This is a genomic window from Brevibacterium renqingii (assembly GCF_017808095.1).
Classification (GTDB): Bacteria; Actinomycetota; Actinomycetes; order Actinomycetales; family Brevibacteriaceae; genus Brevibacterium; species Brevibacterium renqingii.
The window spans coordinates 57,672-171,954 of sequence record NZ_JADBHG010000002.1; the positions used below are offsets into that span (position 1 = coordinate 57,672).

Consider the following 114,283-nt stretch of genomic DNA (forward strand, 5'->3'; position numbering starts at 1 on the left):
GACCACTGGCCCAGGCAGTGGGCCGAGGCCTACCTCGAATTCGCTGCCGACGAGAAGCGCCGGTACCTGCGTGACCTCGGCCTGCGCCTGACCCCGATCGTCGGCTGGGCCGAACGCGGCGGCTCCGGCGCCGACGAGCACGGCAACTCCGTGCCCCGCTTCCATCTCACCTGGGGCACCGGTCCCGAGGTGGTCCGCGTCTTCCGCGAACCCGTCGAAGCCGCCGAGGCGAAGGGGCTCATCGACTTCGCTTTCCGGCACCGCGTCGACGAGCTCATCACCGAGGACGGAGCCGTGGTCGGCGTCCGCGGGCAGGTGCTCGCGGACAGCCACACCGCCCGTGGAGTGGCCTCGAACCGCGAGGAGGTCGAGGAGTTCGCGTTCCGGGCTCCCGCAGTCATCGTCACCAGCGGAGGAGTCGGGCACAACTTCGCACTTATGGAGAAGTACTGGCCGTCGGAGCGCCTCGGCGCGTTCCCCGAGCGGATGCTCGCCGGGGTGCCCGCCCACGTCGACGGACGGATGCTGCAGATCTCCGAGAATGCCGGGGCGAGCCTCATCAACCGGGATCGGATCTGGGCGTACACGGAGGGCATCGAGAACTGGAATCCGATCTGGCCGAACCACGGGATCCGCATCATCCCGGGACCGTCGTCGCTGTGGTTCGATGCCGAGGGCAATCGCTTCCCGGCCCCGAACTATCCCGGTTTCGACACGAATCGGACGATGCGCACGATCCTCGACACCGGGTATGACTATTCGTGGTTCGTGCTCAACGAGTCGATCATCCGCAAGGAGTTCGCGCTCTCGGGTTCGGAGCAGAACCCGGACCTCACCGAGAAGGACATCCGCATCACACTCGACCGAGTGCGTTCCTCCGACGCCCCGGCACCGATCGAGGCGTTCAAGAACTTCGGGGCCGACTTCGTCGTAGCCGAGACGACCGAGGAGCTCGTCGCCGGGATGAATGAACGCTCCCGCGGCCCGGTCATCGACCATGACCGGCTCGTCGAGCAGATCCGGCAGCGCGACCGGCAGACCGACCACGCCTTCTCCAAGGATGCGCAGGTGCAGGCGATCCACAACGCTCGGGCCTACCTCGGCGACAAGATCGTCCGCGCGGTCAAGCCGCACAGGATCCTCGATCCGGCACACGGTCCGCTCATCGCCGTGCGGCTGAGCCTGCTCTCGCGCAAGACCCTCGGCGGGCTCGAGACGGACCTCGACGGGCAGGTCATCGGAACGGACCGTGCCCCGATTCCCGGGCTCTTCGCCGCCGGTGAGGTGACCGGTTTCGGTGGGGGCGGCATGCACGGCTACAACGCTTTGGAGGGGACGTTCCTCGGCGGGTGCATCTTCTCCGGACTGCGGGCCGGCCGGGCGGTCGCGGCCGGGACAGCCTCACCGGCACCGACACGGAAGGAGAGCTGAAATGGCGGAATCGGCTCTCACCGTCCTCGTCACCGGCGGCACCTCGGGCATCGGCCGAGCCCTCGTCGAGACGCTTGCGGCCAAGGGATGCACCGTGCTCACGACCAGCCGTGACCCCGACCGCCTCGACCCGACCGACCGAGTTCCCGGGGTCCGCTACCTGAGACTCGACCTGTCCGATCCGGAGGGTCCGGACACCCTGGCCGGACCCGGCGGCCTCGGCGGCGAGATCGGCGACATCGATGTCCTCGTCAACAATGCCGGAGAGAGCCAGTCGGGACCGTTCGAGGAGCTGCCTGCCGAGGCCGTCGACCGGCTGTTCCGGACGAACGTCTTCGGACCCGTGCGGCTGAGCCAGCTCGTTCTTCCCGGCATGCGCAGGCGAGGATTCGGCCGCATCATCATGGTCGGGTCGATGCTGGCGAGCTTCCCACTCGCCCACCGCAGCTCCTATTCGGCGTCGAAGGCCGCCCTGCGAGGATTCGCCACGGCCGCGCGGCAGGAACTCTCCCCCTTCGGGGTGGGGATTAGCGTCGTCGAACCCGGGTCCATCGCCACGGGCATCGGCAGCCGCCGCACGAAGTACCTCGACGAGGATTCACCCTACGCGGCCGATGTGTCCACGATGCTCGAGCATCTCGACGCCAATGAGCAGAGCGGGATCTCGCCCGAGAAGGTCGCGGCCGTGATCGTCGATGCCATCGTCTCGCCCAGGCCGCGGGAGTTCTACGCAGTCGGCAGCCGCGCGCCGCTGCCGTTCCTGCTGGCGAGGGCGCTGCCGCGCGGTCTGATGTCGAAGATCGTCGCGGCGCAGCACGGCCTCCACCGTTGACCGGCACCGCTCGCCCGAACTACTGGAAGCGGGAGGGGATGAGATGTTGAGTCGTCGAGATGCCGAGCACCCGCTGCTGCCGTGAGAGATTGAAGGTCCGATCGTGCTGCAGGTACTCGACGAGGAAGAGCCTGGCCCGGTCTCCGCGCTTGAACATGCTCTTCACCTTGAGTCCGAGCTTCGCTGCGACCAGCGCCTTGTCCTTCGCCACTCCCTCGACGACGACCTGGTCGTAGCCCATCCGGGCGAAGTGCGTGACCACGGCGTCCTTGAGCCGGTACGGGGTGGGGTCGCCGATGTTGAACGGACCCGCCGCAGAAGGCACGTCGAGGCAGGCGAGCGCCGCCCGCACCACGTTGTCGACATGGGCAAGGGTGACTTTCTGGCGTCCGCCGCCGGGCAGGCGCAGCACACCTTTCTTCACAAGGCTTCTGAGGAACGGCATGAACATCGTCTCGCCAGGCCCGTACACTGCAGCGGGCCGGAGGATCGCGGCATCCGGTCGGATGCGGGAGACGAGCTGTTCGGCCAGGGCGTGGGTGCGCGAGTACGCGTCGTTGAACTCCTGGGGATCCTTCGGTCCGGCTTCCTCCCACAGCTCCGTGTGGGATTCGGACGAAGAGTAGACCGTCGTCGATGACAGGTGGACGACACGGGCTCGGGGGAAGGCGTCGAGGACATTGCGCGTCCCGGTCACCCGCACCTCATAGAGCGCATCGTCATCGGCGCTGACCGAGGAGATCCCGGCACAGTGGAAGACCGCCGTCGCCTTGGCCTCCAGCGACTGGACCGCCGGCGGGGCGGGCTCGGTGATGTCCCAATGCTGGAAATTCACCCCGGGGATCTCCGGATCACGCCGACACAGAGCGTAGACCGCCTCCTCCCGATCGGCCAGGGCACGAGCGATGGCACCACCGACGAAGCCGCTGGCTCCGGTCACGATCACCGCCATGACTTCCCCTCTCTCATCCGCATCGTCGATCTGTCAGCTGCGATGCTGCCACTGCGGTTCCCGTCTGCTCAGGAACGCATCGATCCCCTCCTGCGCGTCGGCTGCGACCGCATTGTGCGCCATCACCTGCGACATCCGCTCGTAAGCCTCGGCCACGGGCAGATGCCGCTGTTCGTAGAACGCGGCCTTGCCTATGGCAACTGTAGCCGACGAGGCGGCCGCGACCTTGCGCGCCAGGTCGAGTGCGGCGTCCTCGAGGTCGCCGTCGGCGACGACGTCGGAGACGAGGCCGAAGCGCAGGGCGTCGTCTGCGGAGACGAAGTCGCCGGTGAGGAGCATGCGCATCGCTGTCTTCGCCGGCACCGCTCGGGACAGCGCCACCATCGGCGTCGAGCAGAACAGACCGATCTTCACGCCGGGGGCGGCGAACCGCGCCGACTGTGCCGCCACCGCCAGATCGCAGCTCGCCACCAGCTGACATCCCGCGGCGGTGGCCACGCCCTGGACCTGAGCGATGACCGGCTGCGGGATCTGCTGGATGAGCTGCATGAGACGCGAACAGGCCTCGAAGGTCTGCTGCTGCGCTTCCAGCTCCGCCCCGCGGATCTCCTTGAGGTCATGACCGGAACTGAACACATGCCCGGCGGTGCGGAGGATCACCGCACGCACATCGGTGTCGCGCCCCACCTCGACGAGGGTGTCGATGAGGGCCTCCATCACCGCCTGGGACAGGGCGTTGCGGGTCTCGGGCTCATCGATCGTCACGGTCGCGACACCGTCGTCGAGCCGCGCGAATACAATTGATTCGGACATAGCCTCATTCTGCCAAAGGTCCGACTCCCTGTGCGGAATCTGCGCCTCATTTTCGCCCGCCGGGCCGCTTCCCCGACTCGGGCGAATCGGAACCGGGAGGGACTGCCATGACCACACTGCTGATGATCATCGGATTCGGAGCCGCCACCTCGGTGGTGGTCGGTCTGGGACAGAGACTCCGTCTGCCCTGGCCGGCGCTCATGGTCCTCATCGGCATCGCCGGCGCCTTCATTCCCAGCTTCGCCGACATCACCATCGAACCCGAGCTCATCCTGCCGCTGTTCCTCCCGCCCCTGCTCTTCGCCGCGGCCCAGAAGACCTCGTGGGCGCTCTTCGCCATCCGCTGGCGCACGATCCTCGGCATGGCCGTGGCCCTCGTCGGGGTCACCGTGGCCTTCGTCGCCGGTTCGGCGGTGCTGCTCGTCCCCGGGATCACGATCTCCGCCGCCATCGCCCTCGGCGCCATGCTCGCGCCGCCCGACCCTGTGGCCGTCGATGCCGTCGCCGGCACCGTCTCCATCCCGCGCCGGATCATGTCGACCCTGCAGAGTGAGGGGCTGTTCAACGACGCCGCCTCCCTCGTCATCTTCCAGACCGCGATGGCGGCGGTGATGACCGGCACCGAGGTGGACTTCGGACAGCTGCTGCTGTCCTTCCTCGCCTCCGCAGCCATCGCGATCGTCGTCGGTCTGTTCGTCACCTTCGTCGCCTGGTGGGTGATGGAGAAGATCGATCACACGATCGCCCGCTCCTCCCTCATGCTCGTCCTGCCCTTCGGCGTCTACCTCATCGCCGAGCATCTCCACGCCAGCGGAGTCATCGCCGTCGTCGTCGCGGCGCTGGAGATCCGCCGGCGCGATGTCGAGGGCAATTCGGCCGAACGCGTCACCCAGGCCTCGACGTGGCAGGTCCTCGAGATGCTCATCACCGGCATCGCCTTCGGCCTCATCGGACTGGATCTGCGCGTCATCGTCGAATCCGAGCACGCGGATCTCGGCCGCGCTGTGGTCGTCGGTGGCGTCATCGCCGTCATCATCGTCGCCGTCCGCTTCGGCTGGCTGCTGCTGGGCACTCTGATCGAGAGGAAGCGGACGCAGGACGATCCCGATGCCGCGCCCCTTGACATCCGTGACGCCACACTGATGACCTGGGGCGGGATGCGCGGGCTGGCCACCGTCGCCCTCGCGCTGTCGATCCCGGCCACGACGGACACCGGTCAGGCGTTCCCCGGCCGCTCCTATGTCATCGTCACCGCCGCTGTGGTCCTGCTCGTGACGCTCGTCCTCGCGGGGCTGACCTTCCCGGCCGTCGTCAACGGGCTCGGCATCGACGACGAGGCGGAGAAGGAGCAGCGGGCCACGAAGGAGATCGCACTGCGGGCCTACCGGGCCGCGATGCTCCAGATCCGGAACGACGACACCCTCCCCGACGAGGTGGTCGAACCGCTCCGCGTCCGGTTCCGAATCCTCCACGACCAGCTGCTGGGCACCACCGACGATCAGGCCAGCTCCGAACAGGCGACCGCTTTCAGGGAGCACCGCAAACAGCTCCAGCAGGTGCAGAAGGCGGCCATGCAGTCCGCTCGCGCCGAGGTGCTCAGAGCCCGTCGAGAGCGAGGCACCGATCCTGAGATCGCCGACAAGGTGCTCCGCCGCTTCGACCTCCAGTCCGTGCTCGCACGGTAGCGGGGTCGTCTGGTGACGATTGCGGACCGTCGGGCGGCAGCGTGGTCGGCAGGCCGCGAGCGCGGGCGCTTCTGGAACAAGGCTCTCATCTGATTTCAAAGTTGAGTGGAATAGACTCAACTTCATCGACGTTGTTCTTTTCGAGAGCTGATTTCAGCGAATAATTCTTCAGAAGGAGATGCGCATGGACGCACAGATGACAACCAAGTCCAGAGAGGCGCTGCAGGCGGCGGTCAACGATGTCGTGGCTCGGCACAACAATCAGATCGAGCCCGCCCACCTCGTCGCCGCCCTGCTGCAGCAGCCCGACTCGCTCGCTTCGAGCCTGCTGACCAAGGTCGGCGCCGAACCGCAGGCGGTCCTCACCGCGATCGAGACCGTCATCGGCGGGTTCCCCACCGTCAGCGGCTCCTCGGTGAGCCAGCCCAGCCTGTCCCGGGCCGGACTCGAGATGATGAACCTCGCGCAGGAGGAGATGACGGCGCTGGGCGATCAGTTCGTCTCGACCGAGCACCTGCTGCTCGCCGCGGCCGCCGGCAAGGAGGGCGCGGGCGATGCTCTGCGTGCCAACGGTGCCGGACGCGATGCCCTGGCCGCCGCCCTGCCGGATCTGCGCGGCGGGAAGAAGGTCACCTCGGAGAACCCCGAGGAGACCATGCAGTCGCTCGAGAAGTTCGGCATCGACCTCACCGCCACCGCGCGGGAGGGCAAGCTCGACCCGGTGATCGGCCGCGATAAGGAGGTGCGCCGTGTCGTGCAGGTGCTCTCCCGCCGGACGAAGAACAACCCGGTCCTCATCGGTGAGCCCGGCGTCGGCAAGACCGCCGTCGTCGAAGGACTCGCCCAGCGGATCGTCGCCGGAGACGTGCCCGAATCACTGCGGGACAAGACGCTCATCAGCCTCGATCTGTCGGCCATGGTGGCCGGGGCGAAGTACCGCGGTGAGTTCGAGGAGCGGCTCAAGGCCGTGCTCGAGGAGATCAAGAACGCCGACGGCCAGATCATCACGTTCATCGATGAGCTCCACACGATCGTCGGAGCCGGCGCCGGAGGAGACTCCTCGATGGATGCCGGCAATATGCTCAAGCCGATGCTCGCCCGCGGCGAGCTGCGGATGATCGGCGCCACGACGCTCGACGAGTACCGCGAGAACATCGAGAAGGACCCCGCTCTCGAGCGCCGGTTCCAGCAGGTGTTCGTCGGTGAGCCGAGCGTCGAGGACACGATCGCGATCCTCCGCGGACTCAAGGAGCGCTACGAGGCCCACCACAAGGTGTCGATCAACGACGGCGCCCTGGTCGCGGCGGCGACGATGTCGAACCGGTACATCACCGGCAGGCAGCTGCCCGACAAGGCCATCGACCTCGTCGACGAGGCGGCCAGCCGGCTGCGGATGGAGATCGATTCGGCTCCGGTCGAGATCGATGAGCTCCGTCGTGCCGTCGACCGCCTGAAGATGGAGGACATGGCCCTGGCGAAGGAGACGGATTCCGCCTCGCTCGAACGGCTCGGCGCCCTGCGTGCCGATCTCGCCGACAAGGAGGAGCAGCTGCGCGGACTCGAGGCGACCTGGGAGTCCCAGCGCGCCGGCCTCAACCGGGTCGGTGAGCTCAAGACCAAGCTCGACGAGCTGCGGTCGCAGGCCGACCGCGCCCAACGCGACACGGACCTCGAGACCGCATCCCGTCTGCTCTACGGTGAGATCCCCGCCGTGCAGAAGGAGATCGCCGAGGCCGAAGCCGCAGAGGCTCAGGCCGAGGCCGGGCAGAACTCGGATCCGATGGTCTCCGACAAGGTCTCCGGCAACGACATCGCCGAGGTCGTCTCCTCGTGGACGGGGATTCCCGCCGGTCGCCTCATGCAGGGCGAGGTCGAGAAGCTGCTCGGGGCGGAGAACGTCCTCGGTCAGCGCCTCATCGGGCAGAAGGACGCCGTCGCCGCGGTCTCCGATGCCATCCGCCGCTCGCGGGCCGGTGTCGCCGACCCCGATCGCCCGACAGGATCGTTCCTGTTCCTCGGCCCCACCGGCGTGGGCAAGACGGAGCTCGCGAAGTCGCTCGCGGACTTCCTCTTCGACGACGAGAAGGCGCTGATCAGAATCGACATGAGCGAGTACGGTGAGAAGCACAGCGTCTCCCGTCTCGTCGGTGCGCCTCCCGGCTACGTCGGCTACGACGAGGGCGGCCAGCTCACCGAGGCGGTGCGCCGACGCCCGTACTCCGTGGTCCTGCTCGACGAGGTGGAGAAGGCCCACCCGAGCGTCTTCGACATCCTGCTGCAGGTCCTCGACGACGGTCGGCTCACCGACGGGCAGGGACGCACAGTCGATTTCCGGAACACCATCCTCATCCTCACTTCGAACCTCGGTTCGCAGTTCCTCGTCGACAGGTCGCTGTCGAACGAGGAGCAGAGGGAGAAGGTCCTGGGCATCGTGCATTCGACCTTCAAACCCGAGTTCCTCAACCGTCTCGATGACATCGTGCTCTTCGATGCCCTCAGTCAGGACGAACTCGCGTCGATCGTCGACCTGCAGATCGAGCACATGTCCCAGCGGCTCTCGGATCGCCGGATCTCCCTCGAGGTCACTCAGGGAGCCGAGGACTGGCTGGCCCTCGAAGGCTACGATCCGGCCTTCGGCGCCCGTCCGCTGCGCCGCCTGGTCCAGCGCGAGATCGGCGACAAGCTGGCCCGGGCCCTGCTGGCCGGTGACGTCCAGGACGGAGACATCGTCGTAGTCGACCTGCCCGAGGATCCCGAGGCCAAGGGGCTGGAGTTGCGCCCGAAGCGGTGACGCGGCGCCTTCGCCGACGGCTCGGTCTGCGACGGAGAGCTCTGTATGCAAACAGAGCTTCCTGTCGCAGACCGAGCCGTCGGCGTTTCAGGAGCGCGACTTCACGCCGTTCGAGCGGTCCTTGCCCCCTGAGGCACTCGCGGAACCGGCTTTCGCGCTGTCCGGGCGCGGGGCCGATGACGCCCACCAGTGCCGCAGGTAGGCGCTGAGTTTCGCGAAGCTGCGGTCGCGGATGAAGATCGCGTCGACGGCGATCATCGTCAGCGAGAACCAGGGCAGGCCCATGAGCAGCGCGATCCCCAGGTGGAAGGAGAGGATGCCGAGCAGCGCGACGATCCGGGTGTAACGGTTGAACAGCATGAACGGGAAGGCGCACTGGAAGAGGATCGACCCCCAGGAGATCGCCACCACCATCGGCCCCCAGGTGGTCACCAGGTCCGAGAGCACCGGCCAGGTGCCGAACTGCTGCGTGTGCAGCGGGTTGTACACGGCGAATCCGTGCTGCCACGCGGTGCCGCCGGCCTTGTACAGTCCCCCGGACATGTAGATCGCGCACACCTGGAAGGCGAGCACGACGATGGCGAGGTTGTTGGCCATGATCAGCGCCCACCGCCACGCTCCTCCGTCCGTTTCGGGGAACCTGCCGGCCCGGCGACGACGGCGCGCGTCGAGCGACCACCGCCTGGTGGTGTCCGCGAAGAGGAGCGCGACCATGAACATGCGGTAGGCGTTGTCGCCCTGATCCCCGGCCCCGTCGTTGAGCTCGATGAAGCTCACCCACAGCACCAGGTAGATCGGCAGGACGATCCGCGTCCGCCAGCCGAGGATGATGACGACGGCCAGCAGTGCCAGGCCGATCATCATCGCCGTGAACAGCGGAGGCGTCGTCACTGCCCGGTGGAAGAGCGAGAACAGCCAGATGTTCGGGAAGTCGCTCTTCGGTTCGGCGATCTCGCCGTTCCAGGCGGCCCCCACACCGAAGGCGTAGTGCCGGGCGCTGAAATTCGTGAGGATGAGGCCGAGCCCGGTGAGGCCGATGAGGATCCTCGTCACCGCCAGCCCGTAGGTGGCGTGGAAGCGGCCGGTGAGCATCTCCTCGAGCCAGCTCCAGCCGCGCGCAAGCTTCGTGCACACCAGCGTGGTCAGCGGCACGAGCCCGATGTCGCTCGCGGAGTCCGCCGAGGAATCGGTTCCGCCGTCCCTCGCCGAGGCGGCCGGACCGGAGTGCCCCACCTCGGTCGCGGTGCCCGCTCCGCTGCCCGTCGATGTCATGCCTTCCCCCTCGCGCGGGGTCGTCTCATCACTGTTCACCGACGCACCTCACTTCGTCGGAGGAGCAGAAGTACTTCGTGAACTCCTCTTGGGACTGATGGTCTTCGACGACGAGCGCGCGCCATCCCACGGGAACCGGTTGGATGTTCGGGCGCTCGGCTCCCTTGTCGTTGCGCTCGGAGAAGGGCACCACGTTCTGACGGGCCGCCTGGTACTGGACGCGCTGCACGTCGTCACCCCAGATGGCCTTCGCCACCTGGGTCGCATAGGCCGTGGCCGTGTGCTCGTCCTCCAAATACGCCGCCACCGTGTTCTCCGGATCGTCGTACTCCTTGAGCTTCGTCTCCAGCCGGTCGACCGAATCATCGCCCTTGAAATAGTCGAGCTTGACGATCGCCTTCTGATCGTCGGGAAGCTCCTCCCAGGAGCCCTTGATGTCCGAGGCCACACCGATGCCCAGACCGGCCGAACGCGGCGGGAACAGCTTGTAGGTGGAGTGGTCGAGTTCGACGTCGGTGGCCCTGACCCACTCGGTGATCTCCTCACCGCTGTCGGTCCTGATCACCGCACGGACGTCGAAGTAGTAGTCGCCGTTGATCGGCTCGGGCGCGAACACGCTCCAGGACTGTCCCCACATCGGAATCATGTACTTGCTGAGCAGATCGCCCGGGATCACCTCCCGCATCGTCGAGGCAGGGGCGATCCACAGGAAGCTGGCGAAGAGGTGGAAGCCCGTGATCGCCATGGCGATCACCATCAGGGTCCGTTTCACCGCCGAACGTGGCCGAGGCGCGTCCTCGGTCGGCTTGTTGTCCATCTCGGTTCCGGATTCTCATCGACGTCTATGACAGCTGCCCTTCCCGAGACGGGCCCTGTCAGACTCGGTCCCGGCACCATCGGCGACAGCACACAGGGACAAGACTACTTCAGCCGCCGAGCGTGTCGCCCGAACGCAGCCACTCCTTGACCGCCTCGGTGCTCTCGCCCAAGGTCGGCGGGGCGAGTTCGTAGCTGGTCGGGGTCTCGGAGAGCCGGATCGGGTTGGCCACGGTGGGAATGACGCGATCGTCCGCACCCGCCTCGGCGACGGGCTCGAGACCCAGCGAGGTCGCCAGCTCCACGCCCTGGGCGATCGAGTTGATCGGCGCGCAGGGCAGACCCGCCTCGGTGAGGACGTCGAACCATTCCTGGTTCGTCTTCGCACTCAGCGCCTCGATCAGCTCGGGTTCGAGTTCGGCGCGATGGACGTTGCGGTCGGCGAAGTTCGCGAAGCGAACGTCCTCGGCCCATTCGGGATGTCCGAGGATTCCGGCGAGCCGGGCGAACTGGTTGTCGTTTCCGCACGCGATGATGATCTGCCCCTCGGCCGTGGGCATCGGCTGGTAGGGGTAGAGGCTCGGGTGCGCATTGCCCATCGCCTTCGGCACCACCCCTCCGGCGACGTAGGCCGAGGTCTGGTTCGCCAGGCCGGAGAGCGCCGAGGACAGCAGATTCGTCTCGACCAGCTGCCCGACGCCCGTGTCCTTGCGGTGGGCGAGCGCGGCGAGGATGCCGACCGTCGTGTGCAGTCCGGTGATCACGTCGACGACGGCGACCCCGGCCTTGACCGGACCGGATTCCTGCGTGCCGGTGACGGACATGAACCCGGACAGCCCCTGGATGAGCAGATCGTAGCCCGGCAGCGGATTGTCGCGACCGAAACCGGTCACCGATGCGTAGACGATGCCCGGGTTCTCGGCCTTGACCGAGTCGAAGTCCAGCCCGTACTTCGCCAATCCTCCGGCTTTGAAGTTCTCCACGAGGACGTCGGCGCGGGCGGCCAGCTGCTGAGCGTATTCGAGGTCCTCGGGATCCTTGAAGTCGAGGACGACCGAATGCTTGTTCCGGTTCGCCGTGAGGAAGTACGTCGCATCGTCCCCTCGCCGAGGCGGGGCCCAATGACGTGTATCGTCGCCTGTCCTGCCCTCGACCTTGATGACCGTGGCCCCGAGGTCGGCGAGCATCATCGTCGCGTAGGGGCCGGCGAGCACCCGGGAGAAGACGGCGACGATCGTTCCGGCCAGTGGCCCCGTCCCCCGCCGGCCGAATGATTCCTCTGCGTCCGCTGCTGACACCTGCTGCCTCCCTTGGCACGATCGACTTGCCTCTCCTCAGGCAGACTATACGGACTCACCTGCCCTCCCGCCCGACGGGGGTCGGTCCTGGTGAGGAACGGGGCGGTCCGGACTCGACGGCGACGGATCCCGGCCCGTCCCCGCAACGGTTTCCGTCGGCCGCCTCGGCGCGTGACTGGCTAGACTCGTCTGTACTGTTCGCACACCTCCATCCCGGGAGGCCGGCTCGGCCGTGGTCGACCGGGGACCGTCGAAGGGACAACGATGACGCTGCACATGCCCGCGGAGACCGCCGCCCAGGACCGCATCTGGATGGCCTTCCCGTCCTCCGGATACGCACTCGGCGAGACCGAGTCCGAGGCCGAAGCCGCGCGCTCCACCTGGGCCGCCGTCGCCCGCGCCACCAGCGAATTCACCCCGGTGACAGTCGTCGTCACAGAAGCCCAGACCGACCATGCCAAGCGCCACCTCGGCGAGGGAGTCCGCCACCCGATCACCGTGGTCAACGCAGACCTCGACGATGCCTGGATGCGCGACATCGGGCCGAGCTTCGTCGTCGACGAGACGGGCGGCCTGCACGCGGTGGACTGGGTGTTCAACGGCTGGGGAGCGCAGGAGTGGGCGAAGTGGGATCACGATGAGCACATCGGCCGGTTCGTCGCGGACCTGGCCGGCACCCCGGTGGTGTCCTCACAGCTGCGCAATGAGGGCGGAGGGATCCACGTCGACGGCAAGGGCACGGTGCTGGCCACCCGCAGCGTGCAGCTCGACCCCGGCCGCAATCCCGGGATGAGCGAGGCCGAGGTCGAAGCCGAATTCGCACGCACCATCGGCGCGCAGAAGGTGATCTGGCTCGATCACGGGCTGCATCGGGACAATCAGACCTACGGCACGCGCGGACATGTCGACATCGTCGCCGCGATGCCCAGCCCCGGTGTCGTCCTCGTCCACGATCAGCGCAATCCGGACCACCCGGACTTCGAATTCAGTCGCCGGCTCAAGGAGCAGTTCGCCGCCGAGACCACTGCCGACGGAACCCCCTTCGACGTGGTGCCGCTCCCCGCTCCTGAGGTGCTGCGCGACGACGAAGGCTTCGTCGACTACTCCTATGTCAATCATCTCGTCACCAACGGCGGAGTCATCGCATGCACCTTCGATGATCCGATGGACGCGGAGGCGGCCGCCGTGCTCGAACGCGTGTATCCGGGCCGGAAGGTCGTCGGGGTCGATGCGCGCGAGCTCTACGCCCGTGGCGGCGGGATCCACTGCATCACCCAGCAGCAGCCGAGCGTGGGCTGAGCGCAGCAGCCGAGCGTGGGCTGAGCGCGGATCTCTGCGTACCGCCTGACCTCGACACGGTATAAGCTGGTGAGGCAGGACACAGTCCCGTGCGCCGGTCACGCCGATGCCCGGATCTGTGTCGCGCATCAGTGCGGGAGACAGTGACGGCAACCTGCGAAGAGGAGTTAGGACAATGAAGAAGAGATTGATTCTCCTGGCCGGTCTCGGAGTCGGATTCGTTCTCGGATCACGCACCGGACGCCAGAGCTACGAACGGCTCAAGGCGCAGGCGCAGGAGCTGTGGACCGACCCTCGCGTCCAGGGCACCGTCGAGAAGGCCAACCAATCGATCCGTGAGAAGTCCCCGGCCGTCGCCGATGCCGTGCAGACCGCCGCCGACAAGGTCAATGCCGCCGCGGCCACCGGTGCCCCCGTGTCCGAGTTCGACGGTGATGAGGACGACCAGATCTCGGTGAACGGGCCTTCGTCGACGGGATCCTCGCCGAAGATCGAGCACACGCCTGCGTCCGAGGCCCGGGACTCGGTCGGTGATCCGGCGCGCCATCTCGATGACGAAGGACCCGGCGGCGTCGCCGACGACGACTGATACACGCGTCGCCCACCGCGACGCTCGCTGTGTGGGCACGCGGCATCGCTCACCGAACCACGCATCGCTCGCTGTGCGGGGCGTCGCTGCTCTGAACCGCGCCCGGGTCAGAGCAGCGAACTCGTCAGCCGCGCCACGTTCTCCACGTATTTCTTCAGCAGCGGTCGGTCGGCCCATTCCTCGGCGTCGAGTTCGACGGAGTTCGGAGCATAGCGCTCGGCCTCGAGCTCGTACATCCGCTGGGTGAATCCCTTGTTGACGATGAACATCGTGACCTCGAGGTTCATCGCGAACGAACGCTCGTCCATGTTCGACGAACCGATGATCGACACCTCGTCGTCGATGATGAGGAACTTCGAATGCAGCACAGTCGGAGCGTGGTACATGAAGATCCGCACCCCGGCCCGGACGAGCTCGTCGTAATAGGACTGCTGCGCCCTGTGGGTGAGCCAGTGATCGCCCGTCTCGCCCACGTACAAGCGCACCTCGACGCCGGACCGGGCCTCGGTGGTCAGCGCGTGGAGCAGCGACTCATCGGGGACGAAATACGGTGAGCACACGACCACGCTGCGATTCGCGTTGTAGATGAGATGGTTGAACAGACGCAGATTGTTCTCGTCCTCGAACCCCGGCCCCGAGGGCACGACCTGGGCCTGGATGCCGCCGGACTCGGGAGCCTCGAGGTCGAAGCCGTCGGGTTCGTCGACGATCTCGTCGGTCTCCGAATACCAGTCGGTGACGAACACGGCGTCGAGCTCCTCGACGACCGGACCTCTGCATTCGAGGGACAGGTCCTTCCACTGGAATCCCTTCCGCAGGTTGCGGCGCTTGTTGTAGGACCGGTCGATGATGTTCTGCGAACCGGTGAACGCGACGTCCCCGTCGACGACGAGGATCTTGCGATGATTGCGCAGGTCAGGGCGCTGGTACTCACCTCGCCAAGGGCGGATCGGCAGCGCCCGCCGCCACCGCACGCCCGAGGCATTGAGTAGTTTGACCAGCTCCGAGTAGCCCGGATAGCCCAGCGATCCGAGATGATCGATGAGGATGCGCACACTGACTCCGCGCCGATGCGCGGCCAGCAGCGAATCGAGCAGTCGCCTCGTCGTGTCGTCGATGGCGACGATGTAGAACTCGAAATGGACGAACTTCTCCGCCCGGTCGACGGCATCGGCCATGGCCTCCATGCAGGCGTGATTGTCGACGTGCAGCTCGAAGTCGTTGCCGTGGATCATCGGCAGGGCACCGAGGTCGAAGTTGAGCTGTGCGGCCGTGCTCAGCGGTTCGGACATATGGTCCCGCTGCCCGATGATCGCCCGGTTGCGCAGCTGATCGCGGATGAGGTCGTTGATCTGGGACTGCTTGTCCCGACGCCGTTTGGGCAGCTTCGCCGACCCCAGCAGCACGAAAGCCAGGATGCCGACATAGGGGATGAGGAAGATGGCCAGCAGCCAGCCCAGGGCGACCGAGGGCTTCCGATTGTGCGGAATCCAGCCGAGAGCGATGATGCGGATCACGAGGTCGCTGAGCACGAGAACGAAGATCAGCCAATTCGGCCAGGCCTGGTCGATCGTGAAGAGCGGATAGATTCCGAAATTGCCCATGACTCGCCCGTTCAGCCCCGCCCTCGTTCGTCGCCGGTTGGGTTCCTCACCTCAGGTTGAGGATCTCGCATTGCCTCCCATCGTATCCTGCCTGCGATCGCGCGCATCCATGCCCATGCCCTCTGACCACGGATGTCGCTCACTTCACGGGCCCGGCCCGGCCCCGACGGCCGTCTTGCGAGACCGCTCAGGACGGGCATGTCCACCCCACCGTCGATCGTCTCGACGGTCGCGGGCATACTGGGAGGCAACGACAAGCAGGTGAGAGCGAAGGTGCTGAGCGTGATCCGAGACATCAAGCCCGAGGGCTCCGACCCTTCGGACCTCGCCGACATCGCGAGCCGTGATCGCGTCGTCGCCGACGCCGCAGCGGTACCGGTCAGGCCCGCCGTCAGCGTGCTCATGCTCCGGGACGGACGCGAGGGCCTCGAGGTCTTCATCCAGCATCGGGTCTCGACGATGGACTTCGCCGCCGGCGTCGTCGTCTTCCCTGGCGGCCGGGTCGACCCCATCGACGTCGAGACCGCCTCGTCGATCACCGTCCCCGATCCCGCGGCGCACGCCTCCGCATGGTCGCAGTCGGCCATCGCCGAGGAGGCCGAGGGCTGGCGTGTTCTGCTCGCCACTGCTGCGCGTGAGGTCGAGGAGGAGACGGGTGCGGTGCTCGACCCGACCGGGCTGCGCCCCTGGGCGAACTGGGTGACCCCGCTGGGTCTGCCCAAGCGCTTCGACACCTACTTCTATGCGATCGCGGCCTCCGAGGTCGTCTCCGCCCAGCATCAGACGACGGAGGCCCACACGAGCGAATGGCGCTCGGTGACCGGAATCCTCACGGATGAGGGCGAAGGGCACCTCAAGCTCATGCGTCCGACGTTCGTGCTGCTGCGTGAGCTCGCCGACTTCACGACCGTCGCCGAGGCGCTCGGGGCCGAGCGGATCATCGATCCCGTCCGTCCGGAGTTCCCCTCCCGACGGGGCTCCTGAGTTCGGCTCTTCCCGCGACGGGTCCCGCTTCCCCGGTCACCGTCGGCTCCGCGCGGCGCCTCAGCCCTTCGCGCGGGCCTTCATCGCGGCCAGGCGCTCGGCCACGACCTGCTTCTGCTCCTCTGTGCCCAGCAGCTGGGCCAGGGCCTCCTGCTCGGCGTCGAGTCCGGTGCTCAGCTCCGACTCGTACGACAGGTCGACCAGCCGCTTCGCCCAGACGAGCGCCGATCGCGACCCTCCGGCGATCTGCCCGGCCAGGTCGAGGGCCCTGGCGACGGGATCCTCGGCGATCTCCTCGACGAGACCGATGAGCAGCGCCTCCTCGGCACCGATCGTGTCGGCAGTGACGATGAGCTTCTTCGCCTGTGCGGGTCCGACCAGCCGCGGCAGCAGCTGTGTTCCGCACATATCGGGGATGATGCCCCATCTGAGTTCCATGAGCGAGAGCTTCGCGTCGTGTCCGGCCACGCGCATGTCCGCACCCAGCGCGATCTGCATGCCGCCGCCGAGCGCGGCTCCGCGGACCGCGGCGATGACCGGCACCTCGATAAGCGACCAGATGTGCACGGCCTTCTGTGCCAGGGCGCGAGCGGAACCGAGTCGGGTCCCCACCTCGACTGCACTGGACACGGCGGCTGCGGACCTCGCACCGCTGTCGGTGTCGGGCTCCTCTTCGGAGGTGGAGCGGGTCGCGGCCCCGGCCTCGGCGATCCGTGCGAGTTCGGTGAAGTCGAGGCCGGCGCTGAAGGCGCGACCCCGGCCGGACAGCACTACGGCCTTGACCTCGGGCGCCTCCTTGAGCGCCAGTCCCGCCTCGACGAGGTCTTCGAAGACCTCCCGGGTGAGGGAATTGAGTTTCTCGGCGCGATCGATCTCGACGTGGGCGACGCTGTCTGAGATCGCGTAGACGACGGTCGAGTGCGTGGTCTGGGGCATGAGCGGGCCTTTCGGTGGCGGGGCCGGCAGAGTGATGTCCGGCGTCAGTATCGCGGAGACCGACCGCAGCGGGCCCGACGGGGGTCAGCGGCCCTGAACAGCCGATCAGCTGCGTTTCTTGAACCCTATCGGAGCGCCGGTCAGCGTCAAGACCAGGACCGTGACGAGGGACGCCGCGCACATCGCCACGACGCCGGGCCAGGCGAAGCCGACGAAGAGGACCGCTGACAGCCAGGCGCCGAGACTCGTGCCGAGGTAGTACACGGTGAGGTAGATGGCCGCCGAGCGCGTCGAATCGACGCCGGGTCGGGAGGCGCTGGCGGCCGCGGAGGCTCCGGTGTGGCCGAGGAAGAATCCTGCTGTCAGCAGCGACATGCCTCCGATGATGGCCGGCAGGGAGTCGATGAGAGTGATGCTCGCTCCGGCGAGCGCGACGACCATGCCGACGAGGGTGAGGCGGGTCCGGGAGTATTTCGTGGCCAAGCGGCCGTAGTAGGTGGTGACGACGGTGCCGACGAGGTAGATGAGGAAGAACAGCGCGACCGCGCCCTCGCTCATCCTCCAGGGATCCTGCTGCAGGCGGGTGCCGAGCATGGTGAAGGATCCGCCGAAGACGATCATACACAGGAACCCGGTGAGGTAGATCCGCCACAGGCCTCCGCGCAGCGGAATCACTCGCCGAGGCGGCCGGATATCGGTGGAGCTGTCGCCCGCCGTCCCCGCCCCATGAGCGGACCGGCTGCGAGCCGTCGAGAAGAGGTCGTGGCGCAGCAGCCAGACGACGATGAGGCCCAGGAGCAGGGAGACGGCAGCGGTGAAGGCGAGGCCGCCGTGCCAGCCGAGCACTTCGGAGGCCAGGCCGGTCAGCAGCCGCGAGCACAGTCCGCCGATCGTGTTGCCGGCGATGTAGACGCCGATCGCCCCGGGCAGGGCAGCCGAGGGCAGCCGCAGGGAGAGGTAGGCCATCGCCGTCGCCGGCACCGAGGCGATGGCCGCTCCCTGGAGGAAGCGGACGGCGATGAGCAGTTCCGGGGTCGGCGTGAAGGGCAGGACGAGGGCGAGGATCGCAGCCGCGATCACGCCGGCGCCGATCTGCCGCGCGTGCCCGATGCGCGGGGCCAGCATCGAGAACGGGACGAGGAAGACCGCCATGGCCACATTCGTCGCCGAGACGGTCAGGCTCGCCGTCGGACCGTCGATGCCGTAGGCCCCGCGGATGGCCGGCAGCAGCCCCTGGGTCTCGTAGAGGACGAGGAAGACGGCGACGCCGGCGAGGAAGACAGCAGCGACGGTTCGCCGAGTGCTCGTCGGACTCGGCTCGTCAGTGCTCATGGGCTCAACGCTATGCCCGCGGGGACCACGACCCCAAACGATTCCACGGCCTGACGCGTGTGAGACCGACCACCGCCTGGCCGGTGCAGCTCGATGCGAGGGCGATGTCTCTGCGGTCGGTTCCGGGCGTTCTCAGGCCTGCCTTTCCTGAAATCTGCGCGTCCCCGGTCTAGGCTCGAGATCAGGACAGTCCAAGGAGGCACAATGAAAAGGCAATTCCCCATTGTCCGGATCGCCGGCGGCGACTCGACAGGCAAGCAGGTCGCTGGCCTGGCTGCGGCCGCCTCGGCGCTCGGACTCGGCGCGCTCGCGGCATGGGATCTGGTGCAGAAGAAGCATTCGATCCTGCGCAACTACCCTGTCGCCGGACACGCCCGGTTCATGCTGGAGTCGATCCGTCCGGAGATCCAGCAGTATTTCATCGAACGCAACTGGGACGGGCGCCCCTTCAACCGTGACACCCGCACCACCATCTACGAGCGGTCGAAGGGCACTCATTCCGAGCACGCATTCGGCACCGAACACGATGTCGAACGCCCCGGCTACGAGGCGCTCATGCACTCGAACCGCCCGATCGCGAATCCCCCGCGGCCGCCGCGCGTGCGCATCGGCGGCGAGGAATGCACGCAGCCCTATGACATCTCGCTGCTCAACGTCTCGGCGATGAGCTTCGGCTCGCTGAGCAACAATGCCGTCCGCGCGCTGAACAAAGGCGCGGCGATGGGCGGATTCGCCCACGACACCGGCGAGGGTTCGATCTCTCCCTACCACCGCGAACACGGCGGCGACCTCATCTGGGAGCTCGGCACCGCGTACTTCGGAGCGCGCACTCCCGACGGCGCGTTCGACCCCGAGGTCTTCGCTGAGAAGTCGCAGGACCCGCAGGTCAAGATGGTCTCCCTCAAACTCTCACAGGGCGCCAAGCCGGGCATCGGCGGTGTGCTGCCCGGAACGAAGGTCACCGAGGAGATCGCTGAGATCCGGGGCATCCCCGTGGGCAAGACCTGCATCAGCCCGCCCGGACACAGCGTGTTCTCGACCCCGGTCGAGCTGCTGCAGTTCATTCGGAGGATGCGCGAACTCTCGGGTGGCAAACCGGCCGGCTTCAAGCTCTGCGTCGGCTCGCGCACGGAGTTCCTCTCGATCGTCAAGGCGATGGTCGAGACCGAGATCCTGCCGGACTTCATCATCGTCGACGGTTCCGAAGGCGGCACCGGAGCCGCTCCGCTGGAGTTCGAGGACAATGTGGGGCTGCCCCTGACCCAGGGGCTGATGATCGTGCACAACGCGCTCGTCGGGGCCGGGCTGCGCAAGAAGATCAAGGTCGGCGCCTCGGGCAAGATCGCCACCGGCACCGATATCGTCAAACGACTCATCCAGGGCGCGGACTTCACGAACTCGGCGCGGGCGATGATGATGGCCGTCGGCTGCATCCAGGCTCAGGTCTGCCATACCGGCAAGTGCCCGGTCGGAGTCGCCACTCAGAATCCCAGGCGCGTGCGCGCCCTCGATGTGCCCGACAAATCCGAGCGCGTGAAGAACTACCACCACGCCGTCGTCGCCGAGGCGACTCGTCTCATGGCGTCGATGGGCGCGTCCGGCCCCGAGGAACTGGAGCCGACCATGCTGCGCCGGAACATCTCGGAGTCCGATTCATGGTCCTATGCTCGCATCTATGACTGGCTGAAGCCCGGCGAGCTGCTGGGCAATCCGCCCGAGGAATGGGCGGCGGATTGGGAGACCGCCCGTGCCGATTCCTTCACCATCCCTCGCGGCCACAGCCGCTGAGACGGCGGTGGGCGGGGTCGCTTCGACGGTGGGGGCAGGCACTGAGCGCGACCGCCTCGGCGAAGGGGCGCTGGCGCTCAGCGCGACCGCCTCGGCGAACTACTCCGCCCCGCCGCCCAGGCCGCGCCGATCCACGTTCCCTGTTGTGAGGATTTCCTATGAGCACCCTCGTTCTGCTCCACTCCGCCCTGGGCCGCACCCCCGGCATGGATGCCATCGCCGAACGCTTCACCTCGGCCGGACACACGGTCCACACGCCCGACTTCTACGAAGGCAGGACCTTCACCACCGCCGAGGCCGGGGTGAGCCATTCCCAGGAGGTCGGGTTCTCGACCCTGGTGGACCGAGTGAAGGACGCCTGCGCTGACTTCGGTGACGAGCTCGTCTACGGCGGGTTCTCGCTCGGCGCTGCGATCGCGCAGCAGATGGGCAAGAACGACGCGCGGGCCAGGGGCGTCCTGCTCTTCCACGGCGGCGGCTTCCCCAAGCCGACCCGGTGGCAGACGCAGGTCCCCGTGCAGGCCCACTTCGCCGTCGACGACGACTGGCGCAGCCCCGGGACGGTCGAGACGCTGATGGAGTCGGCGGCGCGGGCGGGAGCTTACGCCGAGCACTTCCTCTACCCCGGCGGCACGCACCTCTTCAGCGACCCCACGACTGCCGACTACCGCGAGGACAGTGCCGAGCTCCTCTACGAGCGAGCCCTCGCCTTCCTCGCCCGCGGCTGAGTCCCTCTCACCCCATGACGAGGCCGTTGTCGACGATGAGGTTCTGGCCAGTCACCGCGCGGGATGCCGGGGACGCGAAGAACACCACCGCTGAGGCGAACTCCTCCGGGGTGGTCACCCGCCGCAGCGCGCTCGCCGCGGCGATCTGCTCGAAGACGGCCTCGGGAGTGGCCGAGGAGGCGTCCGTGGTCCGCAGCAGGCCTCCGGAAACCATGTTCACCCGCACCCCAGCGGGCCCGAGGTCCTTGGCGAACGTCCTGGTCAGAGACAGCAGCGCCGCCTTGCCGGCGGTGTAGTCGTGATACGGCACGACCGGGTCCTGGAACAGGTTGGTCCCGATGTTGATGACTCGTCCGGACCCGATCTTCCGAAATCCGTGCATCGCGGCCTGGATCGTGTTGACCGCACCCTCGACCGAACCGCGGAACTGATCGGCGAAGTCCGAGTAGTCGATCTCGTCGGCCGACTGGCGCTCATCACCGTTGAACGAGAAGTCGACCAGCGCATTGTTGACCACCGTGGACACGGGCGCACCGAACTCGGCGGCCGCCGCTTCGAACATCGCGTCGACGGCTCGCGAATCGGTGACATCGGCCTCGACGGCCACGGCACGTCCCCCGCGAGCGCGGACCGCCTCGGCGAGTTCCTCTGCCGCTTCGGCGGAATAGCGGTAGTTGACGACGAGCGCGGATCCTTCGATCGCGAAGGCCTTCGCGACCGCCGCGCCCAGGCCGCGACCGGATCCTGTGACGAGGACGACCTGCTCATCCAGGGGCAGGGCCTCGGAAGTGAATGCCTGGGCGTTGCTCATCACGTGTCTCCTTCGAACGTCGGTGGGCGGATCCCGCGGACCCGCTCCCAGCCTACCCATGAAACCGATGCCGCTGGTCGGAGCCGGTATTGCGGGACGGAGGAACGAGCGTCGGATGTCCGAGAACGTGCCAGGAGCGGCAAGAGTCCATAGACTGAACGAACGACCACCACCGCCCATCCCAGGAAGTCACCCTCATGAACGAGCTCGGCGCCGGCATCTCCATCGGAGTCCTCGCAGCACTCGTCGTCTTCGTCGTCTACCTCATCGCAGCGAAGCTCGGACGTTGGCAGCCACGGTCCCAGCCGGGCGGGCCGGGAGCACAGGGCGGCTACACGCAGGACCAGGGCGGGTACGGACAGGGCGGCTACACCCAAGCCACACGTCCCTGGAGCAGTGAGGACGAGACCCGCGTGCTGCCGAGCAGTGCGCGCGGCTATGACGACGCCTACGGGCGGGATGCCGAACTGCCCCGAGCAACGAAGGCCGAACTCGCTCAGAACATCCAGCACTCGGGCCAGATGGTCGAGGCGAACCGACGCGCCGCGACAGCCTCGAACGGCGACACCTTCGCCGTGTTCACCTATATCTTCGGCGCCGCGCTCATCGCCGTCGTCGCCTTCGTGTTCTTCAACAACCTCCTGCTCCCGGCCACCATCGGCGCCCTGACCGGAGCCATCATCTGCGTGGCCCTGTCGGCGACCTACACGCTGAAGTCCCTGGAGTTCTGGCCGGACAACGCGACGATCACGATCATCAATCTCATCGTGGCCCTGGCGGCATCGGTCTTCATGTACATCGGGTCCGTGCAGACTCAGCGCGACGGCATCAGCCTGAAGACGATCACCGACTCCTTCGACGCGCTGCCCTTCAGCGAGGGCTTCTCCGCCTTCGCCGTGGCCATCGGCGATCGGGTCGTGACCTTCTTCAAGGACTTCGGCTTCCTCGGCTTCGTCTTCCTGCTGTTCATGGGCATCGGCTGCGTCATCGTCGTCACCCTGGCGGCGAAGTCCCTCATCGACGTCATGGACTGGCGGATCTTCGCCCAATTCGGGCGCTTCGTCACCGATCGGCCGATGTCCTATTCGCGTGCCGTGCGCTTCCAGACGTCCAAGGTCTCGCACACCGTGACCTCGATCGTTCTCGCCGTCATCGCGGTCCTGGCATCCACCGGAATGCTCTACGACGGCTTCACCTGGTTCACACGCTGATGAACATCTCAGAAACCGGGCGCTAGGATAGATCCCGGAAATCCCCCGTCGAGTCGCGCCTCGCGTGCGTCCCTGCGGCCCAGACTGACACTGACGAACTACCCGAAGAGGGATGAGTACCTCAATTGGCGAACGGCAACGCAACATTTCGGCACTCGAACGTGGCCCTGCTCGGCCTGACCGAGACACTGGCCCCGAACGAAGTGACCTCTCAGGAATTCGACGAGCGCCTCGCCGATACGCTGTCCTCCCTCAGCCTGCCGCAGGGTCTGCTCCAGCGGGTCGCCGGCGTGTACGCGCGCCGCAACTGGGACGAACCCCATCAGTTCGCCGACGGCGCGATCGCCGCCGGCAGGAGGGCCCTCACCGAGTCGGGGGTGCCCGCTGAGGCGATCGGACTGATGGTCAACACCTCGGTCACTCGTGAGCACTTGGAGCCGTCCGTGGCCGTCGGCGTGCACGCGGGCATCGGTCTCGGCCCGCAGGCGATGAACTTCGACATCGCCAACGCCTGCCTCGGCTTCGTCAACGGCATGACCCTGGCGGCGAACATGATCGACGCCGGACAGATCGAATACGCCCTCGTCGTCGCCGGCGAGGACGCCTCCCGAGTGCAGGAAGCGACGCTGCGCCGGCTCAATCGGCCGGAGATCACGCGTGAGGAGTACCTCAACGAGTTCGCCTCCCTGACGCTGGGCTCCGGGGCCGCTGCCGCGGTTCTCGGCCCCGCCGACAAGCACCCGGAGGGCCACCGAGTCCTCGGCGGGATCACCCGTGCGGCCACCCAGCATCATGCACTGTGCGTCGGAGACCACAACGGCATGTTCACCGACACCAAAGGTCTGCTCTCCGGGGGTATGGAACTCGTCGTCGCCGCCTGGGAAGAGGCCCACGAGTCCGGGTGGGACTGGCGGGAGATGGACCGCTATGTCATGCACCAGGTCTCCGATGTGCACACGAATTCGATCACCAAGGCCGCGGGCCTCGATCCCGACCGGATCCCCGTCAGCTATCCCGAGCTGGGCAATGTCGGACCCGCCTCCCTGCCCATCACCCTGTCCCGTGAGGCCGAGAGCCTCCGGCCGGGCGACCGCATCCTGTGCATGGGTGTCGGCTCCGGCCTCAACACCGCGATGACCGAGATCGAGTGGTAGACGCTTCAATGAGATTTCCTGCACGGCCGGCTCAGGCTCCCCCGCAGCTGCCCGAGTGGGACCCCGCCTGGTCCCGGATCGTCGAGGCAGCGACCACCGACGGGACGCACGCGTTCCATGTGCTCGACACCCTGCCCGCCCTCCGCGCAGCCGGAATCGAGCCGCAGGGCACGATCGTCGCCCTCCACGGCAACCCGACCTGGTCATACCTGTGGAGACGTCTGGCCCGCGCCACTGTCGAGGCCGCCCAGTCCGGCGGCCGCGCCTGGCGGCTCATCGCCCCCGATCAGCTCGAGATGGGCTTTTCCGAACGGCTCGCGCATGAGGCGATGCCGACGCCGAAGTCCCCCGAGGTGCGCCGCATCCGCGACCGCATCGCCGACTTCGACGCCGTCGTCACGACCCTCTTCGCCGAGGCAGCCGGAGGCGCGTACTCCGGCGGCGCTGCATCCGCTGCCGGGTCGTCGGGCACCGAGGCGGCCGGAACCGGACCCGAGGAGCATCCGATCGTGACGATCGGGCACGACTGGGGCGGTGTGCTCTCCCTGGGCTGGGCGGCCCGCAACACCGACATCGTCTCGGCCGCGATCAGCCTCAACACCGCCGTCCACCAGCCCGAGGACGCCCCGGTGCCCGCACCCCTGCGCGCCACCCTCGCCGGCCCCATGCTGCCCACGGCCACCGTCGTCACCGACTGGTTCCTGCGCGTGACGCTGCGCCTCGGCGATCTCGATGCCGGCACCAGGAATGCGTTCCGCGCCCCGTACGAGACCGCGCAGGACCGGTGGGCCATCGGCAGCTTCGTCGCTGACATCCCGGTCGATGCGAACCATCCCTCGGATTCCGAGCTGCAGCGCATCGGCGACGATATCGCCGCCTTCGACAAGCCGGCCCTGCTCGTCTGGGGGCCGAAGGACCCGGTTTTCCTCGAACGCTATCTGCGGGACCTGCGCCGCCGCCTGCCGCAGGCCGATGTGCACCGCTTCGAGACGGCCTCGCACCTCGTCAGCGAAGACCACGACGTCGACGGCCTCGTCCTCGACTGGCTGAGCGCCCGGTTCGACACCGCCGCCGAGGCGCCGGGCCGCGCCGAGACGAACCCTGCGGAGGGACCGTCGGAGCGTTCGAGCGCAGCCGCCGCGGCGCGGGATTCGAGCGCCGCGGACATCCGCGCCGTGACGGCGATCCTCGATGCCCGCCGTGACGACGAAACGATCGCGTCAGTCGACTTCGCGAAGAATCCTGCGCAGCAGATCACGTGGCGCCACCTGTGGCACGTCACCACGTCGATCGCGAACGGGCTGCTCGACCTCGGCGTGAAGCCCGGGGACCGGGTGTCGATGCTCGTGCCGCCGGGCAGCAATCTCACCGCCGCGCTCTACGCCTGCCTGAAGATCGGCGCGGTCGCCGTCGTCGCCGATGCCGGACTCGGCCCGAAGGGGATGACCCGTGCGATCGCCTCGGCGGATCCGCAGTGGATCATCGGAGAGCTGCCCGGCCTGACACTGGCACGCGCTTTCGGCTGGCCGGGGCGAAGGATCTCCGTCAGCCCGCTCGGGCCCGTTCGCTCCCGCCTGTTCTCAGCGGAGACGAGTCTCACGGAGCTCTCCCGTTCCGCCCACCGGGCCGAGCTGCCCACGCCGGCAGCCGATGATGATGCGACGATCCTCTTCACCTCCGGATCGACCGGTCCTGCCAAGGGCGTGCGCTACACCCACGCCGACATCTCCGCACTGGCGGCCGTGCTGACCAGAGTGTTCGATGTCAGGGAGGGCACAGGTCTGGTGGCCGGGTTCCCACCCTTCGCGCTGCTCGGGCCTGCCATCGGGGCCACCTCGGTGACTCCGGACATGTCCGTGACGAAGCCGAAGACGCTGACCGCGAGCGCGATCGCCGATGCGATCATCGCCGGGCGGGCGACGATGGTCTTCGCCTCCCCCGCCGCCTACCGCAACGTCGCCGCGACCGCCTCGGCGCTGGATGCCGATCAGCGTGCGGCCTGCGACCGGGTCGAACTCGTGCTCTCGGCCGGCGCACCGGTGCCGCTCGAGCTCATGGACGCCATCGCCGGGGTGTTCCCCAATGCGAGCATCCACTCTCCATACGGCATGACCGAAGGACTGCTGCTCACCGACATCGACCGCGCAGGCGTGGCCGAGGCCGATGCGACCGGCGGCCTGGGAGTGTGCGTGGGACGACCGATCGACGGCGTCGAACTCGCTTTGGCCCCGATCGACGACGCGGGCGACTCCGCCGATGAGCTGGTGCAGGGGCCGGAGGCGCGGAACCGCCTCGGCGAATTCGTCGTCAGCGCCGCGCATATCAAGTCCGGCTACGACAACCTCTGGCGGACCACCGCCGATTCTGCCCGCGATGGCCTGAAGGGCCTGCACTGGCACCGGACGAACGACATCGGTCACATCGACGACGCCGGGCGAGTCTGGCTCGAGGGACGTCTGCAGCACGTCGTCACCACTGCGCGCGGGCCTGTCGGCCCCGGCGGCCTCGAAGCGCTCATCGACGCCGACGCCGAGGTCAGTCGCAGTGCCGTGGTCGGAATCGGCCCCGTCGGGACTCAGGCCCTGGTCGCTGTGCTCGACGCCGAAGGCACTTCGCTCTCCCCCGGGCTGGCGCCTCTGGAGCTCACCGCCCGGCTGCGTGAACAGGCGGCGCGGACAGGCGGCCATGATCTCGCCGCGGTGCTCGTCGCCCCGGAGTTCCCCACAGACATCCGCCACAATTCGAAGATCGACCGCTCCCGTCTCGCGGCCTGGGCTGACAGTGTCCTGGCCGGTGGTCCGGTGCGCGGAAGAGTCTGAGGAGCTGAAGTGAGAATCACCGTCACCGGAGCCTCCGGGCTGCTCGGTTCGTCCGTCGCACACGCACTCGTCTCCGCCGGTCACGAGGTCACGACGCTGCAGCGCCGCCCCTCCGGAGTCTCAGGCGCCGCGGATGTTCTCGGCTCCGTGACCGATGCGGCCGCGGTCGAGCGGGCCGTCGACCGTGCCGAGGCGGTCGTGCACCTGGCTGCGAAGGTCTCGATGATGGGCGATCCCAAGGATTTCGAGGCCGTGAACATCGGAGGCACGCGGACCCTCGTCGACGCGGCCCGGGCCGCCGGTGTGCCGCGTCTGGTCCACATCTCCTCCCCGTCGGTGGCGCATACGGGTGCCTCGATCATCGGGGACGGGGCTGAACCGGCCTCTCCGGAGTTCGCGCGCGGCGAGTACGCCCGGACGAAGGGAGCCGGAGAGCGCATCGCGCTGGGTGCGGACTCGCCGGATTTCCGGGTGCTGGTCCTCCGTCCGCACCTCATGTGGGGTCCGGGTGACACTCAGCTGACGGAGCGGGTCATCGACCGTGCCCGTTCCGGCCGGATGCCGGTGCTCGGATCGGGCGCGGCGCTCGTCGACACCCTCTTCGTGGACAATGCCGTCGAGGCGATCGTCGCTGCCGTGTCCGCGGTCGATTCCGCTCACGGCGAGTCGCTCGTGGTCACGAACGGTCAGCCGCGGCCGATCGGCGAACTGATGTCACGCATCGCGATCGCCGGAGGCGCCGCACAGCCGAAGCTGCGGATTCCAGTGGCTCCGGCGCTGGCAGCCGGCACAGTGGTCGAGAAGGTGTGGGAGCTGGGCGACCACGACGACGAGCCCCCGCTGACGCGTTTCCTCGCCGAACAGCTCTCGACCTCTCACTGGTTCGATCAGCGACGGACGCAGGAGGTGCTGGGCTGGACTCCCCGGGTCAGCATCGAGGAAGGACTGGAGATCCTCGCCGCGCGTTACGCCTGACCGCGCGCATCAGAGCCGGTACTGGCTGTTCTCCTCGGCCGAGGAGCGCATGCGTTTGGACGATGAGGATGCTTCGACCTCGTCCACGTCCTCATCGGTCTCTTCGGCCGTCTCCGGCTCGTTTCCTTCGATGGCATCGACCGACATCCCGGGTTCGCCGGTGGGCGGGTTCTCGAGTGAGGACCCACCGGCGGATTCGTCGAAATCCTCCGGATCGAGCGTGGCGGGTTCCTCAGCCGTGGTCTCGCGGCTCTCGGCCTCTGCCGCTCCCACCTGAGGCGCGGTGTCGGGGCGGGCAGGGAGTGTGGGCGGCATGGGCGGAGGTGCCGGCAGGTTCGAGGCCGCGGACGGATCGGTGTCGGGCGTCGCCGGGCCGCGTCGTTTCGCGTCGGCATCCGCGGACTCTCCCGAGTCCGACTCCGCGGAGTTCGTCCCTCCCGAGTCCGTCTCCGCCGAGTCCTCGAGCGATGACTGCTCCTCGACCTCATCGGTTTCGGTCGCTTCGGCTGGTTCGGTCGCTTCGCCCGATTCGGTGTCCTCGGCGTCTCCCGTCTGCTCGTCATCATCGCCTCCCTCAGTTCCCGCAGCTTCAGGTAGGACGGTCGCTTCAGCGGGGACGGCGGGTTCTGCAGTGTCGAAGGGCTCTGCAGCAAAAACGTCGCTATCTGCGGTGTCGGCAGACGCACTCGGGTCGGATCCCTCGGTCGCTGGCGCTGCGGTGCCCAGTTCCTCGTGCGCGTCGGATTCGGCGTCGGCCGAGCCCACATCAGCGTCCTCGGAGGAGCCCGCGCCCTCGGGCGGGTTCGTGCCCTCGGAGGACTCCGCGGCAGCAGAGCCGGTGGGCGATCCCGGCAGCGCCCCTTCGATGCCCTCGAGGCTCACGCCTGCCTCGGCGGCCAGACGTGCGCGCCGTTCGGCCCGTGCCTGAGCACGGTCCTCTTCGCTTCTCTGCGGCTTCGCCGCTTCGCTCTTCGGCTGGGTCGGGCGGACGGCCTCCCAGACCAGCAGGACGATCAGCATCGTGACACCGACGGTCACGCCCATTAAGACCGAACCCCACGGTCGCGCCATCCCGAAGAAGTCGACGAAGACGTTGAGTCCGAACATGACAGCCAGGCCGAGGATCAATGCAACCAGGAATCTCATATCCCCATTGTGCCCTCTCTCCCACCGACTGCAGGGAAACGGGTCGACTTTCGTACCGCCTCCATCTCCGCGCCGAAGCGGTCTCCGTGGCGAAGAACGGGACCCGCCTCGGCGATTCCGTGTGCCATGCGTCACAATGGGGGCATGGATATCAACGCCGAGAGCACCGTCCCCAGCTACGACGATGTCGTGTCCCGCATCGCTGATGACGCTCATGGATTCTGGCTCGAGCAGGCCACGAGTCTCATCGATTGGGTCACCGAGCCGACGCAGGCCGTCGACGATTCGAATGCGCCGATCTATCGCTGGTATCCCGATGGGGAACTCAACGTCTGCTACAACGCGATCGACCGCCACGTCGAGAACGGCCGCGGCGAGCAGGCCGCCATCATCTACGACTCACCGGTCACCGACACCGTCCGCACGATCACATACGCCCAGCTGCAGGACGAGGTCTCGCGCTTCGCTCGCGGCCTGTCCGACAAGGGAGTGGCCAAGGGCGATCGCGTCGTCATCTACATGCCGATGATCCCCGAGGCGGCCGTGGCCATGCTCGCCTGCGCCCGCCTCGGCGCCATCCACTCCGTCGTCTTCGGCGGATTCGCACCGAACGAACTGGCCGTGCGCATCGACGACACCGCCCCGAAGGCCGTCATCTCCACTTCCTGCGGAGTCGAGAAGAACCGCGTGCTCGAATACAAGCCGATGCTCGACGAGGCCATCGACATCGCCGAGAACAAACCGGAGTTCTCCGTCATCGTCCAACGCGAGGAACATCGCTGTGAGCTCGGGGAGAACGACGTCGACTACGCCGAGATGCTCGCCCAGACCGCCGAGGGCATCGATCCGGTCACCGTCAAGGCCACCGATGAGCTCTACGTCCTCTACACCTCCGGCACCACCGGCAAGCCCAAGGGAATCGTCCGCGACTCGGGCGGATATGCCGTGGCCGGCGCGTTCTCGATGCCGGCGCTGTTCGACCTCCACCCGGGCGACACGATGTTCACCGCCTCGGACGTCGGCTGGGTCGTCGGCCACACCTACATCGTCTACGCCCCGCTGCTGGCGGGAATCATCTCGGTGCTCTACGAGGGCAAACCCGTGGGCACGCCCGACGCCGGAGCCTTCTTCCGCGCCATCGAACAGCACGGGGTCAACGTCCACTTCACCGCCCCGACGGCCATGCGCGTGGTGCGCAAGGAGGACCCCGACGGCGAGCTGATGAAGAAGTACGACCTGACGAGCCTGCGCGCGGAGTTCCTCGCCGGCGAACGGCTCGACCCCGACACCTACGAATGGACGACGAAGACCCTCGCCGAGGCGACCGGACGCGACATCCCGGTCGTCGACAACTGGTGGCAGACGGAGACAGGGTGGCCGATCGCGGCGAATCCGCTCGGACTCACCCGGTTCCCCCTCAAACCCGGATCACCGACCAAGCCGGTGCCCGGCTACCAGGTGGAGATCCTCGATCCGAGCGGAAACCCGGTGCCTGCCGGCGAGGAGGGCCTCATCGTCATCAGGCTGCCGCTGCCCCCGGGGACCATGGCGACCGTCTGGGGCGATGACTCACGCTTCATCTCCTCCTACCTGGCAGCATTCGACGGCTATTACCTCACCGGCGACTCCGGCTATCTCGACGAGGACGGCTACGTCTACGTCATGGGCCGCACCGATGACGTCATCAACGTCGCCGGGCACCGGCTGTCGACCGGCATCATCGAGGCCGTCGTCGCGTCCCACCCCGCGGTGGCCGAGGCCGCCGTCATCGGCGTCCACGACGACGTCAAGGGTCAGATCCCGCGCGCCCTCGTCGTCCTCGGCGACTCCGCCGAGGCAGCCGATCCCGATGCCGTCATCGACGAACTCGTCGCCCTCGTACGCAAGGAGATCGGCCCCGTGGCGGCATTCAAGCGCGTCGACATCGTCCCCGGTCTGCCGAAGACCCGATCAGGCAAGATCCTGCGCAAGACCATGCGCGAACTCGCCGACGGCGTCGAGAACCCAGCGGTGCCGTCGACGATCGAGGACCGCGCGGTCCTCGACGACCTCGAGTCGGTGCTCGCCCGCCGCTGAGGCTGCTGTCGAGGCGATTGCCGGCAGCGACCTCAGGAGTTCCGTCCCTGCTCGAACCCGGCGGCGAAACCGCGCTCGAAGGCTTCCTGCACCTCACGCTCATGGTCACGCTCCCGGTCGCGTCGGTCATCGGCCCATCCGAACGGGTCGAAACCTCGGCGGCCCGGGCCGAAACCTGGTCCGAACCCTGGTCCGAATCCGCGTCGTCGGCGGCCTCCGCCGTGATCGCGGCGGTGTTCACCACCTCCTCCGTGATCGTGGCGATCACGACCTCCGCCGTGATCGCGGTGATCGCGGTGATCGCGACCTCCGCCGTGATCGCCGCGATCGCGGTCGTGCGGATGCGAGCGGTCGGCACACCGGTCGGGACCGAAGGCGTCGACGATCTTCGACAGTGAGGACTTGAGGTCCTCGAACTCCTCCGAGGAGAGCACCTCCTCGACCTTCTCACCGACGCCATCGCGCAGATCCCACATCCGCTGCCGGAGCTCGTCCGGACTCACATCACCGACCGGATCCCATCCGCGATGCCCACGGGGAAGGCCGCAGCTGACCGGCTCTTCCGGACCCGGGGCACCGTCGGCGACCACCTCGTCAGCATCCCGGCCTCGGCGTCCGCGCCACATCTTCCCGAAGTCGCGGGGATCGAAACCGCTGTCGGCGGCTGCGGCGCGGAATTCGCGGCGCAGCACATGGCTGACCTGCCTCAGCAGCTGCGGCAGGTCGACCTCGCCTCGGGCATCGCCCTCGGTCGAGTCGGCGGCACCGGCATCTTCGAACGGGCTCTCGGCATCGTCTCTGTCATCGTTGAAGTCATCTTGCGTGCTCATGTCTTCTCCTTTAGTTGTCATCCGACATGTACATGCAGAATGACATGCATTTCAGGTGCATGTCAAGCAACATGTAAAATGCGAGCATGAGCTCAGACGATGACATCCGGACGATCGCGGAGGCGCTCACCCGCTTGCAGTGGCGGCGCGGGCCCGGCGGACCGCGCGGTTTCGGTCCGCCTCGGGGATTCGGCCAGCGCAGCGGATCGGCCGAGCCGAACCATGGCGAGTTCCCCTTCGGCGGACGTCACGGCCCCGGCGGCAGAGATCGACAGGACCACGGTCCCGGCCGCCGCGACGATGTCGGCTTCGAATGGCGCGAGAAGTTCAAGGGCCATTTCGGCGGACGCGCGCAATGGCAGCTGCTCATCGCCCTGGTCCAGGCAGGCACTGCGCTCGGAGTGAGCGCCATCGGCGAGGCGATCGGCGTCGATCAGCCACGCGCTTCGCGTCTGGTCGCTCAGGGTGTCGAGCTCGGACTGCTGCGGCGCGAGGCCGATCCCGAGGACGCTCGCCGCACCCTCATCGCCCTCACCGACAAGGGGCGGGCGATCGTCAATCGCTTCCGCGGGGCACAACGCGACAACGTCGATGAGGCGCTCAGCGAGTTCACCGCCGATGAGCGTGCCCAACTGGCCGCTCTGCTCACCCGACTGGCCGACGCCTGGCCGAAATGATCAGCTCTCGGCGAGCTGCTTGAGCCGCTTGAGCGAGGCCAGAAGATTCGAGACCGTCGTCGACTGCGCCCGCGGCAGGCGCTGGGGATCGCGCAACTCGGTCCAGTCGTAGGTGTGACGGACGAGGCAGGCGCCCTCCCCGGACGGCTCGATCTCCCAGACCCACTTCTGGCCGAAGGGCTCTCCCCCGACCTCCGAGGGCTTCCAGGCGATGAGCCTGCCCTCGGCGAAGTCGACGATGCGGTTCTCCCGGTCGACGCCCTTCGTCAGCGTCGTGACGAAGGAATCGCCGATGCCTCTCACCCGCTGATCGTCGACGGCCGATCCGAGGTTGTCGTTGCCGTCCCATTCGGGCTGCCTCGCGGGATCGGCGATGAGCTCGAACACCGCTGCCGCCGGGGCCGCAACGTCGAGTTCGGCGCTGACGACCTTGAGAGCGGGGTCGATCGAGTCGAATACTGATGCGTCAGGTGCCTGTTCGGTCATGATGTTCTGCCTTCTCGTGTGCTCTCGGTCCCGGTGCGGGCTCATGGTTCGCATGGATGAGACACAGTCAGGATACACAGATCCGACCCTGCATCCCGCGGACTCGAGCTGCCTTCCGGCCAGGCACGTCGGGCAGCGAGCGCACGCAGCGCGAGTTCCTGCCGCTCGCTCAGTCCTCGAGTGCACGGTCCTGGCGCTCAGCTCGCTGGGCAGCCGTACTGAAACGGGTGAACAGTCGCGACGAGTCGCTGGAGAGGCTGAGCAGCACGGCGACCTGCATGGCAATCGTCATCAGTGCGTACATGTTCGTGGCCAGATCCCGATCCCCGGTGAAGTAGTTCGTCATCGACACGATCACGGAGATCGTCGACAGGGTGAGGATCCACAGTCGGGCCCGATTGCTGCCGCGGAACACCGCAGTCGACGCAATCACCTGCAGGCACCCGATGAGGAGGCTGAGCCCGATGAGCACTCCCGCGGCGATGCGCGTGGCCGTATCGTCGCTGAGCGCGGTGATATCAGCGCTGTAGTCGGTGACCTCGGAGCGCAGACCGTCCCAGTCGAGCAGCGTGCCGATCACATCCCAGGCCTGGAAGATGAGCAGCACGAGAACGAGGGCGGCGCCGATGACCGTCTGCAGCGGGCGCCGCCGCCACAGCGTCTTCGTCACGTCCGACACGGACCGCGATTCCGTGTAGATCTGCGTGGCGTCCAGAGTCAGTTCCAGACGCTCCGGGCGATCCCCCTCATCGGCGACCACCTCGGCGACGTCGAGGATCGGCAGATGCCCATCGGTGACGATCGCGTCCCCGCCGCCATTGCGGGAGTGGTAGCCCGTCGAGAAGTCCTTGATCCTGTGCACGGTGATCGATTCGCCGACCGCGGTCACGGTCTCGACGATGTGATCGCGTTCGACGTCGGTGTCCTCCTCGATCCTGTGCGTGAACTGGAGGGTGAACAGGGAGATCCCGACGGCCTTGTCATAGGTGCCCGCGGCCAGCCAGTCGGCCTGATGGCCGCCGGGCAGCAGCCATCCGCGCGGACACTTCCAGAAGCGCACGTGGTGCCGTTGCCCGGGGTCGCCGTCGACCTCCTGCTGATAGGCGAAGTCCTGCCGCCGGCCGAACAGCAGCAGCGGGGACACCGGCGCCTGCGGATAGCTGCGCTTCGTCACCGTCGAACGGATGATCTCCCAGGTCGATGCGGGCGTGATGCTGTCGGCGAGGATCCACCCGGCCGCCCTCATCGCGTGATGGATCTGCGCTTCATCACCGCGCCAGGCGAGGTTGACCGGGTCGCCGAGCAGACCGTCGGACGTCCGAGTGCGCCCGATGAAATAGTTCGGCACATAGATCTGCGAGAGGATGCGATGGAGCCGCGGCAGGGCGAGATAGGACACCACGGCCCAGAACACGAGCAGGGTCAGCACCTGCCACCACCCGAGGCTGAATCCCTTGAGCAGGATCAGCAGAGCCAACCAGGTCGACGCCGCGCCGCCGAAGAGGAAGAAGAGGTAGTCGAGCACCCCGGTGGGCGTGAAATGGTGCCGACGATAGATGAACGGCTGCTTGAGCCGACGCTTGTGCCCGGCCACCGCTTCCGCGGCAGCCGGCTCGTCCGTCGCACCTCCTGAGGTCATGGGTGACAGTGTAGTGAAATGGCCTCACCCGCCGGAATGCGGAGAACCCGAACCTCCTTCGCCGAGGCGGCCCGACCCCCGACGTCGCAGCTCCGCGGTCGCCGTCGCGGCCACCTCCCGACTCTCGTCGTGGGCCAGTCGCACGAGCAGATCCGACACCAGCGCCCGATGCTCGGCGCCCGGCGGGTGTTCGGCGCCCGGCGGGTGTTCGGCGCCCGGCGGGTGTCCAGCGGCAGCCTGCCCATCAGGAATCTCGATGAGGACCTGCAGGGCCCGAAAACGCTCGACGGCGCGCGGCGAGCCTGCGGCGCGGGCCAGCTCGGACATGATCGCGGCGGCAGAGGAACAGCCCCGGGTGACGTAGCCGGCGAGCGCCTCGGCCGCCTCGATGTCGCGAGGCCCGGTCATCGCAATGGCCAGCAGCTCCGGCACAGCGGCGGGGTCGTCGAGCCCGGCCGCGGCGAAGGCGGAGAGGCTTCTGACCTCATCGTCCTCATCTTCCAACAACCTCCGCAGGGCGCCCCGAATCAGTTCCGCGGACTCGGGGGCGAGCTCATCGGCGTCGGTCGTGCGACTGATCTCATCGAGTGCGCGGATCGCTCTCAGCCGCACCTCGGCAGAGACATCGTCCGCCCCATCGACGAGATGAGCGATCGCGGCGGGCCCGGCCTGGGCGAGCGCCCACCGCATGGCCCCCGCCGCATTGAGTTCGGGTTCGTCGAGGACCGCCGCCGAGAGGGCTTCGATCGGCACGCTTCCATCGACTCCGCCGCCCAGAGCCGCTTTGTGCCGTTGAATGACGTCGGCGGATTCGAGGGAGCGCATGAGGTCGACGGTCCACAGCAGCGCCTCGGAGTCGGTCCGCCCGAGCCGATCGACCCGCTCGAGGTGGTCGAGCAGGCGCTGCTCTGAGGCGATGCGCTGACGCGTCTGCGCAATGAGATCGCGCATCAGCCCTCCGGCGTCGAAGTTCGGGTCGGCGAGCACCTCTCCGACTTCGGTCAGCGACATCCCGAGTTTGCGCAGACCCTCGATGTGGAAGATCCGCCCGATGTCGGCGTCGGAGTATCTGCGGTAGCCGGCGGCTGTCCGCTGGTCGGGCGCGAGCAGGCCGATGGATTCGTAGTGTCGCAGCATGCGCGCGCTCACACCGGAGCGCCGTGCCACCTCGCCGATGAGCATCTCCGCCTCACTTCCCGCCTCACTTCCCGCCTCGCTTCCCGGCTTGTTGTCCGCGGCTCGTGTCCGGAGGAAGGGGCCCGAGACCGAAGCCGCATACCGTCAGGCTTGCCCCGCCCGACGGCATGCGCACGATCGTCCCTTCCCGAAGCCGATCTAGATCGTCGTCTCGGGCCCCAGTGCGACCACCCGTTTGGCTGCGGCCAAGGCGTGGGCGAAGCCGGCGTCGGGATCTGCGAACATCTCCCGGGTCGCCATCGCGTGCGCCCGCACTGTGTCGTCCTCTGCGAGAAGCTTCTCATCGAGCACTGACACGAGATCCTCGCCCAGGGCGACGACGGTTCGGCTGAGACTCTTCTGCATCTCCACATCCCCGCGCCCCAGCTGCGTGATCAGCACCTCTGCAAGGTCCTCCCGCTCGTCGCCGGGCACCAGCGCAGCCGCAGAGCGCCAGGCGCTGCGAGCCACCTCGGTGTCGGGATGGGCGATCAGGCGATCCCCGATGCGCCTCGGGTCCTGAGCCTGCCAGCCGCGCCGGTCGCCGATCTTCGACAGGGTGTGCAGCGCCTGGGAGATCGCCTGCGGCACCGCCGAGTCGAGCTCACTGATCAGCCGCGGCACGGTGTCCTCGGCGGGCAGGCGGGTAAGGGCCCAGGTGAGCATGTCGCGGACGAAGAAGTCCGGCTCGGTCTCGCACCTGGCCACGAGTGCGCCGAGGTCGCGAGGGTCGGCTCTGATTCCGATCTGCAGGGCGGCCTGCAGGCGCTGCTGCGGATCGGGCGCTGAGAGCGCGGGGACGAGTTCCGTCTGTGGATCGGTCATGATGTCCACCTCCTGTCCCCTCAGTGAAGACCTTCACATCGTGTCAAAGTCAAGCACTTCGGTCACCTCAGCCCTCACCCGACCAGCCGCCGGTCGCCGGGGCCGTGGAGGTCGCGTCCGGAGTTCCGGCGTCACCGGTGACCGAATCGTCGGCGACGCCGACGAGGACGAGGATGACCACCAGGAGCACCGTCACACCGACAGCGACGAACACGAAGGCCGCGATCAGACAGCTGAACAGAGGCGGCCGCCGATTGTGCCGTGCGAAATTCACCATGGCTCGATATTAGGTCGTCTCCCTCTCCCCGGCGCTCCGAGAGCGGGAATGGTGCAGGGTTGGAACATGCGAGCGCGCAATGCCTCTTCTCTGTCCCGCTCGCCCTTCCGTGACCTCCCTGTGATAGAAGGCACGGCGTGGTCTGATGAGGTCTTCAGTTTGTTGCATTATCGTTATATTCATGCCTCGACTGACACGACACCGCAAGGGCCGCCGGTCCGTGCTCGTCGGTGCCCTGCTCGGACTCGGAGCAGCAGTGACGGCACTCGTCGTGGCGGCCGTCATCATCATAAACGCGCCCTTCTCATTCGGCTCCACGAAGATCAGGCAGATGCAGATGGCTACCGTCAACCAGCTCAATGAGCAGCAGATCGGCAATGCTCGCCTCATCATCGGCGTCGGCCTCGGCGGCGGTTTCGACGACAGGGCGATCCGCATCGCCCTCATGACGGCGCTGCAGGAATCCTCGCTGCGCAATCTCGATTCCGGCGATCGCGACTCCGTCGGCCTGTTCCAGCAGCGGCCCTCGCAAGGATGGGGCGAGCCGGAGCAGCTCACCGATCCGGTCTACGCCGCGAAGGCGTTCTATGGCATCAACCCCGAGGTCGAGAACCCCGGACTCGACCAGATCGAGGGCTGGAACACGATGTCGCCGACCGAGGCGGCGCAGTCCGTGCAGCGCTCTGCCCTTCCCGATGCCTACGAGCAATGGGAGAAGCTCGCCGACGATCTGCTGGGGTCGCAGTCCGATGTCGAGGCCCTGGACTGAATCGCCCGAGCTCTCGCGTCGATCCCCGGCCTGCCTCGGCGGAGGCTCAGAGGGTCTGATCTGACCCGTCAGCGGCCGGCAGCCGGGTGGCCGAGTCGGTTGTCCGGTAATCTGCACTCATGGCTTCCACTCCCGATTCCGTTCCCGTCGATGACGAGGTCGAGCAGCTGCTGCTCAATCCCGAGGACAATCTCGAAGCCATCACGGAGACCGCCGACCTCTTCAAGGCCCTGGCCACGCCCTCGCGGCTGAAGATGCTCCTCGTCCTCACCCACGGGGAGGCGACGGTGACGCATATCGTCGAATCGACCGGCCTGTCCCAGCCGCTGGTGTCCCAGCATCTGAAGTTCCTCCGCGGCCTTCACCTCGTCGGGGTCAATCGGATCGGTCGCGAAGCCTACTATTCGCTCAAGGACGACCACGTCGCTCACATCATCCTCGACGCGATCGCCCACACGATCGAAGCCCACGAGCACTGAGTCCACGAGCGCTGACCTCGGAGAACTGGCCTTGGAGCACTGACCTCGCCGAGGCGGCTGACCGATGTGATCTCGCCGAGGCGGCCTCCGCGGTGCGATCTCATCGCGGAGGCCGCCGCCGGTTCCGTATCAGCGCCTCCGGTCCCCCGCCGACGACCCACACGATCGCGGCGACCACCACCGCGCCCGCCCATTGGGCCGGCTGCAGCCGTTCACCGGCGATGAACGATCCGAGGACGACGGCAGAGAGCGGCTGCAGCAGCATGAGGGCCGCTGTCGTGGGCACGGGGACGAGGGGACTGGAGATGCTCAGCAGCACCCAGGACAGCGCCTGCCCGCAGACGGCGAGTGCGAGCATCCACGCCCAACCGTCCCAGCCGAGAGCGAAGTCGAGGCCGCCCAGGCCGAGGCCGGCCACCGCCGTCATCACTCCGGCCGCGATGGTGCCGACCTCGACGGGGGCGACGACGAAGTCCGGTGCCAGGCGACGGCAATGGTGGATGCCGAAGATGTAGACGCCGTAGAGCACGCCCGAGAGGATGCCGAAGATCGCTCCCCTGGTCGGGTTCTCGGCGGCCGCGTCGACGCCGAAGACTCCCCCGGTCAGCAGCATGCCGATGATCATCAGCGGCACGCAGCCGATGAACAGCCATCCGGGACGACGCCCGCCGAACATCCACACGAGGGCCGGGAAGACGATGACCTGGACGCTGATGAGCACCGTGGAGACCCCGAGCCCGGCATCGAGCACGCTCTGGGCCCAGAGCACATAGTCCAGACCCAGTGCCGCCCCGGAGATCCCGGCGATGACGAGCGCCTTGGGCGGCACACGCCCGTGTCTGCGGATCTCGAGCACGGCCAGGGGTGCGAGCACGACGACGGCGATCCAGCACCGCAGGAATGCTGCGGTGGGGGCGGTCGCCTCGGCGAGGATGACGAACAGTCCCGCCGACCCCAGTAGCACGGCGGCCACGATGACACCGAGGACGGGCAGCACCTGCGGGGCGGGAGTCTGCCGGTCCCCGTCCGCCTCGCCGGAGCTCATCCCATCCAGTCGAGGATGCGGTCGATCGCCTCGGCGGTGCGATCCGCGCCGACGGCCAGGGACAGACGCACCGCGCGAGAGCCGTCGACCGAGTCGAAGTCGTCGCCCGGGGCGAGCGCGACGCCGGTGGCTTCGAGCAGCTGCTCACACCACTGGCCGGAGGTCTCGAGTCCTGCACTGTCGAGGATGTCGTCGATGCGCGAGTACATGTAGAAGGCGCCGTCGGGCGGAGCCATCTCACCGAAGCCCAGATCACGGTTGGCCGCCAGCACGTGCTCGCGGGCGCCGGCGAAGGAGGACACGGCCGCCTCGCATTCGGCATAGGACTCCTCGGTGAACCCCGCCACCGCCGCGTACTGGGCCGGGACCGGGGCGCACAGTGACAGGTTGCCCGTGACGTTCTGTGCCGGTCCCACCAGCGACTCGGGCAGGATCGCCCAGCCGAGACGCCATCCCGTCATGCCCCAGTACTTCGAGAAGGAGGAGATGACGATCGCATCGTCGTCGTGGGCCAGCACGCACTCTCCGCGGGTGCCGATGTAGCTGATGCCGTGGTAGATCTCGTCGGAGATCACCTGCACCCCGTGGTCGCGGCACCAGTCCGTGAGCTCTCCGAGAGCTTCGGCGCCGATCATCGTTCCCGTCGGATTCGCCGGCGAGGCGAGCATGAGTCCCTTGAGCGGGGCTTCGGCATGAGCGGCCTCGAGCAGTTCGACGCTGGGCTGGAAGCCCTCGTCCGCCCCGCAGTCGAGTTCGACGACCTCGCAGCCGAGCGCGGCGAGGATGTTCTTGTACGCCCCGTAGCCGGGCCTCGCCAGAGCCACCCGGTCGCCGACATCGAAACAGGTGAGGAACGTCGTCTGGAAGGCACCTGAGGATCCTGTGGTGACGGCGATGCGTTCAGGTGGGATCTCGAGGCCGTACCAGTCGCGGTAGTGTCCGGCGATCGCCTCCCGCAGTTCGGGGATGCCGAGGATCGGGGAATAGCCGAGGCCGGTTCCGTCCTGGGCGACTTCGGCGGCGCGGCGCAGAACGGGTGTGGGGGCGCCCTGAGTCGGTTCGCCCAGGCACATGGCGATGGTGTCGCGGCCGGCGCGCTGCATCTGCCCGACGGTGGCGACGATGCCCATCGCCGCGAAGGGTCTGACGAGGCCGGACCGGGCGGAGGCAGCAGGGGTGCAGGCAGTCATCGTCTCACTTCTTCTCACGCGGGACACGGCCGAGGAGATGGAATTCGGGGTTCGGGACCATCCCGGAGATGTGGGCCATGCGGTTGGACAGGCCGAAGAATCCCGTGATGGCGGCGATGTCCCAGGCATCTTCGTCATCGAATCCGTGCTCAGCCAGCTCGGCGTGGTCGCTCTCGTCGACGGCCCACGGCTCCTCGCACACCTTGACGGCGAAGTCGAGCATCGCCGTCTGCCGTGCGCTGATGTTCGCCTGACGGTAGTTCGTGGCCACGACATCGGCGATATAGGGGTCCTTCTGGAAGATCCGGAGCATCGCCCCGTGCGCGACCACGCAGTAGAGGCAATTGTTCACCGCCGAGGTGGCCACGACGATCATCTCCCGGTCGGCCTTGGTGAGGTTGCCGGTCTCCTTCTCCATGAGCGCGTCGTAATAGGCGAAGAAGGCGCGGAACTCGGCCGGCCGGCGAGCCAGGGCGAGGAAGACATTGGGCACGAAGCCCGACTTCTCGGACACTTCGAGGATCTGGGCTCGGATGTCATCGTCGACGTCGTCGATCTCAGCAAGGGGATATCGCATATCTCTCATGCTAGCCCGAGTCCCTCCGCGCCCGCCGAGGGCTCATGCTAGCCCGAGTCGCTCCGCGCCCGCCCAGGGGACGATACAGTGAGGGCACGACGTCCGTCCATGCATCGAAGGAGATCGCAATATGACCGCTGACAACCCCGCAGAAGACACCGGATCGACCGGCGAGGTCCAGCTCGACAACGGGGTGTTCCGGGTGACGAAGTGGACGATCAGACCCGAAGGCGTGATCCCGATGCACAGGCATGAGCACGAGTACGTCGTAGTGCCGATGGTCACCGACACGATGCTCGTGCGCAATTCCGACGGCACCGAGATCCGCGCCGAGCTCGAGGCCGGAGTCTCCTATACGCGCCCCGCCGGCTCCGAGCACGAGGTGTCGAACCCAGGCGGCAGCGCCGATGTCGTCTTCGTCGAGATCGAACGGCTCTGACCACCTGCTCGGAACGGGCAGCGCGGGGCGGTCACCTCGGGTCGGCTACCTCGGCGCGGGGGGTCGCCTCGGGACGGCCACCTCGGCGCGGGGCGGTCACCTCGGTGCGGCCACCTCGGCGCGGGCAGCGTATGCACTGGCCGCGTCCGCATACGTGCTGACAGTGCCTTAGGTGGACGAAATGGGCGGAAAAATCGCTGGGAGGATCCGCCCAAAGCGACCACCTAAGCGCACGCTTTCCGCCTAGAACGACCACCTAAGCGGGAGATGTCTGGCCCGAACAACTGCCTGAGCTCGTGTACTCGCAGTGACTTGCGCGCTCATTCCTGTGGACGAGGAAACTCTGTCCACAGGCAGAATCTCGTCTCTCCCCTTCTTGCCGAGACTGCGACAGCATGGCGTGCATGTACAACAGTCGAATGTGGGAGCGGCGTGATTACCCGCGTCTGTTTCGCGTGGGACAGGCAGAGGAACTCGGCATCTCCCGGCACCACCTGCTGTACACCCGGCGATGCCCGATCGTCCTGCCGGGCGTCCGAATGGATCGCGATACGACCGAGTCTCTCCGGACACCCGAATGGGCCGACAGTTCGTGGACCGGAGACTCGCTGCGGCTGCGCGCGGCCCGGCTCAAGTTCCCGAATGTCCTGGCCGACGATGTCACCGCTGCTCGCATCTTCGGATGGCCGCTGCCGAAGAGCCAGATGAATGACCACCTGTACCTGTGCACCACCGACAGGAATCTGCGGATCCGGCTGCCGAAGGTGTCCCTCCGTCGTACGCAGCACATCGTTCCTGCTCACTGGCTCGACCTGCCCGTGCTCATGCCGGCGGAGGTCTTCGTCCGGCTCGGCGCCCGCCTCAGCCTGGACGACCTCGTGAAGGCCGGAGATGCGGGAGTCGGCAACTGGCATGACCCGCCGCAGATGTGCATCGCCGATCTCAACTCCATTCTGGAGTCACGCCGCCGGCTGCGGGGTCGAGAGAAACTGCTCGAGGCTGTGCGCCTGATCCGGCCCGGTGTCGATTCGCCGCAGGAGACCGGGCTTCGACTGTGGGCCATCAAGGTGGGGCTGCCTGAACCGACGGTCCATCCGCAGGTCGAGAGTCAGCTGGCCAGAGGAACCATCGAACCCGACCTGGGTTACGAGGACGCGAAGCTCGCTCTGGAGTACGACAGCGACCTTCACCGTGAGTCGACGGAGCAGTGGACCCGCGATAACGAACGCGACGAAGCACTGGTCGATGCCGGGTGGACCGTGCTCAAGGTGACCCGGAAGACCGATTACAGGCAGCTGGAGGCGAAGATTCGGCGCAAGCTGGGTCTGATGTGATCACGTCCGCCCGCTCCAGCACTGGCGATGAGCTGCGTAGGTGGGCGAAATGGGCGGATTCGCCGGAGGTATTTCCGCCCAGAACGACCACCTAAGCGGGGGCTTCCGCCCAGAACGACCACCTAAGAGAGGACTTCCGCCCAGAACGACCGACCGAGCCCGCAGATCAGGCGGGAATGTCCCAGGTGTGGACGGGACGACCCGAGGCCTGATTGGCCAGATACGCATCCATCATCGACTTCAGGCCCTCGCTGCGTTCGGGCGAGTCCGGTCGGCTGCCGGGCGCGAGGCTCTCGAGCGTGCGCAGCTGCCAGGTCGCACCGTTGATGCGGTTGGCGGCACGGCCCTCGATGATCGACATGTACTCCTCGATGACGTCCTTGTCGATGTTCAGCCGCGCCAGACCGCGCCTGGCCTGCGGCGCGAGCACATCGGTGACGAGGTCGGCCACGCCGATCCGTCCGATCTTCGGCCAGGTCACGCGCGCCTCGATGCCGTCCCGGGCACAGGCGAAGAAGTTCTCCTCCGCCTCGGCGAACGACATCCGCGACCACACGGGACGGTTCTCCCCGACGAGGAATTCCGCCAGACCGTAGTAGAAGGCCGCATCGGCGACCATGTCGACCGGGGTCGGCCCGGCCGGCAGCAGACGATTCTCGACCCGGATGTGCGCGCCGCTGTCGCCGGAGTTGTAGATCGGCCGGTTCCACCGCCACACGGTGCCGTTGTGCAGATTGAGCTCGAAGAGCTTCGGGGCATCGGCGGCACGGAACTCGACGAAGTCCTTGATCTCCGGCAGCAGCGGCGGGAAGTAGCGGACGTTCTCCTCGAACAGGTCGAACACGCTGGTGATCCAACGTTCCCCGAACCACACGCGCGGGCGCACACCCTGGTTGACCAGCTCCGGAGTGCGGGTGTCGATGGACTGCGAGAAGACCGGGATCCGGGATTCGTGCCACAGTCTGCGTCCGACGAACAGCGGCGAGTTCGCTCCCATCGCCACCTGAGCCCCGGCGATCGCCTGCGAGGCGTTCCACGCATCGGCGAACCTGTTCGGCGCCACCTGCAGGTGCAGCTGCATCGACGTGCACGAGGACTCCGGGGCGATATCGGCGAACTCCGCCTTGTACCGCTCATCCCGGCCGAGTTCGATCTGCACGAACTCTCCGCGCGCATCGACGATCGAGTTGCTCAGCGCCTCATAGCGGTTCTCCTCGGTCATCCACTTCTCATCGGTGAGGAACTGAGTGGTCAGCGTCGGCAGAGTGCCGATCGACACCGCTGTGAGACCGTCCGCCTCGGCGGCCTTCTGGACCCTCTCCAAGCGGTGGGCCACCCCGGCCTCGAGGGTCTTCAGCCCGCGCCCGGCGACCTGCAGCACGGGATGGTTGAGTTCGAGGTTGAATCCGCCGATCTCCGACTGGTAATCGTCATCGAGGCGAGCGAGCACGTCCTTGTTGCGCAGGCTGGGCTGATTGTCGCCGTCGACGAGGTTGAGCTCGAGTTCGAGCCCGATCGTCCCCGCGGACTTGAATTCCGCATGACGGAGGTAGGTATCGAAGAGCTCGAGGTTCTCCGCGAGCTTCTCCCGATACAGTGTGCGTTCCTCCGGCGTGTACCGCTTCGAGCTGACTGCCTCACCCATAGGACTAGCAAACCACAGACGCCCGGGTTTGTGCGCGGTTCTGTGCGGTCATCTCCGCCCGCCCAGCGGTCGCACTATCCGGACAGCTCGGGTCCGCACAGGCCGGCCTTCGTAGAATCATGACTATGACTTCGACCGAACCAGCTGTCTTCCAGCCCTCCCACCTCGTGCAACAGGCCGCCGAGCGCCTTCCCGCCATCCTCGCCGACATCGAACGCGTGATCTCGATCGAGACTCCGTCAAGCGACAAAGAGGCCGTGGCCGCCGGGGCACGAGACTTCGCCGCCCTGCTGCACGACCGCCTCGGAGCCGATGCGGAGCTGCTCGAGATCGACGGCACCGCCCACGTGCGCCTGCGCTTCGGGACGGGACCGGCCCGAGTCGTCCTGCTCAACCATCAGGACACGGTGTGGCCGCACGGGACGCTCGAGCGCATCCCCTTCTCCACCGCCGACGGGATCCTTCGCGGCCCGGGCAGCTTCGACATGCTCACGGGAGCGATCATGAGTGTGCATGCGACTGCGATCCTGCGCGACCACCTCGGCGAGGACGCCCTGGACGGGCTGTCGCTCCTCGTCACCGGCGATGAGGAGATCGGCTCGCTGTCCTCCTCCGAACTCATCCGCGCCGAGGCGGCCGAGGCGAGCGCCGTGTTCGTCATGGAGGCGAGCGCCGGCGGGGCGCTCAAACTCGAGCGCAAGGGCACGAGCAACTACGTCCTCGTCTTCTCGGGCAGGGCCTCGCACGCCGGACTCGAACCGGAGAAGGGAATCAACGCCGGCATGGCTTTGGCCCTGACCCTGCCGCTGGTGGCCGACCTCGCCGATGCCGCAGCCGGCACCACGGTGGTGCCGACCGTGATCAGTGCGGGGACGACCTCGAACACCGTGCCCGCCGAGGCGCGCGTCGATGTCGACGTCCGGGCGCGCACTGCCGCCGAACTCGAACGCGTCGACGCGCAGATCCGTGCCCTAGCGGAGAATCCGCAGGTGGAGGGCTCGACGACCGAGGTGCTCGGCGGGATCAACCGACCTCCGTTCGAACCCGAGCAGTCGGCCGAGCTGTTCGGACGGGCCACCGCGCTGGCCGGCGAGCTCGGCCTGCCGACACCGCAGGGCGTGTCCGTCGGCGGGGCCTCGGACGGGAACTTCACCGCCGGCGACGGCATTCCCACCCTCGACGGCCTCGGTGCCGTCGGTGATGGTGCGCATGCCGAGCACGAGCACGCCGTGATCGACGAGATCGCTCCGCGGACCGCACTGCTGGCCGCCCTCATCGCCGACCAGCTGCAGAGCTGAGGCCGGCGCGCTTCTCACTCGACCGGGTAGCTGCCCGCCCGCATCTGCGCTGGAGTCTTCAGTGTGAACAGCCAGTCGCGCAGATGCGGATCGGGTCTGATCGTCGTGCGAGCGAACAGCCGATCCTCGCCGACGAGATAGCAGTGGTACCCATGCGCACCGAGGTGGCCCATGAGCTCTCGCGGCTCCGCCCGGTCGTCGAGGACCTCGCAGAGGATGTCCGGGCGCAGCGCTGCGAGGAATTCGCGGCCGTGGGCGAAGACGGCGTTCTCGCCGCCTTCGACGTCGATCTTCATGGTCACGCGCGGACGGGTCGCGGTGGTGTCCGCGCCTTCGGCCAGCACGGGGCTCTCCTCCTGCAGCTGGGGAAGGAGGCTGTCGAGTGAGGTGAAACGCACCTCGGCGTCGGAGTCGAAGTCCATATCAGCGGAGTAGAACGAGGGCAGAGCCGATCCCCCGTGGCCGAGAGGCACCCTCATCCAGGTCTCGGGGCTGCCGACTCCGGTGGGATGGACGGTGACGCGCTCGGTGAACCCGTTGCGGGCGATGTTCTTCTCCATGCCGGCGACCACGGCGGGGATGATTTCGAAGGCATGCGCCCGCGTTCGCGGATTCGCTGCGAGGACGGCCATGGTGAATACTCCCGTGTAGGCGCCGATGTCGAGGAACACCTCGGCGTCGGAGCTGAGGTCGACCATGAGCTCGAGGGCGAAGGCATCTTCGGGCTCGGTGCGCCGACCCCGTCCCCAGTAGAACTCCTTGGCGATCTCGCAGCGGAACGGTTCGACGAGGAAGAATTCGGCGCCGCCGGCTCGGCCGCGGACCTCGCTCAGTTCGATCGGCGCGGGCAGGCGGCCGATCCTCAGTCCTCTCACACGGGGCGCGATCGTCCGCAGCACTGGGTGGAGGAAAGGCTGGGCAAGCGCGGTCTTGACCGGAAGCTTGAGACCGAACCAGGACTGTCTGCGCGCCTTGCGAGTTCGCAGGTAGTCATTCATGACGAAGGCCCCCTTGCCGACAGGACGACTTCTGTTCACACTATCAACGGCTGCGCCGCCGCTCCAGAGTGCTGGCCTAAGCTTGAGGGCGACGAATCATCCGCCACGTTGCGAAGCAGGAGCCCGGCATATGAAACTCAGATCGGTCACCCTCCACCAGGTCTCGATTCCGCTAGTCACCCCGTTCGAGACCTCGTTCATGCGGGAGACGGAGAAGGACTGCTACCTCGTCGAGGCGGTCTTCGACACCCCGCAGGGTGAGATCACCGGCTGGGGAGAGTCCGTGGCGATGATCTCCCCGCTCTACTCCTCCGAATACGTCGCCTCCGGCATCGACGTCACCCGACGCTGGCTGGCTCCGCTGCTCTTCGATGTCGAGGACCTGACCGCTGAGACCGTCGGTTGGCACCTGCGCCATGTCATCGGCCATCCGATGGCGAAGTCGGCTCTGGAGATGGCGGTGATCGAAGCTCAGCTCAGACTGCACGGCCAGTCCTTCAAGGACTACCTCGGCGGAGTCGTCGACTCGGTTCCCTCAGGCGTCTCGGTGGGCATCCAGGACTCCGTCGAGGAGACCGTCAGGGTCATCGGCGGTTACCTCGAGGAGGGCTACGCCCGGATCAAGCTCAAGATCAAGCCCGGCAAGGACATCGCGCCGGTCGCTGCGGTGCGCAAGGCCTTCGGTGACGACTTCGGGTTCCAGGTCGATGCGAACGCCGCTTACACCCTCGTCGATGCCGCCCATCTGCGCCGTCTCGACGAGTACGGTCTGCTGCTCATCGAACAGCCCCTCGGCGAGGCCGATATCCGGCAGCACGCGGAGCTCGCGAAGCTCATGGACACCCCGATGTGCCTGGACGAGTCGATCGTCTCCGCCGAGGCGGCTGCCGACGCGATCATGCTGGGAGCCACCTCGGTGATCAACATCAAACCCGGACGCGTGGGCGGGTTCATTGAAGCGAAGAAGATCCATGATCTCGCAGCCGCCCACGGTGTCGCCGTGTGGCACGGGGGCATGGTCGAAACCGGTCTGGGACGTGCGGCGAATGCGGCCCTGGCCTCATTGCCGGGCTTCACCCTGCCCGGCGACATCTCCGGGTCGAACCGCTTCTTCCACGAGGACATCACCGACGAGATCGTCATGCGCGACGGCAAGGTCGATGTCCCCACCGGCGTCGGCTTCGGCGTCTCGATCGACCCGGCGAAGCTCGAGCGCTTCCGCACTGATTCGGTGGAGATCCTGCCCGGGCAGTGACCCGATTCCCGCCGAGGCGGGACGAACCGGCAGACGGAGGCGCCCCGACTGCTGCTGTCCGCCAGCGCTCAGCCGTGGGTGTGGGTCTCCTCCGCGGCGTCGACGGCGCGGTCGAACTGGAACGTCGAGTGCTCGATCGCGATCTCGAAGTGTTCGGTCAGGCACTCCTGCAGCGCCTTGAGTATCCGCGGGGCGTGCCCGTCGTAGAAGCATTCGTCGGCGAGCACTACGTGAGCGGTGAGCACGGGCAGGTTCGAATCGATGCGGGTGACATGGAGGTCGTGGACCTCCTGCACATGCTCGACCGATTCGATGTGCTCCGTGACCTTCTCGAGGTCGAGCTCCTTCGGAGCCGCCTCGAGGAGGATCGAACCGGTCTCCCGCAGAATCGAGAAGGCGCGGGGAACGATGAGCGCCGCGATGAACAGTGCGGCCACCGCATCCGCGCGCTCCCATCCGAACAGCCAGATCGCCAGAGCGGCGAGGATGACTGCCACGGAGCCGAGCGCATCGGCGATGACCTCGAGGAAGGCCGCCTTGAGGTTGAGTGAGTCCTCCTTCGACGAACTGAGGATGACGATCGAGACGAGGTTTCCGGCCAGGCCGATCGCACCGAAGAGGAGCAGGCCCGGGCCAGGGACCTCGGGCGGAACGAAGAAGCGGCGGATGCCTTCGACGAGGCTGTAGACGCCGAGCCCGAGCAGCAGGGTCGCCTGCGCTCCGGCGGCGAGCACTTCGGCTCGCCGGAAGCCCCACGTCTTCTGGCCGCTCGCCGGCTTATTGACGAGCGTCGCCGCGAAGAGTGCGATGCCGATGCCGATGAGGTCAACGGCGTTATGGCCCGTGTCGATGAGCAGTGCGAGGCTGCCCGTGACGATCGAGCCGATGAGCTGGAAGACGAAGATCGCGGCGACGATGGCGAATACGATCGCCAATTGCCGTCGCGAACTCGAACCGTGCGAATGATCATGAGCCATGATTGCCTCCTGACCTCTTCATATTAACATATGTGCATGTATCTATGTATTATCGCGAGGGCACACCTTGCGTGAGTGCGTGAGCGCGTCTCCTGCGGGTGGATCCCCTTTGATCTGGCTCCGGAAATCGGGGTGGATCCACCCGCAGGAGACGTGACGGCACGTGCCCGTGAGTGGGCGTGTCCGCGAGGTGGGTGGGCGTGCTCGTGAGGTGGGTGGGCGTGCCCGTGAGTGGGCGTGTCCGCAGGGGACGCCCTGGGTTGTCAGTCTTCGGATGCCCGGCCGTCCTCGTCGTCCGCATCCTCGCCGTCGGGGCCTCGCTCGTCCTGAGGCGAGTCGGAGCCTGCGGCGCCCGACTCGCCGCGGGTCGCGTCCCGGTCGTCGAGGCGGCGCTTGGCCTCGTCTATATAGGACTGCACGTCGAACCCGGTGGCCTTCTTCACCTCATCGCCGATCTGGTCGAGGTCGATTCCGCTGTCGTCGAGGAAAGCCTTCGGATCGAAACGCGTTCGGTCGGCCTTCGAAGCCGGAGAGTCCGCCACGACTCCGTCGACGGCCTCGTCCGACCCCTCGGCATTCGCGGCGCCCGCAGCCGAACCGGTCGAACCGCCCCCGTCAGACCCCGAGGAACCGCCCCCGTCAGACCCTGAGGAACCGCTCCCGGCAGACGCCGACGAGCGGCCCTCGTCCCGTCCGATCGTGCCCGCGCCTCCTGCCGCCTTCGCCTGAGCTACGAGGTCGGTGAGATCGACGCCCGTCGTCCCACGCACCACCTCGAGGACCTGCGCAAGGTTGTTCGACACCGAGTTCGCGAGCTTCGACTCGCCATCGGTGGACACGATCGAAAGGTCCTTGATGTTCGCATAGGGAGCCACCAGCTCACCGGCGACTGTCGGCAGCACTTCGAGGACCTTCGACAGCACGGCCGCGTCGTTGAACTGCTTGTAGGCCTCGGCCTGCGCACGCAGCGCTTCGGCTTCGGCCTCGCCGCGCGCCCTGATCGCATCCGCTTCGGCTTCGCCCTCGAGCCGGATCGCCTCGGCGTCCTTCGAGCGACGATGCAGTTCGGCCGCGGCTTCGGCTCGGCCCTGGGCCTCGATCTCATACGCACGTGCGTCGGCTTCGGCCTGCTGCCGGTAGCGTTCGGCATCGGCGGGGCGTCTGACCTCGGCGTCGAGCTGCTCAGCGCGCAGCTCCGCGGCTTCCTTCGCGACGATCCGGTCCTTCTCGAGCAGCTTCTGCTTCTCGGCCGCTGCGGCCAGGGGTCCGGCGTTGTCCGCAGTCGCCTGCCGCTGATCGGCCTCTTCCTTCAGCGCTGCGCGACGCAGGGCCAGCTGCTGCTGCTGTTCGGCGATGGCCTGATCGGTCAGCGCCTGCTGCTTCTGGGTCTCCTCGTTCTGCTGAGCTTCTTCGACCGCCGATGCACGACCGGCGTTCGCCTCGGCGATGGCAGCGTTCTTGGCCACCTCGGCAGCCTGCGGGCGGCCCCAGTCGCGCAGATAGCTGCCCTCGTCCTCGACCGCCGAGATCTGGAAGGTGTCGATGATGAGGCCCTGGTTGTTCATCGAATGCGCGGATTCCTCCTGCACCTGTGCGGCGAAGGAAGCGCGGTCCTGGATGATCTGCTCGACCGTGAGAGTGCCGACCACCGCGCGGAGGGTGCCGGAGAGGATCTCCTTCGAATAGTGGTCGATCTGATCCTGCTGGTCGAGGAAGCGCTGCGCGGCCTTCCGCACATCGTCCTCGGTGCCGCCGACTTTGACCTGGGCGACCCCGCGCAGGCGCAGCGCAATGCCGTTGATGGAGATGCCGTCGATCTCGACGGAAATCTGCCGTGAGGACAGCGAGAGGATGAACGCCTTCTGCACGATCGGGTAGACGACCGAGCGTCCGCCGATGACGATGCGACCGGTCCCTGAGGCTCCCGAGGCGTTCCGGCCGGTGATGATGAGCGCCTCCGAGGGCGAGGCGATCTTATAGGAGCGCAGGATCACGAACAGCGCGATCAGGAGGATGACGACGAGAACGCCGATCCCTCCGACGCCGAAGAGCAGGTCCATCAGTGGGCCTTCCGTCGATGAGGATGGATGAGGCGGCCGGCGCTGGACCGGCCGATCCGTCTCATCCTATGCGAGCCCCGCCGGCTTGCCCAGGTCCCGGCGCCTCCGCATCAGCTTCCGGGTGGTCCGACGACCAACAGGGCGGCGAAGACGACGATGACGACGAGCAGACCGATACCGGCGGCCAGCCACGGCGAGCGGATCGCCCATGCCGCGAGCTTCTCGATTGCCCCGCGCGGATGACGGCCGCCATCACCGAGCCCCCAATCACCGTCGAGCGCCCCGGCCCGTGCCGAGGCGAGTTCGAAGGGGACGGTCGCAAACGGCACGATCGCGCAGACGAGACCGATGAGGATGCGGCGCATCCTCCACTGCTGGGAGACACCGACGAGAATGACGGCGAGGACGAAGCAGAGGAACACGAAACCGTGGATGCTGCCGCCGATCCTCACGCCCACCTCGGTGGTCTTGGTTCCGTACTTGAGGATCATGCCGAAGATGAGCAGAGCCCAGGTGATGGCTTCGGCCACGGCGAAGAAGTTGAAAAAGCGTTTGGGAGTCACGGAAGACCATTGTGCCCGGCCAAAGTGAATGGCCCCTGAGGGCCGCCGGCAGGCGAGCCGCTTCGTCTCAGATGCGCATCAGGGGAGATTCAGCTGCGTCATCCGTCCCCCATCGACCGTGTAGACCTGTCCCGTGACGAAGGCGGCCTCATCAGCGGCGAGGAAGGCGACCAGCGCAGCCACCTCCTCGGGCCGACCGGACCTGCCGACGGGGTGGATGCCTCCGATCTCGCGTCTGAAGCGCATGGGGTCGGGCGAGGAATCGATGAACTCGTCGTTGAGTTCGGTGTCGATCCAGCCGGGCGCGATGGCATTGCACCTGACTCCCTCTCTTCCGTGGTCGACCGCCACGGCGCGAGTGAGTCCGTGCAGTCCTGATTTCGCGGCCGAGTACGCCGCATGACCGGGGTTCGAACCGAGCCCTTCGATCGACCCGACGTTGACGATGGAGCCGCCGGCTGCGCGCAGGTGCGGCAGTGCCGCCCTGATCATGAGAAAGGGACCGGTGAGGTTGACGTCGAGGCTGCGCTTCCAGTCCTCGACCGACATGTCCTCCACTTTCGCCTCCTGCATCATCCCCGCGCAGTTGACGAGGACGTCGAGGCGGCCGAAGCGCTCGACCACCTCGGCGACCGCGGATTCGACGTCGGCGGGATCGGCGAGGTCGATGGCGACCGAGGGGAGCTCGTCATCGGCTCGGCGCTGCGCGGTGCAGACATCAGCGCCCTCGGACCTGAGACGGCGAGCGATGGCGCGTCCGATTCCCGATCTGCCGCCGGTGACCAGTGCGACTCTGTGTTCGAAGCGATTCATGTCACTGCCTTTCCGCCGTTGGCACCGTCCGCGATCACCATCCGCGACCGCCGCTCGGTTCGCACCGACCTCACGAACAGCGCCATTGTCGCAGACGCGAACGGCAGCGCGGGCCGGCGACCTCTCAGTCACCGGCCCGCGCCGATCAGCGGGTGTCTCCAGGCGCGTCGGGCTGTGCCCGCCGCCTCTTCGCTCAGCTCTTCCGGCGACGACGCGAGCCCAGGGTCATCGCGACACCGAGCACGATGAGAGCTCCGGCGGAGACGACCAGCGGCAGTGCCTCGTTGCCGGTGCGCGGCAGATCTCCGCCGCCCCCACCGCCGGCGCCGGGGCCTTCCTCCGCGGCGACGACCTCGAAGGATCCGGTCAATGGATCGCCGCCCTCGCAGTCGACAGTGACGGCGTAGGTGCCGATATAGGATTCGACCTTCGACTCCTCGAGTCCGCGGACTCCGAATCGGGCCGCGGTGTCCTCGCCGACCTCGGCGGTCTGCTCGAACTTCTCGATCTCACCGTTCTGCGGGTCGACGGTCATCGTCGCCGTGGTGTCGGCGGTGCAGCCGGTGGCCGTGACCTGGACCCCCTCGTCACCGACGAAGGCTTCGGCCTCGATCGTCTGCGGATCGATGCTCAGCTCTCGTTCGGTGGGCTCGTCAGTGGGATCGTCGGTGGGAGTCTCCGTCGGAGGATCCGAGGGGCTCGTCGGCGGGTCCGTCGGATCGGTCGGCGGATCCGTGGGCTCTTCTGCGAGCTCGTAGCCCAGCGTGTGGACGGCGAACCCGATCGCGGGAGCGAAGATATCGAGCGATTCCTGGCTGACGTTCTCGATCGTGTCCGTGGGCTGGTGGTAGTTCGTATCGTGCTTCTCACCGACCGTACCGCCGAACATCCCGGCCTCCTCGGCGGTCTTCGTGCCATCGGCACCGGAGAACAGGCCGCTGGACGGGATGCCGTTGTCGATGAATGCCTGGTAGTCCGAGCGTCCGGAGAAGTCCGTGCCGACATTCGGCTGATCGATATCCGCGAAGTAGTCGGTGAAGACCTTCTCGAGCTCGGCCGAGCCCTCGGGAACGGTGACGTCGTCGGGAATCGGTACATCGGAGCCGTCGGAGTCGAGCGTGCCGACGATGTAGTTGTCCGAACCGATCATGTCGAAGTTCATGTACGCCTTGATCTTGCCCAGCTCGGACTCACCGAGGCTCTCGACGTACTTCGTCGAACCCACGAGACCGACCTCCTCGGCGCCCCACCATCCGAAGCGGATGGCATTGTCGACCTCGGTCGGCTGCTCGGCGAGGGCCTCGGCCGAGGCCAGCAGTGCCGCGGAGCCGGACCCGTTGTCATTGGCACCGGGGCCTTCGGCGACGCCGTCGAGGTGAGCGCCGAACATCTGCACGTTGTCGTGGTCGCCGGCCTTGGTCTCGGCGATGACGTTCCACGTCTTCGAGGTGACGAACTCCGTCTCCAGAGTGAAGTCGGCCGTCAGGGCCTCGCCCTCTGCCGCCTCCTGGACTGCAGCGATCAGGTCGCTGCCGACGTTGTAGGTGACCGCGGCGGTCGGGGCGCCGTTCTCGATCCTCTCGCCGAGGGTCGCATTGAGCGCCTCGTCGGGGTTGGCGGTGTCGTTGTTGTAGATGATGACCGCGGCGGCCCCGGCATCGGTGGCGGCCTGGGTCTTCTCTCCGAAGGAGCAGGTTCCGCGGGCCACGAGCACGAGCGCGCCCTCGGCGTCCGCATCAAAGTCTCCGGCCTCGCAGCCGAGCTGCCCGCCGGCCAGGTCGCTGTAGTCGTCGTCGACCGGCAGCGCCACGGGGATGTCGGTCAGCGGTTCTGTCGTGCCCTCTGTCAGGCTGGCCGGAGTGACCTCGACCTTCTCCCCGTCGACGCGGACATCGACGGTGTCGAAGGTCTGCTGCTCGACCTCGAAGGCCTGTCGTTCGACATCGAAGGCACCGGTGGCCTCGAGCGTGGCTTCGACGTACTCCACAGCCTCCTCATAGCCCGGAGTCCCGAGGGACCGGAACCCCTCGCCGGCGTGGGCGGTGGAGATGTCGGAGATCTTCTGCAGATGCTCCATCACGGCGTCGCCGGTGACACCCATGTCCGTGTGTTCGGTCGGTCCGGCGGTTCCCGTCGCCAGCGCCGGGCTCACCCCACCCAGCACCATTCCGGCTGCGGCCGTGACCGCGAGCCAGCTCTTCGTGCGCAACTTCATGGAGTTCCTTTCGCTCCTCGTCCGTGCCTGCGGAATCGTATGGAACGGCGCGCCGAGGCCGACCGTCACGGTGTGGCCTTTCACACCGATGTCGGCCTCGTCGGACGCGCTGTGGGGAAGCTCGATTCTGACGTTCCGTCATGACCCGTCATTGGTAACGAATCACATTCTTCTATAACGAAACGGTGACACAATTCACATTGGGCTTTAATCTAGCCCAGATCGGACGGGTTTAATATCACGAATTGATAACAACCGGTCACCGAATGGTTTCGCGCCCGCAGGCGACGTCATGGTTTCGCGCTCGCAGGCCGCGTCGTTCGCATCCATGTTCGCCTGCCTGCCGCCTCCGTGGCTCGCAACCGTGCGCTCTGGTGCCGGAATCCCTTCTCCCGGCTAGACTCGGACCAGTGACGACCAACGAATCCGCCGCAGGTGCCCAGCCCGCCTCACCCGACAGACGGACCATTCGCCGCTGGCAGCGCTACCTCGCCAATGAACGGCTCGAGGAGCGGGTGTACCGGGATCTCGCCGAACGCCGCACGGGCGAGGACAGAGAGATCCTCCTCAGTCTGGCCACCGCGGAGTCCCGCCATCAGGAGCACTGGATCTCATTGCTCGGCGAGCATGCCGAGAAGCGCCGCTCCGCCGATCTCCTCACCCGCTGCCTGGCCTTTCTCGGTCGCATGTTCGGCTCCGTGTTCGTGCTCGCGCTCGCGCAGCAGTCCGAGACGAGCTCGCCCTATGAGGACGACGAGGCGGCTTCGGCCGAAATGGCCGCCGACGAACGCATTCACGCCGAGGTGGTCCGCGCTCTGGCCGCCCGCTCCCGGGCCCGACTGTCGGGCAATTTCCGGGCTGCCGTCTTCGGCGCCAACGACGGGCTGGTCTCCAATCTGGCCCTCGTCCTCGGCGTCGGAGCGGCAGGAGTGTCGAACACGGTCATCCTCCTCACCGGAGCCTCCGGACTGCTCGCTGGCGCCCTGTCGATGGGAGCCGGGGAGTACATCTCCGTGCGATCCCAGCGCGAGCTGCTCGAGGCATCGACCCCGGACCCCGAATCCCGGCATGCCCTGGCCGATCTCAACATCGACGCCAACGAGCTCGCGCTCGTCTTCCGCGCCCGCGGGATGGACGGTCGCGAGGCCGAAGCCCAGGCGAATCGCACGATCGCCGCGGCGAAGAACAAGCAGGCCCCGAAGCTGCCGACCCTCGATTCCGGCGTCGACCGCGATGAGCTCGGCACCGGCCTCGGAGCTTCCCTGTCGAGCTTCTGCTTCTTCTCCTCCGGCGCGCTCATTCCGATCCTGCCCTATATCTTCGGGATGTCCGGTCTGCCCGCCGTCCTCTTGTCCGCCGGCCTGGTGGGCATCGCGCTGCTATTCACCGGCGGCGTCGTCGGACTGCTCTCGGGCAAGGCCCCGGGACCGCGCGCGCTGCGCCAGCTCGGCATCGGCTTCGGTGCCGCCGCCGTGACCTATGCACTCGGACTGCTCTTCGGAGGTACCGCATGACCGACACGCTCATCCTCGTCGACCCGACGTCCTCGACGTTCGAGATCACTGATCTGACAGCGCCGCAGCTACCGGTCACCGACCTCTCTGCCCACCGCGGCGACGGAATCTTCGAAACCGTGCTCGTCTCCCGCGGCTCGGCCGGGACCACCATCGTCTCGCGGGAGCGCCACTTCCAGCGGTTCTGCGCCTCCGCCTCGGCCCTGAGCCTGCCCGAACCCGACCCCCACCTGTGGGATCGGGTCATCGCCGCGGTGATCGCCGAGGTGACCGCCGCCGACCCGAGCATCACCGAATTCGGGATCCGCTATGCGATGTCGCGCGGTGAGCAGCGCACGGACGGCGAGCTCCGGCCCCGCGGGTGGGCGTTCCCCGTCCCTGTGGACGAGCACATCCTCGCCGCTCGCGCACAGGGCGTCAGCGCCGTCAGCCTCGACCGCGGCTTCGACGCGTACATCGGCAGCAAGGCCCCGTGGCTGCTCATCGGGGCCAAGACCCTGTCCTATGCGGTCAACCAGGCAGCCGGCCGCTACGCCGGAGAGCACGGGGCCGATGAGGCGCTGTTCGTCTCCCACGACGGCGTCGTCCTCGAAGGCCCGACCGCGAACCTCATCATCCGACGCGGCGAGCTCCTGCTCACGCCCGACCCTGAGGCCGGCCTGCTCTCGGGCACGACGCAGCGGCTGATCTTCGATCATGCCGCGGAACTCGGACTGCGAGCGGAATACGCCGACCTCGGCCTCGAGGACGTCAAGACCGCCGATGGCGCGTGGTACGTCTCATCGATGCGCACGGCCGTGGCGCTGCGCGAACTCGACGGCAACACCCTCGCCGTCGATGAAACACTCACCAAGAGGTTCCAGGAGATCATCCGGGCCGGCTGAGGCTCGCAGCGCGGCGGTTTCGCGCACCGCTTCTGTGCCGTTGGGCACCGCACGCTGCGGACTGCGTTAGTGTTGACTCGGACGGAACACGTCTCCCTCGGCGCAGCGTCGTCGTGGGATTGAGCTTCAGAGGAAAGGACACGAGCATGGGAAAGCTCGCTTGGCAGATCATCGGCGTGGGAGCGCCCATCGCAGCCGCATTCGTCGCTCGCAAGACCCTGACCTTCGCGTGGGAGAAGTCGACGAAGCGTCCGGCACCGTCGAATCCCGTCGATGACGAGATCTCGATGTCCGAGGCCCTGGCCTGGACGATCGTCTCCGGCGTCGGCGTGGCCGTGGCTCAGCTCGTCGTGCAGCGCATCGCCGCGAACACCGTGCGAAACAACTTCGGCGAGGAAGCCCTGCCGAAGAAGTTCCGCAAGCAGATCGAGGAGATCACCGACTGACCTCTTCGGCGGAGGCGGGCTCGGCCGCCGTCCCGCCTCCCCGGCTCGCGCCCGCCTCAGCCTGGACGACCTCGTGGACGAAGCACTGGTCGACGCCGGGTGGACCGTGCTCAAGGTGACCCGGAAGACCGATTACAGGCAACTGGAGGCGAAGATCCGACGCAAGCTGGGGCTGATGTGAGCACGACCGCCCGCTCCAGCACACGCGATGAGCTGCGTAGGTGGGCGAAATGGGCGGATTCGCCGCAGAGATTTCCGCCCAGAACGACCACCTAAGCGGGGACTTCCGCCTAAGACGACCTCAATCGCAGACGCGGTCGAGGATCTCGGCCAGCCGCGCGGCGTCGATCTGCCCCGGTGCCGAGGCCTCTCCGATCTGCGCGAACGTCGCACAGCTGCCGAAATCCGCACCCATGATCCGGCTGGTGCGCCCCAGAGCTCCCATCGAGATGCCGAGGACGGGCACACCCAACATCACATCAGCCTTCGCTGTCGCCGCCAACAGCCGGCAGACATCTGCCGGGGTCTGCGGCATCATCGCCGCCTTCGCCACATCCGCGCCGGCGTCGGCCATGGAGCGGAATGTCGCGAGCAGCGCCTCATACGAACCCGTGGACTCGAAGTCATGGAGCGAGGCGATCGTCGGGATGCCGTGCTCTCGCGCCGAGGCGATGAGCTCGCGGGCCTCGGCGCGATCGATCTCCACGTCGATTGCCACGGGAACCGCTCCCACCTCGGCGTCGGCCAGCCCAGCGATCAGGCGTCGGAGCACCTCGGCGTATTCGTCGGCTGCGATCTCGACGAGCCCGCCCTCGCCGGCGGTGCGCGCGGTCAGGAGCACCGGCAGACCGGCCGCGGCTGCCTGCGGCAGCAGCTCGAGAACCTCCTCGGCCCGTGGCGCCGCACTGCCGGGCACTTCCCCGCTGACCACCGCGGGTGCCTCGTCGTTCAGGGACCCACCGGCGATCGAGCGCGCGAGCAGCGGATCGATGCGCCATTCGATGACGTCGACGACGCCCGTCGCTGCCACCGCGGCACACTGGGCGGAGAGCTCCTCGGAATCGACGCCCTGGGTCGGCACGATCACGGCCGGTCGCGCCGGATTCCTCGCGGCGGGCGTTCCTGCGGCAGGATTGAGGAAGGGCAATGGCTTCATGGTTCAAGCGTAGGCGCTCGCTCGGCGCACGCAGGCGGGAGGACACGGATGGGGACGAGGGAAGCGCACACGATCAGCACACGCGACGGCTTCCCCATCGCGGTCCAGGACACCGGCCCCGCCGAGGCCCCTGCACTGCTGCTGCTCCAAGGCCAGGCGAACTCGCACGCATGGTGGGACGGTCTGCGCGAGAGCTTCGAGCTGCAGATGCGCACCATCACCTTCGATTACCGAGGCACGGGCGGCAGCCGAGGTGAGCTCGGCGAACTGTCGACCGCGAGCTTCGCCGCCGACGCTGCCGAGGTGCTCGACCGCCTCGGCGTCGAACGGGCCGCCGTCTACGGCACTTCGATGGGCGGACGCATTGCGCAGATGCTCGCCGTCGACTTTCCCGAACGGGTGAGCGCACTGGTACTCGCGTGCACGACTCCGGGCGGAGCGCATGCTGTCAGGCGGGCACGCGAGGTCGGCCAGTCCTTGGCGCGGCTGCGCGGAGCGGAGCACACGCAGTACCTGTTCGACCTGTTCTACACCCCGGCCTGGACTGTGTCTCCCGAGTACAGCAAGCTGCTCGGCGACGATACGATGACCGCGGCCGAGTCAGCCGCTCACCTTCGCATCAGCGCCAATCACGATGCCTGGGACCGGCTGCCCGAGATCGAGGCGCCCACGCTCATCATCCACGGCGGCGAGGACCGGATGAACCCGGTGGCCAATGCCCACATCCTCCACGAGCGCATCGCCGGTTCTCGGCTGCTCATCCTCCCCGAAGGACGCCACGGATTCTTCGAAGAGTTCGCCGAGGTGGTCACTCCTGCCGTCGTCCGGTTTCTCATAGGGGCACTCGAGGAGTTCTGCTGACAAGGTCACTTTCGGCATCAAGAATTCGCATCCGACAGCAAATCCATTTACGGAACACCTACGTGTTCCAACTGTTGATTATAACAATCAAGTAACGCAACGCTCTGCGTTTCTCCAGGTCAGGGGACTAGTCAAGAGCGCCACTCCGCATAAACCGGATAAAATCTCTACCGAAATTTCTGAACAAAACTACAATGGTCAATCAGATATCCGTGTGCGGTGAGGCGTGTTCGCAATCGAACCAATCGGATCTGCGATCACCGAACCGTGCAAACGGGGGTGGGCCTCTCGTTCTTGCGGAGAGCCAAGAATGCAAGGAGGAAGCACATGAGCGTTGTCGTCAAGGCATCACATGTCTACAAAGTCTTCGGCAAACGGCCGAACGAAGTGATCAAACGACTCGAAGAAGGCGCCGATCGCAAAGACCTCACCAAACTCGGCACAGCCGCAGTCATCGACGCGAGCTTCGAGGTCGAAGAGGGCGAGATCTTCGTCGTCATGGGCCTGTCGGGTTCCGGCAAGTCGACCCTGATCCGCACTCTCAACGGGCTCTGGGCGCCTTCCGGGGGATCCGTCGAGGTGCTCGGAACCGATATTTCGAAGGCGGACTCCTCGACTCTGCGGAAAGTCCGCGGCAAGCATGTGTCGATGGTGTTCCAGCACTTCGCACTGCTGCCGCACCGCACCGTGCGAGAGAACGCCGCCTACTCCCTGGAGGTCCAGAGGGTGCCGAAGGCCGAGCGCATGGAGAAGGCGGAGGAATGGCTCAAGACCGTCGGTCTCGAGGGCTGGGGCGACAAATATCCCCAGCAGCTCTCCGGCGGCATGCAGCAGCGAGTCGGACTGGCGCGCGCACTGGCGGCGGAGACGGACATCCTGCTCATGGACGAAGCGTTCTCTGCACTCGATCCGCTGATCCGCCGCGAGATGCAGGAGCAACTCGTCGAACTGCAGTCCAAATTGAACAAGACCATCATCTTCATCACCCACGACCTCAATGAGGCGATGTTCCTCGGCGACAGGATCGCCGTCATGCGCGATGGCCGCATCGTCCAGATCGGAACCTCCGAGGAGATCCTCACACAGCCGGCCGATGACTACATCGCCGAGTTCGTCCAGGATGTCGACCGCACGCGAGTGCTGACCGCCGCGTCGATCATGCGCGAGACCGAGGCCACGATCAGCATCGAGGCCGGCCCGCGCCTGGCCATGAAGACGCTTGAGGACAACAACTCCTCCGGGCTGCTCGTCCTCGACGAGAATCGCAGGGTGGTCGGGCTCGTCAGCGACCGCAACGTGGTCAAGGCCGCCCGCGAGGGGCAGCACACGATAACCGACATCGTGGAGAAGACGAACCTGTTCACGGTCAGCCCGGAGACTCCGATCTCCGAGCTCTTCGCTCCCAGCTCCACGGCCAAGGTGCCTCTGACCGTCGTCGATGAGAACCGGCGTCTGCTCGGGATCGTTCCCCGAGTGGCCCTGCTCAACTCCATGGCCGATCCGGGGCCGGCGACCGGAGAAATCCCACCGGTCAGGGAAGAGTACGAGCCCGTGCTCGAATCGCCGAGCGCGGCTGAGGCTGACAGTGAGAACGGCGCCGCTTTCACCGACGAGCAGGCGGCTCCAGCAACGGCGGAAGCGGCGACCGCAGACGGACTCGTCGCCGACGGCGACAAGAACCAGGGAACCGATGCCGCCACAGGGGGCACGGCCGACGTAGAAGGAGGTAAGCACTGATGGACTTCATGAATCCGCGTCTGCCGCTCGGTGATTGGGTCAACGACTTCCTCACCTGGTTCACTTCAGCATTTCAGTGGCTGCTCGACTTCATCAACCTCGTCCTCGGCGGCCTCTACGACATTCTCTACCTCGTATTCTCATCGCCGGTCTACCTCATCATGATCGTCATCCTGGCAGCGATCGCGTTCTTCGCCGCCGGTTGGAAGGTCGCCGTCTTCACCCTCATCGGGTTCTACTTCGTCCGCGCCCTCGACCAGTGGGACAACACGATGTCGACTCTGGCTCTGGTCATCGTGGCAGTCCTCGTCGCACTGATCATCGCCATCCCGCTCGGCATCCTCGCCGCCAAGGTGAGCTGGGTGTCGACCGCGGTCAAACCGATCCTCGACTTCATGCAGTCGATGCCGGCACTGGCCTACCTGGTACCGGCGATCCTCATGTTCGGCATCGGCCAGACACCGGGCGCGATCGCGACCATCATCTTCGCGCTGCCCCCGGGCGTGCGCCTGACCGAGCTCGCCATCCGACAGGTCAACACCGAGGTCGTCGAGGCCGGTCAGGCCTTCGGTGCCAGCCCGGGCCATATTCTGTCGAAGATCCAGATCCCCCTGGCGATGCCCACCATCATGGCCGGCATCAACCAGGTGATCATGCTCGCACTGTCGATGGTCGTCCTCGCCGGCATGGTCGGCTCCGGTGGCCTCGGTGGCGCAGTCGTCGGCGGCATCAGCGCCCTCGACGTGCCCCTCGCCGTCGAAGCAGGCCTGGCCGTGGTGGTCGTGGCGATCTTCCTCGACCGAGTCACCGCCGCTCTCGGAAAGAAGACCCCGATCGAACGCGCCCACAAGGCCGCGGCCGCGTGATCCCCATCCATTCAATTCGAGTACCGAAGGAGAGTCACATGAAAACGACAACCTTGACCAAGCTGGGAGGCATCCTCGCCGCCAGCGCACTTGCCCTCTCGGCGTGCGGAGCATCGAACTCCGGCGGCGAACCCGCCGGCGGCGGTGGCGACGAGACGAATGCCGACGGCAAGGACTGGTCCCAGTGCACACCCGGCGAAGGGTCGAAGGACGTCGCCGACCTCGAGGACGACGAGAAGACCGTGTCCCTCGGCATCTTCAACGGCTGGGACGAGTCCTACGCCACCGTCTACCTCATCAAGAACGTCCTCGAAGAGGACGGATACAAGGTCGAGACCAAGGAACTCGATGCCGGACCGATGTTCACCGGTGTGGCCAAGGGCGATATCGACTTCTTCACCGATGGCTGGCTGCCGCTGACGCACGAGAGCTACATCGAGCAGTACGGTGACAAACTCGTCGACCACGGCTGCTGGTACGACAACGCCAAGCTGACCATCGCCGTGAACGAAGACTCCCCGGCCAAGGAGATCGGCGATCTCAAGGACATGGGCGATGAGTACAACAACATCCTCTACGGCATCGACGCCGGTGCCGGTCTGACGAAGACCACCAAGGAGAAGGCGATTCCCGAGTACGGGCTCGACAACCTCGAGTTCAAGATCTCCTCGACTCCGGCGATGCTCGCGCAGCTGAAGAAGTCGACAGAGGCCGGAGAGAACGTCGCAGTGACCCTGTGGCGTCCGCACTGGGCCTATGACGCCTTCCCGGTCCGGGATCTCAAGGACCCGAAGGGGGCCATGGGCGATGCCGAGCGCATCTTCAGCTTCTCAGGCAAGGACGCTGCCGACGAGCACCCCTATGTCTCGCAGCTCCTGCAGAACCTCGTCCTCGACGATGACCACCTGGCCAGCCTCGAGAACCTCATGTTCTCCGATGAGCACTACGGCGGCGACGACCACGAGAAGGCCGTTGCCGAATGGCTGAAGGACAACCCGGACTTCGTCGACCAGTGGAAGAAGGGCGAACTCGCCAAGTAACTGAAACCGAGCCGATGTGCTCGCCGCACCGATGAGGTTCGCATCAGATCGGAACCTCATCGATCCGAAGAACCCGTTCGGATCAGCCAGTGAGGAGGGTGTGCCGCGAACAGATGTTTGCCGCACACCCTCCTCATTTTTTGACAACCGATTGTGATCACATATGTCCTGAAGCAGCGACTCTCAGTTTCGGGACGAATCATCGAAAGGGACATGAAATGGTACGTTCAACGATCCTCAAAGCCGGCAGCCTCATTGCGGCGTCTCTGCTCACCCTCTCAGCCTGTGGTGTGAGCAACAGCGGAGGCGGAGAGGGTGATAGTGCAGATTCAACGGCCGGCGACAAGGATTGGACCGCATGCGAGCCGGGCTCGGATTCCGAAGATCTCGACTCGCTCGACCCCGACGATGACAAGAACGTGACCTTCGCCGTCTTCAACGGCTGGGACGAGACTTACGCGAGTGTCTACACCCTGACGAATCTCTTGGAACGAGACGGATACACCGTCGAGATCAAGGAGCTCGAGGCGGGTCCCGCTTACCAGGCAGTCGCGGTCGGCGATGTCGACTTCCACATGGACATGATGATGCCGACTACGCATGCCTCCTACTACGAGACGGTCAAGGACGACGTCGACATCCAGGGCTGCTGGTACGGTGCGGCACAGAACACCATCGCAGTGAATGAGGACTCACCGGCGAAGACGATCGAGGACCTCAAGACGATGGCCGACGACTACGGCAACACGCTCTACGGCATCGAGGCAGGAGCCGGGCTGACCAAGGCCACGAAGGAGAAGGTCATTCCCGACTACGGATTGGAACAGCTCGAATACAAGATCTCGTCGACGCCGGCGATGCTCGCACAGGTGAAGAAATCCACCGATGCCGGCGACAACATCGCGGTCACGCTGTGGCACCCGCACTGGGCATACAGCAAGTTCCCGATGCGCGACCTCGAAGATCCGAAGAACTCACTCGGCGATAAGGAGATCCTCTACAATCTCGGCAATAAGGACTCCGTGAAGAAGTTCCCATATGTGGCGCAGGCAGTGAAGAACTTCGCGATGACCGAAGACCAGCTCGCTGATCTCGAAGCACTGATGTTCTCGGAGGACGAGTACAACGGCGAGAACCTGGAAGACGCCGTCGCCGAATGGCTCGATGAGAATCCTGACTTCGTCGACGACTTCCGAGCAGGAAAGCTCGTAGGCTGATCGAGACGACCACACCGCTCGGTCGTGACTCACGGGTCCGAGAACTCCGCCGAGGTGAAGGGAGCCGAGCTTGGGAAACCTCCGACTGCGCGTTCGCCGCACTCGGCACTCCCGTCGGCCCCATCATCGTGAGCACTGACGGTCACTCCATCGTCGGACTCGAATGGGACGCGACCGCCGAGGCGACCGACCCTGAGCGCGAACGGGGCCGGACCGAAATCGACGACGGCTCCCCTGTTCTGGTCGAGGCGCTCGCTCAGCTGCGCGCCTACTTCGACGGTCGCCTCGGAGATTTCGACCTGCCGGTCGACTTCGGACCGATCTCGGATGTCGCACGGGCGGTGCTCACGACTCTGGTCGAGACCGTCGCGGCCGGGACCACCGTCACCTACGGGGAACTCGCCGCGGCCAGCGGCACGGGCATTCCGGCCCGTGCCGTCGGCGGGATCATGGGCCTCAACCCGATTCCGATCATCGTCCCCTGTCACCGGGTCGTCTCAGGTGCCGGCCTCGGCGGCTATTCGGGTGGGCTGCCCGGGAACGAGATCGAGACCAAGCGTCGACTGCTCGAGTGGGAGGATGCACTGCCGCAGCCGCTGTTCTGACCACGGAGCGCCCAGGCCGGGGCCGGACGGACAGACCGGCCCCGGCCGCCACACGCATCACCCCTCGAACAGGCTCTGCCCGATATAGCCGTCTTCAGACGCGCCCGGGGGAATCGCCCACACCGTCGATCCGATCGGCGTGGTCCACTCATTGAGCAGATCGACCTCGGCGAGGCGGCGCTGGATCGGCAGGAACTGCCGGTCGATATCGGCCTGGAAAGAGGCGAACAGCAGCCCCGCACCCTCTCCGGCACCGGTGTCGTAGTTGAACGTGCGCCGGTGGATCTGCACCTCCGGGTCGAGCCCGTCCCGGGCCCGTGCCACATGTGAGGCCTTCGAGATCTTCGTCAGTCCCCGTGCGTCGACGGCGGTGAAGTCCGGAACGTCGAACTCGTCCGTCCCCGATAACGGGGCGCCGGTGTCGAGGGTCCGGCCGGTCGAGAATTCGCGGGCCGGTCGGTCGGCCTTGTCCCAGGTGTCGAGGTTCATCGCGATGTCCCGCAGCACGAGCGTCGTCCCTCCTCGCAGCCACGGCGGCAGATGCGCCCCGAGGTCGGCCGGCGGCTCGCCCCGCGCCGAGAACACCGGGTCATCCACCGCACGGCCGCTCCCCCAGACGATCCGCTCGAAGTCCTCCGACCCGGGCCCGGGGTTGGCCGTGCCGTCGAGCTGACCGAAGAGGTTCCGCTGAGTCCGCCCCTCTTCCGAGCTGCCGTAGGCGCGGCGGAACCCGTCGCGCTGCCAGGCCACCTCGGCGAAGGTCCGCGAGTCCTTGAACAGCATGCGACGCGCATGCGCCGTCGTCAGCCGGTCGTCGCCGCAGATCTGCAGGAGCAGGTCGCCCGTGCATCGATCGGGGTCGAGACGATCGATCGTGAAGCCTTCCAGTGGCCCCAGCCAATCGGGCACATGCTCCTCTCCCGCCAGGGCGACGAGTCCGGGCCCGAAACCGAAGGTCACGGTCAGCCGGGCGGGATCGGCGGCGAGTTCGGCGTCGGAGTCGGCCAGCGGCGCCTGTCCCTGGGTCAGGGCGGCCGCGTCCGCGGTGAGCAGACGCAGCCACCGGACCGCCTCGGCGGCCTTCATACCAGGTCGAAGCGTGAAGGCGAGGAAATGCGCATAGGCCTGGGGCGGAGTCTCGACTCCGGCTTGACGGGCTCCGAAGAACGGCTCGACTGCCGCCCCGTTCGCTCCGTCCTGATCCCGCCCAGGCGGCTCTCCGCCACCGGCAGATTCTCCGGCGGAACCGGAGCCAGAGCCGAAATCGGCTCGGCCGAGGCCGAATCCCGCGGCTCCGATGAGCCCCGCCCCTCCGGCTGCGGCCGCCGAGGTGATGAGACCGCGACGACTGAAACCGGTCCGGCCCGACTCAGTGGTCACCGTGGGCTCCGTGTTCCGAGTTCCCGGACTCCTCGTGGCCGTCGTGGGCTCCGTCGGCTTCGCCCGGGGCGTAGTTCTCCTGGGCCCCGGAGTAGTCCTTCGCCACGGCTGTGGCCTCGATGGTCTGGTCATCGGCAGTGACGAGTTCGAGGGTGATCTGCTCGCCCGGCTCGATAGCCTTCTGCAGGCCCATGATCATGATGTGTTCGCCGCCGGGTTCGAGCCTGAGGCTCTGCCCGGCCGGGACGACGAAACCTCCCTTCTTCTCCTGCATCGACATCCCTCCTGAACCGTCCTCGTTCGTCTCGTGCAGTTCGACGGACTTCGCTTCCGGATACTTCACGGCCACGAGGTTGATGTCGCGGTCTGTGCTGTTGTGCAGTTCGCCGAAGACCGCCGTCATCCCGTCGTCGGCGGCCTTGACCCAGGCGCCATCGAGACTGAGGGCATCGGCATCGATCTGGGAGGCGGCGGCCGAGCTCGGCTCGGAGTCGGCGGCCCGGGTCTCGTCCTGGCCGCAGCCGGACAGACCGAGGACGACGGCGACGGGCAGGGCGATGGCCGGTGTGATGTTCTTTCGCATGTTGTCTGCACTTTCTTTTCCTGGTGCAGTCGAGCACGGCCGGGTACCGACGCCGAGGTGGTGCCGCAGGCGTGCGTGAGTGCAGGCGTACCTGCGACGCAGGCGTGCGTGAGTGCAGGCGTCACAACCGGGCGAAGACCGTTCCGGATGGAGCTCTGCCGTTTCCCGGCGCGCTCGACTGTCACCGCATGGTGGGTGGTTCGCGGTGGCATTCGCCACCGGAAAGAGGTGTCAGACGAGTGCGGGCGGCCCGCGGCGATAGTTCGCTCCGACCACTGCCGAGGCGATCGCCTGCGGCAGCGGGCACCGGCTCGCAAGCAGCCGAGCCGGTCGGTCGGCCAGGACTCCGGCCGCCTCGGCGAGGGCATGCATGGCACCGATCACGGGGCCCAGAGCCAGCTGCAGGATGCTGAGGACGATGTCCTCACCGCGCTTGAGGACCACCGCGGTGAGCGCAACAGCGACGAGGTGGGCGAGGATCATGCCGGACGAGGTGTCCCCGTGAGTCGAATGGCCCACCGCCGCGGTCGCAGAACTCAGATCAAGGGACCCCGAAGCGGGGACGAGATGCCCGGAGTGGGACCCCGAGGCCATTGAGCCGTGACCGGACCCGCCACTCGCCGAGGCGGTGTGCGCGCCCATCTGTGCGCCCGAGGACCAGCTCATCGTCAGGTGCATGAGCACTTGTCCGAGGCCGAGCAGGGCGCTCAGGCTGAGATAGCCGAGACGTCGACTCGCAAGGATCATCGCGGCCCAGAGCACGAGGACGAAGACGACGGCGGTGCCGATCGGCGAAGCACTTCCTCCGGCGCCGATGTGCATGAGCAGCGCCAACTGGGTCGTGACGAGCGCGGCGAAGAGCGCACGCGCGGATTTCGTCCATCCGGTCATGCGTCCTCCTCTCGGGCCTCGGGGAAGCTGCGGGTGTCCGACGGCGGCCACGCTCTCACAGCTGAACTCTCAGCCCACTCACGCATTCTACTCAATGTAGAACTTCGCGGGCAACGGAGCGTCCCTGCATCCGCGGTCAGGCGTCGGCGGTCTTCTCGACCATGGCACCGCCCCTCGCATGTCGACTCATGTGCCCACTGTCCACAGCAATCGACCCGTGTGTGGTCACTGCACCGAGGCGAAACCACATTTCTGCCGATTTCACCTCGGTGCAGTGACCACAACCAGGACTCCCGACTCGGCCCACTCGCCTCCACAGGTCCACTGGACTCCGGAAATCATCCACAGCCTCCCCGCGGGCCCTTTCCGACTGGAACCCACGACCGTGAGGATACGCGGATGAACGGATACACAGACAAACGCTCTGCACCTCGACTCTTCCTGTCCGGCGACGCGGCACGCCACGGGATCAGCGAATGGAAGCTCCGAGTCCCCGAACCGACCGAGCGCGTGATGTACGGGATCCGCGCGGACCCGAATCGTCAGGTCACACGGGTTGCGCCCGAGTGGGCAGACGAAGAATGGGACCGCATGGGACTCAGGCTCCGCGCCCTCCAGCTGAAGTACCCGCAGGTCGCCGCCAGCCACGCATCTGCCGGCGTGCTCTACGGACTGCCGCTTCCCAGCGGCAGCATGGACGGACAGCTGCACGTGTCCGTCGATGATCGGAATCTGCGAATTCGTCGTCCCGGAGTCGTCCTGCACCGAGTCTCCGACTTTCAGCGAACGAACGTGTTCGGCCACCAGCTGATGACCGGCCCTTCGCTTTTCCTGCAGTTCGCCGCTTCCCTCGATGTCCCGTCGTTGGTCATGATCGGGGACGCGATGATCGGGAGATGGCATGGACCGAGGCTGTGCACTCTCCCTCAGCTGCGGGGACACTTCACATCCCGTAAGTCGGTCAAGAATCGACGTCGCGTCGAGGAGGCGCTTGCTCTCATCCGGCCCGATGTCGACTCCCCGAAAGAGACCGAGCTCAGGCTGTGGATCATTTCGGCCGGTCTGCCCGAGCCCGAAGTCCACCCCCGGATCTTCTGTGAGCAGCTGAACACAGCGATTCGACCGGATCTCGGCTACGTCGCAGCACGGTTGGCGATCGAGTACGAAAGCGATTTCCACCGCACCGACGCGCGCCAGTGGAATCTGGACATCGACCGGGAGAATGCGCTCGAGCACGAAGGCTGGGCGCTCATCAGAGTGACCTCCCGCACCGACCGGCGCAGGCTCGAGCGGCAGATCCGCGCTCACCTCGAACGCGCCCACCTCACCCACTGACGGTCGGCCTGGAAAGTCGGCCGGCCCAGGAACGCCGGCTCGGCCCACAAGCATTTATGGTCAGTGCGCCGAGGCGAATGCGCCTTTTCGGCCGTTGTTCCTCGGCGCTGTGACCACAAACAAAGCTTCATGGCCCATGCGAGCAAGGACGCGCGATCGGACCTACATCCGCAGCCAGGTGTCGGCGGTCTTCTTGACCATGGCGCCTGCCTCCTCGGCGGAGCCCATCCAATCGACGGGCGCGCCCTTGAGGTCGGTGGTGGAATCGGAGAGGACGATGACGTCGAAATTGCACACGAGCGCCGCCATCGCCGAGGCGTAGACGGCTCCGGGCGCAGCGTCGGCACCGGCGATGACGATGCGGTCGACGGCCATGTCGTGCAGGCCGGGAGCAAGATCGCTGATGCTGTCGAAGACATCGGGGCCCTCCGAGCGCAGAACGAGGTCCTCCTCATCGGGCACGAACACGCTCAGCTCCTCATCCGGAGTCTCCGCGAGGGACTCCTTCGTGGAGGCGAAGATGAGCACGCCTCCGACTGCGCGAGTGCGGGTGACGATATCGCCGAGGGTCTCCATGGCGTCGTCGTTGGGGTAGCTGGCGTCGTCGGTGTCGATGAGGAGCAGGGCATCCATACCTCAATCGTGCCATGTCGCACCCGTCGAGGCACACACGGAGGCCGGCCGGGAATCAGCCGATCGGAGGTCTCATCCCGCGATCCACGATTCGCGGATGCCCATGTCCGGGTCCAAGAGCAGAAAATCGGCAGGCATGCCCACCGCGAGCAGGTCGCCGTCAACGGACGGGTCGAGCCCGAGGGCGCGCAGCGGCACCGACGTCGCTGCCCGGACGGCCTCGAACGGGCTGAGCCCGACCTCGGCGACGGCGCGTTTCACCGCCTCGTCCATGGTCAGGGTGGAGCCGGCGATCGAACCGGGCGAGCCGTCCGCAGTGACGAGCCTGGCCACCGAGTCCTCGACGACGACCGGCAGCGAGCCGAGCTCATAGCGCCCATCGCTCATCCCGGTCGCAGACATCGCGTCGGTGATGAGCACAATGCGTCCCGGAGCGAGGTCGCTGATCATGCGGGCCGCCGGCCCGCTCACGTGCACACCGTCGTTGATGAGTTCGAGCGACACGTGCGCGGCCTCGACTGCGGCGAGGATCGGGCCGGGGGCACGGTGGTGGATGCCCGGCATCCCGTTGAAGGCATGGGTGAGGATGCTCGCGCCGTCGTCGAAGGCGGCTGCTGTCTGCGCATAGTCGGCCGCGGTGTGCCCGATGGCGACCCTGACCCCCGCCGAGGTGAATCGAGCGATCGCATCGAGGGCGCCCGGGAGCTCGGGGGCGAGAGTGATCTGGACGAGTCGTCCGTCGGCTGCGGTGAGGATCCGCTCGACCGCGTCCGGGGTGGGCGCGGTGAGGACCTCGGGTGCGTGCGCGCCTTTGAAGTCCCGGGACAGGAACGGCCCTTCGGCGTGGAGGCCGATGATGCCGGGGCGTTCGCGGGCAGCGTCCGCGCCTTCGGCCAATGCTCGGCAGAGCCCGTCGATCGTGTCCGAGACGTAGGAGAGCGCGAGCCCGCGAGTGCCGTGTGCTCGGTGCACTGCGAGGATCTCCTCGAGACCGTCACGGCCGTCCTCGGCGCTGGCGCCACCGGCCCCGTGGCAGTGGATGTCGACATAGGCGGGCGCGACATAACCGGCCGCACCGTCGATGATGCGGGCATCGGGCGAGGCCAGGAGGTCCTTCCACCCGGCACCGCGCCCGCGTGCGATGACTTCTCCGCCGGTGACGGCGAGCCACGTATCGGCCGAGGAGGCCTGGAACCGAGACGGTTCGCCGTCGAGGACGACCGTGTCGTGGATGACGAGCTCGGCGGCGACTGCTGCTGTCGGCATCAGCTCTTCCCTCCCGTCGCAGCGAGCTCGACTTCGAAGCCGGCTGCGATGAGCTCATCGCGGCCGCTGTCGCTGAGATGGTCGTCGGTGATGATCGTGTGGAACACGTCGGCACCGCCGACGGAGGCGAAGGATCGGCGACCGTACTTCGAGGAGTCTGCGACGACGATCGCCCGTTCGGCCCGTTCGGCCATGAGCCGGTTGACATAGGCTTCGTCCACGTTGGCCGTGAGCCCTCCCCCGGTGGCGGAGATCGCGTGGACGCCGACGTAGGCGAGATCCAGCCAGATGCTGCGCAGCACACCGTCGACGAAGGACCCGACGAGTTCGAAGCTCGAGGTGTTGATGACTCCCCCGCAAACGATCACCCTGACTCCGGGGTGGACGGCGAGCCGATTCGCGATGTCGACAGCGTTGGTGACGATCGTGAGGTCGGCGAGGAGGTCATCGCGCTCGCTGAGGGCGTCGGCGACCATGAATGTCGTCGTCCCGCCGGAGAGCCCGACGACGGACCCCGGACGGATGCGATCGACCGCAGCACGGGCGATGGCGGTCTTCGCCTCGGTGGCAGCGGCTTCCTTGTAGCGCAGGGAGAGTTCGTAGTCGACGGCACGACGAGTGGCACCGCCGTGGGTTCGTTCGACGAGCCGACGCTGTTCGAGCAGACCGAGGTCGCGGCGGATCGTCGCCACGGAGACCTCGAGTTCACCGCTCAGCGCCTCGACTCCGACCGAACCCTGCTCGTCGAGCCTCGCCAGGATGGCATCGAGGCGATCTTCACGCGTGCTCATACGCCAAGCTTCAGTCCTCATCGCGCGGTTTGGCAAACCCGGAGAGCATCTCGATGAGGTGAGCGACCTCGCCTGCGAACGCCTCCCGCGCGGGCCCGAGATACTTCCGGGAGTCGACGAGGTCGGTCTGCGCTGCGAGGGTCGCCCGCACCGAGGCGGTGAAGACTCTGTTCAGGTGCGTGGAGATGTTGATCTTGCGCATTCCGGCGGTGACGGCCCGAGAGATCTCGTCCTCGGCGACGCCGGATGAGCCGTGCAGCACCAGCGGCACCGACAGGACCTCATCCAAACGTCTGATGAGAGCGAGGTCGAGTGTGCTGGTGCGCTCGACCATCGCGTGGGAGCTGCCCACTGCCACGGCCAGGGCGTCGACGCCGGTGTCAGCGACGAAATCGACCGCCTCCGAGGGGTTCGTACGCACACCGGGGGCGTGTGCTCCGTCCTTCCCGCCGATCTCGCCGAGCTCGGCTTCGACTCCGATTCCGTGAGTATGGGCCCGGCGGACCACCTCGGCGGTGGTCGCACAATTGGCGGCGAAGTCGAGGTGGGCGCCGTCGTACATCACGGAGTCGAAACCGAGGTCGATCGCCTCGGTGACGAGTCCTAACTCGGTCGCGTGGTCGAGGTGGACGGCGATCGGCACGTGCGCGGCCTCGGCGACGGCGATCGTGGCGCGCGCGATGGGCGCGAGCCCGCCGTGGTATTTCACGCAGTTCTGCGAGATCTGCATGATCGCGGGGCCGCCTGCCTTCTCTGCCCCGGCGGCGATGGCCTCTGCCGATTCCAGATGGATGACGTTGAAGGCCCCCACCGCTCCGGGCGCGGCGGCTCGCAGCAGGTCGAGCGTCGTCTCTCTCGTCATGTTCTCACTCTCGTCGTGTGGTGGGGGACGTCTCCGCGGGAAACGGTCGGTCGAGCGGCTCGAGGATGATGCCCTCACGCAGGTCGCGCCAATCCGTGTGGATCTGCCCGGCCTGGGGCATGAGCACAGCCGAGGCCGAGAGCGCGACCGCGTCCGTGAGCAGGGCCCGAACATCGTCGTCGCTCGGCGGACCCGCACCGCGCGGCGAGTGGTCCCCGGCCGTCACGTGTCCTGTCCTGATCTCACCGTCTGCGCACTCGTCCGCGTCGGCCAGCCATCGGGCCAGCGCGGCCACCGAGGCGTCTCCGGCTCCGGTCGGATTGCCGCGCAGAGGGGAACCCGGACGCGCGCGCATGCGCGGCCCGGATCCGTCGGTGAGGATCATGCCCTCGCTGCCGCAGGAGACGAGGACGGAGCCCGCTCCGGCCTCGATGAGCAGGCGAGCGCCCGCGTCGACGACGGCGGGCTCGTCGTCATGGATCTCATCGATCACGAGCTCCGCCAGCTCCTCGCGGTTGGGTTTGACCCAGTCGGCGCCGGCGCGTGCGGCGGTGAGCAGGGCCGGACCCGAGGTGTCGACGATGACGCGGACCTGGCAGAGGCGGGCTGCGGAGACGACACGCTCGTAGAAGCCCGCGGGCAGGTCGCTCGGGGTCGAGCCGGAGATGACGAGGACTCCGACGTTCGGTTCCGCCAGGCGGCGGAGGATGCTCGCTTCGAGTTCCGCCCAGACCTCGGCGGGGTGCGGGCGGGTGCGTTCGTTGAGCACTGTGGCTCGGCCGGAGTCCTCGACGATGGCATAGCTGCGTCGCAGGCGGGACGGGGTGGCGGTGAGGTCCCAGATCTGCCCGGCGGCCGAGCCGTCGGGGCTGCCGGAGACCCTGTCCCTGTCCGGCCATTCCTCGGGCGCGACCGGTCCGAGCACATACACCGGTCGGCCGATCTCGGTGAGGACGCGGGCGACATTGATCCCCTTCCCGCCGAGCCGCCCGACCGCGGGCGGGACTCGATGCGAGGTGCCCGGCTCGAGGACGTCGGATGTGATCGTGAGGTCGAGTGCCGGGCTGAGCGTCACCGTCATGATGCCAGGAGCAGCGGTGTTCATCCCCGCCCCCTCGTCAGCAGGCCGGCGCCGATGAGCCCGGCCACGGGTCCGAGCGCGGCGCGCCGGATGCTCGGCACGCGGTGGAAGTCCAGGCGGCGGCGCATCGCGGTGTCGACACCGTGGATGAGCTCATCGGCACCGCTGAGTCCGCCCCCGAACACGATCGCCTCCGGGGCGGTGACGGCGACGAGCTGCGCGCAGACGGCGCCGAGGGCGTCGACGGCTTCGGCGAAGACTTCCCGAGCGACGGGGTCATCGGCATGGACGGCGTCGAGGACGTCGAGCGATCCCGCCGCGGCCGTGCCGCTGCGGGTTGCGTAGCGCTTGGCGATCGCGGCGGCCGAGGCGATGTGCTCGACGGGTCCGCGGAAGAGACCGTCGGCGGTGTCCACGGCGACTTCGGTGAAGCCGATCTCTCCGGCATAGCCTCCGGCAGAGATCAGCCGGCCCTCCGCTCGGATGGCGGCGGCGACGCCTGTGCCGATGGTGACCATCATGGCATCGTCGGGCATCGCCTCGGCGAATTCGAATTCCGCCAGGCCGGCTGAGCGCACATCGTGCGCCAGCGCGATCTCGAGGCCGAGCCGCTCGGCGAGCAGAGAGCGGAAGGGCACGTCCCGCCACCCGAGGTTGGCGGAGTAGATCCCGGCCCCGCTCTCCTCGTCGACGATTCCGGGGATGACGACGGCGGCCGCGCCGACCTCATGGTCGCCGTGCCCGGCCGCGAACTCATCGCGGATGTCGCTGACCAACTCGACGATCTCCGTCCCGGAACCGCTGTCGCATTCGGGCGTCGGCATGGTGACCGCATCGACGAGGTCGCCGCTCGAGTCGAACAGTGCGGCCTTGAGGCCGGTGCCTCCGACGTCGACTGCGAGTGCGCTCGGTCCCCGACCGAGGTTCAGCCCCTCGGCCACCCGAAGGATCTCCGCCCGCGTAGTCATCCGCCGAGCACGACCGAGCGGGACAGAGACCGCGGATTGTCGGGATCGACTCCGGCCCGGCGGGCCCGGAGCAGAGCGAGCACATGGAGGCGGACGAGATCGGCCAGAGGATCGCGGTCGGCATATTCGAATCGCGCTCCTGTGGCTTCGACCTGCTCCCGCAGTCCTGCCGGCGGCTCACCGAACTGCCAGCTGACGCGTCCTGGAGCGGCGATGGCGATGGGTCCGTGGCGGTATTCCATCGAGGAGTAGGACTCGGTCCATGCCTGTGCGGACTCGCGCAGCTTCAGCGCGGCCTCGTTGGCCAGCCCCCAGGTCCACCCCATGCCGAGGAAGCTGAACTGCTCCGCGCTCAGCAGAGTCTCATCGATGACGGCCGGGTCGACCTCAGCGAAATCCGCGGCGACCCCTTCAAGCACGGCCCTCGCCTCGGCCGCGGCCTCTGCAAGTTCCTCGGCCTGGCCGAGCCAGGCACGCAGGGCGACGATCGCCGATGTGCCGAAGCGCGTCTGGACGACCGACCGCTCATCGGCGAAGCCGAGATAGACGACGTGGGCGGAACGCTGTCCGATCGGTGATTCTTCGACCCCGAGGATCGAGGTCACCGGCACCCGGTCGCGCAGACCGTCGAGGGCCGCGACCACCTCGGTGGTGGTGCCGGATCGCGAGATCGTGATCACGCGGTCGTAGCTGCGTGCGGCAGGGAACTCGCTTGCGGTGAAGGCATCGGTCTCCCCCTTGCCCAGCGATTCGCGCAGCGAGGCGAAGACCTGAGCGCCGAACCATGATGTCCCGCAGCCGATGACGGCGATCCGCTCACCGTCCGCAGGCCTCGCAGAGGAGGAAGCGGCAAGGTCGGCTGCTCGATCCCACATCTCGGGCTGGCTGCGCAGCTCCTCTTCCATGAACACGCCAAGTTTCGACATCGATCATCTTTCTGCTCGGTTTCACGATGATTCAACCATCATGGTGTCATATTTTTCCCTTGACAGACAGTAACCCTGTCCGGTTTTATGTGACGAGCACCATATTCACGCATTCTGTCTTGATGGAAGAAGGAGCAGCCGCATGGCTTTCCTCACGGATCTCAGACGAGCGCCTCGTCTCGTCACGATCGTCGCTGTCGCCGCGGTCGCGCTCGGCATCACCTACGGCTACGACATCTCGAACATCGCCGGGGCCCTGCTGTTCCTGGAAACCGATCTCGGGCTGGGCAATGCCGAACTCGGAGGACTCGCCACCGCGGTCGTCATCGGCCAGATCGCCGGAGCCCTCTGCGGCGGACCGATCTCGAACGCCATCGGGCGACGCCGGACGATGTTCGTCATCGCCGGCGGCTACATCGTCTTCTCCGTCATCTCCGGCTTCGCCCCCGGCTACTTGTCGCTGCTGGTGGCTCGTCTGCTCCTCGGCGTCTCCATCGGAATCGCCCTGGCCGTCGTCCCCGTGTTCATCGCGGAGTCGTCGCCGACGAACGTGCGCGGCGGCCTCCTCGTCGCCTACCAGGTCACCACCGTCATCGGCATCGTCGTCGGCTACTTGGTGTGCTGGGCATTGGCGCTCATCGAATCCTGGCGGCTCATGCTCGGGATCGCGGCACTGCCTGCCGCGGTCGTCTTCATCCTGCTGCTGCGGGCGCGCGAGACCCCTCACTGGCTCATGCTCAAAGGGCGGGAAGCCGAAGCCGCAGATGCGCTGCGCGCCCTCGAACCGGATCGCGACATCGACCACGAAGTCGGTCTGATCCGGACCGAGCTCGAGGCCGAGAGCGGGCATCTGGTCGACATGTTCCGGGGACATCTGCTCAAAGCCACGATGTTCGTCATCGGGCTGGGGTTCTTCATTCAGATCACCGGCATCAATGCCACGATCTACTACGCCCCCTCGATCTTCGAGTCCATGGGCTTCACCGGCTACGGCTCGCTGCTCGGGCTGCCCGCGGTCGTGCAGAGCTTCGCTCTCATCGCGGTCATCGTCTCGATGTTCATCGTCGACCGCCTCGGGCGCAGACCCGTTCTGCTCACCGGCATCGGGATCATGATCGTCTCGACGCTCGTGCTCGTGCTCGTCTTCAGCTTCGGCGGCGAGGCCGGCAGCACTTCTTGGGGAACGGTCGCCGGTGTCGTGGGGATCATCGCGTTCACAATGGGCTACACATTCGGCTTCGGGTCCCTCGTCTGGGTCTACGCGGGCGAGACGTTCCCCGCGAAGTACCGGGCTCTGGGAGCATCGCTCATGCTCACCTCGGACCTCGTCGCCAACGCGATCGTCGCGCAGTTCTTCCCGGGCCTGCTCGACCTCATCGGCGGCGCGGGCGTGTTCATCGTCTTCGGAGTGCTCTCGCTGCTCGCCTTCCTCTTCGTCTTCCGCTTCGCGCCGGAGACGAAGGGCAGGGACCTCACGGAGATCTCGGCCTATTGGGCCAACGGAGCGAAGTGGTCGAGCCCCCAGCGCTGAGCGGCACTCCCCGTGGACGCCGCACCCTCGGCCGGCACTCCGCGGGGACGCCGGGGCCTCCCCGGCCTCCCCGAGGACTCACAGGCCCCTCCCCGGCCTCCCGCGAGGGCGAGCCGGCTCGGCTCACCCCAGTGTGCGGGCCCGATTCGCATCGATGCCGAGCACGTGCGTGTCGAGGAAGGCGAGCACGGTGCGGTACCAGACCTCGGCGTTGCCGCGGCCGAGTATCCAGTGTCCTTCGTCCGGGAAATAGAGGAAACGATGCTGGGTGTCGCCGTCGGCGTCGAGCGGGGTCTTCGCCTGGGTGAGCAGATCGAACCACAGCTCCTGTCCCTGCCCGATCGGCACCCGGTAGTCCTTGTCCCCGTGGATGACGAGCACGGGGACCTCGATCTCGGCGGCGAAGAGGTGCGGAGAATAGTCCGCCGACTGCTCGCGCATCGCCGCATCCCATGAGGCGTTGTCCGTGGTCCGACCCATCGAGGTGGTGTTCCACAGCGAGGCATGGGTGACGATGCACTTGAATGTGCTGCCCGTGTGCCCGGCGACCCAGTTGGCCATATAGCCGCCGTAGGAGCCGCCAGCCAGAGCGATGTGCTCCTCGTCGATGTCCGCACGTGAGCCCGCGGCCTCGGTCAGCGACATGATGTCGGTGAATGGCGTGCCGCCGAGCTGCTGCTGACCACGGTCGATCATCGCCTGCCCGTAGCCGGTGGAGATCGCCGGGTCCGGCAGCAGCACCGCATAGCCGGCGGCGGCGAAGGGGCCGGGATTCCATCGATAGGTCCAGGCGTTCCACGATCCCCACGGACCGCCATGGGCGAAGACGACGAGCGGATGCGGCCCTTCCCCGTGGGGCACGACCAGCCACGCACGGATCGGCGTGCCGTCCTCGGCGCGGGCCTCGACCTCGGTCAGCGTGCCCTCCTCATCGAGGACGGTCGCCGGATTCGCGAGCTCGCTGATGACGCCGGAGTCGAGGTCGATCGAGATCGGCAGAGGCGCGACATCGATCGCCGAGGCGGTCGCGACGACCGTGTCCCCGCGCAGCGCGAGGCCCGAGAACGTATACTTCTGCCCCTCTCCCCCGACGAGGCGCCGAGGCTGCTCATCGTCGAGACCGCCGATGAAGACACTGCCGCGCCCGTGGTCGTCGGTGCTGGCCACGATCGTCGAATCATCGACCCAGATCGGTGAGAACCAGAAGTCGGCCTCGGGCCAGACCGGCTCCAGAGTCGCCGTCCCGAGGTCGAGGACCATGAGTTCGACGGCGAGGCTGGCCTGTGGAGTCCAGAACTGCTCGCGGCTGACCAGGGCCTTGGTCCCGTCCGGGCTGATGGCCTCGATGCTGAAGCCGTGGTCTGCGGCCGGTTTCGTCAGACGCCGCAGTTCGGGCTCCCCCTCGAGGTCGATGCGCCAGATCTCGCTGGCCTCGAGCTGGCCGGGTATCGGCTTCTCGAGCTGCACGAGAACGAACCGGGCCTCGTCGTCGACAGCCCAGTCGACGAGCCGCCCCGAGGGCAGGGACAGATACCGGAAGTCAGGACCGGCCGGGCGGCTGAGTTCGTCGGAGACCTCGGGGAAATCGTTGGCTTCCTCGTTGAGCTTCGCCACGGCCAGGGTCTGCTCGCCCGGACCCAGGTCGTGGTCCCAGCGGCGGATGGGAAAACCCGTGTGGAGGATGCCGCTGACCTTCGCCTCGCTGCGTTCGACGCTGAATTCCTGATGGTCGTTCTCGTCGGCGGCCCATGTGTGGACGGGGAATTCGACGATGAGGGTCTCGCCCTTGATCTCGATCCGGGAGAAGCCGCCTTCATGATCGGCGAGTTTGCGGGCCTCTCCATTGTCGGGCAGGACCCACAGGCTCGGGCTGTCGGCATCCTTGCCGTCCTCGCCCCTGCGTTTGGACGCGAAGACGATGGTGCCGTCCTCGCTCAGTGCGACCGGGCCGACGGACTGGTCGCCGCGGGTGATGCGGCGAGGCTGCTCTCCGCTGATATCGGCGAGATGGCTCAGCGAGGCGTTGCCCTCGGAGTTGAGGAAGGAGTACTGGGCGATGACGCGTCCGGCCTGATTCGTCAGGAGGCCTTGCAGGCGGCGGGCGTCGAGAAGTCGGGTCACTGCGTCGTGGATCGTCATTGCTCCATCCTAGTTCGCAACGACGACCGGCCGGCGGATCTCGTGGGCTGTCCGGGCGACGGTCCCCGCGGGGTCCCTCACCTGAAGCTCGGCGCCGGGACTCTCTGGTCGTCGATGGTCACCGTCGGCAGCATCGTCTCGAACTCCTCTGCTGTTTTCGCGTCAGCCTTCGGGGTGCGCATCTCGATGGAGAGGTTGACGAGGCGTCCGTTGAGTTTGTAGCCGGTCTGCACGCCGTACATGAGGGTGGGTTCGCTGTCGATGGCCAGGATCTCGGTCGGTCCGAGTTCCCCTTGGAAGCTCCAGTACTCTCCGGCGTCGAGGGACCCGGTCCGTTCGGAGAGCACCTGAGAGTCCTGTTCGGAGAAGGTGTAGCGGCGCTTCGAATCGACGACTTCCTGCGGGCTGCCGCCGTATTCGTCGGTGCAGCTGACCAGGACCACATCGGAATCGGTGCTGTCCGTGCCGCGGGTGAAGACATGGATCCTGTCCGTGCTTCCGCTGCCCTCCGTCCACCCCTCACCGACGGCGAAGCTGATCTTCACGGGGCAGGTGTCGCCGAGGTTGAGCGTCTTCCTCGACATTCCCTCAGGCACGCCCGCATCGGTGGGCTCTCCCGTGGGCTCGGGACCTGCGGTCTCCTCCAAGGCGACTCGCACCGGACCGGCGTCCTTGTCCTCGGTGCGGATCTGCAGGACCGAGCAGCCACTGAGGACGACGCTCAGGGCGAGCGCTCCGGCGGCTGCGGTGATCCGGGATCTCGCTGAGGACTTCGATGACGTCGAGGGCTCGGTCGGGATCACCGCCGGTCACCCTGATCGTGCCGGTGCGGGTATCCCGCTTCCGGCCCGGGCCGCTGCGGAAGATTCGGCCGAACCTGCGGGTGGGGCGGCTGCGGGCCGCTGTTCGGCTGCCCGAAAGTCTGCGGGCCCGGCTGACTGCCGGCCGGCGGCTGCCCATGAGCCGGATGCGCCGCATCCGGTCGGGCCATCGGCGGTTTGAACTGTGAGTGCTGTCCGGAATCCGGCGGCAGCCCACCGGCGACGGACTCACCCGTGGTCCGGTTGACGAGAGCGCCGTCGATGCGTTCGAGACGTCGCTTCGAGGTCCGCCTCGGGGTGCCGAGGATGCGTCCCTGCAGTTCGGCCTCGTTCGGCTGTCGCGGCGGGAGGAACCCGGGGCCCTGCCCCGAATCCGCCTGCTGCGTCGGCTGCACGGGCCGCGAGCCTGCGACGACCCGATCCATGTGATCGGCCATCTGGGGAACGGTCACGGGCGCGGCGTCGGCGAGCACCGGCAGGACCATGCGCACCGAGGTGCCCACGCCCTCCTGGCTGAACAGCTGCACGGAGCCGCCGTGGCGGGTGACGATCGCACGCACGAGCGACAGGCCCATGCCGGAGCCGGCGACCGCGCGCACCCGGGAGCCGCGGGAGAGTTCGTCCCACACGGCCTCCTGCTCGGCCAGCGGAATGCCGCTGCCGGTGTCGGCGACCTCGACGACGACCCAGCGGTGGCCGTCGATGATCTGCTCATTGGCCCGCAGTTCGACGACCTCGCCCTGCGAGGAGTATTTGAGCGCATTGCCGAGCAGGTTGAGGATCGCTGTGAGCAGCAGGTCCTCTTCGCCGGCGACATCGGGCAGCCGCCACGGAGCCCGCGCGACGGTGGCCACGATCATCCGGTCCTCCGCGCCGGGCGCAGTCGAGGCGTCCTCGACTGCCTGGTGGATGAGCGCATCGAGGTCGACGCGCGCGTATTCGATGATGCGAGTCTCGACATCGGCGAGCCTGCGCAGATCCGCAAGCAGGCGGGCAACTCGCCGGGAGGACACGTCGACCTGTTTGGCCGCGGGCTCCACCTCGGACAGCGTGCCGCCGGCACGGACGACCTCGCGGATGCTCGCTGCCGAGGTGCGCAGGGCCGTGAGCGGGTTCTTCAGCTCATGATCGAGTCGGATGAGCATCCGGTTGCGCTTGGTCAGCGAGTCCTCGGCCGCGGCCGCCTCGACGGACTCCCGCAGTTCGGTCTCGCGCTTCTTCAGGTGCCTCCACCCGAACCAGGCACCGACGGCGAGTCCGCCGAGCACGAGGACGAGGAGGAGCAGGAACAGCCAGACCTGGACTTCGATGACAAGGAAGTTCGTCATACGCGCCTCTGCCCGTCCTCACCGCGGACCTCGCCGACGAAGCGGTAGCCGCGCCCCTGCACAGTGGCGATCCATCTCGGTTCGGCGGCGTCTTCGCCAAGCACCCGGCGCAGCTCGGCGACGCGGGAATCGACGGCACGGGTGCCCACGGCCTCTTCGAAACCCCACAGCACCTCGAGCAGACGGGAGCGCTCGATGAGCTCGTCCTTGTGCACCATGAGGTACTCGAGCAGAGTGAAGCCCTTCGGGGTGACGACGAGTTCGCGCTGGCCGAGCCAGGCCCGTCGACCGACCCGGTCGACGCGCAGGCCGAAACTCGACACGAGAACGGGGGCCGTGGCCAGGGGCGGACCGTCATTGCGGGTGCGGCGCAGCACGGCGCGGATCCGAGCGACGAGTTCGTGCGGGTCGAAGGGCTTGTTGAGGTAGTCGTCGGCGCCCTCTTCCAGCGCCATGGCCCTCTCGACGCCCTCGCCGACCTGCGTGAGCAGCAGCACCGGCACCCAGTTCTCCTCCTGCCGCAGTCGGCGCAGCACCTGCCGTCCGTCGGCTCCGGGCATGAGCACGTCGAGGACGCAGACATCGGGCTTGTGCCGGTGGATCTCGTCGAGCGCCAGCAGTCCGTCGCTGGCGGGCAGCACCCGGAATCCGGAGCGTTCGAGGAAGGGCACCACCGCACCCAGCACGTCCGGTTCGTCATCGGCGACCAGGACGAGCGGTTGGGCCTCATTGTGGTTGTCAGCCGTCATGGTGGTCAGTTCCGATTCCTCTCTGGCGTTCCCAGGCAAGTTCTCTGGCCTCGGCACGGTCGACCGCCTCGGCGAGTTCGTCTCGATACAGCATAGAACGGCGCAGGTGCTTCGTGCGATAGCCCGCGCGACCGACCATATGCGTGGCGACGGGGATCGTGACCAGCTGGAAGGAGATGATGATCGCCAGAGTCGACACCGTGGCCCAGGTCGGGAACTGGACGGCGATCGCGACAGCGACGAGGATCAGGCCCAGGACCTGGGGCTTCGCACTCGCGTGCATCCGGGACAGCAGATCGCCGAAGCGGACGAGACCGACCGCCGCGGCCAGCGACAGGAGCGCGCCGAGGAAGATGAGCACGGCGGAGATGATGTCAAGGACCATTGTTCTCCCCTCTCTTCGCCGAGGTTCCCGATCCCAGGTCCTCGGCATCGTCCGGTCCCGGATCGGGGCCGGTGCCCAACCCCTCCCCGTCCGCGTCGGCGTGCGGATCGAAGGTCGGGTCCTCGATCTCGGTCACCTCGTCGACCTCGGAGTACGCCGCGGACTCGGGCGCGGCCTCGGCGGTCGCCTTCCCCTGGCCGTCGCGGGGCATGTGCCAGTCCGAGTTGGAGAAGTCGCTGAGCGCTCCCGCCTCAGCGCCGGGCGTCATCGAATCGGACTTCGACACGTACCGGGACACGCTCACGGACCCGACGAAGCCGAGCATCGCGAGGACGATGAGCACGGGCAGCAGATCGGTACGGTCGGACAGGGCCATATAGCCGCCGAGTCCGCACATGATCGATGCGAGCACCACATCGGTGCCGATCATGCGGTCGAGAATCGAGGGCCCGCGGACGATCCGGTAGAGCGCGATGATCACCGAAGCGGCCAGGAGCACCGAACCGGCGATGATGAGGACGTCGATGACGATCTGGCTCATGCGCGTCCTCCCGGCGTCTCGTTCAGAGGATCGGGGCGGGACCGCAGCGCTGCGAGGTCACGGTGCGAACCGAGCGTGCGGATGAGCAGTTCTTCGATGTGGTAGACCTGCGCCTTGGCCCGGCGCACCTTCTCCTCGGAGTCGCAGTCGAGGAAGTGCAGGTAGAGGATGCCCATCGCACGGTCGCTGTCGATGATGATCGAACCCGGGATGAGGCTGGCGGTGTCGGCGATGAGCGTGAGCACGAGGTCCGAACTCGTGCGCAGATCGCAGGCGACGACCGAGCCGGCGCCGACGGCGCGCCTGCGGAAGGCGTACCAGGCGACCTCGATGGACGCGTGGAGGACCGAGTAGAGGAACCACAGTCCGTAGACCAACGCATGCCAGACGTTGAAGCGGCCCGAGAGTACCACCGGCGGCAGGTAGAAGACGCGGGTGACGAGGAAGGCGATGACGATGCCGGAGACGACGGAGACCACGGTCACGGAGTCCCACAGCATCAGCCACAGCAGGACGAGAGAGACGACCAGCACGAGCTGCTGGACGAGGCCTCTGCCCCGCGTCATCCGCGCTCGGTTCGCACTCATCCGTCCTCACCTCCGAGCACGTTGGTGATGTAGTCGACCGGGGTCTGCAGATTCACGGCGGCCCGGTCCGCCATCCCCCACAGAGGCTCTGCCGCGAGCGTGAGCACGAGGGAGGCGGCGACGACCACCGAGGTGGCCACCACCATAGCAGGGGGCACCCCGATCTGAGAGGTCCACTTCCGCCCGGCCAGCAGCGTCTTCTTGCGGTCGGCGAACTCGTCGACGAGGTCCGCATTGGGCTCCTCGACGTCGGCTGGGTCGCGCCAGAATGCGAGGTTGAATGTGCGGCCGATGACGTAGAGCGTGAGCAGACTCGTCACGGTGCCCGCGACGATGAGGACGGTGGGCAGCCAGGCACGGTCGTCGAACCCGGCGAGGAAGAGCGCGACCTTGCCGATGAACCCGGAGAACGGCGGGATGCCCGAGAGGTTGAGGGCCGGGATGAAGAAGATGATCGTGAGCACGGGCGAGAGCACCATCAGTCCGCCCAGCGACCGCGTCGAGGTGGAGCCGCCGCGCATCTCCACGAGACCGATGGCCAGGAACAGCGCGGTCTGGACGATGATGTGGTGGACCGTGTAGTAGATCGCCGCGGACAGCCCGACGCTCGTGCCCAAGGCGACGCCGAAGAGCATGTAGCCGATATGGGAGACCAGGGTGAAGGACACGATCCTCTTGATCTCCGACTGTGCGATCGCGCCGAGTATGCCCACGAGCATGGTCAGGCCGGCGGCGATGAGCAGGGGCACGCGGAGCGAAGAATCGGCGAACAGCAGCGTCTCCGTGCGGATGATCGCGTAGATGCCGACCTTCGTCAGCAGTCCCGCGAACACCGCGGTGACCGGGGCCGGGGCCGTCGGGTAGGAGTCGGGCAGCCAGAACGAGAGCGGGAAGATCGCAGCCTTGATGCCGAATCCGAGCAGGAGCATCACGTGAAGGATCATCTGCACATCGGACGGCAGGTCGCTCAGCCGCTCCGACAGCTGTGCCATGTTCACCGTGCCGGTCGCGGCATAGATGATGCCGATCGCGGCGAGGAAGATGACCGAGGACACGAGCGAGATGATCACGTAGGTGACTCCCGCTCGGATCCGCTCGGCCGTGGCACCGAGCGTGAGCAGCACGTAGGAGGCAACGAGGAACATCTCGAAGCCGACGTAGAGGTTGAACAGGTCCCCGGCGAGGAAGGAGTTCGCGATGCCCGCGCACAGCACCAGATAGCTGGGGTTGAACACGGAGACCGGGGTCTCGTTCGAGTCGTCGTTGGCGTCCTGGCTCAGTGCGTAGACGAGCACGCACAGGGTCACCAGTGCGGAGACGATGAGCATGAGGGCCGAGAGCCTGTCGGCCACGAGCACGATGCCCTTCGGCGGCTGCCAGCCGCCGATGGCGACCACCTGCGGCCCGTGCGCGTCGGTGCCGACGAGGATGAACGTGGCGATGACCATGACGGCGCAGAGGATGGCGATCGAGACGATGTTCTGGGCCCGCGTGTGCTTCGAGAGGATGAGCGCGATGCCGGCGCCGATGAGCGGCAGGAGCACGGGCAGCGGAACGAGGACGGGCAGGAGATCGATCATGGCCGGTCCCCTTTCTCGGGCCGGTCATCGGACTCCTCTTCCGGCTGCTTCGCCTCCTGCGCCGATTCGGCCGCCTGGGCCTCGTCGGCGGAGTGCGCCCGGGTCTGTGAGTTCGCGGCCGCCTCGGCGATGTCATCGGCCTCGTTCGGAGTGGAGGCGTCGTCGATCTCCTCGGCGATCTCGTCCCTCTCATCGGGCGTGCCGTCGTCGTCGAGGTCCACGGCGCCGGTGATCGGGGATTCGGCCTCGTCACCGAACTCGGTGTCGTCGTAGTCCGTGCTCGCCTCCGCCTCGGAGTCGATGACCTTCGTGATCGCGACCTGGAGGTCGGTGTCGTCGTCCTGCAGCGAATCGGCGCGCATGAGCCTCCAGGAGCGGTAGATCATCGCCAGCAGGAACGCGGTCACGGCGAAGGTGATGACGATGGCCGTGAGGATGAGCGCCTGCGGCAGCGGATCGGACATGCCCGCTGTCGAGAGGTTCTTCCCGTCGGTCAGGGGCGGGGCTCCGCGGCCGGCGGTGAGGATGATGAGCAGGTTGACGCCGTTGCCGAGCAGGATGAATCCGAGCAGAACGCGGGTCAACGAGCGTTCGAGCATGAGGTAGATGCCCGAGGCGAAGAGGACGCCCATGGCCAGGACCATGACGAAGGGCATGCTCATAGGCGGCCCCCTTCCGCACCGTTGTCGACGTCGAGCTCGTTGACCCGATCCATGATCTCGGACACGGCACGGTGTTCGGCGGTGGCGCCCATGTTCTCGGAGAAGTTGATGTTGTCGTGGATGCGGTCGGCCAGCATCATCTCGTCGCGCTCCTGATGCAGGTCGACCTCGGCGCCCAACGAGCGGAGGATGTCGAGCATCAGACCGATGACGATGAGGTAGACGCCGATGTCGAAGAAGGTCGAGGTGCCGAAGGACAGATGCCCCAGCAGCGGCACATCGCCCTCGAGGTAGACGGAGTCGAAGACGGTCTCACCCCACACCCAGCCGCCGATGACGGTGCCGATGGCGGTGACGAGGCCGGTGCCGAGCATCGCCGAGGGAGTGAAGGGGGCCGCCTCGGCGAGTTCGTACTTGCCTCCGGCCAGATAGCGCACGACGAGAGCGAGCCCGGCGACGAGTCCGCCGGAGAAGCCGCCGCCGGGATCGTTGTGGCCGGCGAAGAGGAGGTAGACGGAGAAGACGAGGACGGCGTGGAAGATCAGGCGCGCGGTCACCTCGAGGATGATGGAGCGGTTGCGCGGGGCCAGGGTCCGACCGGCGATGAGCCAGGACACGCGCTTCTGCGACAGGCCCTCGCGACCCGGATGGTGGATGTCGGAGACCTCTTCGGACACGGGCTGGAAGCGGACCCGGCCGGCCGCCTCGGTGCCGTCTCTCTTCCTCTCGAAACGGTGGAGGTGGCCTTCGCGTCCGCGGACGAAGATGAGCCCGGCGACACCCGTGCCTGCGGCCACGAGCACGGAGATCTCGCCCATGGTGTCCCAGGCGCGGATGTCGACGAGGGTGACGTTGACGATGTTGCGGCCGTGCCCGATCTCGTAGGCGAGCTGGCCGAAGTCCGTCGAGATCGGATCGGCCACGCGCACTCCCGCGGCGATGAGGACCACGAGCATCACCGTGATGCCCACGGCACCGCCGATGATCGCGCGCCAGGCCGGGGTGAAGCGGCCGGTGGACTCACCGATGCGTGCCGGCAGGCGACGGAGGACGAGGACGAAGACGACGATCGTGATGGTCTCGACCAGCACCTGGGTCAGGGCCAGGTCCGGTGCGCCGACGAAGGCGAAGTAGGCGACCATCGCATAGCCGGAGATGCCGGTGACGACGACGGCGGTGAAGCGCTTCTTCGCCCTGGTCGCCGCGATCGCGACGATGATGAGGACGGAGGCGACGATGAGGTCGAGAGGGGTGTCGGCCAGCCGGAACTCGATGTTCCATGTGTCGTTGACGATGACGGCCAGGCCGATTCCCGCGACGAGGACGAGGTAGACCACTCCCTGGTAGAACGGCAGCGAACCGCGCTGGGTGCGTGCGGTCACCCACAGGGCCAGCGCCTCCATCCAGCCGATCATCTTCCGGTAGAGCTCGTGGAAGTCGATTCCCGACGGCAGCGTCGTCTGCACCCTCGCGAACGGGCGACGGAGGACGAAGAGCGTCACGCCGGCCGCGATCGTCACGGCCGAGTAGGCGAGCGCCGGTTCGAGGCCGTGCCACAGCGCGAGATGGTAATGCCCGTCCCCGGCCGCCACGACCGGCAGCGCGGAGGTCCAGGCGGAGAAGTAGCCGTCGAGGAGGCCGGCCCCCGGCCCCAGGGCCAAGGTGAGCGCGGTGAGGATGATCGGGGAGATCACGAGAGTGAGCTTCTCGTCGCGGCGGGCGATGTCGTCGACGCCGGGCTTGGACGAGAAGGCGCCCCAGACGAATCGGGCCGAATATGCGACAGTGAGGACCGAACCGATCATGATGCCGATGAAGCCGATGACCGAGGTCTTGTCCGGAGACGCCAGCAGGGTCGAGTAGGCGGCCTCTTTCGCGGCGAAGCCGAGCAGCGGGGGCACCCCGGCCATCGAGGCGGCCGCGATCGTCGCGCACACGGCGACGACGGGGAAGGCCCTCCAGCCGCCGGAGAGCTTCGTGAGGTCACGGGTGCCGGCCCGGTGGTCGATGATGCCCACGCACAGGAACAGGCAGGACTTGAACAGTGCGTGGGCGATGAGCAGGCCCAGCGCCGCCTTCGTGATGTCGGGGGTGCCGAAGGAGGCCATCGTCGTGAGGAAGCCCAGCTGTGAGACCGTGCCGAAGGCCAGCAGCAGTTTGAGGTCGGTCTGCTTCAGCGCCTGCCAGCCGCCGATGAACATGGTCAGCAGGCCCAGTGTCAGCAGCGTCTCCGACCAGCCGGGGATGTTGTTGTAGCCCGGCGCCAGACGCAGCACGAGGTAGATGCCGGCCTTGACCATGGCCGCGGCGTGGAGATAGGCGCTGACCGGTGTGGGGGCGGCCATGGCACCGGGCAGCCAGAAGTGGAAGGGCATGAGGGCGGACTTCGAGATCGCGCCGACGAGGATGAGGATGACCGCGGAGACGATGACCGGCCCGGTGTCCATGCCCAGCTGGGCGCGGTCGATGAGCGCCGAGATCCGCCCCGTGCCGGTGGCGGTGATGAGCAGGACCATCCCCACGAGCATGGCCAGGCCGCCGGCGGTGGTGACGATCAGCGCCTGCAGGGCCGCCTGGCGGGAGCGTCGGCGGGACTGGCTGTGGCCGATGAGCAGATACGAGAAGACGGTGGTGCCTTCCCAGAACAGATAGAGCATGAGCAGCTCGTCGGCGATGACGAGTCCGTACATCATGCCCGCGAAGGCCATGAAGATGCCGGCGAAGCGGGCCAGTCCGGGTTCGTCGGGCGGGAAGTAGCGAGCGCAGTAAACGAAGACGAGCGCCCCGATGCCGGTGACGAGCAGCGCCATGATCCACGAGAGCACGTCGAGTCGGAACACGCCTTCGAGCCCGAGCGCCGGCAGCCAGTCGAGCGTCTCGACCAAGGGCCGCGGGTCCGGTCCGAAGAGATCGGGGATCGTCGACAGGCTGAAGAGCAGTCCGGCCAGGGGGACGAGGGCGAGGTAGAAGAAGCCGCTGCGGCCGAGGAGGCGAACCAGGGGGTAGGCGATGACAGACGCGCCGAAGAAGGCACCTGTCATGGCTATCACCAGCAGCCACCTCCATCATATGCCTGTATGTGGGAAAGGTTCGTGGGCTCATTTTCGCACGGCCAGACGTTGTTTCCCCAATCAGGCGAGCTCTGATATGCACGCCCCTCGCCCGCCATGACGGGTCTCACAGACGCAGATGGAGGGGATCATTCGCGCGCTCGGCGGGACTCACTCGCGCAGCTGGCGGCTGGTCACGAGGAAGCCGTTCTCGTCGAGCCCCACTCCGTTGCAGCCGACGAGGAGCTCGGCTGCGATCGCGTCGGTGAGGCGCGCCACTTCGCCCCGCATCCTGCGGAACCGGCGGCCCTGGTTCGGCTGGTAGCGCCGGGATTCGGTGTCCATCCAGTGCACGTGGTATTCGATCTGCGGAGCGTCCGAATGCGCGGCGATGATCGGCGGGACCCATTCGGCCTCCATCACGCGGATCTCGAGGCTGCCGGCGCTCTCGGCGATCTCCCCGAGCGGAACGAGGAGGGCATAGCCGTCGAGGATGACGGGGGCGGACGGGTCGAAGAGCGGGTCGTCGATGCTCGCCTGCGCCAGCACATCCTCATCGGGGGTGGGCAGCGCCTGCTGGAAGGCATGCGGGGCGTGCCGGCGAACAAAGTCCAGTGCCACCTTCGGCTCCAGCCAATACGGCGAGTAGAGATAGAGGTCGACCTTCGCATCGGGGTCGGGGATGATCACGCGCGTCGGCAGTTCGGGCTCGTCGGCCAGACGGACGCCCGTGTGCAGCCGGGAGGCGACCGACAGCATGAGGCTGAGCATCCGCTCCTCCTCCCGTTCCGGCATTCCGGCCGGGAAGGCCTCGTGGAGGCCGTCCGCATCGGCGAACCACTCCGGCGGCGGAGCAGGCTGCCGGTCGCGGGGGCAGTCGAGGACGATCGCGTGTCGGGCCCAGTCGGGGACCTCGAGCGCCGCGGCATCGGCAGGGTCGAGATCGACCCCGGCACTGAGGCGGGAATGCCGACTCAGCCGCATCTGCCCGTGCTCGTCGAGGCGCGGCTGCAGGTCCGGCAGCTTGTTGTGGATGAGCGCGAGGACATCGGAGACCTCGACATCGGCGTCGAGGAGCAGAAGGTGGAATCCCCGCAGGTCCGCCGAGGTGGGTGTGTCGTTCGGCGCGGACGCACTGTGCGCGCCGTATCCGGGCCTGCCGGTCGACGGCATCCCGGTCCTGCGCCGGCCGGCCGAAGCGGCCTCGGGCGCGGCCGAGCCTCCGGCGGCCCGGGCGCCGGGAGCACCGGAGGCTGGGGCCCCGGGAGCACCGGCGGCCTGTTCGCGAGCGGCGCGTTCGGCGGCTTCGCGTTGCAGCCGCAGTTCGCGGCGGGTGATCACATCTCCCTCCCGTAGAAGTTGAGATGCGAACGCGAGGCGGTCGGACCGCGCTGGCCCTGATACCGGTTGCCCGTGGCCTGCGAGCCGTACGGGTTGACCGCCGAGGAACTGAGGCGGAAGAAGCACAGCTGACCGATCTTCATCCCCGGCCACAGCGTGATCGGAAGGGTCGCGACATTGGACAGCTCGAGCGTCACATGCCCGCTGAAGCCGGGATCGATGAAACCGGCGGTCGAATGCGTGAGCAGGCCGAGCCGACCCAGCGACGACTTGCCCTCGAGGCGTGCCGCCACATCGTCGGGCAGCGTCACGAGCTCATGAGTGGAGGCGAGGACGAACTCGCCCGGATGGAGGACGAACGGCTCACCCGGTGCGGCCTCGACGAAGCGGGTGAGTTCGGGCTGTTCGAGGCTCGGATCGATGACCGGGTACTTGTGATTGTCGAACAGCCGGAAATACCGGTCGAGGCAGACGTCGACGCTGGCCGGCTGGATCAGCGAGGGATCGTAGGGGTCGAGGGCGATGCGGCCGGAGTCGAGTTCGGCGCGGATGTCGCGGTCGGAAAGGAGAGTCACGTATCCGATGGTAATCGCTCCGCTCCCCGCACGCTCGGAGACACCGAGCGACACGCCGAAACTATGTCACAAACAGATAACGATTTCTCCAATTTCGGCTGGTTTTTCCCCGTGTGTCTCCCCACTGCGACTGATGAATGCTTTAGAGTAATGAGCTGTACGGACCCGCGCACGATGGTGCCTTCCCCTTCTTAAGCCAAGGAATGCCGGGAGTCCCATCGCCTTTCGTGGGTAGACAACAATCGAAAGGCATTACTGTGAAGACCTCGCGTCTTGTGCTTGCCCCCGCAGTAGCCGTTGCATTGACAGGTCTTGCTGGCGCCCCGGCGTTCGCAGCGACAGAGTCCACCGCTTCGGTACCTCAACAACCGCTCTGCGCCTATGGCGACGAGCAGTCATCGAGCGACTCCGAATCGGATTCCTCGGTTCCCGATGAATCGGATCCTCAGGCGACCCTTGCGCAGGCGCAGGTGTCCCGAGCCGACATCGCGGACCGCAAGAAGGGAATCGGCTTCTCCGGCACCGGATTCAGCCCGGACGAGAAGGCGACGGTGACGGTCGTCGGCACCGATGGCACCGAATATTCCCCGAAGACCAAGCTCACGGTCGACGAGAAGGGCAAGGTGTCCGGCACCTACTACTTCTCCGTAACCGAGGACGCCAAGGTCCCTGTCGGGAAGTACTCTCTCTACCTCACCGACCTCGAGTCGGAGAAGAAGTCCTCGAAGGTCACCTTCGAGGTCGTCTCGAAGGCCTCCGAGGTCGACGAGCCGGGCAACGAGGACAAGTGCGATTCCGCCACCGGTCCGATCGACAACGGTGACGAGTCGGAGGCGCCGTCCGAGACGCCTTCGGAGACACCGTCCGAGACTCCCTCGGAGACGCCGTCCGAGACTCCCTCGGAGACGCCGTCCGAGACTGACGCCCCGAAGCCCACGGAAACCGAATCCGAAAAGCCCTCGGAGACGAGCACCCCGAGCCCGTCGGAGACCGAGAAGGAAGACAAGGCACCCGCCAAGCGAGTCAACCCGGGACCGGCCAAGGAACCCACTGGAGATGACAAGGCCGACTCCGACAAGGGCGACGAGTCGGAGAAGTCTGACGACGCCGACAAGTCCGACGACAAGAAGAAGTCCGAGGACAAAGCTGCCGACGACGAGAAGCCTGAGGATACAGCCAAGACCGACGAGGCCCCCAAGACGGACGAAGCCGGAGAAGACGGCACCGAGTCCGACGGCGACGCGCAGGACTCCGAGGACACGGACGCCGACGACGCCGCGGAAGACGGTGCGCAGGGCTCCGAAGCCGCCGAGGACGAGAAGTCCGAGGACGAGGCGCCCGAATCCACCGGTCCGGCCAGCCCCGGCTCCGAGGAGAAGAAGGCCCCGGCCGCTGCCAAGCAGGCCCTCTTCATCGACCCGACCGAGATCAGCTCCGAGGACTTCCTCGATGAGGGCATCAAGCTCGGCGTCAGCGGCGCCCAGCCCGGCGAGAAGGTCACCATCACGGTCGAGCACGCCCAGGGCAAGGTCGATCGCTACACGATGACCAAGGAAGCCGACTCCGAGGGCAAGGCCACCTTCGGCGTCCAGGCGAAGGTCAAGGCCGTGCTCGGCACCTACAACGTGCGTGCCCAGGCCGAGAGCTTCGATGAGCCCCAGGGCGGAAGCTTCACGGTGCTGACCAACGGCACCGCGGTCGACGACGGTGGCAGCGGCTCGGATTCCGGCGGCAGCGACCTGCCGCGCACCGGTGCCGAGATGACCGGACTGGCGCTGGGCGTCGGTCTGCTCGCCGTCGGTGCCGCAGCCGTCATCATCACCCGTCGGCGGATGAACGCCTCCGACGATCCAGCGGAGTTCTAAGATCCGTTGAACGATGAATTGTCCCTCGCGGGGCTGCAGCTCGACAGACGCGAGATCGACTTAGGCCGTCTGCGAGCAGGGACAATGCTCGGACTCATGGGCAGCCCGGACAGCACCACCTCGGTGGTGCTGTCCGTGGCCGCCCTGCCCCACGTCGCACCCCCGCCACGCTTCCCGACCGGCCGCCGGTCGGGTCGTTCGCGTGTGCGCAGGTGGATGAGGAGCTATCTCCGCGAAGCCGATGCCGGATCTGGGGAGGCGGCATCGGCGGTCGCTGCGAGCGAATCCGCTGCTCTGAGGGCATTCGGGCTGCGGCCGGAGGTCCTGCGTCGTCGGATCGACGAACTCGACGCCATCGAACGCGCCCGCCTCGCTCTGGCTGCGGCCTGGGCGACCGGCGCGAAGTGGCTGACGCTCATCGATCCCTTCGCCTCGGTGCCGGGTCACCTGCGCACGGGGCTGCGCAATCGCTTCGCCGAACTCGTCGCTCACGACGGCCGCGGAGTCGTGTTCAGCTCGAACTCTCTGCCCGACCACACCATCGCCGAGGCGGGTGTGGCCGATATCGAGAAGGACCAGCTCGTCGCGTTCGGCTCTTTGGAGCAGATCGTCAGCGAGCCCAAGGGCTCGCTGCCGGCCGAGCTCAGCGGCGTGAACGTCTACTCCGGTCTGGCCCGCAAGGGCTGGCTGTCCATCGGACATTCGGCAGTCCGTGCCCGCACCGAGCTCGACGGGAAGGTCTACGTCACCCTCGGCTGGCGGGCCGCACTGCTGTCCTTGGACGAGCACGACCCGGCATTCACCTCGGCGACGGTGTTCGAGGCCATCGTCACCGGCCTGCGCGATCGCGGCTCCTGCCTGCAGGCGAAGCTGTCGCCGGTCGACACCGAGATGGGGCTCGCCCTCGATGTCGACCTGGCCGATCTCGCCGGGGTCTCGGACGGACGCTCCGCAGCGGACTTCGGGGTGATCCATCCCGGACTCGGCTCGACGATCGCCGAGCTGCTGCGCAACGTCAGGGTCGGCACACATGTCTTCGTCGAGGTCGACACATCAGCGCTGCACGCCTACACAATTGAGTGACAGCCGGCGGATAGACTTGTTCCTGCTCCGTCCCCAACCGAATCAGGAGAGCCATGCGACCCTCGCGCAAGCTTCTGATCTCGGCGTTGACGATCATCGTCCTCACTGTCGCAGCGGTTCCCCTCCTCAACCTCACCGTCTACACCCCCGCCAGGGCCGCCGAAGCGTATATCGGCGCGCTCGAGGACGGCAACGCCCACCGCGCCTTCTCGTATCTGTCCTCGCCGACCCCGTCCTCGACGCTTGCGCTGAGCAGTGAGGTGCTCTCGGCCGCGCCCGACCTGCCACGAGACGCCGAAGCCGAGACCGTCTCCGTCGACGGCGATCACGCGAAGGTCCGTCTCAGCTACACCCTGTCCTCGCAGGAGCAGACCATCGATCTGACCATGGTCAGGCTGCCGGCGAGCGCCGGGCTCTTCGACCGGTGGGCCATCGAACAGAAGGAATGGCCGACTCTGACCCTGGACGTCTCGGGTTCGTCGACGGCGACGGTCAACGGCTACGGCGTCAGCGCCGGCTCCGTACCCGTGCTGTTTCCGGCCAGCTACCTCGTCGGCTTCGACGCGACCTATCTCAAGTCGAAATCCGAACGCGCCGAGGTGACCGCCCCCGGCGACTCCCCCACCATCACGCTGTCCCCCGAACCGACGGCCGAACTCGAGGAGACCGTGACCGAGCAGGTCACCGACCACCTCGAGGACTGCGTCAAATCGAAGACCCTCATGCCCGCCGGCTGCGTCTTCGGCTACGACACGGACAACGAGATCATCGGCGATATCTCCTGGTCGCTCGAACGCAGACCGCAGATCAGCCTCACCGCCTCGGGCAACGACCTCGAGCTCACTCCCTCGACCGTGGAAGTGCGGGTCAAGGGACGCTACCGGGACATCGTCACCGCGGCCGAGCACGACCTCGACGAGAAGCTCTCCTTCGTCCTCGGCGGTTCCGTGGTCGTCAGGTCCTCCCAGGTCAGCTTCGAACCGCGGCGGATGGGCGACGTCTCGGTCATGTGAGGCCCGCGCGGTCGGATAACAGGCCGGTTTGTGGTCACTGAACCGAGGCGCAAAGCCCGATTCGGCGATCTCGCCTCGGTTCTGTGACCACAAACGCGGCTGGGCCGGGCCGCGCGGTCGCCGTGCCGCCGGCTCAGGTGCCGCGGGCTGGGCCGGGCCGCGCGGTCGCCGTGCCGCCGGCTCAGGTGCCGCGGAGGTCGAGGCGGAGCTCCTTCGGCGCCGAATCCACGAGGTCGACGGGGATGCCCCAGTCCTGCTGGTAGAGATGGCAGGCGGCGTGGAGCGGGATCTCACCGCCGGGCTCGCCATCACAGGCGGCCGCCCGCGCGGTCACGTGGAGGACTCCGCCGTCGAGATCGGGGTTGATGACGATGTCACGGTCGAGCCCTTCGGAGCCGCCGTCGCCGGAGACGATGAGTTCCGGTGGGGTCGCAGTTACCTGCAGGAAGGTGGGATCGCCCCATCGGTCGTCGAGCTTCTGGCCGGCCGGCACCGTGAAGCTCACGCTGATCGACACCGGCCCGGAAGCGATCTCGGTCGAGGGTCGCTTCGTCGTCAGGGCGCCTTCGTCGACCTTCTGGACGTCCTTGGGCAGCTTCACCCGCGTCAGCGCATGGGCGGCGGATTCGACGACGAGGAGTTCGGCCTCGCCTGAGTCCTCGCCCGCGGCTGCCGAGCCGACGTCGATGACGAGGATGTCCGAGGGCTCGCGCAGGCCTCGGGCCAGAGTCGTCACCTCGGCGGTGGTCGGGTCGAAGCGGCGGATCGCGCCGTTGTAGGTGTCGGCGATCGCGATCGATCCGTCGGGCAGGCTGCGCACGCCCAGCGGATGCTGCAGTCGGGCTTCGGCGGCCGGGCCGTCGCGGAACCCGAAGTCGAAGAGCCCGACGCCGAGGAGTGTCGTGACCTCGCCGGTGGCGGGATCGAGGCGTCGGATCGCCGAGGTCTCGGAGTCAGCGACGAGCACCTGACCGTCGGGGGTGAGGTCGAGGCCCGATGACTGCGCGTACCATGCGTACTCACCGCCACCGTCCGTCAGTCCCTCGTTCATCGTGCCCGAGAGCAGGCGGATCGTGCCCTCCTGGGGGCGGAACGACCAGATGGTGTGGTTGCCGGCCATCGCCACGACCACCTCGGCGGTGGCGGGGACGAAGACGACGTCCCAGGGCGATGAGAGCTTCACGTCGAGCCCGGGACCGTCGTATCGCCCCAGTTCACCGTGCTTGCCGCGGACGTTGTCGATCGCGCCGACCATATGCTGCTCACCGGTGCCGGCGATCGTCGTCACGGTCTCGGATCCGAGGTCGATCCCCCGCAGGGCGTGGTTGACGGTGTCGGCGACGACGAGCTGGTAGCCGACCTGGCGGGCGAGGTCGTCGGGCAGCACGGTGATGCCGCCGGGTTCGCTGAACGATGCCGCGGCGAAGCCTCCATCGCTGAAGCCGCGGACGCCTGTGCCGATGCGGCGGATGATCGTGGTCCCGTCGGCGTCGTACTCGACGAGGCTGTGGTGACCGGAATCGGCGACGAGCAGATGCCCCGAGGGCAGCCTCGTGGCCTTGCCCGGGTAGAACAGGTCGGTCTCCGGTGCCGGCGGTGGGACGTAGGGGCCGTCACCGGAGTGGAGGGTGCCCTTGGCCGAGTGCTCGGCGATGAGGCCCTCGATGATCTCGGTGAGGCCGGCGGCGTGGCCTTCGCCCGACATCGTCGCCACGAGGTAGCCCTCGGGGTCGATCACGGCCAGGGTCGGCCAGGCGCGGGCGGTGTAGGCCTGCCAGGTGACGAGATCGGGGTCATCGAGGACGAGGTGCTCGACCTGGTAGCGCTCCACGGCCTGGTCGACGGCCTCGACGGTGCGTTCGAACTCGAACTTCGGCGAATGGACGCCGATGATGACCAGTTCCTTGGCGTACTTCTCCTCGAGCGGGCGCAGCTCGTCGAGGACGTGCAGGCAATTGATGCAGCAGAAGGTCCAGAAGTCGAGCAGGACCACTTTGCCGCGCAGCTCGGCCAGGGTGAGGTCCTTGCCGCCGGAGTTCATCCACCGGCGTCCGACGAGTTCGGGGGCGCGGACCTTGACATCGTGCGAGGAGGCGGACGGCGCCGAGGCGGTGGGGGCGGCGGATTCTTCCGAGCTGCTGGTCATGACTCCATGGTCTCAGATCCGGCACCGAGGCGGCCGCCCAGGTGTCATCATGTGACCCGATCGAACGGATGGGTGCTGTCGCCGCCGGATCCCAACGGGATCCCCGGGGACGCAGCGGGACCCGATTCGACCGCTCATGAGTAGTCGCGAGCGCCGAAGACGCTCGAACCGACGCGCACCATGGACGCGCCTTCGGCGATCGCGAGCTCGAAATCATTGCTCATGCCCATGGACAGTTCGGTCGCCTCGGCGGGCAGGACTCCGGCGGTGATGAGCCTCTCGCTGAGTTCGCGCAGATCGGCATAGCTCGGGCGGATCTCTTCGGCGCTGCTGCCGGGCAGGCCGATCGTCATCAGACCGCGCAGACGGATCCGCTCGAGCTTCCGGACCTCGGCGACGAGTGCCTCGGCGTCTTCCGGAGCGACTCCGAACTTCGAGTCCTCACGTGAGGTGTTGACCTGGACGAAGCAGTCGACGGTGGTCTCGAGCACCTCGAGGCGGTTGTGGATCTTCTCCGCGAGCGCGAGGTTGTCGACCGACTGGATGCAGGTCGCATGGCGCAGGGTGTGGTTGACCTTGTTCCTCTGCAGGGGTCCGATGAGGTGGGTCTCGGGGTGGAGGTCGGCCAGAGCGTCGGCCTTGCCGACGATCTCCTGGACCTTGTTCTCACCGATGAGCGTGAATCCGTGCTCGAGGGCCACCCGGATCTTCTCAGCCGGCTGCGTCTTCGTCGCCAGGAGCACTCGCACCTCCTCGCCGCTGCGGCCGCCGGCCCGGGCAGCGGCCCGGGCGCGTTCGGCCACCTCGTCGAGGTTTCCGGTGATGGCGGCGATGTCCTCTGTCGACAGCGCGGGGATCGAATCAGGCGTACTCATGCCTCCAGTCTTCCACGAGCCGGAGCGAGTTTCAGCTCGGCCCCTCGACGCACAGCGTGGGAAATGCCGATTGCTCGGCCGCACCGCGGATTACTTCGGCAGGCCCGCGGCGTCGGGGTCGATGTTCCTGATCAGCGCGGAGGTGTCGAGTCCGCCGAGGTCTTCGTCCATGAGCTTCTGCAGCTGAGCATGGACGAGGGCCGCCGCAGGGAGGTCGACGCCCTGGGTCTGCGCGCCGGCGAGCGCGAGCCCGACGTCCTTGTGCATGAGGGCAGTGGCGAAGCCCGGCTGGAACTCGTTGTTCGATGCGGCGGTCTCGGTCACCCCGGGCACCGGGTACCAGGTGCGCAGCGGCCAGGAGTCGCCCGAGGACACCTTCGCGATGTCGTAGAAGGTCTTCGCATTCAGACCGAACCGTTCGGCGAGAACGGCGCCCTCGACGACGCCCTGGAGGCTGATCGAGAGCATCATGTTGTTGACGATCTTCGCGGCCTGACCGGCAGCGTCGCCGCCCGCGTGGAAGATGTTGCCCGCCATCGGCTTGATGAAGACGACCGCCTCGGCGACGTCGGCCTCGCTGCCGCCGAGCATGAAGGTCAGGGTGCCCGCTTCAGCACCGGTGACACCTCCGGAGACCGGGCCGTCGACGAAGCGGAAGCCTGCCTCGGCCGCCTCGGCGTGCAGCTCACGGGCGGAGTCGAAGTCGATCGTCGAGGAGTCGACGAGCAGGGTCTTCGTATCCGCATTCGCCAGGACGCCGTCGGATTCGAGGTAGGCCGTGCGGGCGTGCTCGCCCTTGGGCAGCATGGTGAAGACGATATCGGCGCCGGCGACCGCCTCGGCGATCGAATCCACGGGCGTCACGCCGTTCTCGGCGGCCGCGGCCACGGCTTCGGGCACGAGATCAAAACCGTTGACGGTGTGCCCGGCCCTGACCAGGTTCGCAGTCATCGGGCGGCCCATATTGCCCAGGCCCACCCATCCAATCGTCGACATAATATGCCTCCTCGCATCATGTTCAGCGCGTATGCAGTGTTCTCTCTCACATTACGCCAGTCATAGCACGGAAGTCCGGTCCGGCCCCTCACCTATTGCGCACCGGTTATGTGCGCACACGCAGATAGAATGGAGCCACTATGGCCTCCTATGCACCTGGCGGATCCGGTCCGCAGATCGCCCCCGAGGATCTGCTGACACTCCTCGCCGTCGCCCGTCTGGGGAAGTTCACGGCCGCCGCCCACAGCCTCGGCCTCAACCACACGACCGTGTCCCGGCGCATCACCGCGCTCGAGAAGGCCTACGGGGAACGAGTGCTCGTGGCCTCCCCCGACGGCTGGGAGCTCAACGCGGCCGGACGCCAGCTCCTGCCGATCGCGGAGGACATCGAAGCCGCGCTCGGCCGGATCGACGCGCATACGAATTCCGCCCTGGCGGGGACGATCCGTCTGGCCTGCCCGCAGGCGTTCGCACTCGAGTACGCGGTGCCCGCGCTCACCGCGCTGCAGCACCGGCATCCGGGACTGCAGGTCGAACTCATCACGGCCACGCAGAGAGCCCGCCAATACCGGTCCGGAGTCGACATCGAGGTCGTCGTCGGTCGTCCCGATGCCCCGCGCTCCATCGCCAAGCACATCCGCGACTACCGACTCCAGCTCTACGCCTCGCAGGACTACATCGCCACGCACAGCATGCCGCGCACGCTCGATGATCTGGCCGAACACCGGATGATCTACTACATCGAGAACTCACTGCAGGTCGACGACCTCGACGAGGCGGCCGACGCCCTCCCACGCGGGAACGGCTTCTTCCGCTCCACCTCGGTGCATGCGCACGTGCTCGCCACCTCCAATGGGGTGGGCATCGGGATCCTCCCGGACTTCGTCGCCCGCGACAGCTCACGGCTGGTGCAGGTGCTGCCCGAGCAGTTCTCGAAGCGGGTCTCCTATTGGGCCTCGGTCCGCCACGAGTCGCTGCGCAATTCCGGCGTCCGCAGCGTGCTCGAGGTCCTCTGAGCCGCACCTCTCAGGCCGCGGACCAGCCCCCGTCGATGCTGTGGGCGCTGCCGTTGACGACCGCGGCATGCTCACCGGCGAGGAACAGTGCGATGGCCGCGACGTCCTCGGGCTCAGCGAGCTTGGGCACCGCGGAATGTCCGAGGAACACCTGCTCGAGGACCTCGTCCTCGCTGATGCCGTTCGTCTTCGCCTGGTCCGCGATCTGCCCCTTGACCAAGGGCGTGAGCACATAGCCGGGGTTGATCGCATTGCAGGTCACCCCGTGCGGGCCGGCCTCGAGCGCGGTGGTCTTCGTCAGCCCCATCAGCCCGTGCTTGGCCGCGACATAGGCGGATTTGTTCGCCGAGGCGCGCAGCCCATGGACGGAGGAGACGTTGATGATCCGGCCCCAACCGCGTTCGCACATCTTCGGCAGCGCGGCCTTGGTGAGCACGAACGGCGCTTCGAGCATGAGTGTGTTGATCAGACGCCACTCCTCGAGCGGGAACTCGGTGATCGGGTGGATCCGCTGGATGCCGGCGTTGTTGACGAGGATGTCGATATCGAGGTCGATCCCGTCCAGCGCCGAGGTGTCCGCGAGGTTGACTGCCCATGCCTCGCCTCCGACCTCGGCGGCCACGGCCTCCGCGGACTCAGCATCGACGTCGGCGACGACGACGCGGGCGCCGACCTGCGCGAATGCCCGGCTGATCGCCTTGCCGAGTCCGGAGGCACCGCCTGTGACGAGTGCGCGCCTGTTCGAAAGATCTCCCATGCCGATGTCCTTTCCTTGTTCTCTGCGGTCCCCGTCCATCATGCACCCGGGCTCATCATGCACCCTCGGAGGGGGCGGCGGTGCCGGCATTCAGCGGCACCGCCGCCGGGCGGGCTGGGGCCCGGCGTGAACCGATTCAGGCGACTCCGCGGCGGACCTTGTCTGCGTGGTCGAGCGAACGCAGGTCGATGCCCTTCGTTTCGCGGGTGAACATGAGTGCGATGAACGAGATCGCCGCGGCGACGAGCAGATAGAGAGCGATCGGGATCGAGGAGCCGAACGCATCGAGCAGCGCGGTGGCGATGATCGGCGCGAAGGAGCCGGCGACGATCGCGGTCACCTGATAGCCGGTCGAGACGCCGGAGTTGCGCATGCGGGTCGGGAACATCTCGGCCATGATCGCCGGCTGCCCGGCGTACATGAGCGCGTGGAAGATCAGACCCAGGAGCAGCGCGAGGAAGATCATGACGGCGCTGCCGGTGTCGTACATCGGGAAGGCGAGGAACCCCCAGCTGGCGGTGAGCACGATGCCCACGCCGTAGGGCATCCGCCGTCCCACCCGGTCGGTGGCCGCGCCGACGAGCGGAACGAGGACCGCGTGGATCGCATGCGCGCCGAGCAGCAGACCGAGGATCTCGCTCGACTCGATCTTCACCTGGGTCGCGAGATAGGTGATCGAGAACGTCACCACGAGGTAGTAGTGGATGTTCTCGACGAAGCGCAGGCCCATCGCTGCGAAGACCTCACGCGGGTAGCGCTTGAACACGGCCTTGACCCCGTAGTCGACCCCTTCCTCGATCTCCTCCGACTGGACCTCGTCGAAGATCGGGGCGTCGGAGACACGTGTGCGGATGTAGTAGCCGATGAGGACGATGACGGCCGAGAGCCAGAACGACACGCGCCAGCCCCAGGAGAGGAAGTGCTCTTCGGTGAGGGTCGCGGTGAGGATGAACAGCACTGCGGTGGCCAGCAGATTGCCCAGAGGCACACCCGACTGGGGGAAGGAAGCCCAGAAGCCGCGTTCCTTGTTCGGCGCGTGCTCGGCGACGAGGAGGACAGCGCCGCCCCACTCACCGCCGACGGCGAAGCCCTGGACGATGCGGAGCAGCACGAGCAGGATCGGCGCCAAGGCACCGATCGCGTCATAGGTCGGCAGGCAGCCCATGAGGAAGGTGGCCACACCGACGAGGACGATCGAGAGCTGCAACAGCTTCTTGCGCCCGTACTTGTCGCCGAAGTGCCCGAAGACGATGCCGCCGATGGGGCGGGCGATGAAGCCGACCGCGTAGGTGGCGAAGCCGGCCAGGATCGGGGTGAGCGGGTTGTCGGAAGGCGGAAACAGGATGTGGTTGAAGACCAGCGTGGCGGCCGAACCATAGAGGAAGAATTCGTACCATTCGACGACCGTTCCGGCCATCGAGGCGACGACGACCTTGCGCAGCTGAGCGCGGATCGACTTCCTCTCAGCGTTGTTCTGGGAACTCATGCGACTCCTTCAATTCCACAATCCGCGTCACCGTTGAATGCGCGAATCGATCAGCACTTGCGTCGATGGAGGGGCAGTCCGAACATCGCACACCGCTGCGATGCGGTTGACGATCATCGGCCGAGCCCTGGCACATCGGGCGCCCGGATATTTCTCATCCGAGCAACAGTGTGCGTCACATTACAGTCTTTTGGGTAGTCTCCTGGGCAGAATCCGAGAATTCGCCATGTGTATTCGTGCACATCGGGTGTGCATGTTCGGCGGACCTGACAATGGCGACTGTCGCCGCTTCGTTCCTCGAGCTGCGCGGACCTGCATGCGGCCCGCCGTGCCGCTCGGGTTTGTTCCGCGGATCACTCGCGAATGGGTCAGCAGCTCAGCGCCGGCGGTGATCGAGCTTCGCGTCGCGTTCGGCCATCGTGGCGAGCATCTCGTTGTAGGCTCGCAGCTCGGCGTCATGACTGCGGTCCTCGCGCCGGTCGATGCGCTTGGCCTCCCTGTCCGAGGACTTCGCCCATTGCAGGGCGACCATGATCGCCACGAACAGCGTCGGGAACTCTCCGATCCCCCAGGCGATGGCCCCTCCGAGCTGCTGGTCCTCGATCGCCGTATATCCCCAGCCGGCACCGATGTTGCCGAACCAATCACCGGCGATGAGTACGTTCGAACTCATGATCGAGATGCCGAAGAACGCGTGGAAGGCCATCGTGACCAGCAGCATCACCAGGCGCAGCGGATAGGCCGGTCGTTCCACGCCCGGATCGATGCCGATGAGCGCCTGGCCGAACAGATAGCCTGCGCCGAGGAAGTGGGCGATCATCAGTTCGTGCCCGATGTGAGTGTCGAGGGCGTAGTACATGATGCCCGAGTAGTAGAAGACGACGAGAGAGCCCGCGAAGTTCACACTGGCCACGATCGGATGCGCGAAGAAGCGCAGATACGGGGTGTGGACGAGCCAGAGCACCCATTCGCGCACACCGGCGGAACCGTCGCGACGGGCCTTCGTCGCCCGCATGAGCATCGTGATCGGTGCGCCCAGGACCATCGGCAGCGGTACGACCATGACCAGCAGCATGTGCTCGATCATGTGCGAGGAGAACTGCACCTCACCGTAGACGCGCGGCCCGGCGGAGGTCACGAAGACGAGGAAGACCATCCCCACCAGCCAGCTGATCAGGCGCAGCACCGGCCATTTGTCGCCTCGGCGACGGAGATTGATGAAGGCGACGATATAGGCGATCGACGTGCCTGCGGCGATCGCGATCCACAGCGGATCGATCGCCCATTCGGTGAAGAACCGCGCGAAGTCAGGCTTCGGAGGCAACGGATCGCCGGTGAGGATCTCGGTCGGTGTGGGGTTGCCGACGGGCTCCTGCGGAACCGGGGGCTGCGAGCGCGCCAAGGCCACAGCCAGACCCATGGTGGCGCCGAAGATGACGAACTCGACCGTGATGAGGCGCCAGAACTCCACCGTCGCCGAGGCGGCCGTGCCCAGCCGTGCGATGACGAACTGCCGGTGCCAGAACCCGATGAGACCGAGCAGAACCGTGGCGAACGCCTTCGCAAGGATGACCTCCCCGTAGCCGGTCATGAGATCGTCCAGGCTATGCACACGCAGGAGCGCGTTGACGACTCCGGAGAAGACGACGAGACCGAAGGCGATGAGCGCGATCGTCGAATAGCGTTCGACGACCGGCTTGAGGTTCTTCGACTCCGCCAGTCGGGTACCGAGCAGGGCGATGACGAAGAGCCCGCCCAGCCAGATCGTCGCACCGAAGATGTGGAGGCCGAGGCTGTTGACTGCCTGGGTATGTCCGGAAGCTTCGGCGGAGTGGCCCATCAGCGCCAGAGGAATCATCACTCCGATGCCGAGGACCCCGGCGGCGGCGATGCCGACGTGGGAGCGAGTGCCGAAGCACAGTGTCGAGACGATGGCGATGAGCACGACGATGAGGACCCACAGCTGACCATAGGCGATCTGGGTGACGAACACGCCGAGCTGATTCGAGAAGTCGAGATAGGCCTGGGCACCGACGGTGTCGACGAAGGAGAAGACGAGCACGGCGACAGCGGAGAGCGTCCACACCACCGAGGAGTACTCGGCGATCCGCAGCGCCTTCGTCCACAGGGGGTCGAGAGGGAGGTCCGCGGTGCTGGCCCTGTGCCGCCGGTCGCGACCGCCGGCCGTGCGCGGCAGGATGAGGACTGCGAACATCAGGGCGCCGACAGTCAGGGACATCGCGATATTGAAGACGAACTTCGCTGCGGGCAGACCGAAACGGACGACAGTGCCCGGGTCGTTGAGCAGAGTGGGATTCGCGGCACCGGTGAAGAACAGAGCGGCCAAGCCGGCCCCGCAGCCGAGGAAGACCACGATGGGGACAGAGGCCCGCTGGGCGAACCGGGTGATCGATTCGAAGACTGGAGAACTCACTGCGCGCGGACCGCCCCTTCTGACATGGTTCAAGGATATCGCTGGGCGCCGCGCCTCAGCCAACCGGGAGACCGCCGAGGGGCCGAGATCTCGGGGCGCCGCCTCGGCGCGGAGCAGCGTGGTGGGCGGGAACTCGTCGCGGGGCAGCGCCGCGGGCGTCGCCTCGGCGCGAACAGCAAATGGCCCGGACCATCGGGTCCGGGCCATTCGACGCTGCTGCGTCGATCACTTCGGGCTGCCAGCGGCGCCCTTCAGCTTCGAACCAGCGGACAGCTTGACGGAGTAACCGGCCTTGATCTGGATCTCTTCACCGGTCTGAGGGTTGCGACCCTTGCGAGCGGCACGCTCGGTGCGCTCAACGGAGAGCCAGCCGGGGATGGTGAGCTTTTCGCCCTTGGCCACGACGTCGGAGAAGACATCGAAGACACCATCGAGCACATCCGAGACCTGCTTCTGAGTCAGGCCGGAGTTCTCGGCAACTTCTGCAACGAGCTCACTGCGGTTCTTAGCCATAAAAGTGTCCTCCTTAGGACAAGTCGGTCGGTCACCGGTCCGTTTTTCCGATGACGAACTTCCTCGAGATTACCAGCTCGACTTAGTGATTCCGGGCAACTCGCCGTTGTGAGCCATTTCGCGGAAACGAACTCGGGAGAGCCCGAACTTGCGGAGGTAACCACGCGGACGACCATCGACCTGGTCCCGGTTGCGAACGCGAACGGGCGAGGCATCACGCGGAAGCTTCTGCAGTCCGAGGCGTGCCTCCTCGCGCTGCTCATCGGTGGAATCGGGGTGGGTCAGCTGACGCTTGAGAGCTGCGCGGCGCTCTGCATAGCGCTCGACGATGACGCGACGCTGCTTGTCGCGGGCGATCTTGGACTTCTTAGCCATGTGCGCTCAGCGCTCCTCTCGGAAATCGACGTGCTTGCGGATGACGGGATCGTACTTCTTCAGCACGATGCGATCCGGGGTGTTGCGGCGGTTCTTGCGGGTCACGTAGGTGTACCCGGTGCCGGCGGTCGACTTGAGCTTGATGATGGGACGAATATCCTGGGCCTTGGCCATCAGAGCTTCACTCCCTTGGCAATCAGTTCGTTGACCACGGCGTCGATTCCACGCGCGTCGATGACCTTGATGCCCTTGGCGGACACAGTCAGGGTGACGCTGCGGCGCAGAGACGGAACGTAGTACCGCTTCTTCTGAATATTCGGGTTGAAGCGACGCTTCGTGCGGCGCTTCGAGTGGGACACATTGTGTCCGAAACCGGGGACGGCCCCGGTTACCTGGCAGGTTGCTGCCATGTCTCTCCTCCAGTTCACAAGTTACCGACTCTCGAAACAAGCTCTTGCGGGATATCGCTGCTGCAATCTCCCCGCTCGCTTGCGCCGATGTCGGAAGACATCAACAAATTCTCGCGAATGCCACCTGGTCGAGCGTGCCCGACCACGGTCGCAGCCGAGGCGGCCTGAGTCGCCTTCGCCCGACTCGCATCCGGTGCGACCCGGTGCGCGACGTTCGCCGTGAAAATTGTGTACGCCAAAACAGGTTTGCCCGTTCGGGCGAGATGTCTCACCAGCGCTGAAGCCGTAGCCTGTGAGAGATGGCCGAAGCTGGAGTGCAGCGGTGGGTGAGCACCATGTCGGTCTTAGCAGATCGGTCAGAGACCGCTCTGGTACGACACAACAAGAATCAATCCTACTGAGGGTCGGGGGTGCAGAGCAAATTCAATCCGCACCGTCGCTCGGGGCTTTCGCAGGCCCGGCGGCTCGGTTCGCCGGCCTGCCGGAGTGCCGTACGCACAGCTGTCGCACGCATTCGCGGACCTTCACAGGGACTTTCCCAGCTGGGGCCAAGGCAACACGGGGAAATCCGCAGTAGGCTTTCGTCGGCAACGTGTCCTGCCTGCGGTCGTGTTGAACGCCTGCGTGACTCGTGCCAAGGTTAGAAGATGATTGCCACCACACCTGGCACTCAGGAGGACCGATGAGCGACGTTCCACAGAGGCCGCGCATTCGTCCGGCGACAAGCGACGACTGGCAGAAAGAACACAACGAACACGCTGGTCAGAACCCGTCGTACGGGAGTGAGGCGGGACATTCGCCTGCCGAATTCGACAACTCGACCTACTACGAGTATCTCGAACGGCACACCGGGGAACAGTCGATCTCGAAGGCACGGGCGAGCAACGTGTTCGCTCCCGCAGGACGCTCCCCCTTCTACGAACACGCTCAGCCCGCACACGCGCAGTGGCCCGGAAGCGCCGATGAGAGGCACACTGTCGGGAGCGGTCGCACCCCAGGTTCCGCGATCGGTCAGCGGCCGCAGGCTCCTCCTCCGCCGCAGTTCCCTCCCACCGTCCCGGCGCAGGGTGAAGCCAGGCCGCGCAAGTGGCTCAAGATCACTGCCGTCATCATCGCCATGACCATGGTGCTGGCTCTCGTGGCGTTCTTCGGCATCCGCTGGCTCGCTCCCTCATCGGGCACCGTGCCCGTCGATGTCGGTGAATCGGCCTCGCCCTCCCCCAGCCCGTCCGAGGACTTGGTCCAACCGTCGCAGAGCCCCAAGGATAAGCTCGCCTCGTACACGAAGACGGGCACGGAGAGAGCCGCCGACCTCGAAGGCCAGTGGGTGACACAGGTGAGCGCGAAGAACGTCGGCCTCGAAGCCGACGGCAAGACCTGGACCGCACAGGACATCCTCGACGAATTCGAGGCCAATAAGGTCAAGTATCCGGGATCGATCCTCATCCACAGCGGCGACTGGGCCTCCTACCGGGACGGAAGCTACTGGGTGACCATCGTCGACACCGGTTTCAGCGACCCGGAACCGGCTCTCGACCAATGCCGCTCCTGGGGCCTCGACCGCAACCACTGCCTGGCCAAACGTCTCGTCAAGGACGGCAGCTCGAAGGACAACAGCGCCTACCTCGACGAGTGAGATGAATCAGCGCTGCAGACAGAACACGTCGATTCAGCGAGACAACGGTTGAGCGCCGAGAACCCTGTGCGTGCACAGTGGTCTCGGCGCTCAACCGTTGTCTCGAACAAGCCCGTGGCTTGAAGCCAAGGGCAGCCCCTCAAACCAGGGCAGTCACTTCAGCTCAAGCCGAGCTGCCTCAGGCCAACAGCAGGGTCAGGTCCTCCAAACCGCGACCGACGTCGGCGAGGAACTTCGAGATGATCTCGCCGTCGACGACACGATGGTCGGCGCTGACCGAGAGCGTGGTGATATCACGCGGCACGATCTCGTCACCGACGACCCACGGCTTCTTCCGCACCTGGCCGAAGGCGAGGATCGCGGCCTCACCGGGGTTGATGATCGGAGTGCCGGCATCGACGCCGAACACGCCGACGTTCGTGATGGTGATCGTGCCCCCGGCCTGATCGGCGGGCGGAGTCTTGCCGGAACGTGCCAGCGCGGTCAGCTCCTGGATGCCCTGCGCCAACTCGCCCAGACCCATGCTGTGCGCGTTCTTGATGTTCGGCACCATGAGCCCGCGCGGTGTGGCGGCTGCGATCCCGAGGTTGACGTACTTCTTGACGATGATCTCGTCGCCTTCGAGGCACGAATTGATCCGCGGGTTGCGCCCCGCGGCCCAGGCCACAGCCTTGGCCACGATGAGCAGCGGCGAGACCTTGACGTCCTCGCCGAGGAACTTCGTGGTCTTCAACCGGCGAACCATCGCCATCGTCTCGGTGACATCGACATCGAGGAATTCGGTGACGTGCGGCATCGTGAACGCCGAATCGACCATCGCCTTGGCCATCATCTTCGTCACGCCCTTGAACGGGATCCGCTCCTCGAGTTCGCCCGGAGCACTCGCCGAGGCGGCCGACTGTGCCGGCGCATCCGCGGTCGGGGCGGCGGCCGAGTTCGCGGCGGCATGGACGTCTTCACGCGTCACGTCCCCGTGGGGACCGGTCGCCACCACCTGGGAGAGATCGACGCCGAGGTCCTTCGCGAGCTTGCGCACCGGCGGCTTCGCCAAAGGCCTCCCGGCTCCAGGGGAAGCGGGTGCGGCCCCCGCGGCTGCAGCCTGGCCCTGGGCAGGTGCCGCAGTCGGGGTCGGTGCAGGTTCCGCGGCCGGTGGTGCAGGCTGCTCTGAGGCAGCGGCCGGAGCCGGCGCGGATGCCGGGGCCGGGACCGGGCCGCCCTTGCGCGGGCGACGCTTCGACGAGGTCGCCTTCGCCCCATAGCCGACCAGGGTGGCTCCGCTGTCGTCGTCCTCCGTCGCGGCACCGGCCGCCTCGGTGGAATCGCTGGCACCGGCTTCTCCGGCGGCGGAGGCACCGGCGCCCGCCTCGGCGCCGGAGCCGGCCCCTCCGAAACGGATGATCGGGGTGCCGACCTCAATGGTCTGGCCCTCGTCGACGAGCAGCGCGTCGACGGTGCCGGCCTGTGGGCTGGGCAGCTCGACGAGTGATTTCGCGGTCTCGATCTCGACGAGGATCTGGTTGACGGTGACGGTGTCGCCGGGGGCGACCTTCCAGGCGACGATATCGGCTTCGGTCAGACCCTCACCGACGTCAGGCAGAGGAAATTCGAATGACATGCTTACTCTCCTCAGCTCAGTAGGCCAGCGCCTGGTCGACACCGTCGAAGATGCGGTCCAGGTCGGGCAGATAGTGTTCTTCCATTCGCGATCCCGGGTACGGCGTGTGGTAGCCGCCGACCCGGATGACCGGCGCCTCGAGGCTGAAGAAGCAGCGTTCGGTGATCCGCGCGGCGATCTCGGAGCCCAGCCCCAGGAATGTCGGGGCCTCGTGCGCGACCACGAGGCGACCGGTCTTGGCCACCGACTTCTCGATCGTAGTGAAGTCGATCGGGTTGAGGCTGCGCAGGTCGATGAACTCGATGCTCTTGCCTTCGTCTGCGGCTGCTGAGACGACGTCCTGCGCAGTCGGCACCAGCGGACCGTAGGCGACGAGAGTGACGTCGGTGCCCTCGGACACGACGCGGGCGTCATGCATGCCCTTCCCGCCGCGGTCGGCGGTGTCGACGTCTCCGCGCAGCCAGTAGCGGCGCTTGGGTTCGAAGAACATCACCGGGTCGTCGCTCTTGATCGCGTCCTGAATCATCCAGTACGCATCATGGGCGTTCGACGGTGAGATCAGCTTGAGGCCGGCATGGTGGGCGAAGACGGTCTCCGGGCTCTCCGAATGGTGCTCGGGCGAGCCGATGCCGCCGCCGTAGGGCACCCGGATGACCATCGGGATGCGTTCCTTGCCCAACGTCCGGTTGTACAGCTTCGCGACCTGCGTGACGATCTGGTCGTAGGCCGGGAAGATGAACGCATCGAACTGGATCTCGACGACCGGCCGGTAGCCGCGGATGGCCATGCCGATCGAGGTGCCGACGATGCCGGATTCGGCCAGCGGGGCATCGATGACGCGCTGCGGACCGAAGTCCTTCTGCAGGCCTTCGGTGACGCGGAAGACGCCGCCGAGTTTGCCGATGTCCTCACCGATGAGGACGACCTTCGGGTCGTCCTCCATGGCCTTGCGCATTCCGGCGGTGATCGCCTTCGAGAGGGGAAGCTTCTCCATCAGGCCTCACCCGCATCGGCGAACGAGGCCTGGTACGCCAGGAATCCGGCGCGTTCCTCGTCGACGAGGGAGTGGGGCTCGGAGGTGACGTGGGCGAACATCTCGACGCCGTCGGGGTTCTCCATCGTCATGCAGTTGTGGCGGATGCGTGCGGCCAGGGTGTCGGCCTCGGCGTCCACCTCGGCGAAGAAGTCGTCGCTCGTTTCGGTGTGCTTGTCGAGATAGGCCTTGAGGCGGGTGATCGGATCCCGGTCCTCCCAGATCTCCTCTTCGGCCTTGTCGCGGTATTTCGTCGGATCGTCGGCGGTGGTGTGGGCGCCGCGACGGTAGGTGAAGGCCTCGATGAGCATCGGGCCGTGGCCCGCGCGCACCGAATCGAGGCTGGCACGGGCGACGGAGTACATCGCGATGATGTCGTTGCCGTCGACGCGGATGCCGGGAACGCCGAAGCCCTCGCCGCGCTTGCACAGGGGCGCGGCCGTCTGGACGTGGGTGGGTTCGGAGATGGCCCACTGGTTGTTCTGGCAGAAGAAGAGGACCGGGGCGTGGAAGGCTCCGGCGAAGGTCAGTGCCTCCGAGACATCGCCCTGCGAGGTGGCGCCGTCGCCGAAGCAGGCGATGGCCACGGTGTCGCGATCGATGTCACCGGTGCCGACGTCGCCGTCCATGCTGATGCCCATGGCGTAGCCGGTGGCGTGCAGAGTCTGGGAGCCGATGACGATCGTGTAGGTGTGGAAGCGGTGCTCCTGGGGATCCCAGCCGCCGTGGTTCTGGCCGCGGAAGATGCCGAGCAGCGTTTCGGGCTCGACACCGCGGGTGTAGGCCAGTCCGTGCTCACGGTAGGTGGGGAAGACGAAGTCCTGTGGCCGGGCAGCCCGTCCCATGCCGATCTGGGCCGCTTCCTGGCCGAACAGCGGCGCCCACAGGCCCAGCTGTCCCTGACGCTGGAGGGCCGCGCCCTCGGCATCGATGCGGCGTACGAGGACCATGTCGCGATAGAAGCCGCGCAGATCCTCGTCAGTGAGTTCTGCGGCGAAAGCGTCGTACTCACCGGATTCGACGCGATTTCCGTCTTCGGTGAGCATCTGGATCATTCTGGGCTCCGCGGACTGGCTGTGGCCAGCGCCGGTTCCCACTGAAATGTTGGAGGTCATTTCAGTTCTCCTTTGTTCGAGGTCCATCTTCACCGGAGGTGACCAGTGGTGGACCGTGTCCGTCGGGCAGGCCCTCGGATGTGAGAACTCACCCTCGAGTGATCTGATTCACAGGTGATCCAACGATACCGAATCCACTCACCGCTTGCCACTCTCACCCAGCGGTTCGAGCTTCAAAAGTGCAGGTCAAGAACAGACTATGGCCCCAGATCGACACATGTGGTCGAGTTCCAAAGCTCTGGGAGGACAATTGTCGGTCGGCGCTGAGTTGCTCCATCGTCCGACCAACGCACGTCCGACCACTGGGAGGAGGCTCCGCCGAACCCGTGATCGAGGCTTGCCGACCCCCGCGCCGGGCCGGAGCGAGAGCGCTCCTGCACTCAGGTGTGCTTGCGTCTGCCCTGGTAGTCGCGGGTCTTCTTGAGATCTCCGGTGAAGAACCCCGAGTTGTTCGCAGTGAACCGGCTGAGAGCCGGGTGTCCCGCTCGCAGCAGCAGGGCGATCGACGCAGCATAGGCCGCGGACGAGTGAGCCGCCCCCGCCGAGGCGAACATGTCGTCGAGCTCGGCATCGGTCTTGCCCGTCAGGCTCGGAGCCCGATGGAGCTCATCGGGGTCGTAGTCGACGGTCACCGTCGACCAGTTGTCGGTGGCCGGGTTCTCGTTCCCGTCGAGGTCGGGCACCAGGTCCTGTTCGTGCTCGACGGACAGCACGTCGACTCCTGTGCCGATGGGGAAATCCGAGATCGGAGCACCCACCGTCATCAGTGCGGTGACGTTGACATCGGCCAGGAACGCCGGGTCCGCGGCCAGGGAGCCGGCAGTGATGCCGCCCTGCGAATAGCCGACGAGCATGACCTCGGCGTCCGCGCCGATTCCAGCATCGGCGATGGCCTGCCGCACCATCTCGCGCATCACCGTGTCGTTGCCCGCCATGCCCTGGACGTTCGTCGTCATATCGGTCGTGTTGTCTCCCGATGTCGCGGACCAGTCGGTGGTGGCCGGGATGTAGACGATGTACCGGGTCGTCCCGTCAGCGCCGACGATCTCCTCGATGCGGACCTGGCCGGAGTCCGCCCCGTGGTGGCGGCCGGCCTCGCGGACGTAGAGGTCTTCGAGGTCCTGCGGCGGCGTCTCGTGCGGCGGGGTCAGACCTTCGGCCTTCCACACCTCCACCTCGGAGGGGAGCAGGAGGCCGAACCGATTCGCTCCGGCCAGCAGCCAGATCGTCATCGACTGTGAATCGTGCGGCCAGAAGGCGTGGTCGGCGTCCGTGTCCAGGACAGCGGGAGGCAGGCCGATGAAACCGACGATCATGCCCGGAAGCACGTGCTCGATGACCGCCCCGGAGGCATCGGAGTGCTCGAACACGAGTCTGGTCAGCGCTTCTTTGGCCTTCGCCTTGGTCGTGCCGAGATCGATGCCGAAGCGTTTCGCGATCGCCTCGTCGAGACCCGTGGCATCGAGGATCTTCGTCGCCACCACGATCTGGCTGCCGACGGCGAGGGCGACTGGGATGAGCACCGGGAGGCTGATGGCGATGACACGTCCGGTGGCGTAGCCGAGGGCGTCGAGGAGCCCGCCGAATACCTCGCTGAGACCTTTCTCCGCCTGTCGGTAGGCCAAGGCCGCGGCCCGGACCCCGAGCATCGTGGCCTCGAGTTCGAGGAGCGAAGCCGCCAGCTGCTGGTGGAAGCGGGTTCGACAGGCATCGAGGTTGAACGCCGTGACGGGTGCGGGCACCTGCGTCAGCAGGGTCGCGAGGTCGAAGTCACCGACCGCGGCTTCGAGGCTCAGATCGCCGACATCGGTGATGACGGTCTGCAGCGCGTCACCACTGGCGTCGGCCCGCTCGTCGACGGTGATCCTCCCGCCGCCGCGGGTGTGTGAGTCGATCACCGCCGCGTTCCCGTCGTCAGCATCCGCGCGAGGACGGCGGCCAACAGCATCCGCACCGCCGAGGCTCCGGCTTCGTCGCCGGCATCGACGGTGACAGAGCCCCCGGAACGCTCGAGGACCGGACGGAACCAGCGACCGTCCCTGCGGTGGAGGAACTCGAGCCCCGTGGCTCCCCCACGCGCGGCCCAGCTCAGTGTGAGCACGCAGTCCTGTTCGACGAGTCCTGCAAGCCCCTCGACGACGGGTCCGATCTCCACAGGGGCGATCCTGCGCAGGAGCTGATGGCCTGAGAAGTCCTCGAAGCCCTCGCCCTTCAGCGCCAGCATCGCCAGACCGGTGTTCCTGCCGAGGCAGAGCGCGAGATGAAGGGTTTCGACACCCGAGGACACGACGACCGTGACTCGTGCGTCGGCGTGGTTGAGCTCAGCAGCGAAGCCCGCCACCCAGGCCATGAGCACATCGGGTTCCCGGCGCGAAGTGCCGGGTTCGTCGAGGACGACGACGTCTTCGTCTCCGTGTGCCGTCGAGGCAGTCGCGGAGTCCGCGTTCCCCATCGAGGCAGCCCCGGAGCCCGCGTTCCCCATCGAGGCAGGTCCCGAGCCTCCATCGTCCCTGGCTGGGAGCAATTCATGCGGCCAGAGCCTGCGCAGACGCTCGGGCAGCCTCCTGATCCGTTCGAGATCGACGACGATCCATCTCTCGAGCGTCTCGGCGGCGGATTCGGAAGCGGCACTCACAGTTGGATCCGCCCTCCCACCGAAACGACCTGCAGGTGCA

The 114,283-nt window shown here is 66.9% G+C and carries 102 protein-coding genes (2 of these 102 only partly in view); 37 read left to right on the forward strand and 65 right to left on the reverse strand.

Features of this window, described 5'->3' with window-relative positions; all coding sequences use genetic code 11:
• Both IIE29_RS05370 and IIE29_RS05375 read left to right on the forward strand, forming a co-directional pair.
• Nucleotides 1-1,431: the 3' portion of an FAD-binding dehydrogenase gene (locus tag IIE29_RS05370; protein WP_209324215.1), read on the forward strand. It extends 294 nt beyond the left edge of the window; only the last 1,431 of its 1,725 coding nucleotides appear in the window; the start codon falls outside the window, past its left edge; it ends in the stop codon at nt 1,429-1,431.
• 1 nt (nt 1,432) lies between these two features.
• Nucleotides 1,433-2,263 (forward strand): SDR family oxidoreductase, encoded by an 831-nt coding sequence (locus tag IIE29_RS05375; RefSeq protein ID WP_209324216.1) that lies wholly within the window; start codon nt 1,433-1,435, stop codon nt 2,261-2,263.
• Nucleotides 2,264-2,282: 19 nt separating this feature from the next.
• Here the strand turns inward: IIE29_RS05375 and IIE29_RS05380 are convergent, their stop codons facing one another.
• Together IIE29_RS05380 and IIE29_RS05385 are read right to left on the reverse strand one after the other, a co-directional pair.
• Complete coding sequence (locus tag IIE29_RS05380; protein WP_209324217.1) at nt 2,283-3,215, reverse strand: NAD-dependent epimerase/dehydratase family protein; 933 nt, start codon at nt 3,213-3,215, stop codon at nt 2,283-2,285.
• Nucleotides 3,216-3,248: 33 nt separating this feature from the next.
• Nucleotides 3,249-4,028, reverse strand: coding sequence for an enoyl-CoA hydratase (locus IIE29_RS05385; RefSeq protein ID WP_209324218.1), 780 nt, complete (start codon nt 4,026-4,028; stop codon nt 3,249-3,251).
• 107 nt (nt 4,029-4,135) lie between these two features.
• Between IIE29_RS05385 and IIE29_RS05390 the strand changes: the two genes are divergently transcribed.
• Entirely contained in the window at nt 4,136-5,713 is a 1,578-nt protein-coding gene (locus tag IIE29_RS05390; protein ID WP_209324219.1) for a Na+/H+ antiporter, read from the forward strand.
• Nucleotides 5,714-5,897: 184 nt separating this feature from the next.
• Nucleotides 5,898-8,504, forward strand: coding sequence for an ATP-dependent chaperone ClpB (gene clpB / locus IIE29_RS05395; protein WP_209324220.1), 2,607 nt, complete (start codon nt 5,898-5,900; stop codon nt 8,502-8,504).
• 87 nt (nt 8,505-8,591) lie between these two features.
• Here clpB and IIE29_RS05400 read toward each other — a convergent pair whose 3' ends face one another.
• The 3 genes from IIE29_RS05400 to IIE29_RS05410 all read right to left on the reverse strand — a co-directional run bounded on the left by IIE29_RS05400 (nt 8,592) and on the right by IIE29_RS05410 (nt 11,890).
• Nucleotides 8,592-9,815, reverse strand: a complete 1,224-nt coding sequence (locus tag IIE29_RS05400; RefSeq protein WP_343071805.1) for an HTTM domain-containing protein — start codon at nt 9,813-9,815, stop codon at nt 8,592-8,594.
• On the reverse strand, nt 9,805-10,593 hold the full coding sequence (locus tag IIE29_RS05405) for a DUF5819 family protein (protein ID WP_209324221.1): 789 nt from the start codon (nt 10,591-10,593) through the stop codon (nt 9,805-9,807). The genes IIE29_RS05400 and IIE29_RS05405 overlap by 11 nt, the downstream gene beginning before the upstream one ends.
• A gap of 109 nt (nt 10,594-10,702) precedes the next feature.
• Entirely contained in the window at nt 10,703-11,890 is a 1,188-nt protein-coding gene (locus IIE29_RS05410; RefSeq protein ID WP_209324222.1) for a CaiB/BaiF CoA transferase family protein, read from the reverse strand.
• A gap of 264 nt (nt 11,891-12,154) precedes the next feature.
• Between IIE29_RS05410 and IIE29_RS05415 the strand changes: the two genes are divergently transcribed.
• Nucleotides 12,155-13,189: an agmatine deiminase family protein gene (locus IIE29_RS05415; RefSeq protein ID WP_246475764.1), complete on the forward strand. Its 1,035-nt coding sequence runs from the start codon at nt 12,155-12,157 to the stop codon at nt 13,187-13,189.
• A 175-nt stretch (nt 13,190-13,364) separates the two neighbouring features.
• Nucleotides 13,365-13,778 (forward strand): hypothetical protein, encoded by a 414-nt coding sequence (locus IIE29_RS05420; RefSeq protein WP_209324223.1) that lies wholly within the window; start codon nt 13,365-13,367, stop codon nt 13,776-13,778.
• A gap of 107 nt (nt 13,779-13,885) precedes the next feature.
• Here IIE29_RS05420 and cls read toward each other — a convergent pair whose 3' ends face one another.
• Nucleotides 13,886-15,382 (reverse strand): cardiolipin synthase, encoded by a 1,497-nt coding sequence (gene cls, locus IIE29_RS05425; protein WP_209324224.1) that lies wholly within the window; start codon nt 15,380-15,382, stop codon nt 13,886-13,888.
• A gap of 198 nt (nt 15,383-15,580) precedes the next feature.
• Here cls and IIE29_RS05430 point away from each other — a divergent pair, with 198 nt between their 5' ends.
• Nucleotides 15,581-16,366 (forward strand): NUDIX hydrolase, encoded by a 786-nt coding sequence (locus tag IIE29_RS05430; protein ID WP_216629597.1) that lies wholly within the window; start codon nt 15,581-15,583, stop codon nt 16,364-16,366.
• Between the two features lie 60 nt (nt 16,367-16,426).
• On the opposite strand, the gene IIE29_RS05435 is transcribed toward IIE29_RS05430, so the two are convergent.
• Together IIE29_RS05435 and IIE29_RS05440 are read right to left on the reverse strand one after the other, a co-directional pair.
• A complete protein-coding gene (locus IIE29_RS05435; RefSeq protein WP_209324225.1) occupies nt 16,427-17,302 on the reverse strand; it encodes an enoyl-CoA hydratase-related protein in 876 nt (291 codons plus the stop codon).
• A 105-nt stretch (nt 17,303-17,407) separates the two neighbouring features.
• Nucleotides 17,408-18,634, reverse strand: coding sequence for an MFS transporter (locus IIE29_RS05440; RefSeq protein ID WP_209324226.1), 1,227 nt, complete (start codon nt 18,632-18,634; stop codon nt 17,408-17,410).
• Between the two features lie 204 nt (nt 18,635-18,838).
• On the opposite strand from IIE29_RS05440, the gene IIE29_RS05445 reads away from it, so the two are divergent.
• On the forward strand, nt 18,839-20,422 hold the full coding sequence (locus IIE29_RS05445; RefSeq protein WP_209324227.1) for an FMN-binding glutamate synthase family protein: 1,584 nt from the start codon (nt 18,839-18,841) through the stop codon (nt 20,420-20,422).
• A 158-nt stretch (nt 20,423-20,580) separates the two neighbouring features.
• Nucleotides 20,581-21,150, forward strand: a complete 570-nt coding sequence (locus IIE29_RS05450) for a dienelactone hydrolase family protein (protein ID WP_209324228.1) — start codon at nt 20,581-20,583, stop codon at nt 21,148-21,150.
• A 7-nt stretch (nt 21,151-21,157) separates the two neighbouring features.
• Here the strand turns inward: IIE29_RS05450 and IIE29_RS05455 are convergent, their stop codons facing one another.
• Entirely contained in the window at nt 21,158-21,961 is an 804-nt protein-coding gene (locus IIE29_RS05455) for a 3-oxoacyl-ACP reductase (RefSeq protein WP_209324229.1), read from the reverse strand.
• Between the two features lie 197 nt (nt 21,962-22,158).
• On the opposite strand from IIE29_RS05455, the gene IIE29_RS05460 reads away from it, so the two are divergent.
• From IIE29_RS05460 to IIE29_RS05475, 4 genes are all read left to right on the forward strand, one after another.
• A complete protein-coding gene (locus IIE29_RS05460) occupies nt 22,159-23,172 on the forward strand; it encodes a hypothetical protein (RefSeq protein WP_209324230.1) in 1,014 nt (337 codons plus the stop codon).
• 125 nt (nt 23,173-23,297) lie between these two features.
• A complete protein-coding gene (locus IIE29_RS05465) occupies nt 23,298-24,326 on the forward strand; it encodes a 3-oxoacyl-ACP synthase III (RefSeq protein WP_209324231.1) in 1,029 nt (342 codons plus the stop codon).
• Nucleotides 24,327-24,334: 8 nt separating this feature from the next.
• Complete coding sequence (locus IIE29_RS05470; RefSeq protein ID WP_209324232.1) at nt 24,335-27,145, forward strand: alpha/beta fold hydrolase; 2,811 nt, start codon at nt 24,335-24,337, stop codon at nt 27,143-27,145.
• A 9-nt stretch (nt 27,146-27,154) separates the two neighbouring features.
• A complete protein-coding gene (locus IIE29_RS05475) occupies nt 27,155-28,120 on the forward strand; it encodes an NAD-dependent epimerase/dehydratase family protein (protein ID WP_209324233.1) in 966 nt (321 codons plus the stop codon).
• 9 nt (nt 28,121-28,129) lie between these two features.
• Here the strand turns inward: IIE29_RS05475 and IIE29_RS05480 are convergent, their stop codons facing one another.
• A complete protein-coding gene (locus IIE29_RS05480) occupies nt 28,130-29,266 on the reverse strand; it encodes a hypothetical protein (RefSeq protein WP_209324234.1) in 1,137 nt (378 codons plus the stop codon).
• A 144-nt stretch (nt 29,267-29,410) separates the two neighbouring features.
• Between IIE29_RS05480 and IIE29_RS05485 the strand changes: the two genes are divergently transcribed.
• Entirely contained in the window at nt 29,411-31,342 is a 1,932-nt protein-coding gene (locus tag IIE29_RS05485) for an acetate--CoA ligase (RefSeq protein ID WP_209324235.1), read from the forward strand.
• Between the two features lie 32 nt (nt 31,343-31,374).
• On the opposite strand, the gene IIE29_RS05490 is transcribed toward IIE29_RS05485, so the two are convergent.
• Entirely contained in the window at nt 31,375-32,172 is a 798-nt protein-coding gene (locus IIE29_RS05490) for a hypothetical protein (RefSeq protein ID WP_209324236.1), read from the reverse strand.
• Nucleotides 32,173-32,258: 86 nt separating this feature from the next.
• Here IIE29_RS05490 and IIE29_RS05495 point away from each other — a divergent pair, with 86 nt between their 5' ends.
• Nucleotides 32,259-32,849 carry a MarR family winged helix-turn-helix transcriptional regulator gene (locus tag IIE29_RS05495; protein WP_209324237.1) on the forward strand — a complete coding sequence of 197 codons (591 nt, stop codon included), beginning with the start codon at nt 32,259-32,261 and terminating at the stop codon, nt 32,847-32,849.
• On the opposite strand, the gene IIE29_RS05500 is transcribed toward IIE29_RS05495, so the two are convergent.
• The 5 genes from IIE29_RS05500 to IIE29_RS05520 all read right to left on the reverse strand — a co-directional run bounded on the left by IIE29_RS05500 (nt 32,850) and on the right by IIE29_RS05520 (nt 37,252).
• The gene (locus IIE29_RS05500) at nt 32,850-33,335 is read right to left on the reverse strand and encodes an SRPBCC family protein (RefSeq protein ID WP_209324238.1); all 486 of its coding nucleotides are present in this window, start codon (nt 33,333-33,335) and stop codon (nt 32,850-32,852) included.
• Nucleotides 33,336-33,504: 169 nt separating this feature from the next.
• Entirely contained in the window at nt 33,505-34,974 is a 1,470-nt protein-coding gene (locus IIE29_RS05505; protein WP_209324239.1) for an LssY C-terminal domain-containing protein, read from the reverse strand.
• A gap of 24 nt (nt 34,975-34,998) precedes the next feature.
• Nucleotides 34,999-36,156 (reverse strand): MerR family transcriptional regulator, encoded by a 1,158-nt coding sequence (locus IIE29_RS05510; RefSeq protein ID WP_209324240.1) that lies wholly within the window; start codon nt 36,154-36,156, stop codon nt 34,999-35,001.
• 153 nt (nt 36,157-36,309) lie between these two features.
• Nucleotides 36,310-36,975, reverse strand: a complete 666-nt coding sequence (locus IIE29_RS05515) for a HEAT repeat domain-containing protein (RefSeq protein ID WP_209324241.1) — start codon at nt 36,973-36,975, stop codon at nt 36,310-36,312.
• Between the two features lie 67 nt (nt 36,976-37,042).
• Nucleotides 37,043-37,252 carry a hypothetical protein gene (locus IIE29_RS05520; protein ID WP_209324242.1) on the reverse strand — a complete coding sequence of 70 codons (210 nt, stop codon included), beginning with the start codon at nt 37,250-37,252 and terminating at the stop codon, nt 37,043-37,045.
• A gap of 181 nt (nt 37,253-37,433) precedes the next feature.
• Here IIE29_RS05520 and IIE29_RS05525 point away from each other — a divergent pair, with 181 nt between their 5' ends.
• Nucleotides 37,434-38,021 (forward strand): peptidoglycan-binding protein, encoded by a 588-nt coding sequence (locus IIE29_RS05525; protein ID WP_216629598.1) that lies wholly within the window; start codon nt 37,434-37,436, stop codon nt 38,019-38,021.
• A 119-nt stretch (nt 38,022-38,140) separates the two neighbouring features.
• Nucleotides 38,141-38,500: an ArsR/SmtB family transcription factor gene (locus IIE29_RS05530; RefSeq protein WP_209324243.1), complete on the forward strand. Its 360-nt coding sequence runs from the start codon at nt 38,141-38,143 to the stop codon at nt 38,498-38,500.
• A 100-nt stretch (nt 38,501-38,600) separates the two neighbouring features.
• On the opposite strand, the gene IIE29_RS05535 is transcribed toward IIE29_RS05530, so the two are convergent.
• Genes IIE29_RS05535 through IIE29_RS05545 form a run of 3 tightly spaced genes read right to left on the reverse strand, consistent with a single transcriptional unit; the run spans nt 38,601 to nt 41,312 of the window.
• Nucleotides 38,601-39,545: a DMT family transporter gene (locus IIE29_RS05535; RefSeq protein WP_209324244.1), complete on the reverse strand. Its 945-nt coding sequence runs from the start codon at nt 39,543-39,545 to the stop codon at nt 38,601-38,603.
• Nucleotides 39,542-40,735, reverse strand: coding sequence for a pyridoxal phosphate-dependent aminotransferase (locus IIE29_RS05540; protein ID WP_209324245.1), 1,194 nt, complete (start codon nt 40,733-40,735; stop codon nt 39,542-39,544). Before IIE29_RS05540 ends, IIE29_RS05535 begins: the two co-directional genes overlap by 4 nt.
• A gap of 4 nt (nt 40,736-40,739) precedes the next feature.
• Nucleotides 40,740-41,312 (reverse strand): peroxidase-related enzyme, encoded by a 573-nt coding sequence (locus IIE29_RS05545; protein ID WP_209324246.1) that lies wholly within the window; start codon nt 41,310-41,312, stop codon nt 40,740-40,742.
• A gap of 130 nt (nt 41,313-41,442) precedes the next feature.
• On the opposite strand from IIE29_RS05545, the gene IIE29_RS05550 reads away from it, so the two are divergent.
• Both IIE29_RS05550 and IIE29_RS05555 read left to right on the forward strand, forming a co-directional pair.
• On the forward strand, nt 41,443-41,751 hold the full coding sequence (locus IIE29_RS05550; RefSeq protein ID WP_209324247.1) for a cupin domain-containing protein: 309 nt from the start codon (nt 41,443-41,445) through the stop codon (nt 41,749-41,751).
• 455 nt (nt 41,752-42,206) lie between these two features.
• Nucleotides 42,207-43,085: a hypothetical protein gene (locus tag IIE29_RS05555; protein WP_343071806.1), complete on the forward strand. Its 879-nt coding sequence runs from the start codon at nt 42,207-42,209 to the stop codon at nt 43,083-43,085.
• A gap of 166 nt (nt 43,086-43,251) precedes the next feature.
• On the opposite strand, the gene IIE29_RS05560 is transcribed toward IIE29_RS05555, so the two are convergent.
• The gene (locus IIE29_RS05560) at nt 43,252-44,730 is read right to left on the reverse strand and encodes a glutamate-cysteine ligase family protein (RefSeq protein WP_209324248.1); all 1,479 of its coding nucleotides are present in this window, start codon (nt 44,728-44,730) and stop codon (nt 43,252-43,254) included.
• Nucleotides 44,731-44,855: 125 nt separating this feature from the next.
• Between IIE29_RS05560 and IIE29_RS05565 the strand changes: the two genes are divergently transcribed.
• Nucleotides 44,856-46,028 carry a M20 family metallopeptidase gene (locus IIE29_RS05565; protein WP_209324249.1) on the forward strand — a complete coding sequence of 391 codons (1,173 nt, stop codon included), beginning with the start codon at nt 44,856-44,858 and terminating at the stop codon, nt 46,026-46,028.
• Nucleotides 46,029-46,042: 14 nt separating this feature from the next.
• Here IIE29_RS05565 and IIE29_RS05570 read toward each other — a convergent pair whose 3' ends face one another.
• Nucleotides 46,043-47,026: an FkbM family methyltransferase gene (locus IIE29_RS05570; RefSeq protein WP_209324250.1), complete on the reverse strand. Its 984-nt coding sequence runs from the start codon at nt 47,024-47,026 to the stop codon at nt 46,043-46,045.
• A gap of 130 nt (nt 47,027-47,156) precedes the next feature.
• Here IIE29_RS05570 and menC point away from each other — a divergent pair, with 130 nt between their 5' ends.
• Nucleotides 47,157-48,281: an o-succinylbenzoate synthase gene (gene menC / locus IIE29_RS05575; protein WP_209324251.1), complete on the forward strand. Its 1,125-nt coding sequence runs from the start codon at nt 47,157-47,159 to the stop codon at nt 48,279-48,281.
• Between the two features lie 68 nt (nt 48,282-48,349).
• Here menC and IIE29_RS05580 read toward each other — a convergent pair whose 3' ends face one another.
• The 5 genes from IIE29_RS05580 to IIE29_RS05600 all read right to left on the reverse strand — a co-directional run bounded on the left by IIE29_RS05580 (nt 48,350) and on the right by IIE29_RS05600 (nt 54,909).
• A complete protein-coding gene (locus tag IIE29_RS05580; protein WP_209324252.1) occupies nt 48,350-49,258 on the reverse strand; it encodes a cation diffusion facilitator family transporter in 909 nt (302 codons plus the stop codon).
• Between the two features lie 263 nt (nt 49,259-49,521).
• On the reverse strand, nt 49,522-51,318 hold the full coding sequence (locus tag IIE29_RS05585; RefSeq protein ID WP_209324253.1) for a flotillin family protein: 1,797 nt from the start codon (nt 51,316-51,318) through the stop codon (nt 49,522-49,524).
• 110 nt (nt 51,319-51,428) lie between these two features.
• The gene (locus IIE29_RS05590) at nt 51,429-51,881 is read right to left on the reverse strand and encodes a DUF3817 domain-containing protein (RefSeq protein ID WP_209324254.1); all 453 of its coding nucleotides are present in this window, start codon (nt 51,879-51,881) and stop codon (nt 51,429-51,431) included.
• A 78-nt stretch (nt 51,882-51,959) separates the two neighbouring features.
• Nucleotides 51,960-52,694, reverse strand: coding sequence for an SDR family NAD(P)-dependent oxidoreductase (locus IIE29_RS05595; RefSeq protein WP_209324255.1), 735 nt, complete (start codon nt 52,692-52,694; stop codon nt 51,960-51,962).
• Nucleotides 52,695-52,887: 193 nt separating this feature from the next.
• Nucleotides 52,888-54,909: a M28 family peptidase gene (locus tag IIE29_RS05600; protein ID WP_209324256.1), complete on the reverse strand. Its 2,022-nt coding sequence runs from the start codon at nt 54,907-54,909 to the stop codon at nt 52,888-52,890.
• Nucleotides 54,910-55,319: 410 nt separating this feature from the next.
• Here IIE29_RS05600 and IIE29_RS05605 point away from each other — a divergent pair, with 410 nt between their 5' ends.
• From IIE29_RS05605 to IIE29_RS05615, 3 genes are all read left to right on the forward strand, one after another.
• Entirely contained in the window at nt 55,320-56,423 is a 1,104-nt protein-coding gene (locus IIE29_RS05605; protein ID WP_209324257.1) for a VIT1/CCC1 transporter family protein, read from the forward strand.
• Nucleotides 56,420-57,307, forward strand: coding sequence for an aminotransferase class IV (locus IIE29_RS05610; protein WP_209324258.1), 888 nt, complete (start codon nt 56,420-56,422; stop codon nt 57,305-57,307). The genes IIE29_RS05605 and IIE29_RS05610 overlap by 4 nt, the downstream gene beginning before the upstream one ends.
• A 146-nt stretch (nt 57,308-57,453) precedes the next feature.
• The gene (locus IIE29_RS05615) at nt 57,454-57,753 is read left to right on the forward strand and encodes a DUF4235 domain-containing protein (protein ID WP_039211970.1); all 300 of its coding nucleotides are present in this window, start codon (nt 57,454-57,456) and stop codon (nt 57,751-57,753) included.
• 301 nt (nt 57,754-58,054) lie between these two features.
• Here IIE29_RS05615 and IIE29_RS05620 read toward each other — a convergent pair whose 3' ends face one another.
• On the reverse strand, nt 58,055-58,909 hold the full coding sequence (locus IIE29_RS05620) for a type I 3-dehydroquinate dehydratase (RefSeq protein WP_209324259.1): 855 nt from the start codon (nt 58,907-58,909) through the stop codon (nt 58,055-58,057).
• 48 nt (nt 58,910-58,957) lie between these two features.
• Here IIE29_RS05620 and IIE29_RS05625 point away from each other — a divergent pair, with 48 nt between their 5' ends.
• The 6 genes from IIE29_RS05625 to IIE29_RS17110 all read left to right on the forward strand — a co-directional run bounded on the left by IIE29_RS05625 (nt 58,958) and on the right by IIE29_RS17110 (nt 65,235).
• Nucleotides 58,958-59,770 carry an alpha/beta fold hydrolase gene (locus tag IIE29_RS05625; protein ID WP_209324260.1) on the forward strand — a complete coding sequence of 271 codons (813 nt, stop codon included), beginning with the start codon at nt 58,958-58,960 and terminating at the stop codon, nt 59,768-59,770.
• A 327-nt stretch (nt 59,771-60,097) separates the two neighbouring features.
• Nucleotides 60,098-61,507 (forward strand): quaternary amine ABC transporter ATP-binding protein, encoded by a 1,410-nt coding sequence (locus IIE29_RS05630; RefSeq protein ID WP_209324261.1) that lies wholly within the window; start codon nt 60,098-60,100, stop codon nt 61,505-61,507.
• On the forward strand, nt 61,507-62,373 hold the full coding sequence (locus IIE29_RS05635) for an ABC transporter permease (RefSeq protein ID WP_209324262.1): 867 nt from the start codon (nt 61,507-61,509) through the stop codon (nt 62,371-62,373). The genes IIE29_RS05630 and IIE29_RS05635 overlap by 1 nt, the downstream gene beginning before the upstream one ends.
• Before the next feature lie 38 nt (nt 62,374-62,411).
• Nucleotides 62,412-63,413 (forward strand): glycine betaine ABC transporter substrate-binding protein, encoded by a 1,002-nt coding sequence (locus tag IIE29_RS05640; RefSeq protein ID WP_209324263.1) that lies wholly within the window; start codon nt 62,412-62,414, stop codon nt 63,411-63,413.
• Nucleotides 63,414-63,631: 218 nt separating this feature from the next.
• On the forward strand, nt 63,632-64,630 hold the full coding sequence (locus IIE29_RS05645; RefSeq protein ID WP_209324264.1) for a glycine betaine ABC transporter substrate-binding protein: 999 nt from the start codon (nt 63,632-63,634) through the stop codon (nt 64,628-64,630).
• Nucleotides 64,630-65,235: a methylated-DNA--[protein]-cysteine S-methyltransferase gene (locus tag IIE29_RS17110; RefSeq protein ID WP_425491442.1), complete on the forward strand. Its 606-nt coding sequence runs from the start codon at nt 64,630-64,632 to the stop codon at nt 65,233-65,235. The genes IIE29_RS05645 and IIE29_RS17110 overlap by 1 nt, the downstream gene beginning before the upstream one ends.
• Nucleotides 65,236-65,292: 57 nt before the next feature.
• Here IIE29_RS17110 and IIE29_RS05655 read toward each other — a convergent pair whose 3' ends face one another.
• The 3 genes from IIE29_RS05655 to IIE29_RS05665 form a co-directional block, all read right to left on the reverse strand.
• Nucleotides 65,293-66,615: a Dyp-type peroxidase gene (locus IIE29_RS05655; RefSeq protein WP_209324626.1), complete on the reverse strand. Its 1,323-nt coding sequence runs from the start codon at nt 66,613-66,615 to the stop codon at nt 65,293-65,295.
• On the reverse strand, nt 66,605-67,198 hold the full coding sequence (locus tag IIE29_RS05660; protein ID WP_209324265.1) for a copper chaperone PCu(A)C: 594 nt from the start codon (nt 67,196-67,198) through the stop codon (nt 66,605-66,607). The genes IIE29_RS05655 and IIE29_RS05660 overlap by 11 nt, the downstream gene beginning before the upstream one ends.
• 231 nt (nt 67,199-67,429) lie before the next feature.
• Nucleotides 67,430-68,089, reverse strand: a complete 660-nt coding sequence (locus IIE29_RS05665; RefSeq protein ID WP_209324266.1) for a hypothetical protein — start codon at nt 68,087-68,089, stop codon at nt 67,430-67,432.
• A gap of 399 nt (nt 68,090-68,488) precedes the next feature.
• On the opposite strand from IIE29_RS05665, the gene IIE29_RS05670 reads away from it, so the two are divergent.
• Nucleotides 68,489-69,424, forward strand: a complete 936-nt coding sequence (locus IIE29_RS05670; protein ID WP_209324267.1) for a hypothetical protein — start codon at nt 68,489-68,491, stop codon at nt 69,422-69,424.
• 162 nt (nt 69,425-69,586) lie between these two features.
• Here the strand turns inward: IIE29_RS05670 and IIE29_RS05675 are convergent, their stop codons facing one another.
• The 7 genes from IIE29_RS05675 to IIE29_RS05705 form a co-directional block, all read right to left on the reverse strand.
• Nucleotides 69,587-70,057, reverse strand: a complete 471-nt coding sequence (locus IIE29_RS05675; RefSeq protein WP_209324268.1) for a cysteine hydrolase family protein — start codon at nt 70,055-70,057, stop codon at nt 69,587-69,589.
• Between the two features lie 72 nt (nt 70,058-70,129).
• Nucleotides 70,130-71,323, reverse strand: coding sequence for an N-acetylglucosamine-6-phosphate deacetylase (locus IIE29_RS05680; protein WP_209324269.1), 1,194 nt, complete (start codon nt 71,321-71,323; stop codon nt 70,130-70,132).
• The gene (locus IIE29_RS05685) at nt 71,323-72,114 is read right to left on the reverse strand and encodes a DeoR/GlpR family DNA-binding transcription regulator (protein WP_209324270.1); all 792 of its coding nucleotides are present in this window, start codon (nt 72,112-72,114) and stop codon (nt 71,323-71,325) included. Before IIE29_RS05685 ends, IIE29_RS05680 begins: the two co-directional genes overlap by 1 nt.
• Nucleotides 72,115-72,124: 10 nt before the next feature.
• The gene (locus tag IIE29_RS05690; RefSeq protein WP_209324271.1) at nt 72,125-72,976 is read right to left on the reverse strand and encodes a class II fructose-bisphosphate aldolase; all 852 of its coding nucleotides are present in this window, start codon (nt 72,974-72,976) and stop codon (nt 72,125-72,127) included.
• A 4-nt stretch (nt 72,977-72,980) separates the two neighbouring features.
• Nucleotides 72,981-74,081 (reverse strand): 1-phosphofructokinase family hexose kinase, encoded by a 1,101-nt coding sequence (locus tag IIE29_RS05695; RefSeq protein ID WP_209324272.1) that lies wholly within the window; start codon nt 74,079-74,081, stop codon nt 72,981-72,983.
• Nucleotides 74,078-74,998, reverse strand: a complete 921-nt coding sequence (locus IIE29_RS05700; protein ID WP_343071808.1) for an ROK family protein — start codon at nt 74,996-74,998, stop codon at nt 74,078-74,080. Before IIE29_RS05700 ends, IIE29_RS05695 begins: the two co-directional genes overlap by 4 nt.
• Before the next feature lie 23 nt (nt 74,999-75,021).
• On the reverse strand, nt 75,022-75,951 hold the full coding sequence (locus IIE29_RS05705; protein WP_209324274.1) for an SIS domain-containing protein: 930 nt from the start codon (nt 75,949-75,951) through the stop codon (nt 75,022-75,024).
• Nucleotides 75,952-76,093: 142 nt separating this feature from the next.
• On the opposite strand from IIE29_RS05705, the gene IIE29_RS05710 reads away from it, so the two are divergent.
• Nucleotides 76,094-77,482 carry a sugar porter family MFS transporter gene (locus IIE29_RS05710; protein ID WP_209324275.1) on the forward strand — a complete coding sequence of 463 codons (1,389 nt, stop codon included), beginning with the start codon at nt 76,094-76,096 and terminating at the stop codon, nt 77,480-77,482.
• A gap of 123 nt (nt 77,483-77,605) precedes the next feature.
• On the opposite strand, the gene IIE29_RS05715 is transcribed toward IIE29_RS05710, so the two are convergent.
• The 12 genes from IIE29_RS05715 to dcd all read right to left on the reverse strand — a co-directional run bounded on the left by IIE29_RS05715 (nt 77,606) and on the right by dcd (nt 91,240).
• Entirely contained in the window at nt 77,606-79,621 is a 2,016-nt protein-coding gene (locus tag IIE29_RS05715; RefSeq protein WP_209324276.1) for a S9 family peptidase, read from the reverse strand.
• Between the two features lie 77 nt (nt 79,622-79,698).
• On the reverse strand, nt 79,699-80,424 hold the full coding sequence (locus IIE29_RS05720; RefSeq protein WP_343071809.1) for a hypothetical protein: 726 nt from the start codon (nt 80,422-80,424) through the stop codon (nt 79,699-79,701).
• Nucleotides 80,421-81,770 (reverse strand): ATP-binding protein, encoded by a 1,350-nt coding sequence (locus IIE29_RS05725; protein WP_209324277.1) that lies wholly within the window; start codon nt 81,768-81,770, stop codon nt 80,421-80,423. Before IIE29_RS05725 ends, IIE29_RS05720 begins: the two co-directional genes overlap by 4 nt.
• Nucleotides 81,767-82,519, reverse strand: coding sequence for a response regulator transcription factor (locus tag IIE29_RS05730; RefSeq protein WP_209324278.1), 753 nt, complete (start codon nt 82,517-82,519; stop codon nt 81,767-81,769). The genes IIE29_RS05725 and IIE29_RS05730 overlap by 4 nt, the downstream gene beginning before the upstream one ends.
• On the reverse strand, nt 82,509-82,904 hold the full coding sequence (gene mnhG / locus IIE29_RS05735) for a monovalent cation/H(+) antiporter subunit G (protein ID WP_209324279.1): 396 nt from the start codon (nt 82,902-82,904) through the stop codon (nt 82,509-82,511). The genes IIE29_RS05730 and mnhG overlap by 11 nt, the downstream gene beginning before the upstream one ends.
• Nucleotides 82,894-83,445 carry an MrpF/PhaF family protein gene (locus IIE29_RS05740; RefSeq protein WP_209324280.1) on the reverse strand — a complete coding sequence of 184 codons (552 nt, stop codon included), beginning with the start codon at nt 83,443-83,445 and terminating at the stop codon, nt 82,894-82,896. Before IIE29_RS05740 ends, mnhG begins: the two co-directional genes overlap by 11 nt.
• A complete protein-coding gene (locus tag IIE29_RS05745) occupies nt 83,442-84,032 on the reverse strand; it encodes a Na+/H+ antiporter subunit E (protein WP_209324281.1) in 591 nt (196 codons plus the stop codon). The genes IIE29_RS05740 and IIE29_RS05745 overlap by 4 nt, the downstream gene beginning before the upstream one ends.
• Nucleotides 84,029-85,612 (reverse strand): Na+/H+ antiporter subunit D, encoded by a 1,584-nt coding sequence (locus tag IIE29_RS05750; RefSeq protein ID WP_209324282.1) that lies wholly within the window; start codon nt 85,610-85,612, stop codon nt 84,029-84,031. The genes IIE29_RS05745 and IIE29_RS05750 overlap by 4 nt, the downstream gene beginning before the upstream one ends.
• Nucleotides 85,609-86,274 carry a Na(+)/H(+) antiporter subunit C gene (locus IIE29_RS05755; RefSeq protein ID WP_209324283.1) on the reverse strand — a complete coding sequence of 222 codons (666 nt, stop codon included), beginning with the start codon at nt 86,272-86,274 and terminating at the stop codon, nt 85,609-85,611. The genes IIE29_RS05750 and IIE29_RS05755 overlap by 4 nt, the downstream gene beginning before the upstream one ends.
• Nucleotides 86,271-89,315 (reverse strand): Na+/H+ antiporter subunit A, encoded by a 3,045-nt coding sequence (locus IIE29_RS05760; RefSeq protein ID WP_209324595.1) that lies wholly within the window; start codon nt 89,313-89,315, stop codon nt 86,271-86,273. Before IIE29_RS05760 ends, IIE29_RS05755 begins: the two co-directional genes overlap by 4 nt.
• Before the next feature lie 180 nt (nt 89,316-89,495).
• Nucleotides 89,496-90,665 carry a hypothetical protein gene (locus IIE29_RS05765; protein ID WP_343071810.1) on the reverse strand — a complete coding sequence of 390 codons (1,170 nt, stop codon included), beginning with the start codon at nt 90,663-90,665 and terminating at the stop codon, nt 89,496-89,498.
• The gene (gene dcd, locus IIE29_RS05770) at nt 90,662-91,240 is read right to left on the reverse strand and encodes a dCTP deaminase (protein ID WP_209324284.1); all 579 of its coding nucleotides are present in this window, start codon (nt 91,238-91,240) and stop codon (nt 90,662-90,664) included. Before dcd ends, IIE29_RS05765 begins: the two co-directional genes overlap by 4 nt.
• Nucleotides 91,241-91,542: 302 nt before the next feature.
• On the opposite strand from dcd, the gene IIE29_RS05775 reads away from it, so the two are divergent.
• From IIE29_RS05775 to IIE29_RS05785, 3 genes are read left to right on the forward strand one after another with little or no spacing between them, the layout of a single operon-like run.
• On the forward strand, nt 91,543-93,105 hold the full coding sequence (locus IIE29_RS05775; protein WP_246475765.1) for an LPXTG cell wall anchor domain-containing protein: 1,563 nt from the start codon (nt 91,543-91,545) through the stop codon (nt 93,103-93,105).
• 6 nt (nt 93,106-93,111) lie between these two features.
• Complete coding sequence (locus IIE29_RS05780) at nt 93,112-94,188, forward strand: ABC transporter (RefSeq protein WP_209324286.1); 1,077 nt, start codon at nt 93,112-93,114, stop codon at nt 94,186-94,188.
• 53 nt (nt 94,189-94,241) lie between these two features.
• A complete protein-coding gene (locus IIE29_RS05785) occupies nt 94,242-95,201 on the forward strand; it encodes a hypothetical protein (RefSeq protein ID WP_209324287.1) in 960 nt (319 codons plus the stop codon).
• 181 nt (nt 95,202-95,382) lie between these two features.
• Here IIE29_RS05785 and IIE29_RS05790 read toward each other — a convergent pair whose 3' ends face one another.
• The 3 genes from IIE29_RS05790 to mmsB form a co-directional block, all read right to left on the reverse strand.
• Complete coding sequence (locus IIE29_RS05790; RefSeq protein WP_209324288.1) at nt 95,383-97,347, reverse strand: NHL domain-containing thioredoxin family protein; 1,965 nt, start codon at nt 97,345-97,347, stop codon at nt 95,383-95,385.
• Nucleotides 97,348-97,481: 134 nt separating this feature from the next.
• Entirely contained in the window at nt 97,482-98,222 is a 741-nt protein-coding gene (locus IIE29_RS05795) for a YggS family pyridoxal phosphate-dependent enzyme (protein ID WP_209324289.1), read from the reverse strand.
• A 90-nt stretch (nt 98,223-98,312) separates the two neighbouring features.
• Nucleotides 98,313-99,218 (reverse strand): 3-hydroxyisobutyrate dehydrogenase, encoded by a 906-nt coding sequence (gene mmsB / locus IIE29_RS05800; protein WP_209324290.1) that lies wholly within the window; start codon nt 99,216-99,218, stop codon nt 98,313-98,315.
• 140 nt (nt 99,219-99,358) lie between these two features.
• On the opposite strand from mmsB, the gene IIE29_RS05805 reads away from it, so the two are divergent.
• Nucleotides 99,359-100,234 (forward strand): LysR family transcriptional regulator, encoded by an 876-nt coding sequence (locus IIE29_RS05805; protein WP_209324291.1) that lies wholly within the window; start codon nt 99,359-99,361, stop codon nt 100,232-100,234.
• Between the two features lie 10 nt (nt 100,235-100,244).
• Here IIE29_RS05805 and IIE29_RS05810 read toward each other — a convergent pair whose 3' ends face one another.
• The 7 genes from IIE29_RS05810 to rpmB form a co-directional block, all read right to left on the reverse strand.
• Complete coding sequence (locus IIE29_RS05810; RefSeq protein ID WP_209324292.1) at nt 100,245-100,991, reverse strand: 3-hydroxybutyrate dehydrogenase; 747 nt, start codon at nt 100,989-100,991, stop codon at nt 100,245-100,247.
• 136 nt (nt 100,992-101,127) lie between these two features.
• On the reverse strand, nt 101,128-102,477 hold the full coding sequence (locus tag IIE29_RS05815) for an MFS transporter (RefSeq protein ID WP_216629599.1): 1,350 nt from the start codon (nt 102,475-102,477) through the stop codon (nt 101,128-101,130).
• Nucleotides 102,478-102,853: 376 nt separating this feature from the next.
• A complete protein-coding gene (locus IIE29_RS05820; protein ID WP_209324293.1) occupies nt 102,854-104,911 on the reverse strand; it encodes a bifunctional copper resistance protein CopD/cytochrome c oxidase assembly protein in 2,058 nt (685 codons plus the stop codon).
• A 225-nt stretch (nt 104,912-105,136) separates the two neighbouring features.
• Nucleotides 105,137-105,424 (reverse strand): HU family DNA-binding protein, encoded by a 288-nt coding sequence (locus tag IIE29_RS05825; RefSeq protein WP_209324294.1) that lies wholly within the window; start codon nt 105,422-105,424, stop codon nt 105,137-105,139.
• Nucleotides 105,425-105,493: 69 nt separating this feature from the next.
• Nucleotides 105,494-105,799, reverse strand: a complete 306-nt coding sequence (gene rpsN / locus IIE29_RS05830; RefSeq protein WP_209324295.1) for a 30S ribosomal protein S14 — start codon at nt 105,797-105,799, stop codon at nt 105,494-105,496.
• Nucleotides 105,800-105,805: 6 nt separating this feature from the next.
• A complete protein-coding gene (gene rpmG / locus IIE29_RS05835) occupies nt 105,806-105,973 on the reverse strand; it encodes a 50S ribosomal protein L33 (protein WP_246475766.1) in 168 nt (55 codons plus the stop codon).
• Nucleotides 105,973-106,209, reverse strand: coding sequence for a 50S ribosomal protein L28 (gene rpmB / locus IIE29_RS05840; RefSeq protein ID WP_209324296.1), 237 nt, complete (start codon nt 106,207-106,209; stop codon nt 105,973-105,975). Before rpmB ends, rpmG begins: the two co-directional genes overlap by 1 nt.
• 682 nt (nt 106,210-106,891) lie before the next feature.
• Between rpmB and IIE29_RS05845 the strand changes: the two genes are divergently transcribed.
• The gene (locus tag IIE29_RS05845) at nt 106,892-107,845 is read left to right on the forward strand and encodes a protein kinase (RefSeq protein WP_209324297.1); all 954 of its coding nucleotides are present in this window, start codon (nt 106,892-106,894) and stop codon (nt 107,843-107,845) included.
• A 178-nt stretch (nt 107,846-108,023) separates the two neighbouring features.
• Here the strand turns inward: IIE29_RS05845 and IIE29_RS05850 are convergent, their stop codons facing one another.
• From IIE29_RS05850 to IIE29_RS05875, 6 genes are all read right to left on the reverse strand, one after another.
• The gene (locus IIE29_RS05850) at nt 108,024-109,460 is read right to left on the reverse strand and encodes a dihydrolipoamide acetyltransferase family protein (protein ID WP_209324298.1); all 1,437 of its coding nucleotides are present in this window, start codon (nt 109,458-109,460) and stop codon (nt 108,024-108,026) included.
• Nucleotides 109,461-109,476: 16 nt separating this feature from the next.
• Nucleotides 109,477-110,454, reverse strand: a complete 978-nt coding sequence (locus IIE29_RS05855; protein WP_209324299.1) for an alpha-ketoacid dehydrogenase subunit beta — start codon at nt 110,452-110,454, stop codon at nt 109,477-109,479.
• Nucleotides 110,454-111,608, reverse strand: a complete 1,155-nt coding sequence (pdhA, locus tag IIE29_RS05860; RefSeq protein WP_209324300.1) for a pyruvate dehydrogenase (acetyl-transferring) E1 component subunit alpha — start codon at nt 111,606-111,608, stop codon at nt 110,454-110,456. The genes IIE29_RS05855 and pdhA overlap by 1 nt, the downstream gene beginning before the upstream one ends.
• Before the next feature lie 380 nt (nt 111,609-111,988).
• Nucleotides 111,989-113,506 carry a hypothetical protein gene (locus IIE29_RS05865; RefSeq protein WP_209324301.1) on the reverse strand — a complete coding sequence of 506 codons (1,518 nt, stop codon included), beginning with the start codon at nt 113,504-113,506 and terminating at the stop codon, nt 111,989-111,991.
• The gene (locus IIE29_RS05870; protein ID WP_209324302.1) at nt 113,503-114,243 is read right to left on the reverse strand and encodes a hypothetical protein; all 741 of its coding nucleotides are present in this window, start codon (nt 114,241-114,243) and stop codon (nt 113,503-113,505) included. The genes IIE29_RS05865 and IIE29_RS05870 overlap by 4 nt, the downstream gene beginning before the upstream one ends.
• A protein-coding gene (locus IIE29_RS05875) for a hypothetical protein (RefSeq protein ID WP_209324303.1) crosses the window boundary here: on the reverse strand, nt 114,240-114,283 show its 3' end. It continues 202 nt past the right edge of the window; only the last 44 of its 246 coding nucleotides appear in the window; its start codon lies off the right edge, out of view; the stop codon is at nt 114,240-114,242. Before IIE29_RS05875 ends, IIE29_RS05870 begins: the two co-directional genes overlap by 4 nt.

Coding starts and splice junctions, on each gene's coding strand:
- IIE29_RS05825 (WP_209324294.1), bottom strand. CDS start 105,424: ATGGCTAAGAACCGCAGTGAGCTCGTTGCAGAAGTTGCCGAGAACTCC.
- IIE29_RS05600 (WP_209324256.1), bottom strand. CDS start 54,909: ATGAAGTTGCGCACGAAGAGCTGGCTCGCGGTCACGGCCGCAGCCGGA.
- IIE29_RS05580 (WP_209324252.1), bottom strand. CDS start 49,258: ATGGCTCATGATCATTCGCACGGTTCGAGTTCGCGACGGCAATTGGCG.
- IIE29_RS05695 (WP_209324272.1), bottom strand. CDS start 74,081: ATGAACACCGCTGCTCCTGGCATCATGACGGTGACGCTCAGCCCGGCA.
- IIE29_RS05505 (WP_209324239.1), bottom strand. CDS start 34,974: ATGACCTCAGGAGGTGCGACGGACGAGCCGGCTGCCGCGGAAGCGGTG.
- IIE29_RS05660 (WP_209324265.1), bottom strand. CDS start 67,198: ATGCGAAAGAACATCACACCGGCCATCGCCCTGCCCGTCGCCGTCGTC.
- IIE29_RS05635 (WP_209324262.1), top strand. CDS start 61,507: ATGGACTTCATGAATCCGCGTCTGCCGCTCGGTGATTGGGTCAACGAC.
- IIE29_RS05810 (WP_209324292.1), bottom strand. CDS start 100,991: ATGGGAGATCTTTCGAACAGGCGCGCACTCGTCACAGGCGGTGCCTCC.
- IIE29_RS05750 (WP_209324282.1), bottom strand. CDS start 85,612: ATGATCGATCTCCTGCCCGTCCTCGTTCCGCTGCCCGTGCTCCTGCCG.
- IIE29_RS05620 (WP_209324259.1), bottom strand. CDS start 58,909: ATGAAGCCATTGCCCTTCCTCAATCCTGCCGCAGGAACGCCCGCCGCG.
- cls (WP_209324224.1), bottom strand. CDS start 15,382: ATGGGCAATTTCGGAATCTATCCGCTCTTCACGATCGACCAGGCCTGG.
- IIE29_RS05855 (WP_209324299.1), bottom strand. CDS start 110,454: ATGGAGAAGCTTCCCCTCTCGAAGGCGATCACCGCCGGAATGCGCAAG.
- menC (WP_209324251.1), top strand. CDS start 47,157: ATGAAACTCAGATCGGTCACCCTCCACCAGGTCTCGATTCCGCTAGTC.
- IIE29_RS05540 (WP_209324245.1), bottom strand. CDS start 40,735: ATGACTGCCTGCACCCCTGCTGCCTCCGCCCGGTCCGGCCTCGTCAGA.
- IIE29_RS05380 (WP_209324217.1), bottom strand. CDS start 3,215: ATGGCGGTGATCGTGACCGGAGCCAGCGGCTTCGTCGGTGGTGCCATC.
- IIE29_RS05565 (WP_209324249.1), top strand. CDS start 44,856: ATGACTTCGACCGAACCAGCTGTCTTCCAGCCCTCCCACCTCGTGCAA.
- IIE29_RS05545 (WP_209324246.1), bottom strand. CDS start 41,312: ATGCGATATCCCCTTGCTGAGATCGACGACGTCGACGATGACATCCGA.
- IIE29_RS05740 (WP_209324280.1), bottom strand. CDS start 83,445: ATGAGCCAGATCGTCATCGACGTCCTCATCATCGCCGGTTCGGTGCTC.
- IIE29_RS05805 (WP_209324291.1), top strand. CDS start 99,359: ATGGCCTCCTATGCACCTGGCGGATCCGGTCCGCAGATCGCCCCCGAG.
- IIE29_RS05530 (WP_209324243.1), top strand. CDS start 38,141: ATGGCTTCCACTCCCGATTCCGTTCCCGTCGATGACGAGGTCGAGCAG.
- IIE29_RS05490 (WP_209324236.1), bottom strand. CDS start 32,172: ATGAGCACGCAAGATGACTTCAACGATGACAGAGACGATGCCGAGAGC.
- rpmG (WP_246475766.1), bottom strand. CDS start 105,973: ATGGCCAAGGCCCAGGATATTCGTCCCATCATCAAGCTCAAGTCGACC.
- pdhA (WP_209324300.1), bottom strand. CDS start 111,608: ATGACCTCCAACATTTCAGTGGGAACCGGCGCTGGCCACAGCCAGTCC.
- IIE29_RS05745 (WP_209324281.1), bottom strand. CDS start 84,032: ATGAGTGCGAACCGAGCGCGGATGACGCGGGGCAGAGGCCTCGTCCAG.
- IIE29_RS05550 (WP_209324247.1), top strand. CDS start 41,443: ATGACCGCTGACAACCCCGCAGAAGACACCGGATCGACCGGCGAGGTC.
- IIE29_RS05480 (WP_209324234.1), bottom strand. CDS start 29,266: ATGAGATTCCTGGTTGCATTGATCCTCGGCCTGGCTGTCATGTTCGGA.
- IIE29_RS05560 (WP_209324248.1), bottom strand. CDS start 44,730: ATGGGTGAGGCAGTCAGCTCGAAGCGGTACACGCCGGAGGAACGCACA.
- clpB (WP_209324220.1), top strand. CDS start 5,898: ATGGACGCACAGATGACAACCAAGTCCAGAGAGGCGCTGCAGGCGGCG.
- IIE29_RS05470 (WP_209324232.1), top strand. CDS start 24,335: ATGAGATTTCCTGCACGGCCGGCTCAGGCTCCCCCGCAGCTGCCCGAG.
- IIE29_RS05585 (WP_209324253.1), bottom strand. CDS start 51,318: ATGGACCTGCTCTTCGGCGTCGGAGGGATCGGCGTTCTCGTCGTCATC.
- IIE29_RS05755 (WP_209324283.1), bottom strand. CDS start 86,274: ATGAGCATGCCCTTCGTCATGGTCCTGGCCATGGGCGTCCTCTTCGCC.
- IIE29_RS05645 (WP_209324264.1), top strand. CDS start 63,632: ATGGTACGTTCAACGATCCTCAAAGCCGGCAGCCTCATTGCGGCGTCT.
- IIE29_RS05625 (WP_209324260.1), top strand. CDS start 58,958: ATGGGGACGAGGGAAGCGCACACGATCAGCACACGCGACGGCTTCCCC.
- IIE29_RS05535 (WP_209324244.1), bottom strand. CDS start 39,545: ATGAGCTCCGGCGAGGCGGACGGGGACCGGCAGACTCCCGCCCCGCAG.
- IIE29_RS05385 (WP_209324218.1), bottom strand. CDS start 4,028: ATGTCCGAATCAATTGTATTCGCGCGGCTCGACGACGGTGTCGCGACC.
- IIE29_RS05710 (WP_209324275.1), top strand. CDS start 76,094: ATGGCTTTCCTCACGGATCTCAGACGAGCGCCTCGTCTCGTCACGATC.
- IIE29_RS05640 (WP_209324263.1), top strand. CDS start 62,412: ATGAAAACGACAACCTTGACCAAGCTGGGAGGCATCCTCGCCGCCAGC.
- IIE29_RS05460 (WP_209324230.1), top strand. CDS start 22,159: ATGAACGAGCTCGGCGCCGGCATCTCCATCGGAGTCCTCGCAGCACTC.
- IIE29_RS05525 (WP_216629598.1), top strand. CDS start 37,434: ATGCCTCGACTGACACGACACCGCAAGGGCCGCCGGTCCGTGCTCGTC.
- IIE29_RS05445 (WP_209324227.1), top strand. CDS start 18,839: ATGAAAAGGCAATTCCCCATTGTCCGGATCGCCGGCGGCGACTCGACA.
- IIE29_RS05690 (WP_209324271.1), bottom strand. CDS start 72,976: ATGACGAGAGAGACGACGCTCGACCTGCTGCGAGCCGCCGCGCCCGGA.
- IIE29_RS05405 (WP_209324221.1), bottom strand. CDS start 10,593: ATGGACAACAAGCCGACCGAGGACGCGCCTCGGCCACGTTCGGCGGTG.
- IIE29_RS05455 (WP_209324229.1), bottom strand. CDS start 21,961: ATGAGCAACGCCCAGGCATTCACTTCCGAGGCCCTGCCCCTGGATGAG.
- IIE29_RS05680 (WP_209324269.1), bottom strand. CDS start 71,323: ATGCCGACAGCAGCAGTCGCCGCCGAGCTCGTCATCCACGACACGGTC.
- rpsN (WP_209324295.1), bottom strand. CDS start 105,799: ATGGCTAAGAAGTCCAAGATCGCCCGCGACAAGCAGCGTCGCGTCATC.
- IIE29_RS05730 (WP_209324278.1), bottom strand. CDS start 82,519: ATGACGGCTGACAACCACAATGAGGCCCAACCGCTCGTCCTGGTCGCC.
- IIE29_RS05670 (WP_209324267.1), top strand. CDS start 68,489: ATGAACGGATACACAGACAAACGCTCTGCACCTCGACTCTTCCTGTCC.
- IIE29_RS05375 (WP_209324216.1), top strand. CDS start 1,433: ATGGCGGAATCGGCTCTCACCGTCCTCGTCACCGGCGGCACCTCGGGC.
- IIE29_RS05795 (WP_209324289.1), bottom strand. CDS start 98,222: ATGAGTACGCCTGATTCGATCCCCGCGCTGTCGACAGAGGACATCGCC.
- IIE29_RS05790 (WP_209324288.1), bottom strand. CDS start 97,347: ATGACCAGCAGCTCGGAAGAATCCGCCGCCCCCACCGCCTCGGCGCCG.
- rpmB (WP_209324296.1), bottom strand. CDS start 106,209: ATGGCAGCAACCTGCCAGGTAACCGGGGCCGTCCCCGGTTTCGGACAC.
- IIE29_RS05725 (WP_209324277.1), bottom strand. CDS start 81,770: ATGACGAACTTCCTTGTCATCGAAGTCCAGGTCTGGCTGTTCCTGCTC.
- IIE29_RS05610 (WP_209324258.1), top strand. CDS start 56,420: ATGACCGACACGCTCATCCTCGTCGACCCGACGTCCTCGACGTTCGAG.
- IIE29_RS05850 (WP_209324298.1), bottom strand. CDS start 109,460: ATGTCATTCGAATTTCCTCTGCCTGACGTCGGTGAGGGTCTGACCGAA.
- IIE29_RS05705 (WP_209324274.1), bottom strand. CDS start 75,951: ATGTCGAAACTTGGCGTGTTCATGGAAGAGGAGCTGCGCAGCCAGCCC.
- IIE29_RS05415 (WP_246475764.1), top strand. CDS start 12,155: ATGACGCTGCACATGCCCGCGGAGACCGCCGCCCAGGACCGCATCTGG.
- IIE29_RS05485 (WP_209324235.1), top strand. CDS start 29,411: ATGGATATCAACGCCGAGAGCACCGTCCCCAGCTACGACGATGTCGTG.
- IIE29_RS05785 (WP_209324287.1), top strand. CDS start 94,242: ATGCGACCCTCGCGCAAGCTTCTGATCTCGGCGTTGACGATCATCGTC.
- IIE29_RS05815 (WP_216629599.1), bottom strand. CDS start 102,477: ATGAGTTCCCAGAACAACGCTGAGAGGAAGTCGATCCGCGCTCAGCTG.
- IIE29_RS05495 (WP_209324237.1), top strand. CDS start 32,259: ATGAGCTCAGACGATGACATCCGGACGATCGCGGAGGCGCTCACCCGC.
- IIE29_RS05685 (WP_209324270.1), bottom strand. CDS start 72,114: ATGAGCACGCGTGAAGATCGCCTCGATGCCATCCTGGCGAGGCTCGAC.
- IIE29_RS05450 (WP_209324228.1), top strand. CDS start 20,581: ATGAGCACCCTCGTTCTGCTCCACTCCGCCCTGGGCCGCACCCCCGGC.
- IIE29_RS05500 (WP_209324238.1), bottom strand. CDS start 33,335: ATGACCGAACAGGCACCTGACGCATCAGTATTCGACTCGATCGACCCC.
- IIE29_RS05520 (WP_209324242.1), bottom strand. CDS start 37,252: ATGGTGAATTTCGCACGGCACAATCGGCGGCCGCCTCTGTTCAGCTGT.
- IIE29_RS05570 (WP_209324250.1), bottom strand. CDS start 47,026: ATGAATGACTACCTGCGAACTCGCAAGGCGCGCAGACAGTCCTGGTTC.
- IIE29_RS05440 (WP_209324226.1), bottom strand. CDS start 18,634: ATGAGCACTGACGAGCCGAGTCCGACGAGCACTCGGCGAACCGTCGCT.
- IIE29_RS05515 (WP_209324241.1), bottom strand. CDS start 36,975: ATGACCGATCCACAGACGGAACTCGTCCCCGCGCTCTCAGCGCCCGAT.
- IIE29_RS05420 (WP_209324223.1), top strand. CDS start 13,365: ATGAAGAAGAGATTGATTCTCCTGGCCGGTCTCGGAGTCGGATTCGTT.
- IIE29_RS05510 (WP_209324240.1), bottom strand. CDS start 36,156: ATGCTCATCGGCGAGGTGGCACGGCGCTCCGGTGTGAGCGCGCGCATG.
- IIE29_RS05615 (WP_039211970.1), top strand. CDS start 57,454: ATGGGAAAGCTCGCTTGGCAGATCATCGGCGTGGGAGCGCCCATCGCA.
- IIE29_RS05390 (WP_209324219.1), top strand. CDS start 4,136: ATGACCACACTGCTGATGATCATCGGATTCGGAGCCGCCACCTCGGTG.
- mnhG (WP_209324279.1), bottom strand. CDS start 82,904: ATGGTCCTTGACATCATCTCCGCCGTGCTCATCTTCCTCGGCGCGCTC.
- IIE29_RS05435 (WP_209324225.1), bottom strand. CDS start 17,302: ATGCCCCAGACCACGCACTCGACCGTCGTCTACGCGATCTCAGACAGC.
- IIE29_RS05595 (WP_209324255.1), bottom strand. CDS start 52,694: ATGAATCGCTTCGAACACAGAGTCGCACTGGTCACCGGCGGCAGATCG.
- IIE29_RS05675 (WP_209324268.1), bottom strand. CDS start 70,057: ATGGATGCCCTGCTCCTCATCGACACCGACGACGCCAGCTACCCCAAC.
- mmsB (WP_209324290.1), bottom strand. CDS start 99,218: ATGTCGACGATTGGATGGGTGGGCCTGGGCAATATGGGCCGCCCGATG.
- IIE29_RS05715 (WP_209324276.1), bottom strand. CDS start 79,621: ATGACGATCCACGACGCAGTGACCCGACTTCTCGACGCCCGCCGCCTG.
- IIE29_RS05430 (WP_216629597.1), top strand. CDS start 15,581: ATGTCCACCCCACCGTCGATCGTCTCGACGGTCGCGGGCATACTGGGA.
- IIE29_RS05845 (WP_209324297.1), top strand. CDS start 106,892: ATGAGCGACGTTCCACAGAGGCCGCGCATTCGTCCGGCGACAAGCGAC.
- IIE29_RS05760 (WP_209324595.1), bottom strand. CDS start 89,315: ATGACAGGTGCCTTCTTCGGCGCGTCTGTCATCGCCTACCCCCTGGTT.
- IIE29_RS05630 (WP_209324261.1), top strand. CDS start 60,098: ATGAGCGTTGTCGTCAAGGCATCACATGTCTACAAAGTCTTCGGCAAA.
- IIE29_RS05665 (WP_209324266.1), bottom strand. CDS start 68,089: ATGACCGGATGGACGAAATCCGCGCGTGCGCTCTTCGCCGCGCTCGTC.